Annotated in this window: 112 protein-coding genes, 1 tRNA gene, 1 pseudogene and 1 other annotated feature (2 of these 115 only partly in view); of the genes and pseudogenes, 34 read left to right on the plus strand and 80 right to left on the minus strand. The window is 43.9% G+C overall.

Translation table 11 applies throughout. The annotated features are described in order from the left end of the window. Both IGI94_RS13900 and metG read right to left on the minus strand, forming a co-directional pair. A protein-coding gene (locus IGI94_RS13900) for a cation-translocating P-type ATPase (RefSeq protein WP_086332708.1) crosses the window boundary here: on the minus strand, window positions 1-246 show its 5' portion. The gene continues 2,433 nt to the left of window position 1, outside the view; the window shows 246 of its 2,679 coding nt (coding positions 1-246); the start codon lies at window positions 244-246; its stop codon lies beyond the left edge, outside the window. 262 nt (window positions 247-508) lie between these two features. Then, window positions 509-2,515 (minus strand): methionine--tRNA ligase, encoded by a 2,007-nt coding sequence (metG, locus tag IGI94_RS13905; RefSeq protein WP_005233704.1) that lies wholly within the window; start codon window positions 2,513-2,515, stop codon window positions 509-511. Window positions 2,516-2,871: 356 nt separating this feature from the next. Between metG and IGI94_RS13910 the strand changes: the two genes are divergently transcribed. Both IGI94_RS13910 and IGI94_RS13915 read left to right on the plus strand, forming a co-directional pair. Beyond that, window positions 2,872-3,147, plus strand: coding sequence for a hypothetical protein (locus IGI94_RS13910; protein WP_034872151.1), 276 nt, complete (start codon window positions 2,872-2,874; stop codon window positions 3,145-3,147). 50 nt (window positions 3,148-3,197) lie between these two features. Beyond that, window positions 3,198-4,028, plus strand: coding sequence for an NUDIX domain-containing protein (locus tag IGI94_RS13915; RefSeq protein WP_005233702.1), 831 nt, complete (start codon window positions 3,198-3,200; stop codon window positions 4,026-4,028). A 146-nt stretch (window positions 4,029-4,174) separates the two neighbouring features. On the opposite strand, the gene IGI94_RS13920 is transcribed toward IGI94_RS13915, so the two are convergent. The 5 genes from IGI94_RS13920 to opp3b are packed head-to-tail and all read right to left on the minus strand — an operon-like array spanning window position 4,175 to window position 9,193. Further along, window positions 4,175-5,173, minus strand: a complete 999-nt coding sequence (locus IGI94_RS13920) for an RNA-guided endonuclease TnpB family protein (RefSeq protein WP_438899891.1) — start codon at window positions 5,171-5,173, stop codon at window positions 4,175-4,177. A gap of 30 nt (window positions 5,174-5,203) precedes the next feature. Then, window positions 5,204-6,142 carry an ABC transporter ATP-binding protein gene (locus IGI94_RS13925; RefSeq protein ID WP_005233685.1) on the minus strand — a complete coding sequence of 313 codons (939 nt, stop codon included), beginning with the start codon at window positions 6,140-6,142 and terminating at the stop codon, window positions 5,204-5,206. Window positions 6,143-6,156: 14 nt separating this feature from the next. After that, window positions 6,157-7,209 carry an ABC transporter ATP-binding protein gene (locus tag IGI94_RS13930; protein WP_216593164.1) on the minus strand — a complete coding sequence of 351 codons (1,053 nt, stop codon included), beginning with the start codon at window positions 7,207-7,209 and terminating at the stop codon, window positions 6,157-6,159. Continuing rightward, window positions 7,209-8,252, minus strand: coding sequence for an ABC transporter permease (locus tag IGI94_RS13935; protein ID WP_005233683.1), 1,044 nt, complete (start codon window positions 8,250-8,252; stop codon window positions 7,209-7,211). Before IGI94_RS13935 ends, IGI94_RS13930 begins: the two co-directional genes overlap by 1 nt. Next, window positions 8,252-9,193 carry an oligopeptide ABC transporter permease gene (gene opp3b, locus IGI94_RS13940; RefSeq protein ID WP_005233681.1) on the minus strand — a complete coding sequence of 314 codons (942 nt, stop codon included), beginning with the start codon at window positions 9,191-9,193 and terminating at the stop codon, window positions 8,252-8,254. Before opp3b ends, IGI94_RS13935 begins: the two co-directional genes overlap by 1 nt. 84 nt (window positions 9,194-9,277) lie before the next feature. Between opp3b and IGI94_RS13945 the strand changes: the two genes are divergently transcribed. Next, window positions 9,278-9,613, plus strand: coding sequence for a DUF3899 domain-containing protein (locus IGI94_RS13945; RefSeq protein ID WP_005227990.1), 336 nt, complete (start codon window positions 9,278-9,280; stop codon window positions 9,611-9,613). 100 nt (window positions 9,614-9,713) lie between these two features. Here IGI94_RS13945 and IGI94_RS13950 read toward each other — a convergent pair whose 3' ends face one another. From IGI94_RS13950 to IGI94_RS14005, 12 genes are all read right to left on the minus strand, one after another. Further along, complete coding sequence (locus IGI94_RS13950; RefSeq protein WP_438899892.1) at window positions 9,714-11,375, minus strand: peptide ABC transporter substrate-binding protein; 1,662 nt, start codon at window positions 11,373-11,375, stop codon at window positions 9,714-9,716. Window positions 11,376-11,816: 441 nt separating this feature from the next. Then, entirely contained in the window at window positions 11,817-12,464 is a 648-nt protein-coding gene (gene pcp, locus IGI94_RS13955; protein WP_008379428.1) for a pyroglutamyl-peptidase I, read from the minus strand. A gap of 30 nt (window positions 12,465-12,494) precedes the next feature. Further along, complete coding sequence (locus tag IGI94_RS13960) at window positions 12,495-13,415, minus strand: DUF979 domain-containing protein (protein ID WP_005233677.1); 921 nt, start codon at window positions 13,413-13,415, stop codon at window positions 12,495-12,497. After that, complete coding sequence (locus tag IGI94_RS13965; RefSeq protein ID WP_005233676.1) at window positions 13,416-14,099, minus strand: DUF969 domain-containing protein; 684 nt, start codon at window positions 14,097-14,099, stop codon at window positions 13,416-13,418. A gap of 197 nt (window positions 14,100-14,296) precedes the next feature. Continuing rightward, window positions 14,297-15,364: a 23S rRNA (adenine(2503)-C(2))-methyltransferase RlmN gene (gene rlmN / locus IGI94_RS13970; RefSeq protein WP_010749104.1), complete on the minus strand. Its 1,068-nt coding sequence runs from the start codon at window positions 15,362-15,364 to the stop codon at window positions 14,297-14,299. 306 nt (window positions 15,365-15,670) lie between these two features. Then, window positions 15,671-15,967: a hypothetical protein gene (locus tag IGI94_RS13975; protein WP_005233673.1), complete on the minus strand. Its 297-nt coding sequence runs from the start codon at window positions 15,965-15,967 to the stop codon at window positions 15,671-15,673. Between the two features lie 8 nt (window positions 15,968-15,975). Further along, on the minus strand, window positions 15,976-16,347 hold the full coding sequence (locus IGI94_RS13980; RefSeq protein ID WP_005227961.1) for a type II toxin-antitoxin system PemK/MazF family toxin: 372 nt from the start codon (window positions 16,345-16,347) through the stop codon (window positions 15,976-15,978). Window positions 16,348-16,356: 9 nt separating this feature from the next. Beyond that, window positions 16,357-17,478, minus strand: coding sequence for an alanine racemase (gene alr / locus IGI94_RS13985; protein ID WP_008379416.1), 1,122 nt, complete (start codon window positions 17,476-17,478; stop codon window positions 16,357-16,359). A 121-nt stretch (window positions 17,479-17,599) separates the two neighbouring features. Next, window positions 17,600-17,965: a holo-ACP synthase gene (acpS, locus tag IGI94_RS13990; protein ID WP_005233665.1), complete on the minus strand. Its 366-nt coding sequence runs from the start codon at window positions 17,963-17,965 to the stop codon at window positions 17,600-17,602. 202 nt (window positions 17,966-18,167) lie between these two features. After that, entirely contained in the window at window positions 18,168-19,694 is a 1,527-nt protein-coding gene (cshA, locus tag IGI94_RS13995; protein WP_005233663.1) for a degradosome RNA helicase CshA, read from the minus strand. A 290-nt stretch (window positions 19,695-19,984) separates the two neighbouring features. Continuing rightward, a complete protein-coding gene (locus IGI94_RS14000) occupies window positions 19,985-21,334 on the minus strand; it encodes a UDP-N-acetylmuramoyl-tripeptide--D-alanyl-D-alanine ligase (protein ID WP_438899894.1) in 1,350 nt (449 codons plus the stop codon). Between the two features lie 86 nt (window positions 21,335-21,420). Continuing rightward, window positions 21,421-22,515 carry a D-alanine--D-alanine ligase gene (locus tag IGI94_RS14005; RefSeq protein ID WP_005233659.1) on the minus strand — a complete coding sequence of 365 codons (1,095 nt, stop codon included), beginning with the start codon at window positions 22,513-22,515 and terminating at the stop codon, window positions 21,421-21,423. Window positions 22,516-22,697: 182 nt separating this feature from the next. On the opposite strand from IGI94_RS14005, the gene IGI94_RS14010 reads away from it, so the two are divergent. Then, window positions 22,698-24,440 (plus strand): ABC1 kinase family protein, encoded by a 1,743-nt coding sequence (locus tag IGI94_RS14010; RefSeq protein WP_008379408.1) that lies wholly within the window; start codon window positions 22,698-22,700, stop codon window positions 24,438-24,440. A 52-nt stretch (window positions 24,441-24,492) separates the two neighbouring features. Here the strand turns inward: IGI94_RS14010 and IGI94_RS14015 are convergent, their stop codons facing one another. The 6 genes from IGI94_RS14015 to IGI94_RS14040 all read right to left on the minus strand — a co-directional run bounded on the left by IGI94_RS14015 (window position 24,493) and on the right by IGI94_RS14040 (window position 30,705). Beyond that, on the minus strand, window positions 24,493-24,945 hold the full coding sequence (locus tag IGI94_RS14015; protein ID WP_008379406.1) for a YaiI/YqxD family protein: 453 nt from the start codon (window positions 24,943-24,945) through the stop codon (window positions 24,493-24,495). A 167-nt stretch (window positions 24,946-25,112) separates the two neighbouring features. Then, complete coding sequence (locus IGI94_RS14020; protein ID WP_008379404.1) at window positions 25,113-25,778, minus strand: ABC transporter ATP-binding protein; 666 nt, start codon at window positions 25,776-25,778, stop codon at window positions 25,113-25,115. Window positions 25,779-25,788: 10 nt separating this feature from the next. Further along, window positions 25,789-27,273 carry an ABC transporter permease gene (locus tag IGI94_RS14025; RefSeq protein ID WP_061053335.1) on the minus strand — a complete coding sequence of 495 codons (1,485 nt, stop codon included), beginning with the start codon at window positions 27,271-27,273 and terminating at the stop codon, window positions 25,789-25,791. A 170-nt stretch (window positions 27,274-27,443) separates the two neighbouring features. After that, window positions 27,444-29,300 (minus strand): carbohydrate-binding domain-containing protein, encoded by a 1,857-nt coding sequence (locus IGI94_RS14030; RefSeq protein WP_315041316.1) that lies wholly within the window; start codon window positions 29,298-29,300, stop codon window positions 27,444-27,446. A gap of 15 nt (window positions 29,301-29,315) precedes the next feature. Next, window positions 29,316-29,993: a DUF4956 domain-containing protein gene (locus IGI94_RS14035; RefSeq protein WP_005233649.1), complete on the minus strand. Its 678-nt coding sequence runs from the start codon at window positions 29,991-29,993 to the stop codon at window positions 29,316-29,318. After that, entirely contained in the window at window positions 29,983-30,705 is a 723-nt protein-coding gene (locus tag IGI94_RS14040; RefSeq protein WP_438899896.1) for a polyphosphate polymerase domain-containing protein, read from the minus strand. Before IGI94_RS14040 ends, IGI94_RS14035 begins: the two co-directional genes overlap by 11 nt. Before the next feature lie 131 nt (window positions 30,706-30,836). Between IGI94_RS14040 and IGI94_RS14045 the strand changes: the two genes are divergently transcribed. The 3 genes from IGI94_RS14045 to IGI94_RS14055 are packed head-to-tail and all read left to right on the plus strand — an operon-like array spanning window position 30,837 to window position 33,316. Further along, window positions 30,837-31,511, plus strand: coding sequence for a response regulator transcription factor (locus IGI94_RS14045; protein ID WP_005233644.1), 675 nt, complete (start codon window positions 30,837-30,839; stop codon window positions 31,509-31,511). A gap of 3 nt (window positions 31,512-31,514) precedes the next feature. After that, complete coding sequence (locus IGI94_RS14050) at window positions 31,515-32,831, plus strand: sensor histidine kinase (protein WP_005233642.1); 1,317 nt, start codon at window positions 31,515-31,517, stop codon at window positions 32,829-32,831. Between the two features lie 11 nt (window positions 32,832-32,842). Next, a complete protein-coding gene (locus tag IGI94_RS14055; RefSeq protein WP_016612933.1) occupies window positions 32,843-33,316 on the plus strand; it encodes a GNAT family N-acetyltransferase in 474 nt (157 codons plus the stop codon). A 351-nt stretch (window positions 33,317-33,667) separates the two neighbouring features. Here IGI94_RS14055 and udk read toward each other — a convergent pair whose 3' ends face one another. From udk to IGI94_RS14070, 3 genes are all read right to left on the minus strand, one after another. After that, a complete protein-coding gene (gene udk / locus IGI94_RS14060; protein WP_005227927.1) occupies window positions 33,668-34,291 on the minus strand; it encodes a uridine kinase in 624 nt (207 codons plus the stop codon). A gap of 83 nt (window positions 34,292-34,374) precedes the next feature. After that, window positions 34,375-35,058 (minus strand): YjjG family noncanonical pyrimidine nucleotidase, encoded by a 684-nt coding sequence (locus IGI94_RS14065; protein WP_008379392.1) that lies wholly within the window; start codon window positions 35,056-35,058, stop codon window positions 34,375-34,377. Window positions 35,059-35,072: 14 nt separating this feature from the next. Further along, on the minus strand, window positions 35,073-35,789 hold the full coding sequence (locus IGI94_RS14070; RefSeq protein WP_016612935.1) for a 16S rRNA pseudouridine(516) synthase: 717 nt from the start codon (window positions 35,787-35,789) through the stop codon (window positions 35,073-35,075). Window positions 35,790-36,089: 300 nt separating this feature from the next. Between IGI94_RS14070 and IGI94_RS14075 the strand changes: the two genes are divergently transcribed. The 3 genes from IGI94_RS14075 (at window position 36,090) to IGI94_RS14085 (ending at window position 38,636) form a co-directional block, all read left to right on the plus strand. Then, a complete protein-coding gene (locus IGI94_RS14075; protein ID WP_005227923.1) occupies window positions 36,090-36,704 on the plus strand; it encodes a 50S ribosomal protein L25/general stress protein Ctc in 615 nt (204 codons plus the stop codon). Between the two features lie 318 nt (window positions 36,705-37,022). Then, window positions 37,023-37,340 (plus strand): DUF960 domain-containing protein, encoded by a 318-nt coding sequence (locus IGI94_RS14080; protein ID WP_005233624.1) that lies wholly within the window; start codon window positions 37,023-37,025, stop codon window positions 37,338-37,340. A gap of 243 nt (window positions 37,341-37,583) precedes the next feature. Next, entirely contained in the window at window positions 37,584-38,636 is a 1,053-nt protein-coding gene (locus IGI94_RS14085) for a helix-turn-helix domain-containing protein (protein ID WP_438899897.1), read from the plus strand. A gap of 38 nt (window positions 38,637-38,674) precedes the next feature. Here the strand turns inward: IGI94_RS14085 and IGI94_RS14090 are convergent, their stop codons facing one another. From IGI94_RS14090 to IGI94_RS14115, 6 genes are all read right to left on the minus strand, one after another. After that, complete coding sequence (locus IGI94_RS14090; protein WP_010749087.1) at window positions 38,675-39,529, minus strand: MetQ/NlpA family ABC transporter substrate-binding protein; 855 nt, start codon at window positions 39,527-39,529, stop codon at window positions 38,675-38,677. Window positions 39,530-39,573: 44 nt separating this feature from the next. Then, the gene (locus tag IGI94_RS14095; RefSeq protein ID WP_005233617.1) at window positions 39,574-40,260 is read right to left on the minus strand and encodes a methionine ABC transporter permease; all 687 of its coding nucleotides are present in this window, start codon (window positions 40,258-40,260) and stop codon (window positions 39,574-39,576) included. Continuing rightward, window positions 40,253-41,287 (minus strand): methionine ABC transporter ATP-binding protein, encoded by a 1,035-nt coding sequence (locus IGI94_RS14100; RefSeq protein WP_008379383.1) that lies wholly within the window; start codon window positions 41,285-41,287, stop codon window positions 40,253-40,255. The genes IGI94_RS14095 and IGI94_RS14100 overlap by 8 nt, the downstream gene beginning before the upstream one ends. Before the next feature lie 71 nt (window positions 41,288-41,358). Continuing rightward, window positions 41,359-41,608: a binding site (T-box leader), on the minus strand. 77 nt (window positions 41,609-41,685) lie between these two features. Continuing rightward, window positions 41,686-42,024, minus strand: a complete 339-nt coding sequence (locus tag IGI94_RS14105) for a glycine cleavage system protein H (protein ID WP_008379381.1) — start codon at window positions 42,022-42,024, stop codon at window positions 41,686-41,688. Beyond that, window positions 42,006-42,383 (minus strand): arsenate reductase family protein, encoded by a 378-nt coding sequence (locus IGI94_RS14110; protein WP_008379379.1) that lies wholly within the window; start codon window positions 42,381-42,383, stop codon window positions 42,006-42,008. Before IGI94_RS14110 ends, IGI94_RS14105 begins: the two co-directional genes overlap by 19 nt. A gap of 9 nt (window positions 42,384-42,392) precedes the next feature. Next, window positions 42,393-43,577: an FtsW/RodA/SpoVE family cell cycle protein gene (locus IGI94_RS14115; RefSeq protein WP_008379376.1), complete on the minus strand. Its 1,185-nt coding sequence runs from the start codon at window positions 43,575-43,577 to the stop codon at window positions 42,393-42,395. A gap of 555 nt (window positions 43,578-44,132) precedes the next feature. Between IGI94_RS14115 and IGI94_RS14120 the strand changes: the two genes are divergently transcribed. The 7 genes and pseudogenes from IGI94_RS14120 to IGI94_RS14150 all read left to right on the plus strand — a co-directional run bounded on the left by IGI94_RS14120 (window position 44,133) and on the right by IGI94_RS14150 (window position 50,260). Further along, window positions 44,133-46,076 (plus strand): BglG family transcription antiterminator, encoded by a 1,944-nt coding sequence (locus IGI94_RS14120; protein WP_438899898.1) that lies wholly within the window; start codon window positions 44,133-44,135, stop codon window positions 46,074-46,076. Between the two features lie 2 nt (window positions 46,077-46,078). Then, on the plus strand, window positions 46,079-46,534 hold the full coding sequence (locus tag IGI94_RS14125; RefSeq protein ID WP_005233600.1) for a PTS sugar transporter subunit IIA: 456 nt from the start codon (window positions 46,079-46,081) through the stop codon (window positions 46,532-46,534). A 15-nt stretch (window positions 46,535-46,549) separates the two neighbouring features. Continuing rightward, on the plus strand, window positions 46,550-47,887 hold the full coding sequence (locus IGI94_RS14130; RefSeq protein WP_005233598.1) for a PTS galactitol transporter subunit IIC: 1,338 nt from the start codon (window positions 46,550-46,552) through the stop codon (window positions 47,885-47,887). A 15-nt stretch (window positions 47,888-47,902) separates the two neighbouring features. After that, the gene (locus IGI94_RS14135) at window positions 47,903-48,187 is read left to right on the plus strand and encodes a PTS sugar transporter subunit IIB (RefSeq protein WP_008379369.1); all 285 of its coding nucleotides are present in this window, start codon (window positions 47,903-47,905) and stop codon (window positions 48,185-48,187) included. 12 nt (window positions 48,188-48,199) lie between these two features. Next, window positions 48,200-49,048: pseudogene (locus tag IGI94_RS14140) on the plus strand (class II fructose-bisphosphate aldolase). After that, entirely contained in the window at window positions 49,048-49,740 is a 693-nt protein-coding gene (locus tag IGI94_RS14145; RefSeq protein WP_005233588.1) for a triose-phosphate isomerase, read from the plus strand. The pseudogene IGI94_RS14140 and the gene IGI94_RS14145 overlap by 1 nt, the downstream one beginning before the upstream one ends. Before the next feature lie 4 nt (window positions 49,741-49,744). Beyond that, on the plus strand, window positions 49,745-50,260 hold the full coding sequence (locus IGI94_RS14150; RefSeq protein ID WP_005227898.1) for a YjbQ family protein: 516 nt from the start codon (window positions 49,745-49,747) through the stop codon (window positions 50,258-50,260). A gap of 102 nt (window positions 50,261-50,362) precedes the next feature. Here the strand turns inward: IGI94_RS14150 and IGI94_RS14155 are convergent. After that, window positions 50,363-50,435 (minus strand) — tRNA-Thr (locus tag IGI94_RS14155). A 126-nt stretch (window positions 50,436-50,561) separates the two neighbouring features. Here IGI94_RS14155 and IGI94_RS14160 point away from each other — a divergent pair. Next, on the plus strand, window positions 50,562-50,798 hold the full coding sequence (locus IGI94_RS14160; RefSeq protein WP_005227896.1) for a hypothetical protein: 237 nt from the start codon (window positions 50,562-50,564) through the stop codon (window positions 50,796-50,798). 178 nt (window positions 50,799-50,976) lie between these two features. Here the strand turns inward: IGI94_RS14160 and upp are convergent, their stop codons facing one another. From upp to IGI94_RS14205, 9 genes are all read right to left on the minus strand, one after another. Beyond that, window positions 50,977-51,606 carry a uracil phosphoribosyltransferase gene (upp, locus tag IGI94_RS14165; protein ID WP_005227894.1) on the minus strand — a complete coding sequence of 210 codons (630 nt, stop codon included), beginning with the start codon at window positions 51,604-51,606 and terminating at the stop codon, window positions 50,977-50,979. A 250-nt stretch (window positions 51,607-51,856) separates the two neighbouring features. Beyond that, window positions 51,857-53,101: a serine hydroxymethyltransferase gene (gene glyA, locus IGI94_RS14170; protein ID WP_438899900.1), complete on the minus strand. Its 1,245-nt coding sequence runs from the start codon at window positions 53,099-53,101 to the stop codon at window positions 51,857-51,859. Between the two features lie 81 nt (window positions 53,102-53,182). Further along, a complete protein-coding gene (locus IGI94_RS14175) occupies window positions 53,183-54,211 on the minus strand; it encodes an L-threonylcarbamoyladenylate synthase (RefSeq protein WP_438899901.1) in 1,029 nt (342 codons plus the stop codon). A gap of 176 nt (window positions 54,212-54,387) precedes the next feature. After that, a complete protein-coding gene (gene prmC / locus IGI94_RS14180) occupies window positions 54,388-55,245 on the minus strand; it encodes a peptide chain release factor N(5)-glutamine methyltransferase (protein ID WP_005233577.1) in 858 nt (285 codons plus the stop codon). After that, complete coding sequence (gene prfA, locus IGI94_RS14185; RefSeq protein ID WP_005227884.1) at window positions 55,238-56,311, minus strand: peptide chain release factor 1; 1,074 nt, start codon at window positions 56,309-56,311, stop codon at window positions 55,238-55,240. Before prfA ends, prmC begins: the two co-directional genes overlap by 8 nt. Before the next feature lie 3 nt (window positions 56,312-56,314). Further along, on the minus strand, window positions 56,315-56,899 hold the full coding sequence (locus IGI94_RS14190; protein WP_005227882.1) for a thymidine kinase: 585 nt from the start codon (window positions 56,897-56,899) through the stop codon (window positions 56,315-56,317). 136 nt (window positions 56,900-57,035) lie between these two features. Continuing rightward, window positions 57,036-57,617: a GNAT family N-acetyltransferase gene (locus tag IGI94_RS14195; RefSeq protein WP_008379353.1), complete on the minus strand. Its 582-nt coding sequence runs from the start codon at window positions 57,615-57,617 to the stop codon at window positions 57,036-57,038. 54 nt (window positions 57,618-57,671) lie between these two features. Beyond that, a complete protein-coding gene (locus tag IGI94_RS14200) occupies window positions 57,672-58,097 on the minus strand; it encodes a GNAT family N-acetyltransferase (RefSeq protein WP_438899902.1) in 426 nt (141 codons plus the stop codon). Between the two features lie 2 nt (window positions 58,098-58,099). Continuing rightward, on the minus strand, window positions 58,100-58,621 hold the full coding sequence (locus tag IGI94_RS14205; protein WP_008379349.1) for an AAA family ATPase: 522 nt from the start codon (window positions 58,619-58,621) through the stop codon (window positions 58,100-58,102). A gap of 92 nt (window positions 58,622-58,713) precedes the next feature. On the opposite strand from IGI94_RS14205, the gene msrA reads away from it, so the two are divergent. Both msrA and IGI94_RS14215 read left to right on the plus strand, forming a co-directional pair. After that, complete coding sequence (gene msrA, locus IGI94_RS14210) at window positions 58,714-59,232, plus strand: peptide-methionine (S)-S-oxide reductase MsrA (protein WP_438899903.1); 519 nt, start codon at window positions 58,714-58,716, stop codon at window positions 59,230-59,232. 162 nt (window positions 59,233-59,394) lie between these two features. Beyond that, window positions 59,395-60,459, plus strand: coding sequence for an iron-containing alcohol dehydrogenase family protein (locus tag IGI94_RS14215; RefSeq protein ID WP_005233563.1), 1,065 nt, complete (start codon window positions 59,395-59,397; stop codon window positions 60,457-60,459). A gap of 152 nt (window positions 60,460-60,611) precedes the next feature. Here the strand turns inward: IGI94_RS14215 and IGI94_RS14220 are convergent, their stop codons facing one another. Both IGI94_RS14220 and IGI94_RS14225 read right to left on the minus strand, forming a co-directional pair. Next, window positions 60,612-61,406: an HAD family hydrolase gene (locus tag IGI94_RS14220; RefSeq protein WP_369076018.1), complete on the minus strand. Its 795-nt coding sequence runs from the start codon at window positions 61,404-61,406 to the stop codon at window positions 60,612-60,614. Between the two features lie 183 nt (window positions 61,407-61,589). Next, window positions 61,590-62,408, minus strand: a complete 819-nt coding sequence (locus tag IGI94_RS14225; RefSeq protein WP_438899904.1) for a Cof-type HAD-IIB family hydrolase — start codon at window positions 62,406-62,408, stop codon at window positions 61,590-61,592. Between the two features lie 391 nt (window positions 62,409-62,799). Here IGI94_RS14225 and IGI94_RS14230 point away from each other — a divergent pair, with 391 nt between their 5' ends. The 7 genes from IGI94_RS14230 (at window position 62,800) to IGI94_RS14260 (ending at window position 70,810) form a co-directional block, all read left to right on the plus strand. Continuing rightward, the gene (locus tag IGI94_RS14230) at window positions 62,800-64,206 is read left to right on the plus strand and encodes a TrkH family potassium uptake protein (protein ID WP_008379338.1); all 1,407 of its coding nucleotides are present in this window, start codon (window positions 62,800-62,802) and stop codon (window positions 64,204-64,206) included. 195 nt (window positions 64,207-64,401) lie between these two features. Further along, complete coding sequence (locus tag IGI94_RS14235; protein ID WP_005227862.1) at window positions 64,402-65,751, plus strand: Mur ligase family protein; 1,350 nt, start codon at window positions 64,402-64,404, stop codon at window positions 65,749-65,751. Next, complete coding sequence (locus tag IGI94_RS14240) at window positions 65,744-66,415, plus strand: type 1 glutamine amidotransferase (RefSeq protein WP_005233555.1); 672 nt, start codon at window positions 65,744-65,746, stop codon at window positions 66,413-66,415. Before IGI94_RS14235 ends, IGI94_RS14240 begins: the two co-directional genes overlap by 8 nt. Before the next feature lie 187 nt (window positions 66,416-66,602). Beyond that, window positions 66,603-68,195 carry an alpha-glucoside-specific PTS transporter subunit IIBC gene (locus tag IGI94_RS14245; RefSeq protein ID WP_005233553.1) on the plus strand — a complete coding sequence of 531 codons (1,593 nt, stop codon included), beginning with the start codon at window positions 66,603-66,605 and terminating at the stop codon, window positions 68,193-68,195. A 13-nt stretch (window positions 68,196-68,208) separates the two neighbouring features. Then, entirely contained in the window at window positions 68,209-69,540 is a 1,332-nt protein-coding gene (locus tag IGI94_RS14250) for a 6-phospho-alpha-glucosidase (protein WP_008379332.1), read from the plus strand. A gap of 63 nt (window positions 69,541-69,603) precedes the next feature. Continuing rightward, window positions 69,604-70,377, plus strand: a complete 774-nt coding sequence (locus tag IGI94_RS14255) for a MurR/RpiR family transcriptional regulator (protein WP_008379329.1) — start codon at window positions 69,604-69,606, stop codon at window positions 70,375-70,377. Further along, a complete protein-coding gene (locus IGI94_RS14260; protein ID WP_438899905.1) occupies window positions 70,370-70,810 on the plus strand; it encodes a hypothetical protein in 441 nt (146 codons plus the stop codon). The genes IGI94_RS14255 and IGI94_RS14260 overlap by 8 nt, the downstream gene beginning before the upstream one ends. Before the next feature lie 56 nt (window positions 70,811-70,866). Here the strand turns inward: IGI94_RS14260 and IGI94_RS14265 are convergent, their stop codons facing one another. Together IGI94_RS14265 and IGI94_RS14270 are read right to left on the minus strand one after the other, a co-directional pair. Beyond that, on the minus strand, window positions 70,867-71,697 hold the full coding sequence (locus IGI94_RS14265) for an endonuclease/exonuclease/phosphatase family protein (RefSeq protein ID WP_008379326.1): 831 nt from the start codon (window positions 71,695-71,697) through the stop codon (window positions 70,867-70,869). 93 nt (window positions 71,698-71,790) lie between these two features. Beyond that, the gene (locus tag IGI94_RS14270; protein ID WP_438899906.1) at window positions 71,791-73,965 is read right to left on the minus strand and encodes a PTS transporter subunit IIBC; all 2,175 of its coding nucleotides are present in this window, start codon (window positions 73,963-73,965) and stop codon (window positions 71,791-71,793) included. Window positions 73,966-74,216: 251 nt separating this feature from the next. Between IGI94_RS14270 and IGI94_RS14275 the strand changes: the two genes are divergently transcribed. Then, the gene (locus IGI94_RS14275; protein ID WP_430617518.1) at window positions 74,217-76,481 is read left to right on the plus strand and encodes a glycoside hydrolase family 65 protein; all 2,265 of its coding nucleotides are present in this window, start codon (window positions 74,217-74,219) and stop codon (window positions 76,479-76,481) included. 107 nt (window positions 76,482-76,588) lie between these two features. Continuing rightward, the gene (locus tag IGI94_RS14280) at window positions 76,589-77,608 is read left to right on the plus strand and encodes a LacI family DNA-binding transcriptional regulator (protein WP_005227844.1); all 1,020 of its coding nucleotides are present in this window, start codon (window positions 76,589-76,591) and stop codon (window positions 77,606-77,608) included. Window positions 77,609-77,685: 77 nt separating this feature from the next. Here IGI94_RS14280 and IGI94_RS14285 read toward each other — a convergent pair whose 3' ends face one another. Both IGI94_RS14285 and IGI94_RS14290 read right to left on the minus strand, forming a co-directional pair. Beyond that, the gene (locus tag IGI94_RS14285) at window positions 77,686-78,651 is read right to left on the minus strand and encodes a ribose-phosphate diphosphokinase (RefSeq protein ID WP_005233536.1); all 966 of its coding nucleotides are present in this window, start codon (window positions 78,649-78,651) and stop codon (window positions 77,686-77,688) included. 71 nt (window positions 78,652-78,722) lie between these two features. Further along, window positions 78,723-79,262 carry a C39 family peptidase gene (locus tag IGI94_RS14290; RefSeq protein ID WP_005233534.1) on the minus strand — a complete coding sequence of 180 codons (540 nt, stop codon included), beginning with the start codon at window positions 79,260-79,262 and terminating at the stop codon, window positions 78,723-78,725. A gap of 140 nt (window positions 79,263-79,402) precedes the next feature. On the opposite strand from IGI94_RS14290, the gene IGI94_RS14295 reads away from it, so the two are divergent. Further along, window positions 79,403-81,295, plus strand: coding sequence for a M13 family metallopeptidase (locus IGI94_RS14295; RefSeq protein WP_429961581.1), 1,893 nt, complete (start codon window positions 79,403-79,405; stop codon window positions 81,293-81,295). Window positions 81,296-81,345: 50 nt separating this feature from the next. On the opposite strand, the gene IGI94_RS14300 is transcribed toward IGI94_RS14295, so the two are convergent. Genes IGI94_RS14300 through IGI94_RS14310 form a run of 3 tightly spaced genes read right to left on the minus strand, consistent with a single transcriptional unit; the run spans window position 81,346 to window position 82,948 of the window. Beyond that, the gene (locus tag IGI94_RS14300) at window positions 81,346-81,645 is read right to left on the minus strand and encodes a hypothetical protein (RefSeq protein ID WP_087664562.1); all 300 of its coding nucleotides are present in this window, start codon (window positions 81,643-81,645) and stop codon (window positions 81,346-81,348) included. Beyond that, window positions 81,646-82,209 (minus strand): cysteine hydrolase family protein, encoded by a 564-nt coding sequence (locus IGI94_RS14305; RefSeq protein ID WP_008379309.1) that lies wholly within the window; start codon window positions 82,207-82,209, stop codon window positions 81,646-81,648. It lies immediately after the preceding gene. A 43-nt stretch (window positions 82,210-82,252) separates the two neighbouring features. Then, window positions 82,253-82,948, minus strand: coding sequence for a 5'-methylthioadenosine/adenosylhomocysteine nucleosidase (locus tag IGI94_RS14310; protein WP_005227823.1), 696 nt, complete (start codon window positions 82,946-82,948; stop codon window positions 82,253-82,255). Window positions 82,949-83,099: 151 nt separating this feature from the next. Here IGI94_RS14310 and IGI94_RS14315 point away from each other — a divergent pair, with 151 nt between their 5' ends. Then, the gene (locus IGI94_RS14315) at window positions 83,100-83,702 is read left to right on the plus strand and encodes a class I SAM-dependent methyltransferase (protein WP_438899907.1); all 603 of its coding nucleotides are present in this window, start codon (window positions 83,100-83,102) and stop codon (window positions 83,700-83,702) included. Window positions 83,703-83,759: 57 nt separating this feature from the next. On the opposite strand, the gene macP is transcribed toward IGI94_RS14315, so the two are convergent. Together macP and IGI94_RS14325 are read right to left on the minus strand one after the other, a co-directional pair. Beyond that, on the minus strand, window positions 83,760-84,056 hold the full coding sequence (gene macP, locus IGI94_RS14320; RefSeq protein WP_005233519.1) for a cell wall synthase accessory phosphoprotein MacP: 297 nt from the start codon (window positions 84,054-84,056) through the stop codon (window positions 83,760-83,762). Beyond that, a complete protein-coding gene (locus IGI94_RS14325) occupies window positions 84,049-84,627 on the minus strand; it encodes an NUDIX hydrolase (RefSeq protein WP_008379307.1) in 579 nt (192 codons plus the stop codon). Before IGI94_RS14325 ends, macP begins: the two co-directional genes overlap by 8 nt. Window positions 84,628-84,845: 218 nt before the next feature. Here IGI94_RS14325 and IGI94_RS14330 point away from each other — a divergent pair, with 218 nt between their 5' ends. Both IGI94_RS14330 and IGI94_RS14335 read left to right on the plus strand, forming a co-directional pair. Further along, window positions 84,846-85,487, plus strand: a complete 642-nt coding sequence (locus IGI94_RS14330) for a 5-bromo-4-chloroindolyl phosphate hydrolysis family protein (RefSeq protein WP_008379306.1) — start codon at window positions 84,846-84,848, stop codon at window positions 85,485-85,487. 97 nt (window positions 85,488-85,584) lie between these two features. Next, window positions 85,585-86,778: a toxic anion resistance protein gene (locus IGI94_RS14335; RefSeq protein ID WP_005233515.1), complete on the plus strand. Its 1,194-nt coding sequence runs from the start codon at window positions 85,585-85,587 to the stop codon at window positions 86,776-86,778. 84 nt (window positions 86,779-86,862) lie between these two features. Here IGI94_RS14335 and IGI94_RS14340 read toward each other — a convergent pair whose 3' ends face one another. From IGI94_RS14340 to IGI94_RS14460, 25 genes are all read right to left on the minus strand, one after another. Further along, window positions 86,863-88,194 carry a sensor histidine kinase gene (locus IGI94_RS14340; RefSeq protein ID WP_016612965.1) on the minus strand — a complete coding sequence of 444 codons (1,332 nt, stop codon included), beginning with the start codon at window positions 88,192-88,194 and terminating at the stop codon, window positions 86,863-86,865. Then, window positions 88,188-88,874 carry a response regulator transcription factor gene (locus IGI94_RS14345; protein ID WP_016612966.1) on the minus strand — a complete coding sequence of 229 codons (687 nt, stop codon included), beginning with the start codon at window positions 88,872-88,874 and terminating at the stop codon, window positions 88,188-88,190. Before IGI94_RS14345 ends, IGI94_RS14340 begins: the two co-directional genes overlap by 7 nt. A 74-nt stretch (window positions 88,875-88,948) precedes the next feature. Next, a complete protein-coding gene (locus IGI94_RS14350) occupies window positions 88,949-89,107 on the minus strand; it encodes a hypothetical protein (protein ID WP_005233508.1) in 159 nt (52 codons plus the stop codon). Between the two features lie 40 nt (window positions 89,108-89,147). Further along, the gene (locus IGI94_RS14355; RefSeq protein ID WP_016612967.1) at window positions 89,148-90,461 is read right to left on the minus strand and encodes a PASTA domain-containing protein; all 1,314 of its coding nucleotides are present in this window, start codon (window positions 90,459-90,461) and stop codon (window positions 89,148-89,150) included. Then, complete coding sequence (locus IGI94_RS14360) at window positions 90,454-91,128, minus strand: ABC transporter ATP-binding protein (RefSeq protein ID WP_008379303.1); 675 nt, start codon at window positions 91,126-91,128, stop codon at window positions 90,454-90,456. The genes IGI94_RS14355 and IGI94_RS14360 overlap by 8 nt, the downstream gene beginning before the upstream one ends. Window positions 91,129-91,140: 12 nt before the next feature. Beyond that, window positions 91,141-92,589 carry an ABC transporter permease gene (locus IGI94_RS14365; protein ID WP_438899992.1) on the minus strand — a complete coding sequence of 483 codons (1,449 nt, stop codon included), beginning with the start codon at window positions 92,587-92,589 and terminating at the stop codon, window positions 91,141-91,143. A 273-nt stretch (window positions 92,590-92,862) separates the two neighbouring features. Next, window positions 92,863-94,248 (minus strand): APC family permease, encoded by a 1,386-nt coding sequence (locus tag IGI94_RS14370; RefSeq protein WP_005233503.1) that lies wholly within the window; start codon window positions 94,246-94,248, stop codon window positions 92,863-92,865. Between the two features lie 23 nt (window positions 94,249-94,271). After that, entirely contained in the window at window positions 94,272-95,138 is an 867-nt protein-coding gene (locus IGI94_RS14375; RefSeq protein ID WP_008379298.1) for a GRP family sugar transporter, read from the minus strand. Window positions 95,139-95,253: 115 nt separating this feature from the next. Next, complete coding sequence (gene sapS / locus IGI94_RS14380; protein WP_016621950.1) at window positions 95,254-96,291, minus strand: two-component system sensor histidine kinase SapS; 1,038 nt, start codon at window positions 96,289-96,291, stop codon at window positions 95,254-95,256. Next, on the minus strand, window positions 96,288-96,962 hold the full coding sequence (gene sapR, locus IGI94_RS14385; protein WP_005227794.1) for a two-component system response regulator SapR: 675 nt from the start codon (window positions 96,960-96,962) through the stop codon (window positions 96,288-96,290). The genes sapS and sapR overlap by 4 nt, the downstream gene beginning before the upstream one ends. Before the next feature lie 159 nt (window positions 96,963-97,121). After that, the gene (locus tag IGI94_RS14390; RefSeq protein ID WP_005227790.1) at window positions 97,122-97,325 is read right to left on the minus strand and encodes a hypothetical protein; all 204 of its coding nucleotides are present in this window, start codon (window positions 97,323-97,325) and stop codon (window positions 97,122-97,124) included. 19 nt (window positions 97,326-97,344) lie between these two features. Further along, window positions 97,345-98,850 carry a phosphoglucomutase gene (locus tag IGI94_RS14395; protein WP_005233485.1) on the minus strand — a complete coding sequence of 502 codons (1,506 nt, stop codon included), beginning with the start codon at window positions 98,848-98,850 and terminating at the stop codon, window positions 97,345-97,347. Between the two features lie 103 nt (window positions 98,851-98,953). Continuing rightward, window positions 98,954-99,448 carry a methylated-DNA--[protein]-cysteine S-methyltransferase gene (locus IGI94_RS14400; protein ID WP_438899908.1) on the minus strand — a complete coding sequence of 165 codons (495 nt, stop codon included), beginning with the start codon at window positions 99,446-99,448 and terminating at the stop codon, window positions 98,954-98,956. Window positions 99,449-99,649: 201 nt separating this feature from the next. Further along, a complete protein-coding gene (locus IGI94_RS14405) occupies window positions 99,650-101,572 on the minus strand; it encodes an ABC transporter ATP-binding protein (protein ID WP_228085046.1) in 1,923 nt (640 codons plus the stop codon). Then, the gene (locus tag IGI94_RS14410; protein WP_042890682.1) at window positions 101,511-103,250 is read right to left on the minus strand and encodes an ABC transporter ATP-binding protein; all 1,740 of its coding nucleotides are present in this window, start codon (window positions 103,248-103,250) and stop codon (window positions 101,511-101,513) included. The genes IGI94_RS14405 and IGI94_RS14410 overlap by 62 nt, the downstream gene beginning before the upstream one ends. 186 nt (window positions 103,251-103,436) lie before the next feature. Next, window positions 103,437-104,984: a PASTA domain-containing protein gene (locus IGI94_RS14415; protein WP_005233477.1), complete on the minus strand. Its 1,548-nt coding sequence runs from the start codon at window positions 104,982-104,984 to the stop codon at window positions 103,437-103,439. Then, complete coding sequence (locus IGI94_RS14420) at window positions 104,977-105,651, minus strand: ABC transporter ATP-binding protein (RefSeq protein WP_005227776.1); 675 nt, start codon at window positions 105,649-105,651, stop codon at window positions 104,977-104,979. The genes IGI94_RS14415 and IGI94_RS14420 overlap by 8 nt, the downstream gene beginning before the upstream one ends. A 12-nt stretch (window positions 105,652-105,663) precedes the next feature. Next, window positions 105,664-107,214, minus strand: coding sequence for an ABC transporter permease (locus tag IGI94_RS14425; protein ID WP_005233475.1), 1,551 nt, complete (start codon window positions 107,212-107,214; stop codon window positions 105,664-105,666). Window positions 107,215-107,527: 313 nt separating this feature from the next. Beyond that, entirely contained in the window at window positions 107,528-107,974 is a 447-nt protein-coding gene (dtd, locus tag IGI94_RS14430) for a D-aminoacyl-tRNA deacylase (RefSeq protein WP_142437358.1), read from the minus strand. 6 nt (window positions 107,975-107,980) lie between these two features. Continuing rightward, window positions 107,981-110,191 (minus strand): RelA/SpoT family protein, encoded by a 2,211-nt coding sequence (locus IGI94_RS14435; protein ID WP_005233463.1) that lies wholly within the window; start codon window positions 110,189-110,191, stop codon window positions 107,981-107,983. A gap of 187 nt (window positions 110,192-110,378) precedes the next feature. After that, window positions 110,379-111,044 (minus strand): deoxyribose-phosphate aldolase, encoded by a 666-nt coding sequence (locus IGI94_RS14440; protein ID WP_438899909.1) that lies wholly within the window; start codon window positions 111,042-111,044, stop codon window positions 110,379-110,381. A gap of 4 nt (window positions 111,045-111,048) precedes the next feature. After that, the gene (locus IGI94_RS14445) at window positions 111,049-111,804 is read right to left on the minus strand and encodes a 16S rRNA (uracil(1498)-N(3))-methyltransferase (protein ID WP_438899910.1); all 756 of its coding nucleotides are present in this window, start codon (window positions 111,802-111,804) and stop codon (window positions 111,049-111,051) included. Window position 111,805: 1 nt separating this feature from the next. Continuing rightward, a complete protein-coding gene (gene prmA / locus IGI94_RS14450; protein WP_005233456.1) occupies window positions 111,806-112,753 on the minus strand; it encodes a 50S ribosomal protein L11 methyltransferase in 948 nt (315 codons plus the stop codon). Window positions 112,754-112,764: 11 nt separating this feature from the next. Beyond that, complete coding sequence (locus tag IGI94_RS14455; RefSeq protein ID WP_438899911.1) at window positions 112,765-113,253, minus strand: DUF3013 family protein; 489 nt, start codon at window positions 113,251-113,253, stop codon at window positions 112,765-112,767. Next, window positions 113,189-113,887, minus strand: coding sequence for a DNA-3-methyladenine glycosylase (locus IGI94_RS14460; RefSeq protein ID WP_005233451.1), 699 nt, complete (start codon window positions 113,885-113,887; stop codon window positions 113,189-113,191). Before IGI94_RS14460 ends, IGI94_RS14455 begins: the two co-directional genes overlap by 65 nt. A 216-nt stretch (window positions 113,888-114,103) precedes the next feature. Here IGI94_RS14460 and IGI94_RS14465 point away from each other — a divergent pair, with 216 nt between their 5' ends. Further along, window positions 114,104-115,343: the 5' portion of a replication-associated recombination protein A gene (locus tag IGI94_RS14465; protein ID WP_196043832.1), read on the plus strand. Its footprint extends 38 nt past the window's final position; the window shows 1,240 of its 1,278 coding nt (coding positions 1-1,240); the start codon lies at window positions 114,104-114,106; its stop codon lies beyond the right edge, outside the window.

Raw genomic sequence — 115,343 nt, forward strand, 5'->3', positions numbered from 1 at the left:
TGCTGAGATAATCGCCGCCGCTAGCAAAACGATGATCATCAAATCCTTGAATTGCTCAAAGAATTTTTGTGCCATCGATTTCTTTTTGCCTTCTTCTAATTCGTTGGGACCATACTCAGATAAGCGTTTTTGCGCTTCATCGTTCGTTAATCCATTGGCATCTGTTTGCATTTCTTCCAGAACATGCTGCGCTTCTTGCGCATAAAACGCCTGCGATAGCTGCTCCTTTTTGTTTTCTTCTGACATGTTTCTCCTCCTTTTATACTTACTCTTCCTTTATTGTACATGATATGAAAAAAAATAGACTTATGTATGCACTGTCTAAGCATACATAAGTCTCACTGTTTAAGACAGCACCAGAAATTTCTTTCAGGATGGTGATACTGCCGCAGATAAAATCCGCCAATTACTCCCTCATGTTCATATCAATAACCTACATTATACAAAAACTTTTCGGGTCTGGCAATTTTATTTTCGCTGAAATTCAACAAAGAATTTCTCTTAAAAATCAAGCGATGACCGAGCCGTTTGGCATGCCTTTTGGCGCTTCCACGATTTGCAGACGACCATCATTGTCTTCTGCAGAAAGGATCATTCCTTGGCTGACTTGCCCCCGCATTTTCCGTGGTTTCAAGTTGGCAACGATCACGACTTTTTTGCCGATCAAATCTTGTGGTTCTGGATAAAATTCAGCAATCCCCGATAAAATTTGACGATCTTGATCATCTCCCGCAGCTAAGCGGAATTGTAGCAGCTTGTCGGCCCCTTTGACTTTTTGACAATCAACGACTTCTGCCACTTTTAATTCGATCTTGTCGAAGTCTTCGTATTTGATCTCGGCTTTGTCTGATTGCAATGTGGTTTCTTCTGGATTCCATTTGACTGTTTCTTCTGGACTTTGTGTCCCTTCAGCCATTTTCTTTTGGATGTAGGCTACTTCTGTTTCAAGTTCCAACCGAGGGAAAATCGGTGTGCCTTTGGCAACGACTTTCGTGCCACTTGGAAATTCACCAAAGCGTAAATCTTTCAGATCCATGGCAACAGAAGCCAGTCCTAATTGTTGGAAAATGTTGGCTGGTGTTTCTGTCATCACCGGTTGCAATAAGATCGCAACGATGCGTAAGCTTTCCGCCAAATGAACCATCACACTGTTTAATTCCGCGCGCTTTTCTTCTTCTTTGGCTAACACCCATGGTTGGGTTTCGTCAATGTATTTGTTGGCACGGGAAATCAATGTCCAAACTTCTGACAATGCCGTACTGAATTCCATTTTATCCATGGCTTCATGGTAACGACCAACCACATTGGCCGCAGTCGTTGACAGCTCGCTATCAAAAGGCGTTACTTTTGAGGCATAATCGGGCACTAAGCCATCACAATATTTATTGATCATGGCGATCGTCCGATTCAGCAGGTTGCCTAAGTCGTTGGCTAGATCGTAGTTCAAACGAGAAACGAAATCTTCTGGTGTAAACACACCATCGCTACCAAAAGGAACCGCCCGTAATAGATAGTAACGCAACGCATCTAAGCTGTAGCGCTCCACTAACATTTCTGGATAAACGACATTGCCTTTTGATTTCGACATCTTGCCGTCTTTCATCATCAACCAGCCATGACCAAAGATTTTTTTCGGTAAGGGCAAGTCTAAGGCCATCAGCATGATTGGCCAATAGATCGTATGGAAACGCACGATTTCTTTCCCAACCATATGCACGTCAGCTGGCCAGTATTTTTGGAACAAGGAATCGTCCTCTGAGCCATAGCCTAATGCCGTAATATAGTTAGATAACGCATCGATCCAAACATACACCACGTGTTCAGGACTAGCCGTGACAGGAATGCCCCATTTAAAGGTCGTTCTGGAAACAGCCAGGTCTTCTAAACCTGGTTTGATGAAGTTATTCAGCATTTCATTTTTGCGTGATTCTGGTTGAATGAACTCTGGATGTTCATCATAGTATTGAACCAAACGATCGGCGTATTTGCTCATGCGGAAGAAATAAGAAGATTCCTTCACCAATTCTACCTCATGACCGCTTGGCGCTTTGCCGCCGATGACTTTGCCCTCTTCATCTCGGTAAACTTCTGCTAATTGCGTTTCAGTAAAGTATTCTTCATCAGAAACAGAATACCAGCCTTCATATTCACCAAGATAGATATCTCCTTGATCAAGCAATTGCTGGAAGATTTTTTGAACGGCTGTTTTATGGTAGTCATCCGTTGTACGGATAAATTTGTCATAACTGATGTCTAGTGTGTTCCATAATTTCTTGACGTCAGCTGCCATTTTGTCGACGTATTCTTGCGGATCTACGCCAAGTTCTTCTGCTTTTTTCTCGATTTTTTGACCGTGCTCATCGACACCCGTTAAATAAAAGACATCAAAGCCCATCAATCGTTTGTATCGTGCTACCGCATCACAAGCGATCGTCGTGTAAGAATTCCCGATATGCAGCTTGCCGCTTGGATAATAAATTGGCGTCGTAATATAGAATGTTTCTTTTTCAGCCATGGACGCAAGTCCTCCTTTTCACTAGTAAAGTGTATACTTAGGTAGTATACAGTTCGCAACCCAAAAATGCTATAAATTTAATCAAAAAAGCGGACATAATAAGACCTTTCTTCATGCTCTAAAAGAAGCAAAGGAATCGTTTTCGTCCTTAAAACGCAGCAAATAAACCAGCAGATTTGAGTATTTCTTTTCTACTAGTTATCATAGCGCAGATAGCCGTTCACTTCAATGTTCTAGGGGAAGAATCTGATCCTGACAACGAATCTCATAAGAAATAAAGGTGTTTTATCTCTCTTTGATTAACAGGTACTTCTTTTGCTATAATGAGGAAGACTTCTCTTATAGAAAGGAACGCTATGACTCGAAAAAACAAACAGCATTTTTTGCTTTTAACCGCGCTTTCTGTGGGGCACTTGCTCTTTTCAACCACAGGTTACCCCTTTTTATTTGCTTACTTCAACAGCCATGATTACGCGGCGCTTTTTGCGACAGCGCTGGCAATCCTACGGGTAGCTTTTCTGCTATGGATCGCTCTTTGGGGCTATTTAGCACTCAAAGAACACCCTCGGTCTTCTTGGCTTTATCTCGCACTGTTTTTCATTAATTTGATCGTTCCTTATTTTTTCCGTTAAGGAAAACCATCGCGCTCAGTTACTTACTTTATCTAAGGCAGGAGAAACCAATGAAAGAATTTACCTCAAAATCAGCTGAAAAACACTACTATGAGAAAGAAGCTTCTGAAGCAGACTTTCTTACGTGGTATCAGGCACAAGATCAGCCGAAATACGAGAAACCCTCCGTAACCGTCGATATGGTGTTGATGTGTTACAACAAAGAAGAAGAACAACTCAAAATTGCGCTGATCCAAAGAAAAGGCCATCCCTTCCGCAATTCTTGGGCATTGCCGGGGGGCTTCGTCAATCCGAATGAATCGACAGGTCAAAGTGTGATCCGTGAGACCCAAGAAGAGATCGGGGTCACTATCTCCAAACAAAACATCGAACAGCTGCACACCTTCAGCACCCCTGGTCGTGATCCACGTGGGTGGGTAATCACCGTCAGCTATTTGGCATTTATTGGTGAAGAGCCCTTAAGTGCTGGGGACGATGCGAATCAGGTACGCTGGTTTTCTCTGGAAAGAAAAGCCAATCAAATCTATTTGACCAGCGGTGAGATCGAGATCATTCTTGACCTGGTGACTGGTGCCTCTGTTGGAAAAGATACGCTGGCTTTTGACCACAGCGCGATCATTCTCAAAGCCTTCAAACGGGTTGCCAATAAGATGGAGCACGAGCCGCAAGTGCTTCTTGTGTTAGGCAAAGACTTTACGATCACGGAAGCCCGTAAAGTATTCGCCAAGTTTTTAGGGATCGATTTTAAAATGATCGATCATTCCAACTTTAAAAAATCCATGCTTCAATATTTTACGGAGGTCGGCGAAAAGCCCGTTGGCATCGGGCGTCCCTCAAAGATCTATCGCTTAAATGACGCATTTTTAGGTGATAAAATGTAAAAAAAATACAACCCCCTGCTAAACCATAGTTTGGCAGGGGGTTGCTGGTTAATCATAATTAGTGAACGTGGTTCCTAGAAACAAAAATCATAAAGATTTTTTCTATACCCTAGGCGATCCCTGGCGTTCCTTCCAGTTCAAGCAGATCAGCTGCTCATTTCGCCTGAGAGCCGCTCTAGCTTCTGTTGGTCCTGCGTGTCCAACGTGACAAAACGCAGTTCTTTGCCGTACCACTGCGCTTTGTACTGGATTTTGCGAACAAACTGATGCCAATCGCTGATGCTGTAATGACCGGCTTTTAGAACCGTTTCTTCAGCAATTTGTTCCAAATAGATTGTATCGTACTGTTTTACGAGATGATAACTGACTTGATCGATGAATTCCCGCTTTTGACAGCAGTGAAAACGATAGAGGCGAGCGACTTTTCCTTTTAGCTTCTGATAATTTCGTGCCTGAGTCAAAAGGATTTTTTTCCGTTTGACCGCCGTAGCTTTCACCTGAAGTTTGCGTTCTGCTCGTGTCAGCTTCTGTTTTGTTTGGATCGCATGCTCACAAGTGACCGGTACCGATTGGTTGGCTTTGATCAGCTGCTGCGGATCATAAACAACCGCGATAGACGCTTGCTGTTTCGGGAGTGGTGTGATCTCTTCCAAACAAAGAATCGAGATATAAAACTCTTCATTGTTTTTCGCTGAGATCGTTGCCGATTTGATTTTCCCTTTGATCTCCCGATGCTTTTTTACTGGAACCAGTGTTTTGAGCTTTGGCAGCTTGATTTGATCCTCTTCAAAGTAAATGGTGTGCTGCTGATTATTCGTAGTATACGATTGCCAAATACTTTTTTTGGTTTTCATTTTTGGAAAGCCAGCCCGCTTTTGAAAGTAATTTCGAAACGCTCGGTCCAGATTCCTTTGTGCATTCGCCAATGCCAAACTATCGGTCTCCTTCAAAAAAGGATACTCCTTTTTTAGTTTGGCTGGCGTCAACCCTTGCTTTGCTTCATTGTTGGCCAGCTCCTCCATCCTCGCCTCCAGCAGTTGATTGTACGTAAACCGAACACAGCCGAAGGTTTCGATGAAAAACTGTTTTTGCTGTCCATTAGGATAGATCCGAAATTTGTATGCTTTTAAAACACCCAGTTTCATCTCCTCCTAACACTCCCTATACCTTTGACGCTAGTTCCCCTTTTTTTGTGCTAACTTTTCTTGGTAGATCTTGGCTTCTTGTTTCGTGGCATAAACGAAATGTCCTGGTGCGATCTCTTCCATTGCTCGTTCTTGGTTATCGTTTGGTTCGCTGACGTATTTGATCCGTTTGCGTTGACGCTCATGGTCAGGATCTGGCAGCGGAATCGCTGATAAAAGACTTTCAGTATACGGATGGACCCCGTAATGATAGATTTCATCACTGGTTCCTACTTCTAGCAGTTTGCCGTTGTGCATCACGCCGATCCGATCGCTGATGTGTTTGACCATCGATAAATCATGGGCGATAAACAAGTACGTCAATTTATGTTCTTCTTGCAGATCTTGCAGCAAGTTGACAACTTGGGCTTGGATCGAAACATCCAATGCCGAGATCGGTTCATCACAAATGATGAATTTTGGATCGACGGCTAATGCTCGGGCGATTCCGATCCGCTGACGTTGTCCCCCTGAAAATTCATGAGGATAACGGGTTCCATGACTTGGGTTTAGTCCGACGGTTCGCAAGAGTTCATCCACCCGATCATTGCGTTCTTTTTCATTTTTAGCTAATCCGTTGATATCGATCCCTTCGGCAATAATGTCGCGAACTTTCATCCGTGGATTCAAGGAGGCATAAGGATCTTGGAAGACCATTTGAACTTCCCGGCGAAAATCAGCCAGCGGTTTCTTGCCTTTGATTTTCATAACATCTTGTCCATCAAAAAGAACTTCGCCTCCGGTAGGATTATTCAAACGAATCACCGTCCGTCCAGTGGTCGATTTTCCGCTTCCGGATTCACCTACTAGACCAAAGGTTTCTCCTTCATAGATTTGGAAGGAGATATCATCGACGGCTTTGACTTCGTCTTTGCGGCCAACGTTAAAATATTGTTTGAGATTCTTTACTTCAAGTAAAACTTTTTCCAACCGTTTCTCCTCCTTTAGACAGATGCCTGAGTATTTTTTTCTTGGAATTTTTTCCAGCGAATCAAGATCTCATCCGGCGGAGTTACCTTCGGTGCTTGCGGCGCTAACAGCCAAGTTGCTGCTTTGTGGGTCGGTGAAACATCAAAGAACGGCGGTTGCTGTTCTGCATCGATCTGCAAAGCAAATTCGTTTCGTGGATAAAAAGCGTCCCCGGTTGGCGGGTCCAACAGATCCGGCGGTGAACCAGGAATCGCGTACAAACGATCGCCTGTCCCTTCTAACGTTGGCATCGAACCCAACAAGCCCCAGGTGTATGGATGTTGCGGGTTGTAGAAGATTTCTTCTGCGGTGCCCACTTCGACGATTTTCCCACCATACATCACGGCTACTCGGTCAGCCACATTGGCAACGACACCCAAGTCATGGGTGATAAAGACGATGGACGAATTGATTTTCTTCTGAATATCTTTTAATAACTCTAAGATCTGTGCTTGGATCGTTACATCCAATGCAGTCGTCGGTTCATCTGCAATTAAGATCTGTGGGTAACAGATCAGCGCGATCGCAATAACGATCCGCTGCCGCTGACCACCCGAAAATTGATGCGGATAATTTTTCAAGCGTTTCTCAGCATTCGGGATGCCGACAAGGTTCAGTAATTCCAACGCTTGTCGCAAGCCCTCTTTTTTACTGATTTTGTTGTGTTTCATCAATGACTCTGCCACTTGCTTGCCAATCGGCATCGTTGGGTCTAGTGAAGTCATTGGATCTTGGAAAATCATGGCGATTTCCTTGCCACGGATTTTTTGCAGTTCTTTTTCGGATTTTTTCAAAATGTCCGTCCCATTGAAGAGGATCTGGCCATTATCGACATTGGCATTGCTGGCTAACAACCCCATGATACTGCGGGTTGTCACGGACTTGCCGCTCCCGGATTCGCCCACGATCGCCAAGGTTTCTCCTTTGTATAGATCGAAACTGACATCGCGGATTGCTTGGACTTTCCCAGCAAAGGTGTCAAAAGAAATTTCTAAGTTTTTCACTTCTAAGACTTTTTTCATAGCAATCACTCTTTCATTTTCGGATCAAAGGCATCACGCAAACCGTCTGCCAGCAAATTGAACCCAATCATAATCACAGACAAGGTCACAGCCGGTACCCACATTTGGTAAGGCAGGAACAAGAAGGTTTTGTAGCCATCGCTTAGTAGCATCCCTAAAGATGCTGAAGGTGGTTTTAATCCTAGCCCAATAAAGCTTAGGAAGGCCTCGAAGAAAATCGCCGAGGGAATACTGAACATCATTTGTACGATGATCACGCTGGAAATATTTGGTAATACGTGTTTCATCGCAATCTTAAGACGGCTTTCCCCCAGCGTTGTTGCGGCTAAAACGAATTCCTGATCTTTTAGTTTCATTGTTTGGGCCCGTACGATCCGCGCCATTGGAATCCAGTTAGTGATCGCCATTGCTGCCACGATCGAGAAGATCCCAGGTTCGAAAACTACCAGCATTAAGATCATTACCACCAAGTTGGGAATACCTGATAAGATTTCTAGGAAACGTTGCATCACATTATCGATTCGTCCACCTAAAAGACCAGAGATCAAACCATAGGTTACACCAAAGATGATATCTAGCATCGCTGCGATAAACGCAATCAATAAGGAGATACGTGTCCCTACAAATAGACGACTCAATAAGTCACGACCTAATCCATCCGTTCCTAAAAGGAAATATGTCCCGTCAGGTACATTGGCAGCTGCATACTTATCTACTAGCTCGCCTCCCACCATCGCATAGCCGTTTAAGCCATTGATGTTGATACCGGGAATTTTCGGCGGCAGATTTGTAAAGGTCACATTTTGCGCGGTCGGATCATGTGGCGAGACAAAAATGGTAATGATTGAGATCGTAATAATGATCAGCAACAAAACGATTGAGAAAACAGCGGCTTTGTTCTTTTTCAAACGACGCCATGAATCTTGGAAAAAGGTTAATGAGGGGGTTGCGATCGCTTCACGCTCTTCATTGGTATTTTTTTGTAACGGTTGAAATTTGGCTGCATCGATGGCAGCAACATCATTTGCTGTGTAAGGTTTCTCTGCCATTAGCCACGACTCCCTTCTGAAACTCGGATCCGCGGATCAACGATTCCATATAAAATATCAACAACAAGAATCACAAAGACCAACATTGCGGAATAAAGGATCGTTACCGCCATGATCGTTGGATAGTCATTGGTCATGATTGATTTTACGAACTGTTCACCGATACCCGGGATCGCAAAAATATTTTCTACGACAAGGGAACCAGTCATCAAACCGACAGCTAGCGGTCCTAACAACGTCAATAACGGAATCAAACTATTCCGCAAACCGTGCTTGAAGGCAATTTCCCAGCGGCTCAAACCTTTTGCTCGTGCCAACTCGACATAATCACTATGCAGCACTTCCACCATCTCGGTTCGAATAAACCTAGCGGAATCCGCTAACGGCGACATCGCTAAGGCGACGGTCGGTAAGATCGTGCTGGCAAAGGTCTCCCACTTGGCAATCGGCAAGATCCCTAGTTTGATGGCAAAAATATATTGCAGCAAAACGGCAAAGACAAAGTTAGGGATCGAACGCCCTAAGATCGCCACTAAGGTAGACGTTGTGTCGACCCAAGTATTTTGTTTCATTGCAGAGATCGTTCCTAAAATGATCCCAAAGAAGGTACCAAAGATGATCGCTTGTAGTCCTAGTTGCAGTGAAGGTCCGATTCTTCCTGATAATAAATTCGCTACTGGCTGGTTTTTAAATTGGAAAGAGATCCCAAAGTCACCTTTTAGTAGATTGGTCAAATAAAGCCAATATTGGGTAATGATCGGTTTGTCCAATCCTGCTTGCTCATTTAGCAAGGCAATTTGTTCTGGACTTAATTTTTCAGCATTCGTATATGGTGTTCCTGGCAAAAATTGCATCAAGAAAAAGGTGATCGTGGCAATCAGCCATAATGTTAAGACCATGTAGAACACTCGTTTCAATAAATATTTCAAAAAGCTGTTCACGCAGTTTCCCCCTTAAGTATTTTGACTTCTATTCAATAATTATGTAAATTAACATAGTACGAATCATTAAAAAGGAGTCAGATCATGAAAATAAAAAAAAGTAGTGGGCTCATACCCCTCCTATGCCTCGCAATTTCTGGCGGATGGTTAGCCATAAAAAATGAATTTTCCATAGCAGCTCTTTCAGATGCCCTTTTCTTGTGGGCGCTGTTCTTTTTGATCATTGGCGGTTTTTTATGGGTATTTGCTTCTGGTTTCTTTGACCATTTTCAATATTCCATGAAGAAAGCTTTTTCCAAAAATAAAACAGATTATCTGAAATTATCCCAAGTCGGCAAACAGAGTTACGCCTTTTGGTTATGGCCTGGTGTCTTCTTGTTATTCCTTTCATTGCTCTTTTTAATGATTGCTACTAGTTAATTTCACTCTTATAGTTTTACTCATTGAAATGAGAAGCAAAAGGCTGAGACAAGAAATTGTCTCAGCCTTTTCTTCGGCATTTCAAGTCAACTACTCGTGATTATTCGATTGATGTCCACTTGTAGTCGTATTGTGCGCCCGCTGCGTGAGCAACAACACCTTTGACTTTTGTTGCACGTAAATGTGCTTCCGCTTTTTGATAAACTGGAATGACACCTTGTTCATTCATAATGATTTTTTCTGCATTGACTAAATCTTCCCAACGTTTGTCAGGGTCATTGGCATTGGTCGTACCTGCTGCTTTTACAGCTGCATCGTATTCTTCACTGCTCCATTGACCACGGTTGTATGAGTTACCTGTCGTAAACAAGTCAGTAAAGCTACTTGCATCGGCATAGTCAGCACCCCAACCGCCCATTACTGTATCAAAATCACCCGCATTTGAACGATCCAAACGAACAGAGAATGGAACTGGACTTAACGTGACTTTCACACCGTCCAATGTTTTTTCGATCGTGTCTTGCAAGTACTCAATGATTTTCTTGGTTGAGTCTGTATCAGAAGCTAAGATATCAAATTCTAATGAATCGATTCCTAATTCTTCTTTGGCTTTTTCCCAATATTCTTTTGCTTTCTCTTGATCGTAGCTAATGACGCTGCCAGCTGCTTCTGTGAAGTCTGTATGATCGCCAGGACTGAAAGTCATGCCTTCCGGAACCAAACCACTTGAAGCAATTGAACCATCACCTAAGATGGATGTTACTAAGGCATCACGGTCGATCGCATAAGAGATTGCTTTACGCAAGTTTTCGTTACGGAAAGGTGAATCTTCATCACGTTGATTCAATTCTAAGTAAGAAGTCGTTGCTTCTGGTTGAGAAACGAATGCTTCGTCGTTAGCCATCTGTTGCGCCAGTTCACCTGTTAGGATGACATCATCTGCTTGACCATCTTGGAAAAGATTCAAGGCAGTTGAGGATTCTTTCACGACGCTTACGTTGATTGTTTGTAATTTAACAGTGTCTTTGTCCCAATACTGATCGTTCTTTTCATAAGCCCATTCTGTATCCGTTCCTGGTCCATCAAAACCAGTCAGGACAAATGGTCCATTATAAACGGCATTGTCGCTTGTTGATGCATATTTATCGCCATTTTCTTCCACTACTTTTTGATTTTGTGGGAAGAATGATGGGAATGCTAATAAGTAATCAAAGTAAGGTGTTGCTTTTTCTAGGGTGATTTCTAATTCATAATCCCCCACTGCTTTGATGCCTAGCTCTGATGGATCCGTATCGCCAGCTGTGATGGCATCCGCATTTTTGACTGGTGAAAATAGATACGCATATTCTGATGCAGTTTCAGGTTTGACCGTCCGTTGCCAGCCATAAACATAATCCGCTGCTGTAACAGGGTCACCATTTGACCATTTCGCATCTTCACGCAATTTGATCTTGTAAGTTAGTCCATCCTCGCTGACTTCAGCTGCTTCAGCTGCACCAGCAGGTTGTGGTGTGCTGTCAGCATCCAAACGATACAGTCCTTCATATACATTGTTCAATGCACTGAAGCTGATCGTATCGGTTGCTAATGAAAGATCCGCACTTGGCATTTCTTGTGAAACCACTACGTTAAATACTTGTTCTGCGTTGCTATCGCCGCTAGTTGCTGTGTCATTGCTTGAACTATTTGTTCCGCCTGTTGTACAGCCGGCTAACACCACGCCACACACAGCTACTAAACCATAGGCCCATTTATTTTTCATCCTGTCCTACCCCTTAATTGAATTAATTTTCAGAATAATCATTCGATTTCTGAAGTTAGATAAGATTTTAATTAATAATTATTAAAAAAGCAATCCCTTTTTCGATAAAAAACACCTTTGGAAGAAAGTTTTCTTGGTATTTACTTACCTTACTCTCATCAAACATTCGTTAAATGCTATTTTTCCTTTCTTTATTTATAAGAAATAAAGCGAAAAAAATAATAAAAAAACATGGTTAAATGTAACTTACATTCATTTTCTGTCTGCTTTTTTCATTTCAGTCATCAAAATGAGAAATGTCTGATAGAAAAGCAAACATGCAGAAAACAAGGATGATTTCTTATCAAATTCAGACAAAAAAGACCTGATCGCATGCTTACTGATCAGGTCTTTTCATTTTAAGAACTTTTGTTTTGTCCTCGAAAGGATGTCCTTCAATGATTAATGGATCGCGCCGCCAATCGCTTTTAAATCTTCTTTGTCGGCATAATCAACGATAGCTTCCACTGCTGCAGTTAATCCTTTGGCGATGTCTTCGATGCTCATTGCAGGCTGTCCTGCTTTATCGACGACTTGCTGAGGAATAAATGGCACGTGAATAAAACCGCCTTTCATTTCAGGGTATTTTGTATCGATCATGTATTGTACTTGATACATGATGTGGTTGCAGACGAAGGTTCCAGCAGTATTAGAAACGGCTGCAGGTATTCCTGCTTTTTTCATATTTTCTACCATTGCTTTGATTGGCAGTTGTGTGAAGTAGGCAGGCTTTCCTTCTGTTTGGATCGCTTCATCGACGGGTTGATTGCCTTCATTATCAGGAATCCGGGCATCATCCACATTGATTGCCACTCGTTCTGGTGAGATGGCAAACCGGCCGCCCGCTTGACCGATGTTTAAGACGACATCTGGGTGGACCTCTTCAATTTTCTCTTCGACGATCGCCGCTGATTTCCCAAATACAGTGGGGATCTCTGCTTTCACGATCTGTGCACCATGAATTGTATCTGGCAGTAATTTCACTGCTTCTAAGGCAGGATTGATTGCTTCTCCGCCAAATGGATCAAATCCGGTAATTAATAGTTTCATTTCCATCATCCTTCCATCTCTGTTTTACCACTAAAATGCCCAAAAGTACATTAAAGCGATGTGGATCACTAACAATAATAAAGCAATTGGGGCTTGTGCTTTAATGACACCATTAGGGTCTTTCATCTCTAACAAAGCCACTGGCAGTGCATTGAAATTGGCTGCCATCGGGGTTAGCAACGTGCCGCAAAAACCAGCGGTCATTGCTAAAGCACCAGCAACAACTGGATCGCCGCCTTGCGCCATTACGAAAGGTACGCCAATACCGGCAGTTATAACGGTAAATGCTGCAAAGCCATTTCCCATGATCATAGTAAAGATCATCATTCCTAAACAGTAAGCCACGACACCGATAAAACGATTGCCTTCTGGCACGACGCCAGAGATTCCTTGAGAAATCACATCACCAACACCAGCAGCGTTAAAAATGACACCTAGTGCTGCTAATAACTGCGGCAAGATACCGGCAGTTCCGACTTGGCGAAGCATCCGGTCGGAATCGTCTAACACTGTTTTTGGTTTAGCGGAAGTTAGCACGACTGCCAACAAGAGTGCTAAGATCGAGGCAATCCCGATCCCCACTTGGCCCCCTAATGGTGTATAAGAAATCACCACAGCGATCAATGCCAAGCTGATACATGGTACGAAGATCGTACTACCGATCCGTTTTGCTGACGCTTCAGCTTTTTCATCATCAACGTCGACGATTTTACCGATCTGTACTTGTTTGAAGAAGGTCAAACAGCCCATCAAAACGATCAAAATTCCGTCCACAAGATACGGCAAAAAATTTCCGAAAGCAAAGACGACCCCTAGCAGTAACCAAAAGGCAGAGGTGCCTAATCGTGTAGGATGGTCTGCTTCACGAAAAACCCGGACAGCCGTCATGATCGACAGCAGCCCAATCAAGATATAAAAGAATTCTAGTAATCCGTTAACGATTCCTTCCATCTATTTCTCCTCCTTCTTGCCATATTTTTTTGCTAATTTGCGATCAAAGAGCAAGTTCGATAACGTGGCAATAACTAAGACGATCAATGCGATCGGCAATGATGCTTGAGCGATCGAACTAGCTGCCACATCATATCCAAGTGATTGCAACGTTCCTACGATCAACAGCACACCAGAAGCAGCCACGAAGGTATTTTGCGCAAAGAAATTCCCGAAATTTTCATTAGCGGCAGCCCGAGCTTTGATTTTTTCCTGATCTTTTTCATCCAGTTCCCCAAATTTATTTTCCCCAGCAGCTTGCGCCATCGGGTTAACGATTGGGCGGATAAATTGCGTATGTCCTTGGATCCGAATAGAGAAAAAGCCAGCAAGTTCCCGAATAAATAAGTACAAACTCAAAAACTTCCCTGGTGTCAAGCCTTTGATTTTTTCAATCAATATGACGGCCTGCTGTTTCAAGCCAAAACGTTCCGACAAGCCGACCATTGGTAATGTCAACAAGAACAGTGTAACGAGTCGATTATTGACAAACGCTTCTCCTAACATTGTTAAAAAATCAACAACAGAAATTCCCGATACAAGCGCGGTGACAAAACCAGCAACGATTACGACAGCAATAGTATCTAGCTTCAGCAAAAAGCCGACTAAAATAACTAGAATACCAATTAATTTAATCCATTCCATCAAATCATCCTTTCACAGTAAGTTATTTTTTAATGAATACCAGCTTTTAGTATAATCTATTTTTTTCTTGTAAAACAATGTTTTTTGAATTTTCTTTACAGGAATACGCTTTCTTTAAGGCGTTTTTTAATTGCTTAGATAATAAAAAACCAAAAGAAGAACTGCGCTTGTGCAGTCCTTCTTTCGGTTTTTTTTGTTTAAGAAGCAGAAGCTTCTTTTTTCATTTGTTTGCTTCGCAGCTGTCCGCATGCTGCGTCGATATCTGTCCCATGTTCTTTACGAATCACACAGTTGATGCCGTTTTTCTTTAAAATGTCATAAAAAGCTAACACATCGGCTTTTTTACTTCGAGCATATTGGTCATGCTCACTCACTGGGTTATAAGGAATCAAGTTGACGTAAGACAATTTCTTTTTATCCTTCAATAATGCTGCCAACTGACGGGCATGTTCCGGTCGGTCGTTGACATGATCCAGCATGATATACTCAAACGTGATGCGACGATTGGTTTTTTCTAAATAATAATCGACCGCTGCCATCAGTTTTTCAATCGGGAAGCTCCGATTGATCCGCATCATGGAGGTTCTGACTTCATTATTTGGGGCATGCAGCGAAATCGCTAGGTTCACTTGCAAGCCGTTCTCCGCAAACTCTTTGATTTTATGCGCCAAGCCGCTGGTTGACACGGTAATATGCCGCGCACCGATCGCTAAACCTTTTGGGTCGTTAATGATCTGCAAGAAATGCATCACATTGTCATAGTTATCAAAGGGTTCGCCGATCCCCATGACGACTACGTGAGAGACCCGTTCTCCCTCGTTGCGTTCATCAAAATAGTGTTGTACTAACATGATTTGAGCCACGATCTCGCCTGCCGTTAAATCCCGCTGTTTCTTTAATAACCCACTGGCACAAAAGGTACAGCCGATGTTGCAACCGACTTGGGTTGTCACACAAACCGACATGCCATACTCTTGACGCATCAAGACCGTTTCAATCATGTGATTGTCGGGCAATTGAAATAAATACTTGACGGTCCCATCACTGGCTTCTTGTACCACCATCTGCTTCAGGGGATTGATCACAAAGGCTGCCGTCAGTTTCTCAATCAAAGGTTTCGGTAAATTGGTCATTTCTTCAAAGCTGGTTACTCGTTTTTCATAGAGCCACTCCCACACTTGGTTAGCTCGAAATTTCTTTTCGTTTTGTTCAGTTATCCACAAAGATAGATCTGATTTGGTAAGTCCATAAATCGATGGGTTCACTTTTTTCCCTCTTTTCAAACTAGTCGCTACATACTATAACTGAATTCTTTGTGAAAAGCAACCGTACCTTGGTTGTTTGTCAAAGCGAAACCGTTGCTCTACTGCGCTGGTTGATCATTTTTTTCGACGCTCAATGTTCCCATCCATCACGCCATCTTACTTGAAATAGCTCTCACAAACATTTTAGTCATAAAAAACAAGCAGCGAATGAACCAACTCCTGTGAAATAAATGGAGCAGCTCTTTCCTGCTTGTTTGCTTTTCCTTGAAGAGATACTCTCTCATGGGCATTGCTTTCTTCACATGATCACCCTTCAAAAGAAAGGACTTGGCCTTCTTTGGCGGTCAACATCCCTCGTTGCGGTGGCTGTAGCTGTAAATAAAGCTGGAGTGACATTTCTAATATCAGTTCTTTGTCTCCTTGTTGAAAAACGCCGTAATAATGGGTCTGTTCCCGTTTCTCTTCATATGTATGACTGACAAGGTAATACCCTTGTTCCATGGTTTCGTTGCGCTTTTTGGTTTCTGAAAGAAAACGGCGAATATGTTTATAAGTAAAGAGAATCAATAAAATGACAACTACTATTAATACTACATACCCCATTGCTTGTTTTACACCTCGATCGTTGATGTAGCAAAGGTCGGCTCCACACCAATACTGATCATCAAAGCAGCATCGACTTCACACATCACTTTATCGTCTAAATGACAAACTTTTTCTTTCAACCGACTTTTGTCGATCGTGCGGATCTGTTCCATCAAAATGACGGAGTCTTTGCCAATCCCTGTGCAAGAAGCGGAAATCCCAATGTGGGTTGGTAATTTCGGCTTCGCCATTTTTGCCGTGATCGCCGCAATGATCACGGTGGGACTGAAGTGATTGCCCAAGTCATTTTGAATGATCAAGACCGGTCGTATTCCGCCTTGCTCCGATCCAACGACTGGTGAAAGATCGGCAAAATAAATATCTCCCCTTTTTACCATAGGACCACCCTAACTTTTATATTCTCGCGGAACCCTTGCTGAGAGGGTGCACGCTACTTCATAGTGAATCGTTTCTAACTGGTCTGCAACATCCTGCATCGTAATTCGTTTCCCATGATTCTCACCAATCAACGTGACCGTTGTACCGACAGCAAAGGCTCGCGGCAAACGAATCATCAGTTGATCCATACACACCCGACCGACGATTTCACAAGGTTCACCTTCTACTAAGAGTGAGAAGCCTTGCATTTTTCGTAACCAGCCATCCGCATAACCGATAGGCACAGTGCCGATCCATTCCTGATGGGGCGTGATATATGTCTCACCATAGCCAATCCCCGCTCCTTTTTCAAGTAATTTCACTTGGATCAGTTCAGAAACAAGTGAAAGGGCTGGTTTTAAGGAAAATGGTTCCTTCAATGCATGACCTGACGGATTCAATCCATACATCGCGATCCCAAAACGGACCATATTCCCAACGGCCTCTTTGTGCCACAAGGAGGTCGCGCTATTGCCTGTATGTATATATGTCGGCAAATAAGGCAAAACAGTTAAGACTTCTTTAAACCGCTGGTGCTGTGTTTCCCAATAAGTTGTATCAGCTTGATCGGCTGTGGAGAAATGGGTAAAGATTCCTTCCCAATCAAATGTGGGATGAGTTTCCAACCAAAGAACGGCTTGAAGCACTTCTTCTGGGGTCAAAAAACCGATTCTCCCCATGCCGGTATCCACTTTGACATGTACTTTAAGCGGTGTCTTTATAGGATTCTCTTCCAAATAAGTACCGGCTTCTACCAACCAGTCCATCGAAGCGACTGGAAAAGAAAAATCGTATTCTGCAAGTAAGGGAATATCTTGCACGTTCACAACCCCTAAAATCAGCAGCGGGTCAGTGATTCCTGCTTCTCGCAATTCGATTGCCTCATCGATCGTCGCAACGCAAAAACCGGCTGCACCGCCTTCTTTGGCTGCTTGAGCAGTTTGTACCGCTCCGTGCCCGTACCCATTAGCTTTTACCACCGCAAAAAGAAACGTCTCGCTTGGTAAGTGAGCAATCTCATTTTTGATGTTTTCGGTAATCGCGGTCGTATCAATAATCGCTTTCGTTGGTCTATGGTAAGCAACCACCATTTCCAGTTCCTTCTTTCTACTAATGCTTGATCAGACAAACAAATTAAGTTGGTTTTATGTAGTCGGCTGTTCGTCCATAAAGTATCGTAGTTTTTTCACCAAGTGACGACTTCCACTCAGGTTACTCACTATCCGATACTTCTAAGATAATTTGTGCAAAGGCAGTATCATTTGTATGGGTGATACTGACAAACGTTTTTTCTAAAGGGTGCGGTGCTTTGGTAACGATCGGTGCACCGAATTCATTGGTCAAGACTTCAATATCATGAAAAGAAACTTTGCCGATCCCCGTCCCCCAAGCTTTGGAGAACGCTTCTTTGCAGGCATAGCGCCCCCCGAGGAACTCTACCTGACGTTTCAGGGGCAAACGGGCAAATAATTTTGCTTCCTTCTCTGTTAAAATACGCGTTATAAACTGAGGTTTTTTTTCAATTAATTCTTTCATTCGAGGCAGCTCGACTGCATCGATCCCGATTCCTTTAATCATTCTTCTCGCTACCTTTACTTAAGATAGGGGTTTCCAAATTGGAATTGGCCCTTGTTTAGCTAGTTACCATTCTACCAAAAAAATGGCGAATTACCATTCAAATCTGACGAGTTTATACGGAGATTAAGATTTTCATTTGCTCGTATTTGTTTTTTATATAAAAAAGACCTTGCAAGTTTCCTTACAAGGTCCACAAACTCAATTAGTCTTGGTTATTTCTGATAACGAAACCGCGTTTTTTGTCGTTGCTACGGCGATTGTTTTTACGGGCACCATCTTTTGAATAGTTACCACGGGCTTTATTGCCGTTGCCGCCGCTACGGTTCCCACCGTTTTCTTTGCGGTTACGATTGCCGCCATTGCTGTTATTGCTGCGACGTCCGTTTTTATTGAATGATTTTTTTCCTTGAGGTAATGGGCGTTCTGGTGTGATTTTGACTGGTTCTAAATCAGCTGGATCTTTCGCCATTGTTTTTAGAAGCAGTGCTGCTAAATCTTGTGCAGAATAACGTTCCAAAAGATCGTCGGCTGCTTGCAAGTATTTATCCAAACCATTTTCATCCAATTTTGTTTCAACAGATTCGATTGCGGCACCTAATTGACCTTTAAAAGCTTCTTTTTCGGTTGGTGGGCGCATTGGTGTCATCCGTTTTTTCGTTAAGTTTTCAATGACATGCAAGTAGCTCATTTCGTTTGGTGTAACGAAAGTCACTGACATTCCGCCTTTTCCGGCACGACCTGTACGTCCGATCCGGTGAACATAGCTTTCAGGATCTTGAGGGATATCGTAGTTGTAAACGTGTGTAACACCAGAAATATCTAATCCGCGAGCTGCTACGTCTGTGGCAACTAAGATATCTAATTGACCACTCTTAAATGAACGTAAAACGCTCATCCGTTTTTGTTGAGAAAGGTCCCCATGAATGCCTTCAGCTTTGTAGCCACGGGCTTCTAAACCACGTGCCAATTCATCAACACGACGTTTCGTACGACCGAAAACGATCGTCAATTCTGGTGATTGCACATCCAACAAACGAGTCATGACATCGAATTTTTCGTAATCTTTTGAGCGAACATAGTATTGATCAATCAAATCAGCGGTCATTTCTTTGGCTTTGATTTGAACATGTTCAGGCTCTTTCATGAATTTCACGCCGATATTTTTGATTGCTGGCGGCATTGTTGCTGAAAATAGTAACGTTTGACGAACATCTGGCACTTGGCTGATGATTTTTTCAATATCTTCCAAGAAGCCCATGTTCAACATTTCGTCTGCTTCATCTAATACAAGCGTTTCAACCGTACCTAATTTTAAGGTGTGGCGGTTGATATGGTCTAACATACGTCCTGGCGTACCAACTACGATATGGGGACGATCTTTTAATTGACGGATTTGACGGCCGATATCGGCTCCACCGTAAACTGCTTGAACGCGAATTTTTTTGTCTTTACCAAGACGATACAATTCTTCTTGGGTTTGGATCGCTAATTCACGGGTTGGGGCAATCACTAATCCTTGTAGTTGATGGTTCGCTGGGTCGATTTTTTCTAACATTGGCAAACCAAATGCGGCGGTTTTACCAGTACCGGTCTGTGCTTGACCGATCACGTCTTTGCCTGCTAAGGCTAATGGAATCGTTGCTTCTTGGATGGGTGTTGCTTCTTCAAAGCCGGCACGCTCAACAGAAGTCAATAATTCGTTGGATAATTCTAGATCTTTAAATTTCAAATGGATCCTCCTAGGCTGGTCATCTTTTCGATGCCTGTTTTTCTATCATCGAAGCGTAGGTTAGTTCTTCAGAAACACAAGAGTAGTCCCATTTACTCTTATCTTTCTCTCGGTACCGAAAAACCGCTTCACGAAGGCATTATAAAAGGCTAAAACAAGTGTTGTTTGTCTCAGCCATCATTTTATCTCAAAACGTCAATGTTTTTTACAGTAATCATTCTGTGCTTCATCTTTCGGCGTTAGATAAGTATAACACGTTTTGAAAGTTTCAGCAAGATTTCAACTCCGCTTTACATTCCTTTTAGTGCATCAACGACTTCGCTCAAGCCCATGCCATTGCTCCCTTTGATTACCAAGCTGTCGGAAGGTTCTAAAGTTTCCTTTAAGGAGGCGATCAGTTGTGGTTTTTCATCTGTCGCAAAATAGCGCACCTTGTCACCAAGTGGTGACTGAGCTAGTCGTTTTTGCAATGCTTGCATTTCTTTGCCATAAAGAAAAACTAGTTGGAACGAGTCATCTAAATGTGCGGCCATCTGCTCGTGCATTTGTGCAGAATCTGGTCCTAATTCAAGCATATCTGCCAATACGGCGATCCGTCGTCCTTCTAACGGCAATTTGCGGAAACTATCCAATACGAGACCCATGGCAGTCGGATTGGCATTGTAAATATCGCTCAAAATCGCTGCTCCATTACCGGCAGTCACCCATTGGGTCCGATTTTTCGTTAATTGAAAATGCGCCAAGCCCTCCTTGATGGCTTCATTTGATACACCAAAATGACGTCCTAAACCAATCGCGATCAAGGCATTTTTGACATTATAACCGCCTAATACCGGTAAGGTAAAAGTCGTACCTGCTACCGTAAAAATCGTTTGATCTTGCGATTCCTCTACGATGTCTCCTTGCAGATCTCCCTCTGTTAAGCCAAAAGTTTCAATGGGCTGCGTCAAGTTAGGAACAAAGGGGTCTAACAATGGTTCATCCGCCGGCATCATAAAGAAGCCGTCTTTTTTCAATCCTGCGGTGATCTCCATTTTGGCTTTGGCGATCCCTTCTCTGGACCCTAAGTTTTCAATGTGGGCTTCGCCAATCAACGTGATAGCAGCAGCATCAGGTTCTGCTAAGCGCGAAAGGACTTCGATCTCTCCTGCATGGTCCATTCCCATTTCTAAAATCAACACTTGCGTATCTTCTGGTGCATGCAAGATAGTCAAAGGCACGCCTAGTTCATTGTTATGGTTACCTTGAGTTTTGTAGGTCTGGTATTTTTGTGCCATAACCGCGTCTACCATATCTTTTGTGGTTGTTTTCCCATTACTTCCGGTAATAGCGATGATTTTTGGCGCAAGTTTTTCTTTGTAGGCTCGTGCTAACTGTTGGAACGCTTTGACAGTATCCTTGACGGGGATCACAAGGATGCCTTGCGGTGGTTGGATGGTGGGATGACTCCACAATGTCGCGATCGCACCATTGTCTTTGGCTTGTTGGGCAAATTCATGTCCATCCCGAGTCCCCGCCAAGGGAACAAAAAGACTGTTTTCTTTGATTAGACGGCTGTCAAACTCCACAGAGGCAAGTGGTGTCTCATTTTCAATTGGCTGACCAAATACGGCAGCGGCTTCTTTTACAGTAAAATTCATCAGTTTCGCTCCTTTTTTACAAAAAAAGAAAGCCCAAGATCGCTTCAAGTATTTTCCTTGAGTTGAGCTGGCTTTCTTCCTGCTATTTATTCTGCTTCTTTTTCATTCTCTGCTTCAACTTCTGCTTCTTCCACATTCGTCAAGAAAGAACGTCTTTGGTTGAAACGATTCATCCCTAATTGGATCAATTCTTCAATCAAATCACCATACGGCAATCCGGTCTTTTCCCATAGCAATGGGTACATGCTGAATTCAGTGAATCCCGGCATCGTGTTCAGCTCATTTAAAAAGAGCTCGTTTTTATTGGTCAAAAAGAAATCACAACGGCTCAACCCACTGCCGCCCAACATCGTATAGGCTTTTTTCGCAAACTCTTGGGCTTTGGCTTGTGTTTCTTCGGGAATTTGTGCAGGAATCTGCATCTCGATTCGGTTGTCAATGTATTTGGAATTGTAATCATAAAACGCAACATCTTTTACGATTTCTCCCGGCATGGTGGTCCGCACGTCTTCGTTTCCAAGAACAGCGACTTCGATCTCACGGGCTTCGATTCCTTGTTCAACGATCGCTCGGGTATCATAGCGATACGCTTCTTGTAGCGCATTTTGCAGTTCTTCACGGTTCTCGGCTTTCGAGATACCGACACTTGAGCCCATGTTGGCAGGTTTGACAAACATCGGATAAAGCAGACTGCCTTCACATTGATCGAAAATCTTTTTCGGATTTTCTTTCCACGCATTTTTCAAGACTGGTACATAGGGAACTTGCGGAATTCCCGCAGCTTGCAAGATGTACTTGGTCATGATTTTGTCCATCCCGCAGGCACTAGTCAAGACACCGGCTCCGACATAAGGCATTCCGATGGTTTCTAAAAACCCTTGGATCGTGCCGTCTTCGCCGTTTGGTCCATGGAGCAATGGAAAGACGATCGCGTCTTCTTCATAGATGGCCCCAGGTGAAATTTCTTCCCCTTTGGTCTCTTCGTTGGTCAATGCCAAAGTATCTGGTGACGTTGGCGCCTCAGACAATAATGGGCCTTTTAACCAGCGTCCTTCTTTAGTGATCATTACTAATTGAACTTGGTAGTAATTATAATATACAGCATTAACAACTGAAAAAGCGGATAACAGTGATACCTCATGCTCTGCACTGCGTCCCCCGTATAATAAAATGATTTTCAAAAGAATTTCCTCCTGTATTCATTGATTCTACCAAACTAAGTCTTCCACATTTTAGCACAAAATCGACCAACCGGCATTAAATCTTGCAGAAATTTCTTTAAGCTTACACAGTCGTTAGTTGAATGTTTTTCATTTTGTCAGTACTATGAATATATCACGGCACGTTTAAAGAGGTGGGACCTATGACAGAACAAACTGCTCCTTCTAGAAAAGGACGATTAAAACAAATCCTTCAAGTCTTTTTGAAATACAAAGTCGTTCAAAATATCAGCAAACAGCAGCATCCCGAAATGGTGCGTCAAGCGTTTGAAGAATTAGGACCAACATTTATCAAAATCGGGCAGATGCTTTCGGTCCGCAATGACCTGCTTTCCAGCACTTTCGTTGATGCCTTCAAGCAGTTACAAGACAATGTCAAAAGTGATCCATTTCCCAAGGTCAAAGCACTGCTGGAAGCAGAACTACAGCAGCCACTAACGGAAGTTTTTTCCGCTTTTGATGAAATCCCAGTCGCCTCAGCTTCCATCGGACAAGCCCACCGAGCAAACTTGATCAGCGGCAAAGAAGTGATCGTCAAAGTGCAGCATCCGGGAATCATTGCGGCGATTCAAGTGGATCTCGATCTTTTTGAAAAGGCTCTACCGTTGGTTCGTGCAATTCCAGAAGCCAATGTGGTGGATTTAAAAAGCGTGTTAAGCGAAGTCAGACGATCCCTTGCCAATGAAACAAATTTTTTGCAAGAGATGAAAAATGCGCAGGAATTCTACCGTAACAATCACCAAAACCCGCAATTGGCATTGCCAAAAGTTTATCCCGAATGGTGCACCCAAAAAGTATTAGTCATGGATTACATGGCCGGTGAAAGTTTGAACTGCTTGCTGACCCGCAGCAATCAAGATATCGTTTATGACAATCAGTCCGTGAAAGCAGTGAAAAAACAAGTGGGAACGCTATTAGTCGAAAACTTTATGAAGCAAGTCTTTGAAGATGGCTTCTTTCACGCTGATCCGCATCCTGGCAATCTTTTTTTACATGTCTTCACAGATCAAGCCAATCGACCAAAACCATTCCAAGTCAAACAGCGCGTCGGTGTCCTCGGCGGTGTTGATTATTCATTGAAGTGGCAAGAAGAAGCGATTATGCCGCCTTACCAAGTGATTTTCTTAGATTTTGGGATGATGGGACACTTGGATCAGTCATTACGCAGTCGCTTAGCTGATGCATTGATTGCTTTGTATACCCAAGACACCCAAGAAGTCGGCAAAGCTGTCTTGCGTTTGTGCAACAGCAGCGGCAGTTCCTTTGATGAAGTCGCCTTCTATCAGGATCTTCAAAAATTTGTTGAAAACTACTATAATATGCCGCTAAAGGATATCGACTTGCAAAAAGTGATGGGGGAAGTCATCACGATCTGCCATGATAACCAACTGCAGATGCATCGAGACATCACCTTGCTGATTAAGGCTTTTGGCACCTTGGAAGGTGTGATCAAAGCCTTAGACCCCGAATTATCAATGATGGAAGTCACTCAGCCTTTTGCACAAAAATATTTCTTACAGCAGCTGAGTATTGAAGACGAGGTGAAAAAAAGCGCCTTGGCAACCGCAAAAAGCTTGCGGGCACTTAGCCATCTTCCTGATCGAACCTTGGCTGTCTTAGACACTTTTGCCACTGGTAAACACCGGTTAAATTTAGAGATCCGCGAACAAAAACAGCTATTGGATCGCTTTGATCAGATGGTCAATCGACTGGTGATCGGTATTATTCTAGCTGCGGTCATCCTTGGCTCTTCCTTATTGGTGGTCGCCAGCCCGCAACAAGGAGCCTTCGTCCATCAGATGGGGATCTTCGGATATACCTTGGCATTTTTCGCGATCGTAGCTTTAGTCGGCAAATACTTTTATGATCGTTTTCGTAAGAAATAAATAAGCACCTTCAATTCCCGTGTTTCATGCAGAAGCTGGGTCTTGAGGGTGCTTATTTTGCAAGGGTCTGTCGCAATTCGTTTTCAAAGATTCGTTTGAAGACTTCCCGATCCTCTTTCGTAAAGGGCTTCGGTCCTTTTGTGCGCTTGCCTGCTTTACGCATCTGCGCACCTAAGTAGCGTTGACCTAATAAAAAATCGATCGTTTCTGGCAAATACTCAGTACTGTTATGGTGAAAAACTCGTGCTTTTTTGGGCAAGACTAACGAGGCTAAGCCATAATCTTGGGTGACGAGAAAATCGCCGGGTTCTATCTCCTTCACGATTTCATAATCCGCGCGATCCGAGCCTTTGTCGACATAGACAAAGTGGACATGGGCGGGATAGTCTTTGGTCGTATAATGATCGACACTGGTCACGATCACTACCGGCAGCTGATACTGCTGAGCCAGTTCAATCACTTCATTTTTCACCGGCGAACCGTCGCCGTCAATAAAAAGCCGCATCTGCTTGCTCCTCTCAAAAGTTCCTTCTTTTACAATTACTTCTATTGTAAGAGGAGCACCTAGAAGATGCAAGCAGACTTTGCGGTATTTTCATTTCAGTCTTGCTCAATGAGGGAATAAGAATGACGATCTTTGTCTCACTAACTAGCAGTTACCATACGCAAAGCTCACCTTTCAATTTTAGAAAATGCTCGTTCCTTCAACTCATAAACGACATCGCAAGCCTTTGCTACTTCTTGTTCATGGGTCACTAAGATGATACATTTTTTTTGCTCATGGGCAATTTCTTGAAATAGTTTGACGATTTCTTTAGATGTCGTTTCATCCAAGTTTCCAGTCGGTTCATCAGCCACGATCAGTTCATGTTCACAGCACAACGCGCGAACGATAGCGACCCGTTGCTGTTGCCCACCCGATAATTGGGTCACTTTTTTCAGTGCCAGTTCTTCCGTGATACCAACTTTGGCTAAGTTGGCTAAAGCATAGGCCTTTTTATCGGCTTGCTGCGACTTCGCGATCGCCATGGCTGTGATCACATTGTCCAGTGCCGACATATAAGGCAATAGATTATACGCTTGGAACACGATGGAAACATCTTTGCGGCGGTATTCTCGCAATCCGATTTTTGCTAACGTTTCTTCGTTGTAAAGGATCTTTCCTTCTTTCGGGGTATCTAGGCCCGTGATCAGCGACAGGAAGGTTGTTTTCCCCGATCCGCTAGAACCTAAGATCGCATACATCTTGCCAGGTTCAAAGGTCAAATCAACGTCACGAAACAGCGCTTCTGCTTCGCTTTGATACCAATATCCTAATTGTTCTGTTCGTAATGTCATGTCGTTCCTCCTAAGAAACCAAGATTTTTTTCGGATTCAACCGCAAAATGCCCGCGGAAGAGAGTAAGATCGAGCCAAAACTGATCCCTAGACCGAGTAATGCCAATAAACCAATTTGTTGAGGGGAAACGGTGATCTCCAAGGACTCCACTTCTGCTGATTGGGTGAAGGATGGGAAAGAACCACCACGATTTCCGCCCATTTGCGGCATCTCCCCGCCTCCAGGACCAGCGTTTTCAGTGGCTGCTTGATCAGTCGTTGTCTCTGTTTGTTGTGCCAACAATTGCTCTCCGACGGCATTCCCGACAAGATTGCCGCTAGCGGCCGCGATCCCTAAAGCAAATACCATACAGACAAAAATCTCTGTGAAAAACTGTAAGATCACTTTGGCCCGTGACTCGCCTAAAGAGAGCAATACACCAATCTCATAGCGACGTTCCCGAATCGACATCATCACGATCAACGTCAAAATAATGATACCGGCAGCAGCAACTAACACAATAATATTTTTTGCAAAGCTAGCGACATTATTCAATGGTGTCAGCATCGACTGATACATTTGATCGTTGGTTTGAATGCTGTAGGTTTCTGTATCGATCAACCCTTCCGCTTCTTCCACGAATGCTGTCATCTCAGACGGATCACTCAAGGTATAGGTTGCCGAGTCAATGGTGTCCTCATTGCCGCTCAACGTATTGGCAAGGGTATAAGAAGCAAAGATCGTGTTGGCTGGATTGAGAAAGTTGAACATTTGGCTCATGCTGTTGCCAACTTCACTCGTTTCATAGATTCCCTTGATCGTCACGTCTACTTCATTGTCCTCTGCATCAGTGATCGAAAACGTATCTCCGACCGCCAAATCATTCGCTTCAGCTAGTGAGGATTCGATCAGGACTTGGTTCGTACCTTCATCCTCAGAAGTAATTCCTTCTCCATCCGTGATCGTCGCTGTTCCTTCCGAAAAAGTCGTATACGCCGCACTGCTTGATACACCAGTGATTTGGAAATCACCCGTACTCATATTACCGCCAGGCATTCCTCCTGGCATACCGTCCATTTGCCCCGTCTCGCTGCTATCGGTTGCTTCTGACTCTGTCGATGAGTCACTGCTGGAGATCGGTTCGATCCCGCTGACGGCATCAGCAGAGGTGCTGACTTCAAAACTATATGAGGCAACCCCGTCTAAATCGGCGATCGCTTGGGCATCAGTAATCGCTACTGGTGTCGATTGAAAACTCCCTGGATCTGGTCGGGTGCTTTGGTCATCGCTGTCAGAAGAAGAGCTCCTTTGCTGAAAAGCCTGCTCGCGGTTTGCTTGCAACGTCACAGTTGCGCCAACACTTTTCTGGGCATTTTCAGTCGCTACTAGTGCCGCACTGCGAATCGTCAGACCCGCCAATACAAAAATCAAGATTGCAGAAAATACGGCGATCAGCAACAGGCTCCGGCCTTTTTTCGCCCATAAACTTTGGAGACCTCGTTTCAAAAAATTCATCTTTGTTCCTCCTGAATAGCTATTTATTGTCTTTCGACTATAAGGATCCTAGCTTAAATTGACCTTAAACCGTCTCCTGATTTTTTGAATCATAGAAACAGACCGCAACGGCTTCCTGCGATCTGTTCGATTTATTGATAACCATTTGGTGATGATCGGTGAAACTTCAACTAACGACCAAAACCACCGCCCATCTGATTGGTTGTCGCTGTTGCACCTGATTGGGTCAAGTTAGCGATAGTATCCGTGACGGACAATGTTCCTAACTCTGTCCCATCACTGAGGGTTCCGCCAGCATAATAACCGGAGACTGCTTGTGCATCATTCGTCCCACCACTGACCAACGTATAGCTGCTATCGGTCAAATCTGGGCTGGAAAGAACCACGTGTTGGTAGCTTTTGCTTGGGGCATAGGACAAGATCGTCTGACCTTGACTGTCCTTTAAGGTCACTAGGGTCTCGGCTGATTGGGTTTGATCGAAACTGATTCCGATCGACTGTTGACTACCACCGCTAACGTTCATGGCCATATCGGTCGTGCCTGCCGCTAACAAGACGCCGCCGGTGAGTTCAAATGTGCCGTTATAGTCCAAAGCACCATTGCCACCGGTCGTTGGACCATTTACGATGACGACGCCATCACTCATGGTGACATTGCCATTACTATCCAGGCCATCCCCTTCGGCATCAATGACCAACGTTCCACCAGTGATCGTGATCTGTTTACTGTCATCCGCGGTATCGCCGCCGCCAGGGCCGCCGCCAAAACTGTCTTGACCAAATTGTCCCGTTGTTTCATCCGTATCACTGCCACCACCGGCATTGATCCCATCATCGCTAGCCACGACGTGTGTCGTGCCACCTGCAATCGTGATTACACTTGCTTCTAATCCTTCATAGGATTCTTCGATAGAAATCGTTCCGTCAGAGATCGTCAATTCATTGTCGGCGTGGATCCCATCATCGCCACTGCTGGCAGTGATCGTGCCACCTGCAATGTTGATCGTATCATTGGCATGCAAGCTATCATCCGCACTATCGATCGTAAAGGTGCCGCTGCTGATGGTCATCACACCGCCAGCTTTCAATCCTTTGTAACTTTCATCCGTCACTAGCGACTGACTTTGGGCTCCGTCAGCCGTTTTGATCGTGATATCAGCTGATTGGATGCTTAAATTTGTTTCTGCTTGGATCCCGTCACGACCACTTTGGATCGTAAAGGTACCACCATCAATCGCAACGTAGCCTTTTTCCGCATCTTCCGTATTATTCGCTTGGATGCCATCTCCTTCAGTGGTGTTCAGTGTGTAGCTCCCCGCCAAGATCGACACGGAATCTTTTCCTTTGATGGCATTGTTTTTCGCTGTGATTTCAATCGTCCCCCCTGCTAAAACCAAATCATCTTTGCTGCGCAATCCGTTGCTGTAATTTCCTGTGATCACCAACGTCCCATCGCCGTTGATGGACAAATCTTCTTTACTATAAAAGGCAGCATCTGGTTCTGTCTCGCCTTCAGCCAAGGTGTAGCTGCTGCCATCCGTCAGAGTATTCGTCGTATCACTGGCTAAGGTCGTGATGACTTTTTCTGCTTGTTCGATGACGACGGCCGCCCCGTCTTCATTGGTGATCGTGACACCGGCAAAGATCAGATGGACTTTTTCTTCTTTGTTGACGTTGACAACCAGTTGGCCATTACTTAACGACCCGCTGACGACATAGGTGCCGGCTTGGGTGATCGTCACGGTTTGGTCTTCCACTGAAACGCCATCAACAGCCGTCGTGTCGCTGCCATTCAATTCAAGTTGCGTAGCAGTTGCCTCATCGTAGGAAGCATCAACATCTTCTTCTTCGTAACTACCGTAATAGTCCACAGAATCATCAAGGGTCGTTGAAACGTTGGTCACTGCGGCAGAACCGGAAACTGCTGCTGCGGAACTGGAACTGCTGCTCGTGCTAGTACTATCGGTTTGCCCGCAAGCGCCTAAGAGCAGCGATGAGAGCAAGAGTGGATAAATGAGTTTTTTCATAAAAGGGTCCTCCTTCTACAGCTCATCGCGGTTAGCGGTGAGCTTGCCTAAAACAACAGGTAAATTGCCATTACGAACCCGAACTTCATCAATGATTTGCTTTTCTTGCGCTTGGTCTTTTAACAGCAACTGATAGCGCAATTCATACAAGCTTCCCATCGTCGTCGTTCGAACCGATGTCAGTTTGGCAGAATGCGTATATTTTTCAAAGAGATCATCGAATAATTGTGGATAATCCAAATCTTCCGGAATCGTGACCTTCAGTTCCCGTTCACTCGTGGCTTGTCGATCGCCAAAGGGCATCGTATATAAAAGGGTCAAGAAAAGCGCCACGATAATGGAAAAAATGACAACATAGCCGACATACCCCATCCCAGTTGCCAGACCGATCCCCATCGACCAAAAGACGCTGGTAATCTCTCTAGAACCCCCGGGAACCGAGCGGAAACGAATCAAACTGAAGGCACCTAAGATCGCCACCCCTGTGCCAAGATTGCCGTTGACTAGCATGATCACCGATTGAACGAGAATCGGTAAGACTGCCAAGGTAATGACGAAGTTTTTCGTATAGACATTGCGGATCATATGGATCGCTGCCACTAATAATCCTAAAAGCAATGAGGCGGCGATACAGATCAATAAGCTACTCCATTCAAGGGTGCTCGTATCGCCAGAAAATAGACTAGATAACATGTAACCGTTCCTCCTTCTTGAATAAATGCCGTTGATAGGTTTGGGCATATTTTGAAAAGCTGCCTTTGCGCACACTGTATTTGTTCAGCAGTTCCACAAACCATATTGGATAAGAGCCGAGGGCTTTGACTTCCATCAACACTCCGACTTCCGGTGCTACTAGTGCACCGTCACTACCGGAACCTAACATGAGATCGCAGGTGCGAAAGCGAATGTTTTGATCGAACGTCACGCGAAATTCACTATCATCATCAACAAACAGCGACAGGCGATCATAGGCAATCAAGACTTTTGGTAGCAGGTCCGGGTTTTTCTTAAATAACCAGTGGATCTCCGCGGCGATTTGCGGGGCTTCCTCCATTGACGGCAAGACCCCCGTTTGCAACCAGCGGCAATAGTCAGCATAGGGCATCGGAACGCGGCGTTTGTAGACCACGCCACTGACTTTCTTCTTGATCTCTAAAAAAATCAACTGTTGCTCTGTCGGTACCCCATAGCTGCGGACCCGAAATTTTTCTTTGTATTTCGGTTTGTCCATCGAATGACGAATAAAGCGGTAATCCTGGGTATCGTAATACAAGGACATAATCGTGTGTTGCCCATATTCATCGATCGTCATTTTTTGCTGCAACTCGCCAAGAAATGCTGGAAATTGCTCCTTAGTTAATAGATATTTCGTCTCTTTTCTTTGAAAGACTTTTTTTAATTTCATAAAATGTTCCTCCCTTGAAATCCATGCACTGAATTTACGGCAGCTATCTTAAATGCAGCTTAAGACAAAACAGTTTTTTTAAGCATTTTTTATGCTATTCGTGCTATTCTTATCCTTAAAGAGGTGGGAACATGATTAAATTATTAGTAATCGAAGATGACAAAACATTATCTGAAAATATGAAAGAGATCGTCAGCGAAATCGGTGAAGTCACGCAAGCATATGATGGCAGTGAAGGCTTGTACGAGGCGGAAACGGGGATCTATGACTTGATTATTCTTGACTTGATGATGCCTGAGATGAACGGCTATGAGGTGCTTTCAGCATTACGAAAAAAAGGACTCCAAACACCCGTCCTGATTTTAACAGCCAAAGACGGCTTAGAAGACAAAGTAACCGGCTTTCAAAAAGGGGCTGATGATTATTTGACTAAGCCTTTTTATCGGGAAGAATTATTGATGCGGATCAAAGCGTTGCTAAAACGCTCCTTAGGTTTGTTCAATGAAAATACACTGGAATATAATGGGTTGCTCTGTAACCTTGGCACCAACGAGGTCAGCTATCAAGGGGAGCTTTTACCGATTCAAGGGAAAGAATTTGAGCTACTGCTCTATTTTCTACAAAATAGAAACATTATTTTGACCAAGGAACAGATTTTTGATCGCATCTGGGGGTTCGATTCAGAAACGACCCTGACTGTCGTAGAAGTCTACATGAGCAATCTGCGAAAACACTTGCGCCAGACAGGAATCGACAAAGAGATCCGTACGTTGCGAAATGTCGGCTATATTATGCAAGGAGCCTAGTCTATGAATAAAGAACGCTCTAAGAGACAACGGCTGCACTCCTTTCTCCTAAATGTCAGTGCCTTTGCTTTGGTCTTCTTACTTTTAGGAACGATCGTGCTCCAATTATTCAACCAATCGGCTTATCGTCAAACCGATATTTCTTTGGAACAAGCAGTCAAAGATACCCGCTTGATCCAAGCTGAGATCAGCGCTTCGCAATCCAATCTAGAGGTATTGCCACCAGATAGTGCAATGCCGAAGATCCCTGGTACCAATCGCTTCAACACCCAGTTGATCCTCTGGTCTGAGGACGGCGAGATTTTAAACAAACAGACTTTAGGCGGCCGTTTTTCACAATTGGCAAGTCTATCTTTAGATACGAGCCATTTAGACAGTATCACGTCTTTTTCAGTGGTGGATCAGTCCTTGTCAGAGGAAGAAGAGACACTTTTGTTTCGCTCAATCACCACCAAAGCCCCAACCAATGACGCCGGGGTCGGCTATATCCAAGTCTTAGCGAACACCAATCAAATCAAAAATGCCATGAACAATTTCCAAACCATCTTGATTTTATCGATGATTTTTTTCTGGATTCTCTCGATCGGGATCAGCTACTTGCTTTCCAGCTTGAACATGCGCCCAATTTTAGCCTCGTGGAAGAAACAACAAGAATTTGTCGAAAATGCTTCTCACGAGCTGCGCACACCATTGACGATCATTCAAAATAGTCTGGAGCGCCTGTTTACCAAGCCCAATCATACGATCATTGAAGAATCTGAAAGCATTGCACAAGCGTTAGCGGAAACCCGACGGCTAACTGGATTAACGGCTGATCTACTAACGATTGCCCGCAGTGATTCCAATCAACTGCTGTTAACGAAAGAAACCGTCGAATTAGTTCCGTTTATCGATGACTTAGTCAAACCTTTCAAAGAAATTGCCGAACTGGATCAAAAACATTTTATTGTCGAAAATTTTGCCAAAACGACCGCTTGCTTTGATCAAAAGAAAATTCATCAAGTCCTCGTGATTCTCCTAGATAATGCCTTAAAATATACCAGCAGTGGTGATAAAATTACGCTCTTATCGGAGATTTCTAACAAGCAATGGCTGATCGAGGTCAAAAACACGGGACCAACTATTTCCGATGAAGAGAAAGCTCGCATCTTTGACCGCTTCTACCGCGAGGATCGTTCTCGCTCCAAGGAGACCGGCGGCTATGGTTTAGGCTTAGCGATCGCCAAGCAAATCGTCGAAGAGCACAAAGGACAAATTCTGGTCAAAGATCTGCAGCCACGAGGGGTTATTTTTCAGATTCGCTTACCTAAAGAAGGATAAAGGAGAAAAAAATGCAGGTCATCACCCTTAAAGAACACCCTGAATACTTAGCAGAAGCGATCCGTTACTTCCAAAAACAGTGGGCTGGCCCCGATTCCCTCATGGTTTATGAAGACAGCCTGACCCATAGTTTTTCAACAAGCATTTTGCCGCAATGGCTACTGCTGGTCAACGAAGAAATCGCAGCAGACGGACCTTATCAAATCATCGGCTGCGGCGGCTTGATCCCCAACGACTTCATCAGTCGGATGGATTTGACGCCTTGGCTTTGCGCCTTGTATGTGGACCCTTTGTGGCGTGGCCAAGGCGGTGCCCGCCTTTTGATCGAAACAGCTAAACAGCGCGCTGCTGGAGCTGGTTTTGATTCTCTGTATCTATGTACGGATCTTTCTACTTTTTATGAGCAGTTTGCTTTCGAACCGATCGGCACTGGCTACCACCCTTGGGGAGAGTCTTCCACCATCTATCGCTGTTCTCTCACGTAAATAAACAAAAAAAGCTGTGAACAAAATTGTTCACAGCTTTTTTCACTCACAGTACTATTGCTAGTAGAATACCCTATCTCCACAAAAGGAATATTCCGACACCCTACAAATCCGGTAGGTTGCTTACGCGGTGTGCCTCTGCTATCAATCTGGTCAGCTAATGCTAGACCTTCTCGACTCGTCGCATGATGATTACTTTACCATAAAATTAGTCGGAATACTACTGTTTTTTTTTTTATAAAATCAAAAACTGCGGATAAACATCTTTCAAGAAAGAGCACTTATCAGCAGTTTTTCATGAATCAATGGTTACTTTTCAATAGAAACATTCCCATCGACGGTTAAAAAAACTTAGGATAAGAAGGTCGCTACTTTGGTCGTAATCAAATCAATGGCTACGTGGTTTTCGCCGCCTTCTGGTACGATGACATCAGCATACCGTTTTGTCGGTTCGATAAATTGATGATACATCGGTTTTACGACCGTCAAGTATTGTTCGATCACAGAATCCAACGTCCGGCCACGTTCTTCCATATCACGTTTGATTCGGCGAATAATGCGAATATCATCGTCTGTATCAACATAAAGTTTAATATCCATTAAATTACGTAATCGCTCATCTTCTAAAATCAAGATCCCTTCCAAGATAATGACTTCTTTGGGTTCTTGAATGATCGTTGCTTCGCTGCGAGTATGAGCGACATAATCATAGACAGGTTTTTCGATCGTTTGATATGCAAGCAGCTGCTGCAAGTGATCGATCAACAAATCAGTATCAAATGCAAAAGGATGGTCATAGTTGGTGTTCAACCGTTCTTCAAAGCTCAGATCACTTTGGTCTTTATAGTAGGAGTCTTGTTCAAGCATCATAATAGAATGGTTGGGGAAATGATTAAAGATCGCCCGACTCACGCTTGTTTTTCCACTACCTGATCCACCTGTCACACCAATAATAATGGGCTTGCCATTCGTCATTCAATTAACCTCTTTCATCTTAAAAAATTCACACTGGTTCTATTATAGCGAAAATTCGGCAAATTACTACTGTTTCTGTAGAATCAGTGCTGCAATAAAGGAAGTAATTGCTGCAAACGTTCGATCTCAACGGTAGGCTGAATCTCACCACTGTTTTTTTTCTTTGGATTAAACCAAATCGTGTCGATCCCTGCCAATTGTCCGCCTAAGATATCTGAAGTCAGTGAATCGCCAATAATGACTGTTTCTTGTTTTTTAACGTTTGGTATGCGGGCAAACACGTAGTCAAAATATTCTTTCATTGGTTTTTGATAACCCGTGTCTTCTGAAACAAAAATATCACGGAAATAGGGCTTCAATTTGGCATCTTCCAAGCGACGGTACTGGGTTTCAGAAACCCCGTTCGTAACCACGTATAGGTCAAAATGCTGCGCCAACTCCGCTAAGATCTCATCACTGTTGTCTAACAGTTTATGTCCTTCATTTAGAAATTCTCGGTACGCCAATTCAACTGCTGGACTATCGACCTGAATGCCTTGCGTTTCAAAAAACAAGCCGAAACGCTCATTGATGACTTGGTCTCTCGTGATTTTCCCTTGCTCAAACTGCTGCCACAAATCATGATTGATCGTTTGATAGCTTTGTTTGCGCTCTGGAGTCATTTCCAAGCCATGAGCTTCAAACAGTGCTTTTAAGGCTTGATCTTCGGTATCTTGAAAGTCGAGGATCGTGTCATCGACATCAAATAATAATGTTTTATACTTCATTTTCTCCCTCTTTCTCAGCGGAAATGCGCCGCCAGTCCTTTTAATTCTTCTTGCGTCAGCGAGCGATAACTGCCCACTGCTAAATCATCTGGTAGAACCAGCGAACCCATCGCTGTTCGTTTCAGCTGAATGACTTTTTTCCCTCGGGATAAAAACATCTTTTTCACTTGATGGAACTTGCCTTCAGCAATTTCTAACGAAACAAAGGAATGATCCGCTCGGGCATCGATGATCGTTAGGGCAGCTGGTTTGCAAGTGACACCACCATGAAAGGTGATCCCTGCAGCAAATGCCGCCACATCCTCAGGAGTCACCAAGTCATTGACCACCACTTCATATCGCTTGGTCACCTTTTTGGTGGGATGCAGCAAGTCATAGCCTAACTGACCATTCGTCGTAACTAATACCAACCCTTCCGTGTCCCGATCCAATCGACCGACGGCATAAAGATCAGGATGTTGATCTTCGGGTGCAATCAAAGCGATCACTGTCTGGTGCTGTTGATCCAGATTGGCTGTAACGACACCCTTGGGCTTGTTGACGATATAATAGCGTTCCTGTGTTTCCAACTGCCGCCCCGCAACCATGATTTGATGCAAGCTGCTATCGACGTTGCGCTCGGGCCTTCGCTCAATCCTATGATCCACAAAGACCTTTCCTTGCTGGAACAACCGTTTCATCTCTTTCCGAGATGTATTCAATTGTTGCTCGATCACTTTATCTAAACGCATAAATTTTTCTCCATAGTGGCTATTATAGCTTAGGATCTAGCGAAAGGAAACTGCCAGGATTTCAAATGATTTGACTTTCTTTGTCTTTTTGCGTAAGGTTAAAGAGTAAAGTAAATATAGTTTCTCATACACAGCGTTATGACCTGGTGGAGAAAAGTTGAACCAAAACTTTCTGGGGCAGTTGTGTACACAACTGCCCTTTTGCGTGTTTTTACTCACGTACCACTTAATGTGCAGAGTTAACAAAATTTGCTTAAAAAATCTCGTTACTAACGAGAAAATTTTAGGAGGAATTGAGTTATGTCAGTATCATTAGAAGTTACGAAAAGAGAAGTTCGCCCACGTTCTTTACGGAACAAGTTGCGTCACGAAGGAAAAGTACCTGCAATTGTCAATGGGTACAAAGTAGAAAGCACACCGATTGCTGTCAATGCAGCAGAATTAGAAAAAATCTTGCGTGAAAATGGATTGAATACCGTAATCACGATCAGTTTAGAAGGCAAAAAAGTCAATACACTGATCAAAGAGTATCAATCAGATACCTTCACACGCAATTTAACCCATGTTGAATTCCTATCTGTCGATATGAATGAAGAAACAGAAGTAGAAGCAGAAGTAACCTTAATTGGCGAATCTGCTGGTGTCAAAGCTGGTGGTGTTCTAGCACAAAACTTGTATACAGTCGTTGTATCAGCAACACCAGACAAATTGCCTGAACGTGTTGAGATCGATGTGACGTCATTAGAGATCGGCGATTCATTAACAGTGGCTGATCTGCCTAAGAACGACGAGTACACGATCGTGACCGATCCAGAAGAACAAATCGTTGCGGTTACTGAACCACAAGAAATCTCTGAAGATGAAGAAGCCGGCGAAGCTGCTGAACCAGCAGTTATCGGTGAAGACGAAGAGTAATCATAGAACACCGTTCTTAAGATCACGTCTTCAATCAACAGACACTTCTAAGAAATGTAGGACTCTTGAAGGGATTTCCCTTCAAGAGTCCTTTTCATTCTTACGAAGAGCTGGTATGCTGCAACTGACTATTTCCCATTGAAAGACGTCTTTGGGAAAGCTTGGTCCAGCCAACCCAACAAATTTTTAAGAAAATAGTTAAAATGCGTCGCTGACCAAAAAGAAAAGCAGAAGTAGTTGCATTTTTGACGGTTCTTCATTATGATAAATAGACAAATTTGATGTTAATGGCAAGCCTACTTGAAGGAGGGGTTTATTATGTTTGAAACATTTGATGATCACCGCAGTCGTTACGCTTCTGGCGGTATTGTTCAAACACTACCTAGCGAACTGATCGATAGTATATGGTTAATCATTGATCTTGATTTAAAAGGGTTTATTCCGTTGACAAATCTGCTCACCTTTGAAGTCCAAAACAATCATGGTCGTGTCACCCTGCTTTTTTCTCAAGCCCAAAGTCAAATCGAACTTGGTGTTGATCTACCGTACCGGTATTCCGACCTGTATCCCCAAAAAGTCTATGTATATGACGATGGGCAACGGCAAACGATTTTATTGCCTAGCGAGACTCGTTAACGCCCATTCGCCATTCTCTTTTTATAACGACACCTATATAAAAAACCACCCTTTTTATTTTAGAAGGCGGTTTTTTTTTGCATACCTCCTTTCATTTAATTCTGTCTAGCAGCAATTTCAAATAAATACTCGACAAAAACATCGTTTTTTATTACGTTTTATTGACTATTTTTTGCGAGTGAAAATAACGAATGAAGTTCCCTTATAATAAGGACAGTTGCAAAATTTAGCTGAAAGAGGTGCATGATGTTGAAAAATATCCTTGAAAAAGATATTATGCAAATGCTGCGACTCTCCACAACACTTTTAACCGAAAATCCCCTGCCTTTGAATAAAGCTGCTTCCGCCCAAAATATCTCTGTCAAAACGATCCGCCGGCTGCTGTCAAGCTATTTAAACGAGGACCCATTCTTCCACTATGATGTACAACAAGGGCACATTCGTGCAGAACGTCATTTGCAGCAATCAGCCAGTTGCTCCCTCCCCCATATGGAAATGATTGCTGCATTATTCAATAAAAGTGCAAATTATCAGCTACTCTTGCTCTTGTTAAAAATGCCGACTATTTCCTTTGCAGATCTCTACAAACGCTATTATCTCAGCCCATCCAGTTTGCATCGGCGCTTTTCATCCTTTTCTAACTTTTTAGCACCTTATCAACTAGCTATCGATCGCCGCAGTTATCCTTTAATCACTGGCAACGAACGACAACTGCGCTATGTGCTTTTTCGCCTTACCCTCTTAGCAAACCCAGCGCTTATCTCCCCCAATCAAGCGTTTCAGGAGCTGACACAAATCCATCAGTTACGGAAAACTGCTTTTTATCCCAACACATCAATCACGTTTACTCAACAAGTTTTTCCCAAACACTTTGTTCCAAGTTTCTACTTAGTCGGCGAACGCAGCTATTTGTTTTTATGGAAACAGCTTCTAACACTGGAGCCTTTCTATGTACCTGCAGAAGAATCTGGCCTCTTATGCCAAATCATCACCCCAGTTTTGAGACAGTATCCAATCGAGCAGCCGTTAGAGGTTCTTTTGCCGAAAATTTTCCAAGCCCATCTGCTGGGGGCATTATTGGAGGGCAATTTATTTGTCTACCCGCCATTAAATCCTCGCTTATCTGAACGTTCACAACGCTTGGTCCGTGCTTTCTTGACACAGCTTCCCCACTACGAAAAACTTTTAAAGAAGCATCCCGAGTTGCCCTTACTCTATGAATGCATTTGGCAAGACGTCTCTTTCTTCCAACCCATCATTGCCTTTCCGCAACAAAAAGAGCGCCCACTTGAATAGCGGTACGCTCTTTTTAAAATCATTTTACTATCAGTGAATTATTTTGCGTCAGCATCAACGATTTTCACTGAACCTTGCCATTGTTCTTCAACAAAGTCTTTGATTTCGTCTGAATGAAGCACTTCAATCAATTTCTTGATTTTGTCGCTATCTTCGTCACCACTGCGGACAGCGATCACGTTGACATAAGGAGAATTATCCGCTTCTAATAAAACAGAATCATCCGCTGGGTTCAAATCGATCCCGAATGCGAAGTTCGCATTGATGGCAATTAGGTCTGCTTCGTCGTTTTGATAAGCAGTCGCCAAAAGAGATGGATCGACGTCATGTTTAAATTCTAAGTTTTTCGGATTTTCAGCAATATCATCAAAGGTTGCCGTTTCTGTATCAACGCCGTCTTTTAAGGTAATCAAGTCAGCATCTTGTAAAATCGTTAGGATACGACCCCAGTCAGATTCAGAAGTGGAAGTAAGAACCGTTGCACCATCTTCTAGTTCTGAAATATCAGAGATTCGTTTTGAGTAAAGACCCATTGGCTCGATATGGATCGCACCGGCATTAACAAAGTCATAGCCATTGTCTGCGATTTGTTTGTTCAAGTAAGGAATGTGTTGGAAGTAATTGGCATCGATATCACCATTTTCCAATGCTTTGTTTGGCAACACATAATCATCGAAGGTTTTGATTTCAAGATCAATGCCTTCTTCTGCTAGTAAAGGTTTGGCTTGTTCTAAAATTTCCGCATGAGGCGTAACCGATGCACCGATCACTAATTTTGTTGATTCTCCCTCAGCCGCAGATGAATCAGAGCTTCCTGAATTTGAGCCCGTTCCACAAGCAGCTAAAGCGGCAGTTAACAATAAGGTTGTTGCAATACCAAAAATCTTTTTCATATCCATTTCCTCCCATATTTTCCACTTTTTGTTCTTCGTTTCATTTACCGTTTATCGGTGGCCTTCGCAAGGAAATCGCCGACCCCTTGGATAATGAAAACGATAATTAAAATAATCACTGTTGCAACAAGCGTAACAGTGTAATTTCCACGTTGAAATCCTTCTTGCCAAGCCAAAGCGCCTAGCCCACCGGCACCAATCGCACCTGCCATGGCGGTATAACCAATCATTGAGATCGTTGTGACCGTCAGTCCTGAAATCAATGCCGGAACACTTTCTGGAATCACGATCTTATAAATGATCTCCCAGTAACTGGCGCCCATCGCTTCGGCGGCTTCAATCACACCAGGATTGACTTCACGAAAAGCAATTTCCACCATCCGAGCATAAAACGGCGCAGCCGATAAAACTAATGCTGGGATCGCTGCTTTTGCCCCTAGGAACGAACCGACTAATAATGTTGTAAACGGAATGATCAAGACCATCAAAATCATGAATGGCGTTGAGCGAAAGGCGTTACTGATGATGGAAACCACATTATAGAAAATGTTGGCTCCCGCCGTTTGTTTACGCCCTAGTGAATAAAGCGCCAATCCTAGAAGCAAACCGATCACAACCACTAAAACCATTGAGAAAAAAGTCATAAACAAAGTGTCCAGAGTGGCTTGCTGCATGTTGGTCCAGTCGACTTTTTCAAAATTAAAATAGGTTTCTACAAATGACTTATCCACGTTCAATCACCTCCACGCCCACTTGCTGCTCTTTGAAAAAGGCGATCGCTTTTTCGACCTCACTTGCTTCACCTGTCAATAAGACCGTCAAGCCGCCGAAGGATCCTTCATTGGTTTGTTGGATCTTTCCGTAAACGACATTGACATCGATCTGAAAGCGGCGGATCGCTTGTGAAATGACTGGTTCATTGGCGTTGTCTTGTGTGAATGTCAAGGTCACTAAATGCCCTTGCGGATTTTCTCGTAAGAAGGCTTGCCGTAGTTCTTCAACATCTTCTTCTGGTTCCAAATCTTGCTGAACAAAACGTTTGGTCACTTCTTGCTGCGGGTTACGGAAAACCGATTGTACTGATCCTTCTTCAACGATCTGCCCATGCTCCATCACCGCGACCTTGTTGCAGATTTTACGAATGACGTTCATTTCATGGGTAATCAGCACAATCGTCAAATGCAATTTTTTATTGATGGAAAGTAAGAGATCCAACACTTCTTCTGTTGTTTGTGGATCTAACGCACTCGTTGCTTCATCACACAGCAAAATTTCTGGTTCATTCGCTAATGCACGAGCAATCCCGACTCTTTGCTTTTGCCCGCCAGACAATTGTGCCGGATAGGCAGTTTCCCGTCCTTCCAACCCAACTAACTTGATCAGCTCTTGCGCCCGTTGCCGTCGTTTTGCTTTTTCAACGCCTGCCAACTCCAATGGCAATTCGATGTTCTCCGCCACCGTTCGAGACCATAATAGATTAAAGTGCTGAAAAATCATGCCGATTTTTTTACGGAAGTTTCTCAATTCTTTGTTTTTCAATGCCAAAATATTTTGACCGTTAATGACTACATCTCCTGCTGTCGGCAATTCTAAGCCGTTCAACAAACGAACTAATGTACTTTTCCCAGCACCAGAGTAGCCAACGATTCCATAGATATCGCCTTTTTCCACTTGCAGTGAAACATCATTGACGGCGTGGACAGCCGTTTGCTTTTTGCCGAATGACTTTTTTACATGCGACAATTCGATTAATGCCATGTTATTCCCATCTTTCCTCTTTGGTTGGTTAAACACAAAAAAAGCTTTCATCCTCTGTACATTATACTGTTACAAAGGACGAAAGCACAACTTCCGCGTTACCACCTTGATTTACTGTCGATTCACATCAACAGCCTCGCTCAGTACTTGAATTGCTTCGCATACTGCTGCACTGTAACGGGTGCCTCCCGTGATAGGCTTGTTTCCACTCACCTATCATGCTCAAAGACCATCTTCCATCCTCTCTCCGTTGCCCATTTGCACCAAACAGGGCTCTCTGTGTACGTTAAGAACATGTACTCTTCTTTTCAAAGCATTCATTTATTGAGCAAATTATAGCAACGTCTTATCCGACTGTCAATTCTTTTTGAAAAAATAGTCGTTTTTACAGATTTGACTTACAAGTCTTCAAATTGACTTGGGTCAACCTCTTTGAAGCTGACAAGCCAAGCGTTCATTTCGTCTTCATCATTTAAGGTATCAATGGATTGATCGATTTTTTCATTTACGGAAGAAATCACGCCCGTCAATGGACTTGGAAATTCACTGACTGCTTTTTCCGCTTCCAGCTCAACAAGGGTCTCTCCTTGTTTTAAAGCAGTTCCTGCTTTTTGAATCGAAGCAAACGTGACCGCACCAAGTTCTTCTTGCGCTTCTTTTGTTAAACCGACACAATATTCTTTCCCGTTAAACAAAACCCACAAATTATCTTTTTTTCTTAAGCATTTCTTTTCCATGATTCTTGTAAGACTCCTTCATATTCATTTTCTTTAAATCCATTAATCAAAAAGCGGTCGCCGCTAACGAGTAGTGGGCGCTTGATCAACATACCATCGGTTGCCAGCACATCGGCTGCGTCTTGGGCAGTCATGGTCGGCACTTTTTCTTTTAATTGCAATTCACGGTATTTCATGCCGCTTGTGTTAAAGAAACGGGTTAACGGTGCTTCGCTTGATTGAATCCAAGCCAGCAATTGTTCCGGTTGAGGCGGTGTGGCCACCATATCGATCGCTTCAAAGGGAATCTCGTGCTCTTCTAACCAACGCTTCGCATTTCGGCATGTACTGCATTTTGGGTACCAATAAAATGTAATCATGTGAACTCCTTAAAGTGTTTTTGGTGCGGTCTCAGCTTGATAGCGCATCGATAAAATCAAACCGATCCCAATCATATTGCTTAATAGGGCAGATCCTCCTTGGCTGATAAACGGCAGTGGAATCCCCGTCAACGGTAAGAGACCGATGTTTGCGCCAATGTTTTCAAACACATGGAAGAGAATCATCATAATGATCCCAGTTGCCAAGTAGGCATAAAATTCATTGTTGGTATCGAAACATACCCGGATCATCCGGTAGATCAAAATAAAATACAATAAAATGACAAACGCGCTGCCAATAAACCCAAAATTCTCACCGATCACCGAAAAGATCATATCGGATTCTCGGACCGGTACATACACATCGCTGACATTAAATCCTTTCCCGAACATCCCGCCAGAGGCGATCGCCATCAGAGCGTACGCCAATTGGAAGGATTGCCCTTGAGTATCATGAAAAGGATCTAGCCATGAATCGATACGAGCGAATTGGTACTCTTTAAAGATCCCTGTATTGTACAGCAACTCACGACCAACATCGGTGGTCACTAAGAAAATCGTTCCGCCACCGAGAATCACGAATGCTGCAATCACTGGCACAACGATTCGCCAAGAGATCCCCGACATCAAGAAGACCCCACCGAAAATCGCCAGAAAGACCAGCATCGTACCAAAGTCGTTTTGCAAGGTAATCAGGATCAGTACTGGAATCGTGACGGCCAACATTTTCGCAATCAGCAACCCATCTGTTTTCAGATCCCGTTCCCGATGCTTGACATTGTGCTGCGTGACGACTAAGGCCAACATCATAATATAGGCAATCTTCATCAATTCTGAAGGCTGGAGGGTAAAGGGACCAAAACGGAACCAGTTTTTTGACCCTGTCGAGGTAGCCATTGTCCGGTCATAAAATTTCAACAGCGCCAACATGACGGCTAATCCAGCTCCATAAATATAGGGAGTCAATTTCCAGAGCCATTTTGATTTGATCTGCATGATAATAATCACCGCAATAATACCTAACACATACCATAAAGCTTGAAACCCTAGGGTTCGCCACATATTCGGGTTATTTGGATCATGCGTCAACGCCACATACAAGGACGCCACTCCAATCAGACATAATAAAAATACGGGTAGAATCACACCGTAGTCAATTCGATTATCGTTCGTTTTTATTCGTGAATTTTCCATGTCCACACTCTCTTCTGTAGAATCTTTATCCATTATAGTGATATTTGAGGAGAAAAGAAAGGATTGTCCATGAGCATTCACAAAAAATTTAGAAACTTTAATGATTTTCGGGAAAAGAGGGTTAAAAACAATCCGAAATTGTTTAGAATTACAATGAAAGAAGGGCTATATTCTGATTCATATCTGATCAATCAGAGTAAAACGATCGTATATGTACTAGATAGGAAGTTCAGCGACATACTTTTCAATGAAAACTCGCTGAATTCGTCTATTCTCCTTACTTAATAAAATATCTTATTCTAAGTATTCTTCTTTATTTTAATTATTCTTTACTCAATGTAACCGAACAAAGCAACTTTAAATCAGTCAAAAATTGCCACCTTATTTTCGTTTCAAAGAAATAGCAACCTGTGACTACTTCCCTTAAGTTGCTCAGAATATAAATTGATGCACGACGAGCCTATTTACCACATTAATGTGGTAATGAAATGTTATTTACGCCACCACATAATTTCACTAGAATACAATTAAGGAAGCGCTTCCGGAGGTGAACCAATGATTTTAAATAATCGAGAACAACTACTGTTGCAACTACTATTAGAACAAACGGAGTTTCGCCCTGCCTCTTTTTTTCAAAAGCAGTTAAATGTATCCCAAAAAACGGTTTATAACAATTTAACGACTTTAGAAAAGAAACTAAAAGATTCGGGACTAGCTATCAAAAAAGTACCAAGAAAAGGAATCTTTTTATCTGGTTCTGAATCAGCAAAACAGAATGGTTATCGATTGTTAGCAAAAAAAGAGACTAAACTCGAACTATTTTCACCTAATTATCGTAAAATCTTTATTTTCGCTAACTATCTGTTTTCAGTAAAACCAATGCATTATCAGGAATTCTCTGAATATTTTTATATTAGTAACCAGTCAATAAAGAAAGATGTTGATGAAATCGTTGCTTTCTGTCGATTCCATCAAGTATCAACAAAAATGACTACTAGCGGACTCAAGCTAACCTCAGTTGAATCTGCTGCTCAAAACGTATTCAAATCTTTTTTAGAGAAGTATACCGACGCCAAAGCCAGTGAAAATCTTTTGGTCAACAATCTCTTTGACTCTAAGGTTCTCGATTTAACGAAGAAATTTGTCTCAGACATGACTCAAACAATCGGCCATCCAGTCAATAATTATTCTATTGAATCCTTGAAGCTTTCATTGCGAATTTTTCTTTCAAGACTTCTTATAGATAAACACATTGAAAAACAAGAGCATCTAGTATTTGACGAACTTAGACGAATGAAATTCTATATGATCGCGGTTGATTTATCTGAAATGACCCAACAGCAACTACCTGTTCAATTTAGTGATACAGATATTCAATATGTATGTTCCTTGTTATTAGCACACGGCATCGAACCTTTTGGTCAAATGGATGAGCCTCACGAATCTACTATCACAAATTGTACGAAACAAATCATTCAAAAAATGTCACATATGTTAAACGCAGATCTGACACAAGATAAATTATTGCTGCAAACATTGTTGGCTCATATCGTTCCCATGATCCATCGATCAAAGACAGGGATTTTATTGAAAAACCCACTGATAAAAAGTATCAAAAAACAATACTCAACAATGTATACATTGACCAAATATGCAATTGGAGATTTAGAGGAGCGATTTCAAATCTTATTAACAGAAGACGAAGTTTCTTTTCTGACGATCCATTTTCAGTTAGCCTTTGAAAAGATAAAAATTACTAACCATATACTAATTGTTTGCCAATCAGGTTTTGCTACATCGGAGTTGATTTTTAACCGTATCAAACAGACGATCGCTGCTGATACCGTATTGGAGATCATTCCTTTGAGTAAACTGGCCAGTACATCTCTTGAAGCTGTTGATCTGATCATATCAACTATTCCATTGGACATTACAGCACCGCCAGTTATTTATATTTCGCCGCTTCCTACTACCGAAGAAATAGGAAGAATCTCAGCAAAGATATCTAATCTTAATGAGAATGAGAAAAATTTTTACTCAAAAAAATACCAGAAAACGACTTTATTACAAAAATATTTAGATCCTACTTTCCTTTTTGTCAAAAAAAAGTTTCGAACAAAAAAAGATGTACTGGATTTTTTAGCAGATGATTATCTGAAAAAAAAGCTTGTTACAACAAAATTTAAGCATTCTCTATTTGAACGAGAGGAACTAGGAAGCACTGGCTTAAAGACGGGAGTAGCCATTCCACATGCTGATCCACATACAGTGAAAGAAACAAAACTTGCTTTTCTCACCCTCGATGCGCCAATTACTTGGGGAGACACAAAAATCCAACTAATTGTTTTGCTTGCGATTGCTGAAGAAAACATGATCGAGGCAAAAGAGTTGATCGCTTCGATCTACGGATTGTTTAACTCAGCCGAAGAAATTCAATGGATCGTTAATAGTCAAACGCAAGAAGAACTGTATCAAAGATTGTTAAGAGGAGGAAATTGATCATGTTTTTTGATCACCAAATCGTGTTACTTGAAAAAGATTCTAAAACAAAAGAGGAAGCTTTTCGACTATTAGCAGACGAACTCATCAAAACTCATTGTGTAAATGATCAGTTCTATCAAAATATCGTACAGCGAGAAGAAACCTTTCCTACAGGTTTAAAAATTAACGGCATTGGGGTAGCGATCCCACATACGGACAGCAAATTTGTTTTACGATCCCAAGTCGCTTTTATGTCACTTGCCTCTCCCCTTTCATTTATTGAAATGGGTTCGCAAGAAAAGAAAATCGATGTATCTCTGTTGTTCATGCTTGCATTGAAGGAACCACATGAGCAATTGGGTATGCTACAAAATCTTATCTCTATGTTTCAAACACCAGGGGTTTTGGAAGCCCTATCCTCAGTAACGACTAAAGAAGCGTATCTTTCGATTATTGAAAAAAATGGACTGCAATAAAAAGGAGGAACAATTATGTTAAATGCATTACAGTGGTTCGTTGATCTAGGTTCAATCGTTGTTTTGCCTATTTTAATTTTTATTTTTGGAATAATTTTGGGAACCAAGCCTGGCAAAGCCTTTACTTCAGCCTTAACTGTTGGTGTCGGGTTTGTTGGATTGAATTTGGTGATTGACCTTCTAAGCAGCAGCTTGGGTCCTGCCGCCCAGCATATGGTTGAACGTCTAGGATTAAATTTGACAACGATTGATGTCGGATGGCCTGCCGCAGCGGCAATTTCTTACGGGACGATTTTAGGAAGTCTTGCGATTCCGATTGGTGTGGTCCTAAATGTTCTACTCATCATTTTAGGGCTGACTAAAGTATTGAATGTAGATATTTGGAATATTTGGCACGCAGCCTTCATCTCTTCTCTGATTTATGCCCTCACTGGAGACTTTGCAATGGGGATCGCGGCCACCGTCATCTATTTGATGATGATTCTTTTAATGGGAGATATTTTAGGTCCGATCATTAATAAGTTCTACGGATTTCCTAATATCACTTTTCCTCATGGTACCGCCGCACCAGGATTCATCTTTGCACTTCCGATGAATTGGCTCTTTGATCGTATTCCGGGACTAAAAGATTGGAAAGCAGATCCAGAAACCATTCAGAAAAAATTTGGTGTCTTTGGTGACTCCACTGTTATGGGCTTTTTGATTGGTCTCATCATGGGAATACTTGCCGGATATGACACAGCAGGTGTCGGCCAATTAGCCGTCCAAACAGGCGCTGTGATGGTTTTGATGCCTAAAATGGTTGCTTTACTGATGGAAGGTCTAACGCCTATTTCTGAATCTGCAAATGAATTCGTCAAAAAACGGTTTCCTGGAAGAGAGCTTTACATCGGTATGGATGCAGCATTATCGGTTGGTCATCCAGCTGTCCTTTCTTCCTCATTGCTGCTAGTTCCGATCACTATTTTGTTAGCCGTAGTTCTACCTGGCAATACGACCTTACCTTTTGGTGATTTAGCAACCATTCCCTTTCTGATTTGCTTGATGGCTGCTGTTTTTGGAGGAAACATCATTCGAACAGTAATTGCTGGAACGATTTATATGGTAAGCATTCTCTATATTACTTCGTGGGCAGCACCGCTTGTCACTACTGCTGCTCGATCCGCAAACTTTGATCTACAAGGAAACTCTATGATCACTGCTATGGCTGAAGGTGGTTTATGGACCACATTCCTTTATGTCGGCTTAACCAAAATATTAAGCTGGGGCGGTTTAGCCATAATTGGTGTCTCTGTTTTGTTTGGATTGATTTATGTAAATAAAATTCGTCCCAAGAAACAACTATCAAAATAATAGGAGGAAATGATAATGAAAAAACTATTGATTATGTGCGGCACAGGTGTTGCAACTTCAACAATTGTAACAAACAAGGTAAAAGAATGGCTGAAAGAAAAAGGGATGACTGATCAAGTGAAACTGTATCAATCCAAAGTGGCAGATGAGATGAATAAAATTGATGACTATGACATCGTGGTGAGTACAACGGTTGTTCCAGACTCAATCAAAGATCGCGTAATTATGGGGCTGCCACTCTTAACAGGGATTGGTACAGAAGAAATGTACGCGGAAATCGAAAAGAAAATCAAAGAATAAGGAGAATGCCCTATGTTGGTCACAACAAAAGAACTATTCGCACATGCAGAAAAACACAATTATGCATTACCCGCAGCAAATTTTTTCGACTTAACTAGTGCAAAAACATACGCGGAGACTGCTGAACGTTTAAACAAGCCTTTGATATTGGCCTTCGCTCAGTCCCATATGAACATGTTGACTTTAGAAGAGGCTGCCATGATTGGAAAATTTTTGGCAAAGAAAAGCACTGTACCTATCGCTTTGCACTTAGATCATGGTACCGATGAAGAGGTCATCAAAAGAGCCATTCATTTAGGTTTTACTTCCGTAATGATCGATGCTTCTGAGGAGCCATTTGAAGAAAATGTCCGTCGGTCAAAGGAGATCGCCGATTACGCTCATAAAAATGGTGTCGTTGTTGAAGCCGAAATCGGGCACGTTGGGTCGGAAAATAGTCTGGAATCAGCCGTAAATAGTCAATCTATTTACACAGAACCTTCTGAGGCTGTTGCATTTGCCAAATTAACCGGGGTTGATTCGTTGGCAGTTTCTATTGGCACCTCTCACGGACATTATCAAGGGATACCCAAAATAAATTTTGACGTTTTAAAGTAAATACACCATGCTGTCAATGTTCCTCTTGTTCTGCATGGCGGATCCTCTTCTGGCGATGAAAACCTTGAAAAATGTGCCTTAGAAGGTATCCGGAAAATAAATATTTTTACTGACTTTGTCACTGCTGCTATGAATGAAATTCACAAAAATCAACCAGATGACTATTTCGATTTACTTCATTCAGCAAGCAATGGAATGTCCAAGACACTCGAGCACTATTTTACAGTCTTTCATACCAAACCTTATCGTGAAGGAGAAAGCTAATGAAAAAAAGAACTTTAAGAACGCCATTCTTTGTCATCAATCCCAAAGCCTATCTTTATGGAAAACAAGCATTGGCATTGGCAAAAGCTGCTGATGAGTTGTCATCTTTGTATGACATCGACATTCTATTTACTGTTCAGCATGCAGACGTTTCTTTAATTAAACAGGCAACAACACATTTATTCGTCACTGTCCAACATTTAGACGGAATCGAAATTGGTCGTGGAATGGGCTATGTTTTACCCGAAGCAGTGGCAGAAGCCGGAGCTGAAGCTACCTTTTTAAACCATGCTGAACACCCCATGACATTGCAAGAACTGACTAAAGCGATTCAGCGCTCAAATGAATTGGGTCTCTTAACAATTGTGTGTGCGAATTCATTGACTGAAGCGAGAGCCGCGGCTTCCCTGAAACCGGATGTGATGGTTTGCGAGCCAACCGAACTAATTGGGACAGGACAAACCAGTGATCTTCAATACATGACGGAAACAAATCGTGTTGTTCGGGAAATTGATCCAGAAATCCTGATTTTGCAGGCTGCTGGTATATCTAGTGCGGCCGATGTTGAAAAAGCTTTGTCGTCAGGTGCTGATGGTACCGGAGGGACAAGCGGCATTGTGCAAGCAGATGATCCCGTTCAAACCCTTACAGAAATGATCAAACAAGCGGTGAAGCATAAAAAGGAGGATTAACACTGTGAAATTTTTAAAAGAGCAACTGACGTTAACTTCTAACGGGAATCGAGTGTCTTACCACAACATCACAGAAGAAGTGAAAACGATGGTTGAAAAAAGCGGAATTTCAAATGGAATCTGTCTCGTACAGTCTCCCCATACGACCTGTTCTGTTATCTTTGAAGAATACATGCATGATACAGACTTTAACGGAGATGAATTTCTTCAAGTTGATTTAAACCGAATTCTCGATAAAATTATTCCTCGTGAACTATCAGAAAATACCGATTATCGTTATCCTGGACCAAAGCATTTAGAATTTTTGATGAGTCTGGACGATCCAAACTACCCAACAGATCCAGCAACGATTTTAAACGGCGATGCCCATATTCGCTCGAGTTTTTTCGGTGCAAGCGAAAGTTTTATTTTAAGTAACGGCAAGCTAGAGATCGGCTCTGTAGGCTATATCTATTTTGTTGATTTCGATCAAAATCGTGTGCGAAATAGGACATGCCATGTAATGCTAATGGGCGAATAAGAACAGTTATCGGGTAAATCAGGAAAAATTGAGATTACTTATCACCTGCAAAAGAAAAACCATGAATCCTCTAAAAGAAGATTCATGGTTTTTCATTTCTTATGCCAGCTGCAGGATTCGAACCTGTGACCTACGCGTTACGAGTGCGTTGCTCTACCAACTGAGCTAAGCTGGCGTTGTATGGCACAAAGAAAATTATATGCAAAAACGGTTGTTTTGTAAAGAGGTCTGCTGAAAAAAATCTACTTACTGAAATTTTCCGAAAATTGTGATATAATAGAAGTATCAAGGAGGTTTTTACATGGCAACATTTGGTAAATTCGAAACAACAATTGTCCCGTCACAAGAAGGTTCAACGTTTGAGGTCGCTACTCCTGTCATGTTCACGTTCCATGGGAAGAAACAAACTGGTACCATCACAAAGCAGTTGAAAAACTCTGCGGTGGTCGAGCTGAACGAAACCCCAGAAAACCAGAAATTAGTTTCGCAAAGTAATGGTGTATTGATCATCAATTACAAACAATTAACCAAACTATAACCCGTTTAATGCAAGGAGAAAATCAGTTGATTTTCTCCTTTTTTCATTGTCTGATTTTATGAAAAGCTAAAAAAAGCCATGGATAACCGATCGAACCGTTTTGGCAGTCGATCTTCTTCCATGGCATCATTGACGAGGCAAAACTTGAAGCAGTTGCCTTTGTCTTATTTGTATTGATTTATTTTGTACCGAATAGACGGTCACCGGCATCGCCCAAACCAGGAACGATATAGCCGTGTTCATTTAGGCGTTCATCAAGATTTGCAGTGTAGATATCAACATCTGGATGGGCATCTTGCAATGCTTTCACGCCTTCTGGTGCAGCAACTAAGCAGACGAATTTCATGTTTGAAGCGCCGCGTTTTTTCAGTGCGTCGATCGCCATGATCGCTGAACCGCCCGTAGCTAACATTGGGTCAACGATAAATAATTGACGTTCATCGATATCTTCAGGTAATTTTACGAAGTATTCGTGTGGTTCTAGCGTTTCTTCATCACGGTACATCCCGATATGACCAACTTTTGCGGCTGGGATCAATTCAAGGATACCATCAACCATGCCTAGACCTGCGCGCAGGATCGGAATGATCGCTACCTTTTTACCAGATAGTGTTTTTTGTGTTGATTCTTCAATTGGTGTTTCAATCACTAGATCTTCAAGCGGCATGTCGCGAGACACTTCATACGCCATCAACATTGCGATTTCATTAACAACTTCACGGAAAACCTTTGTTCCACAGTTCTTGTCGCGGATCATTGTTAATTTGTGTTGGATCAGCGGGTGATCGATTACTTGAAATTTACCCATTTAAAAAAATCTCCTTTGGTTTTTCTCTTATTTTAAAGCAAATCGGCTCTTGTTACAACCATCTGCCACAGGCAATACTGCTTTTCCTCAAAAAAAGGATTGTGTTAGAAGGAAGGAGACAAGACGGCATGTAACACGCCTCTGCGTTCATTCTAGCCCCTTTTTCACTTTTGGTGATCACAAAGAGCTGGAGCGCAGGAAAAACGCGTGAGACATCTTGTCTGACCTTAACTTCTGTCACAGTCCCATTTTATTTGTTTTTGTAAAGTGGATAGTTGTCCGTCAATTCTTTGACTTGCGCCGCTACTTCTGCCAAGACGGCTTCATCATTTGGTTTTTCTAAAACTTTGACGATCAATTTCGCCACTTCGACACAATCTTCTTCTTTAAAGCCACGACTAGTGATCGCTGGTGTCCCCACGCGAATCCCACTCGTTTTGAAAGGACTTAATGATTCGAAAGGAATCGAGTTTTTATTGACGGTGATATTGACTTGATCCAGCAATGCTTCTGCTTCTTTTCCGTTCAAATCAAAGCCACGCACATCGATCAATAATAGGTGATTGTCTGTTGCACCAGAGACCAAGCGAGCTTGTGGTGCTTGGTTGAAGACTTTCGCCATTGCTTGCGCATTGCGAATGACTTGTTCAGAGTACTCTTTGAACGACGCATCTTGTGCTTCTTTAAAAGCAACAGCTTTCGCTGCAATCACGTGCTCTAATGGGCCGCCTTGAATACCAGGGAAAACGGCACTATTGATTTTTTTCACTAAATCTTCATCATTTGTTAAAATCAAGCCGCCTCGAGGGCCGCGTAATGTTTTATGGGTCGTAGAAGTCGTGATGTCCGCATAAGGAACTGGGTTTGGATGAAGACCAGCCGCTACTAAACCAGCGATATGCGCCATATCCACCATCAATTTTGCGCCAACTTCATCGGCGATTTCACGGAACTTCGCAAAATCGATTGTACGTGAGTAAGCACTGGCACCGGCAACGATCAGTTTCGGTTGATGCTTGCGCGCCAAAATACGAACGACATTGTAGTCAATGACTTCTGTTGCAGGATCAACACCATAACTAACAAAATTATAGGTCTTGCCGCTGAAATTCACTGGTGAGCCATGGGTCAAATGACCGCCTGCGGAAAGATCCATCCCTAATACTGTATCGCCTGTTTCGATCAACGCTAAATAAGCTGCTGTGTTGGCTTGAGAACCAGAATGCGGTTGAACATTGGCATATGCCGCACCGAAAATACTTTTCGCCCGTTCAATTGCTAAGTTTTCTACCACATCAACAAATTCACAGCCGCCATAGTAACGACGACCTGGATAACCTTCAGCGTATTTATTTGTCAAAATACTACCTTGCGCAGCCATTACACCTTCTGAAACGATATTTTCAGACGCAATCAATTCCAAATTGTTTTGTTGACGATTCGTTTCTTTTTCGATCGCTTGCCACAATTCGGGATCAAACGTTTGATAATCCATGCTTACAACACCCCTTTACCTTAATGGTAGCATTGTATCACATTTCTTCATAAGCTACCTATAATGAATTCTGGTTTTTTGCTAATTTTCTTGAAAGAAACTTTGATTTGCAGCTTTTTTCAACCGATTCATATAAGCAGCCCCTAAGCCGCTTTCTGGAAACGTGGGTGCGAATAAGACATCTAGCTCAGCAATCGATTCATCTAACGCCCGTAACCCCGCAAACAGCCCTTTTGTCGCAGCTTCCACACTGTCATCAAAAAATAAATAGATGGCTGCAGCTTCGAAGCGGACCTGCTCGGCGATCGTCGGTCCAGCTAAAACACCTACCTTAAGCTGCTGTTCTCTCGCCCAAGCCATGGCTGCCGACCAATCTTGGTCATTGACCATCATGACGTTGATATTCGGTGCATAGTGCTTGTATTTCATGCCTGGCGCTTTGGGTGCTTCACTTTCTGTTACTAAATGCTGATCGACGAGGACTTTTGTTTGTAAGACTGCTTCAAGCTGTTCTTTAGAGATTGCACCAGGGCGTAAGATGATCGGCGGTGCCGTTGGGTCACTCAAATCTAAGACCGTTGATTCGACACCGATCTGTGTCACCCCATCGTCCAAGATGCCAGCGATTTTGCCTGCCAGATCATGCTGAACATGCGCAGCTGATGTTGGGCTTGGTTTACCAGATGTATTTGCGCTAGGACCAACCAATGGCTGTTGGGCTTGTTTGATCAACGCTAACGTCTTGGTGTTGTTGGGCATCCGAAACGCCGCTGTGGATAAGCCGCCAGTAACGATGCTAGGTAAGCTGTCTTTTTTGATCGAAAAGATCAAGGTTAGGGGCCCAGGCCAGAAAGTTTCCATCAATTTATCAGCAAAAGGATGCTTGTTATCCACAAACGGTTCCAACTGCTCTGGCTCGGCAATATGAACGATCAAAGGGTTGTCACTAGGTCGTCCTTTGACTTGATACACTTGCGCAACAGCCTTTGGCAAAAGCGCGCTAGCCCCTAGTCCATAGACAGTTTCCGTCGGGAACGCCACTAATCCCCCCTCAGCTAAGATAGCTGCTGCTTCGTTTAACTTTGATTGATCAAAAATTTTTGTTTCCACAATTTATCCACATCCTTTTTTGAGAAGTTTCCACACTTATCAACATTTTCTCGTTTCTTATCCACATTTTGTGGATAAGTCGTTTGTCAAGTGTGGATAACCTTGTTTATAACTCCATTTATTCCCAAATTGTTCATTTCATAAGGTTTTTGCACTTTTTCTGTAGCAAAAAAAATTTATTTATCCACATCTTGTGGATGACTGACAAACACCATCCGATCTTGACCCGCAAGATCTTTTACTACGGTAACTTCTTTGTTGGGAAAAGCGGCTGCAAAAAGCTGTTGAACAGCTTGTCCTTGCTGGAAGCCGATTTCCAGCGCCATTTGCCCACTTGGTGCCAAACACTTCGGTGCTTGCTGTGCTAATTGCTTATAGATCGCCAATCCTTGTTCTTGAGCAAAAAGCGCCATTTTAGGCTCTTTTTCCCGTACGCTGATATCCATCAGCGGCCACTCTTCAGCGCTGATATACGGCGGGTTGGAAACGATCAGATCCCATTGCTGATCTGCCACAGGCTCCAAGGTATCTCCTTGGAAAAAGCGGATCTCCGCACCTAAGGCTGTCGCATTTTCTTTAGCAACAGCTAACGCCTCTGCTGAAAGATCCACGGCACTTACCGACCACTGGGGACGTGCCAATTTTAAGGCAATGGCGATCGCTCCTGTACCCGTGCCAATGTCAACGACTCGTAGCGGCTGATCTGCTGGTAGTTTTGCCAGACAGTTTTCCACCAGCTCTTCGGTTTCTGGACGCGGGATCAAGGTTGCAGGGGTCACTTTTAAGCGATGACCATAAAATTCTTCATACCCCAATAAATATTGCGGGGGTTCATGCTGTAGCAACTGTTCAAGATCTGCTGCGATCTGTGCCTCATCTTCCCTTAGGATGGGTTGGTCCATCTGCAGCAGCCAATCGAGTTGCTGCCAGTTTTTTCGCTGTAAAAACAGGTATTGGATCGCATACCCGTCCAGTCCTTTCGTTTCTAAAAAAGAAGAAGCCCGTGAAAGGACTTCTCGATAGGTTTTAGCCATTTTGCATCTCATCTAATTTTGATGTTTGATCGTAAACGATCAGTGCATCAACAATTTCATCGAGTTTTCCAGCTAAAATTTGATCCAATTTTTGAATAGTCAACCCGATACGGTGATCTGTTACGCGGTTTTGCGGGAAGTTATAGGTCCGGATCCGTTCAGAACGATCGCCGGTACCCACTGCTGATTTACGGTTTGCATCGTATTCGCTTTGTGCTTCTTGCTGCATTTGGTCATAGACCCGTGCCCGCAAGACTTTCATCGCTTTCTCACGGTTTTTCAGCTGTGAACGCTCATCTTGCATCGCAACAGCGATCCCTGTTGGCAAGTGAGTCAAACGAACAGCAGAAGCTGTTTTGTTAACGTGCTGACCACCGGCACCAGAGGCATGGTAAATATCGGTCCGAATATCTTTGTCTGCGATATCGATTTCGACTTCTTCTGCTTCAGGCATAACCACGACCGTTGCCGTAGACGTATGGATTCGGCCTTGTGATTCGGTAGATGGTACCCGCTGCACTCGGTGGGCGCCGCTCTCATATTTCAATTTTGAAAAGACGTTGTCGCCAGTGATCATCATGATGACTTCTTTGTAGCCGCCGATCCCAGTGACGTTGGCATCCATGACTTCGACTTTCCAGCCTTGGTTTTCCGCATATTTTTGATACATATTGAAAAGATCGCCAGCAAATAAGGCTGCTTCGTCGCCGCCAGCTGCACCACGGATCTCCATGATGATGTTTTTGTCATCATTCGGGTCTTTTGGCAACAACAAAATCTTGATGCGTTCTTCTAAAACGTCTTTTTCTTTTTTCAAGTCAGAGAGTTCTTCTTTGGCCATCTCAGCCATTTCTGCATCTAGGTTTTCCCCAAGCATTTCTTCAGTGTCCTTGATTCCTTCAACGACTTCTTTGTAACGGCGGTAGACTTCCACCGTTTCCCGTGTATTGGCTTCTTCTTTTGAAAGCTGCATGAAGCGTTTGGTGTCAGAGATCACGGCTGGATCACTTAGTAATTCGCCTAATTCTTCGTAACGGTCTTCGATTGCTTGTAACTGATCGTACATTGATTATTCTCCTTCTTTTTTCATTCCCGGGTGAAAGTAATGCTTGCGGCAAACTGGATAATACGCTTCATTGCCGCCGATTTGTACTTGATCGCCCTCGTAAACGGGTTTTCCGTCGATATAGTGCAAGTTCATGGTTGCTTTTTTATGACAGAACCAGCAGATGGTTTTCATCTCTTCGATTTTATCTGCGTAAAGCAGCAAGTATTTTGAGCCTTCAAATAATTCATTGCGGAAATCATTTTTCAAACCAAAGGCCATTACAGGAATACCTAACTCATCCACGATTTTGGTGAAAGCCAGCACATGATGCTTCTTTAGGAACTGTGCTTCGTCGATCAAAATACAATAAGGTTTATAACCGAGGTCTTTGATCAAATGAAATAGATCCGTTTCATCAAAAATCGGAATCGCGTCTCGCTCTAAGCCGATGCGACTCGAAACATTTCCCACGCCGCTTCTCGTGTCCAATCCGCTTGTCATGATCACGACTGGTTTGTCTTGTTCTTCATAGTTGTGAGCAACTTTCAGTATCTCGATCGTTTTCCCACTATTCATTGCGCCATATTTAAAAAAAAGCTGTGCCATCTCGCCCATCCTTCCTCATACTCCTTTGGTATTATACTTGAAAAAGGAGAATTTTTACAGACTTAAATTCGACACACGCCGCCTTTTACGCAAGAGTTTTACGAAAAGTTAACGGATTTTTTGCTGCCGGTACTTCTTAATCATTTCTGGCTTTTCTGGCCACTTCTGCCAATACTTGACAAGCCAGTGGATATTCTGGATTTTCATTCCCATTGATATCCGTTGCAATGATCACAAAACCGAGCTGCTGGTAGAGCTTGATTGCTGCGTGGCTCCACGTTTGCGTATGAAGATACATCGGCTCGTTGGCTGCCTCTAAGACAGAAACGACTTGCGTGACCAAGCCGCGAGCGATCCCTTGACGTTGAGCTTGCGGCATTACTGCTACCCAATGGACTAGCGGAACCGGTGTACCGTCTTGCTTGGCTTTTTTCCAAGCGGTAGCCGTGCCGACCGGTGTACCTGTTTGATCAAGGGCAAAAAACATTCGCTGTCCTAGCTGTGCTTGCTCGGGCATAAATTCTTTTTCAAAATACGCCAATGCCTCTTCCTCATTGTCAAACTCTCCGACGGATGTTTCGATCCGTGCCCAGTGCCTTTCGTCTCCTGCTTGGTAGCTGCGTAGCGAATAGTTATCGGATTGAATGGGCTGGATCGGTGTGCTTTTGTGTGCTCGCTTCATCCAGATTTCTGCATATGGAATTGATTTATCTAACATTGGTTGTGCCTCTCTTTCCTTGGTTTCGTCCTTGTTCAACGGTTTCTTTGGGATTCAATCACGTAATTTCTTTACTAGAAAAATTTCTGTTAGCTGATTTTGCGTATGGGCGATTCTCCCGATTTCTTCATAGCCCACTCGCTGATAAAAATCTGGTGCTTGGAAATCAAAAGTCGCCGTCTGGCAATTTTCACAGCCAAATGCTTTCAACTGCTGTTCAAGATCCGTAAGAATCTGCTTGCCATACCCTTTTCCCCGCTCGGATGCTTTGACCCACAGGGTGTCAAGATAGCCGATATGATACATTGAGGCGTAGGCAATACCGCCAGCAATCACCACACCCTCTTTTTTGATTACAATGCTAAAGTTCTGATAGGTCTCTGTTTGTGTAAATGGTTTTTGATGCTTTGTGTATGCTGTTAATGCTGTTTCTAACGCAGCCAATTCTTGGTCTGTTCCTTGTTCAATGATTCGCGCCATATTCAATCACTCCTTCTTGTTTCTTGATAATCTGCGATGATCTGATCGACCGTTTCTGCTATCGTTAGGCCTTCTTTGATCAGTCTTTCCTCTGAAGATCCTTTTGGGAAAAGCAAGTCTCGCTCAAGCCACCATTTACGCATCGCTTCCTCGGAAAAATAGTCTCGCTGCATTCGGGTCTGATGTCTTTTGACCGTTTCCTCGAAAGAAAGATCAAAATAATAAACTAGCTTTTTTTGGGGAAAGAGTTTCATTAGAAAGTCGAGAAAGTCTTGGTATTTTTCACGAGAATAAATCCCCTCAACAAGTATCATCGGCACTTTCCCCTTCGCATATAGGACAGCTTCTTTCATCAAACCGCTGGCTAAATTATTAGGGGTATCTTTGACACAAAAAATTTCTCGCCGAAAAACATCTTGTGAAATCAGCACTGCCTCTTCCCCAAAAACGTGCTGAACAGCTTTGGCAATAGTGGTTTTTCCGCTGCCAGAATTCCCCCGTAGTAAAATTAACATGCTTTCCATGGGCGGTTCCTTTCTTCGTTAGTATGTTATCTAAGCATATCTCTTGTTTTTCTCTACTAGAAGCATACCATAGAAGCAAAGGAGGAATACCTATGAATGATACGGCAATTTTTGCTGGTGGTTGTTTTTGGTGCATGGTGAAGCCTTTTGATTCACAGCCAGGCATCCTCAAAGTGGTTTCGGGCTTTACTGGCGGCCATGTCCCTAACCCAACCTACCAACAAGTAACGACAGGTACCACCGGTCACACCGAAGCAGTTGAAATCACCTTTGATCCTGAAGTCATCTCTTATGAAGAATTAGTTACCATCTATTGGCAGCAGACAGACCCCACGGATGCGTTTGGTCAGTTTGCCGACCGTGGTGATTCCTATCGTCCAGTGATTTTTTACAATAGTGAAGAACAAAAAGCGATTGCGGAAAAATCAAAGGCGCAGTTGCAAGCTAGCGGCCGCTTTGACCGTCCGATCGTAACGAAGATCGAACCAGCAGAACCTTTTTATCCTGCAGAAGATTATCATCAAGATTTTTACAAAAAAAATGCAGCCCATTACAATGCTTATAGCGAAGGCTCCGGTCGAGCCGGCTTTATTCGCCAAAACTGGGCTTAACATTTTGGGGAACGTTCCTTACAATTCATCACTAACAGCCGAACTGCCTCGTCAGCAGATCGGCTGTTTTCTGTTTTTTCCCAAAAAGGAAATTGACAGTCAGGGCATTTTCGCGCTACACTGATTAGAAAATTCTGACGATTATAAAGGAGTGTTTGTTTGATGTTAGCTAATGAAGTCCGTCCAGGTCCAAACCGTTATATTACGGGCGATGGGGTCTTAACTGATTTGCCGGAGTATTTACGAGAGTTCCAAGAGGTAGCAGTAATTACTGGGGAGCAGTCATTCGATGTGTTTTCGAACTATTACCCTCATTCATTTGACTACCCGATCTACCGCTACGATGGATCATCGAGTTATGAAAATGCGCAAACCTTAGCTGAAGCGATCCAGCAAGCAGATGCCGTGGTGGCAATCGGCGGCGGCAAGGTCGCTGATACAGCAAAAATCACCGCCCAAACCCTTGGCGCAGAGCTGATCGTGATCCCTACATTGGTTTCCAACTGTGCGCCCTTTACCCCGGTGATCGTCGCCTATTACCCCGATCATACGATTTGTAAAATCGACTATGCCAAAAAAGGTGCCTACATGACGATCGTCGACACCCGTTTTTTACTAGCCACACCTGTTGATTACTTTATCGCAGGGATCGCTGATACCTTAGCCAAATATTATGAAATGGAAGCCATCGTCCGCAACATGGCAGAAGACGACAAGACTGCCTTAGTACGGCTAGGTTTCCAAAGCGCTCTTTTGATCAAAAACTTGCTGATTGCCGATGCGATCCAAGCTGTCAAAGACCTAGAAGCTGGGCAGCTGACACCCGCCTTTGCCCGCATCACCGACGCGATCATTGCTTTGGCAGGCGAAGTTGGCGGTTTTGCAGTAGAGTTTGGCCGCACGTCCGGTGCGCATGCGCTGCATGACGGCTTGTCTTATTTGAATGAGACCCATAGTGTCTTGCACGGCAATAAAGTCGCCTACTGCATTTGGGTCCAGCTTGCCTATACCAATGATTTTGATGTGATTGAAGAATTACGGCCGTTTTACGAAGCTTTGCACTTGCCGATGAAGCTGAAGGATCTCCATGTGACGCGCCTTGATCGGGATTACTTCGCCTCGGTTCTGACCTATGCTGTCAAGGAAGAAGAAACCTTTATTTTGATCGATCCTGCGATCACACCCGAAAAAGTCTATCAGGCGATCGAAGCAGTAGAGGCGCTGTAAACCGTACAAATTGCTAAACAACTTTATATCAATAAAAAACTGTTTCCCTAATGCATTTCGGAAACAGTTTTTTTATTTGATCAAACTGACACGCAGTAGCAATCCTGGCTGCGCATGTTCTTAGCGGGCAACAGCAACTGACGCATTGCCCATCACTGCACGGCTTCACCCAGCAACCCGTTTTCTAAGCAGTATTGATAAATACCTTCCTCGGCTACGTGACCAATCACTTCGTCAGCGATCGCTTTTAACTCATCCGAAGCATTGGCCATTGCTAGACCCCAACCAACTGCCTCCAGCATCTCAATGTCATTGTTGCCATCCCCAAAGGCAATGGCTTCGGATTTATCCAAGCCATAGTAAGCCAGCATTTTGGCAATGCCGCTTCCTTTCCCGCTGCTGGCTGGAATAATATCGACTGCCCGATCCCACCAGGCGGTGATTTTCGCCTCTGTAGTATTTGCCATCACTTTGGCGTAGTCTTCTTTCCCTGAACCTAACATCACTTGGAAAATGTCTTGCTGTTGGATCAACTCTTCAAAATCTTCTGCCACGATCACTTCTTGATGAGCAAAGGAAAAATACTCAACTAAATCAGCATCTTTGCCATTGGCAACGGTACGATCCTTCGTTGCGATTGCTACTGGACGCTTGAGCGCCGTCGCATTTTCTATGATTTGCTGAACATCTTTTTTAGGAATGGGGTTTTGGTGGATCCCCTCGGCTTGATTAAAACAATACGATCCGTTAAAGGTCAAAAACGCATCGAAGGTCACGCCTTCAAATTGCGGCAACGCGATGGGACTTCTGCCAGTCGCAATGCACAACAGGATCCCTTGCTTCTTCAAGGCTTTTAATGTGGCTAACATTCTTTTAGAGATTTGCTTTTTGCTCATGTCGATCAGTGTGCCATCAACATCAAAAAAAATAATTTTCACGTTCTTCATGATCTTCCCCATTTCCGTCTCGATTTTCAAAAAAATTGATGCGCTTTTCTCTCTATTGTTCCGTGCGGATCGTCGCTGTTATCTTTTATTTCTTTTATCTTCTCATAAATTGCCAGCGTTTTCTTCTGAAATCGTGAAAATTGATCGGAATACTTACCTATTTTTAAGAATCTTAAAGAACGCCTAGACCATCGGGAACAGCTGATCCAATGTGACTAATACTCCATCCTCATCATTTGAGGGACAGACGGTGGTGGCAACGGCTTTGACGTTTTCTGGCGCATTGTCCATCGCATAGCCTCTCTGGCAATAGGCTAACATTTCCAAATCATTGCCGCCATCGCCAAAAGCGACACATTGCTCAGGAGTGATCCCCCATCGCTCTACCAAGCGTGCCAATCCTGATGCTTTGTGGCAGTTAGGCACGATCAGATCCACGGAACCATGCCCACTGCCTGTTGGCACTAGCAAACCAGCTAGTTCTTTTTGAAATAGTTCCGAATAATAGGCCGTTTTTTCGACAGGAACGGTTGGGGCAAATTTCAGGATCGTGTCCTCTACTTGGGCAAAGTCATCGACCCATTGCAATTTGTGGTAATACTTATTTGTTAATTCAAAAAAAGCATCACTGACCGTTCCCCGTTCACAATAAGCACTATTGAGCCCACACATTACATTTTTAACTTCGGAGTATTTTTTACATAAATCTAAGGTTGCGAAAACCGTTTCTCGGGGAATGTCCGCTGCAAAAAGCACTGTTTCTTTGTCTTTGACAAGTGCTCCGTTTTCTGCAACAAAACTCAGCTCGTGATCATAGCCGGGAAATTGAGCCCGCAACTGGTAATACTGATTGCCGCTGGCAACGACAAACTGACAGCCGACTGCTTTCATGCGGGCCAACACGGCCTTGAAGCGGGGAACATCATACGTATAATCCGTGCGCATAAAGGTTCCATCCATATCGACAGCTACTAACTTGATATCATAAGGGTTGGCATTCATATACTTCTCTCCATTCTGGCTTTCTTTATTAAAGAAAGCGTTTTTCTTACATTATTATTTTAACATGTATATACAACTTCCGCATCCTTTTTCTTGCTAAAAAATCGATTGAAGGGATAGTGCCTCTCAAAAAAGAGACTACTGCTTTACACCATTCAATCGTGCCTACCTTTTCAAAAATCCTTACAATGATTGAAGATCATTCAAAGGCAGACCATCGCTGCCAAACACAAGGATTGATTGGCGGCTCCTTTGCCCGAATGAAAAGAATCACTCCAGAAACGTTTCCTTGCGCAATTTCTGCCCCACATAAATTCTATCCTGCTTTCTTTCAAATCTACTTGGTTCTTTGGTATACTGGGGATAGTTTAATTAGTGAGGGGTTTTTGTTATGAACTTTACCCGCTTTGCTCGCTTGACGCAGCGCAGGAGCAAGACGTTTATTTCCCAGAATGTATCTTCAATCCAAGTGATTGTTTTTTATTATATCGTGATGACGGTGGTCTCTTTGGGGCTTTTTTCACTTCCCTTCTTTCGGGAACCGGGCTCTCATGTCGCGTTTATCGATCTGTTCTTTATGGCGGTCAGCACGGTCAGTGTCACAGGGTTGACTACCTTCCCGATCAATGACGTATTTAACGACCGCGGGGTCATTTTATTGGAAGTCCTCTTTCAAGTTGGTGGTTTAGGGATCATGATGATCTCGACCTTTTTTGCGATCGTTTCACGGCGCAAAATCAGTTTAAAGCAGCGCCAATTGATCATGACAGATATGAACCAGCCAAAGCTTAGCGGGATCGTTCGGATGATTCGAACGACGTTTACCATCATTTTAGTTTGTCAGTTGGTAGCAGGTACGATCTTCGCTGTTTATTTTCATCTTTACGGGTATTATGACAATTGGCGTGACGCGATCTTTTATGGGTTTTATCAAGCGATCTCTGCTGTGACCAACTCAGGGTTTGATGTGACGGGCAATTCCATCTTGCCGTTTTCCCATGATTATTTCTTCCTGACGTGTATCATGATTTTGATTTTTATCGGGGGGATCGGATTTCCAGTGATCATGGACTTTCGGGAATGGGTCCTTTTTAAAATGAAAAAACAACGCCGCCGCTTGCCGTTTCGATTTTCTTTATTCACAAAAATTGCTGTTTTGGCTTTCGTGATCCTCTTTGTCGGCGGTACATTGGCGATTTTTTTCCTTGAGAAAGATTATTTATTCAAAGATTACAGCTTTAGTGGTATGTGGATGAACAGCATGTTTTATTCCATGACAACGCGGAATGCTGGCCTGCAGATCCATGACTTAGGCAACTTCCAAACCACGACGTTGATCGTTTTCTCCTTGCTGATGTTTATTGGTTGTAGTCCCAGCTCTGTTGGTGGGGGGATTCGGACGACGACCATTGCCATCATTGGGCTGTACCTCTATGCCTTCTTGAAAAGTGAGGACAATATCAATATCTTCGGTCGCCGGATCGATCAAGATGACGTCCGTAAATCAGTGGTGGTCTTCATGCTTTCGATGGGCATGTGCTTCTTTTGTGTCTTATTCTTGACCGCCATCGAGGATATCCCTTTGATCGCCATCATTGTTGAAGTTTCCTCGGCCTTTGGAACCACAGGGCTTTCTTTAGGAATCACGGGCGATTTATCAACTATCGGCAAACTCGTGATTGCTCTTTTGATGTTTATCGGCCGTGTCGGTATGCTGTACACCTTGATGTTATTCGTACCAAAAGAAACACGTGACTTAGGCTACGAGTACCCAACGGAAAAAATCATTATCGGTTAAAACAGCAAACCTGGCAGAAGGTTTGCTGTTTTGCTTTTCAATTTGTTGATCATCGCAAGTAAAAGAGCCATTTATCAGAATGGTCTTTGTAGAAATTTAAAGAATCGCAAAAGCAATTTAACCTTTTTCTTGGTATATGGTATGATAAATTGAATTTGCACAACGAAAGCATTCGCTCTAATGGAGGGTTACATTATGGGAATACGAAGTCATCTGGCTGTTTCAGTCGGTAAGACCTCTCAATGGGTATTAAAGAACTTTTTCAAAGGTGGCTCAAGCCTGCCTGGTAAATTAGCATTAAAAGTTGATCCACATATATTAGATCATTTGGCGAAAGATTACCAAGTCGTCGTGATCACAGGCACCAACGGCAAAACATTGACGACTGCCTTGACTGTCAATATTTTGCGCCAAGAATTTGATGAAGTATTGACGAACCCCACCGGTGCCAATATGGTCCAAGGGATCGTTTCAACCTTTCTATCGGCACGCCCTAAAAAAGGCAAAAAATTTGCGGTTTTAGAAATCGATGAAGCCAGTCTCAGCAAAGTAACGAAGTACATCAAACCGGAATTGTTCGTTTTCACCAATATTTTCCGCGATCAAATGGACCGTTATGGCGAGATCTATACGACCTATAAAATGATCGTTGAAGGTGCCGCAAACTCACCGGAAGCAACGATCCTCTGCAATGGGGATTCGCCACTGTTCAATTCGGTGGCAACTGTCAATCCGCGGAAATACTATGGATTTGATCATTTGCCAGATGAAGAGCAGATGGCTCATTACAATACGGATGGCGTGTTGTGTCCTGAGTGTCATCACATTTTGCATTATAAAATGATCACCTATGCCAATCTTGGGAAATACTACTGCCCAAATTGCGGCTTCCATCGACCAGAATTGGATTATAAACTGACGGAAATGACTGCAATGGACAACACCTCTGCTGATTTTGTGATCGATGGCAATGACTATCGCATCGAAGTTGGTGGGATGTACAATGTCTACAATGCGCTGGCGGCAACTGCGGTTGCGGAATATTATGGCGTAGCACCTGCAAAAATCAAATCTGGTTTGGCCTATGACGAAAAAGTCTTTGGCCGCCAAGAAGTGATCCGCATCGGGGACAAAGAATGTACGTTAGTTTTAGTTAAAAACCCTGTTGGTTTGAACCAAGTCATCGATATGATCGGCCTGTCGCCCTATCCTTTCTCACTAGTCAGCTTGTTGAATGCCAACTACGCAGATGGGATCGACGTCAGCTGGATTTGGGATGGCGACCATGAAGCGTTTGCCGATATGGGGATTCCTCAAGTGATCGCTGGTGGTGATCGTCACAAAGATATGGCGTTGCGGTTAAAAGTTGCGGGGATCCCTGAAGAGAAAATCATTGAAACCCCTGAACTTGATGACGTCATCAAGCAAATTGCAGACTTACCAACAGAAAAAGTCTATATTTTAGCGACTTACACTGCAGTCCTGCAGCTACGCAAAAAGCTTGCGGAAAAAGGCTATATCAAAGGAGGAATGAGTCGTGACTAAGTATCAACTGAATGTTGCCCACTTGTATGGAAATCTTTTGAATACTTACGGCGACAACGGCAATCTCTTGATGTTGCGCTACGTGGCCGAAAAACTAGGCGTGACCTTCAACGCAGAAGTCGTCAGCATTCACGAGCCCTTCGATCCTGAAAAATATGATCTCGTCTTCTTCGGTGGCGGACAAGATTTTGAACAAGTGATCGTTTCACAAGATATCCAATCAAAAAAAGAAGCCCTGACCAGCTATATCGAAAATGATGGCGTGATGCTGGCAATTTGCGGCGGCTATCAATTGCTGGGTCATTACTACATTGGTGCCAACGGCGAGAAAATCAAGGGGATCGGTGCCTTGGATCATTACACCTTAAGCCAAGAAAACAACCGGTTCATCGGTGACATCGTGATCCACAATGAAGAATTCGATGAGACCTATTATGGCTTTGAAAACCATAATGGCCGTACTTTCTTAGGTAAAGGGGAAAAACCATTGGGGAAAGTCATCCAAGGACAAGGAAACAATGGCGAAGACCAAACCGAAGGCGTGGTTTACCGCAATGTGTTCGGCTCTTACTTCCACGGACCGCTTCTCGCAAGAAATGAGCATTTGGCAGAGCGCTTGATCCGCACCGCCCTTGCCAATCGTTATGGCAACGTCGAAATTTAAATACACGTACTTAGCAAACAAACCTGTTTTTCGCAGGTTTGTTTTTTTATGGGAAATTTCCCCGCAGTTGCTACCTTTTCTCTTTGTTTGCTTCTACGTTCCTATGCCGCCTCACTTTATTGTAACCGCTATCTTTCTTTTCTATACTGAGGTTGTAGTAAAAATTGAAAGGAGATGTTAAGAAATTATGATGGAAAAAGTTCAGCGGTTTGGCGGTGCGATGTTTACCCCGGTCCTCTTGTTTTCATTTTCGGGGATCATGGTCGCGCTGTGTATTATCTTTAAAAATCCGATGCTTGTGGGGAGCATCGCCACTGAAGGCTCTACTTGGTTCAACATTTGGACGATCATTGAAAACGGTGCATGGACGGTCTTCAACCAAATGGAATTACTATTTGTTATTGGATTACCGATCGGTCTCGCAAAAAAAGCCAATGCGCGAGCGGCAATGGAAGCCTTTGTCGTCTATATTACTTGTAATTATTTTATTTCTGGCATGATCGAGTACTTTGGTCACTTCTTCGGTGTCAACTTTGCAGCTGATCCCGGCGGTGAGAGTGGCTTGAAAATGATCGCCGGCATCAAAACATTAGATACTGGTATTATCGGAGCAATTTTTATTTCGGCGATCGTCGTCTATCTTCACAACAAGTTTTTCGATACGAAGCTGCCTGATTTTCTCGGAATTTTCCAAGGCTCTTCCTTTGTCGTGATCCTTGGATTCTTTTTGATGTTGCCAGTCGCTTTCTTGATTGCATTGATTTGGCCGAAAGTCCAAGCTGGCATTGGGTCCATGCAAGGGTTTCTAGCAAGTGCTGGGGTCTTTGGGGTCTGGCTCTATACTTTCTTAGAGCGAATATTGATCCCCACAGGTCTCCATCATTTCGTGTATACCCCCTTTGTTTTTGGTCCTGCTGTCGTCGAAGAAGGAATCTCCAAATACTGGATGGCACATTTACAAGAATTTGCCCAATCCACCAGACCATTGAAAGAGCTTTTCCCTGAAGGGGGCTTTGCTTTACATGGCAATTCTAAGATCTTTGCTGCACCGGGGATCGCTGCTGCTTTTTATTTCACAGCCAAGCCTGAGAATAAAAAGAAAGTCTTAGCGATTTTGATCCCTGCCACTTTAACTGCCGTTTTAGCTGGTATCACTGAGCCATTGGAATTCACCTTCCTCTTTATCTCACCACCCCTCTTTGCGGTGCACGCTGTTTTAGCAGCGACCATGGCGGCAACGATGTTTGCCTTCGGGGTCGTTGGAGATATGGGGGGCGGCTTGATCGATCTGTTAGCGAAGGTCTGGATTCCGCTATTTCAAAATCATCGCAGTATGATCTTCACGCAGTTGGTGATTGGGTTAGCCTTTACTGCGCTTTATTTCCTTGTTTTCCGCTTCTTGATCCTCAAATTTAAGTTAGCCACACCAGGACGGGAAGAAAACAATAGCGAAGTCAAACTATACACCAAAAAAGATTACAAAGAAAAACAAGCCAACACTGGAACTCCAGTGATTGCCGGTGCCAATCGCTACACCGAACAAGCCGCAGTCTACTTAGAAGGGTTTGGCGGTCGCGACAATATCGATAAAGTCACTAATTGTGCCACTCGCCTAAGAATCACCGTCAAAGATCAAGACCAAGTGCTGCCAGATGACATCTTTAAAGGCGCTGGTGCCCATGGCGTCGTTCGTAACGGCAACGCCTTCCAAGTAATCGTTGGCCTGGATGTGCCACAAGTAAGAGAACAATTCGAAAAATTATTAGCTGTATCAGACTAAGGAGGAAGCAAAAATGAAAAAATTTTCAATCGTGATCGCTGGAGGCGGCAGTACCTTTACCCCAGGAATCGTCTTGATGCTTTTAGAACACTTGGATCGTTTCCCGATTCGCCAAATCAAGTTTTACGACAATTTGGAAGAACGACAAGAAAAAGTGGCACAAGCTTGCGAGATTTTATTGAAAGAACGCGCACCCGAAATCAGCTTTTTAGCAACCACTGATCCCGAAACCGCGTTTCAGGATGTCGATTTTGTGATGGCGCATATCCGAGTTGGCTTGTATGCGATGCGCGAAAAGGATGAAAAAATCCCTTTGAAATATGGTGTGGTCGGCCAAGAAACTTGTGGTCCTGGCGGGATCGCTTATGGGATGCGTTCTATCGGCGGTGTATTGGAGTTAGTCGATTATATGGAAAAATATTCCCCTGATGCGTGGATGTTGAATTATTCCAATCCTGCAGCGATCGTCGCAGAAGCGACTCGTAAATTGCGCCCTGATGCTAAGATCATTAATATTTGTGATATGCCAGTGGGAATCGAAGAACGGATGGCGCAAGCGATCGGTTTAGCTTCTCGCAAAGAATTGGTCGTTCGCTATTATGGCTTGAATCACTTTGGCTGGTGGACAGATATACGAGACAAAGCTGGCAATGACTTGCTGCCGCAGATCCAAGCGCATGTAGCAAAATACGGCTATTCATTGCCAGAAGAAATCGAAGCGAGCCAACATGCTGATGCCAGCTGGATGCACACCTTTGCCAAAGCAAAAGAAGTGTACGAGGTTGATCCATCCACTTTGCCAAATACCTACTTGAAGTATTACTTTTTCCCTCAAGATGAAGTGGCGCACACCAACCCATCTTTTACACGGGCAAATGAAGTCATGGCTGGTCGCGAAAAACACGTCTTTGGTGAATGCCAACGCATCGTAGAAAACCAGACAGCGACTGACACCACGCTTGAAGTGGATGAACACGCCAGCTACATTGTTGACCTTGCACGAGCGATTGCTTATAACACGCAAGAACGAATGCTGTTGATCGTGCCTAACGAAGGAGCGATCGTCAACTTTGATGAACAGGCAATGGTGGAAGTGCCTTGTATCGTCGGCAGTAACGGGGCAGAACCAATCACACAAGGCAAGATCCCTCGCTTCCAAAAAGGATTGATGGAACAACAAGTCGCCGTAGAAAAATTAGTCGTGGAAGCTTGGGCAGAGGGTTCTTACCAGAAGCTGTGGCAAGCACTGATTCTTTCAAAAGTGGTACCAAATGCCCGTGTAGCCAAAGAATTACTCGATGAATTGATCGAAGCAAATCAAGCCTTTTGGCCAGAATTACACTAGCCAGCGTTCTTCGCCTCCCCTCCTGGCTTTTCAGCTATACTTAATCAATAAGGAGGGGTTTTTGTGAAATTACAGTATTTGATTCAACAGCACCAAGCAGAGTTAAGTGAACTTGATCGTGGCATTCTGAACTATATTCTTTCCCACGGCGATACCGTTCTATCTATGGGGATCGTCGAGCTATCCGAGCAGGTTCACGTCTCAAAGTCATCTATTTTACGGTTGACGAAAAAACTTGGTTTTTCTGGCTATTCCGAGTTCAAATATTTTCTACGGCATCAGCAAGAACAGGCAACAACGATTTCGCAGCAAAAAACGATTTTTGAAAAACAACAAGAGGATATTTTCGCCACCCTCAACTATGTAAAAACGGTAGACTTAGCTGTCCTCAACCGCTTGTTTGACCGCAGCAAAACCATCTACTGCTACCCAACTGGGTTTTCCCAAAAGAAAGCACTGGAGGAGTTTTCCAAAATGATGCTTTCTATGGAAAAACGAGTGATCGTATTGCCGAACAAAACGGAATTTGATATGGTCATGCCGATGATCACTGCCGAAGATTGTGTGATCATCGCCTCACTCAGCGGCGAAACAGAAAACGTCAAAGAGAATCTGACGACTTTTGCGATTCGTCAGATTCCCGTTTTGACATTGAGTGCGCCAGGAGATAATTATTTTGCTCGCCATTCAACGTTTCACCTGACCTATTATTGCGATTTTTTTCAAATCGGTCGCAAGAAAATCCCTAGCCAGTCTTTGATCGGACTGAGCTGCTTGATTGATTATTTGATCCGTTCCTACGGACTATTCACTTTACAGGAGGGCAACCATGACTAAACGAAAATGGGCGTTTCCATTGATTTTACTGAGTTATTGGCTTTTGATCGCCGGTGCTTACTATCTTTATCTTTCCTTGACTGCCTTCAACCATGGGATGACCTTTGCCCAGTACCTCAACTCGCAACCGTTAGCCGCTTTAGGGGTCTTGTTAAGTAGTCTCCTTTTGCTGCAAGGGGCTTGCCTGTACTTTATTCAACGGTTTTCCATGAGTAAAAAAGGCCTTTTGGGACAGTATTTATTCCTGATCTTCTTCCAGCAGTTACTGACAGCGAATGTCATCGGCGCAGGACTCGTCTTTTTTACAAGAAGAAGTCTTTCGAGTCAGGAGGAAAACGCAACCTGGGGCGAAAAGAGTTTTGCCTATGGGGCATTAGCATTCATTCTTTTATTGAGTTTATTATTTTTCCTCCTTGTTCGTTCAGCGATTTAACTTCCCCAAAAAGAAAAGCAGTGCCGGTTGGCACTGCTTTTTTGCTGTAGCTCATGTTAGTTTGGCTCTGTTTTTGAAGCAAAAACCACTTTGATTCCAAAGTGATCGCTGACGATTGGAGTACGCGTTCCGTCAAAAACGACTTCATATTCCGTTGCTTGCAGGTCTTTTGATGCAAAAACATAATCGATCCGCAATGCTTCTCGATTGTCTTGCCAACCATCAATGGCTTTAACGACAGAGGCTTCACCAATCGTTTCGGTAGCCGTTAAAAAGCTGTCTTGCAGCTGTAAGGAGCTGTCAAGGACGAGTTGATGACCAGAACTGGCCGCATCGTTGTTGAAATCTCCTAGAATCAATAAGGTATCTGCCCGTTCTGCTAAAAATGCTTCTGTCTGTTGCCACTCGTAGGCAAATTTACCGTCTTGCCACCAAGAAAAGTGACAGCTAACGACTTGTACGATCTGCCCATCGGCTTCAGTCACGCCGCTCAGGTTTTTGCGCGTGGTATGATCCCAGACATCCGTGGCTTGTGAAGCAAGATATTCTTTGGCAATGATGGGCTGTTTGGACAATAAGGCATTGCCTTCGTGGTAAATGTCATAGCCTACGTGACTGTAGGTCCATGACCAATAGTAGTCACAGTCTAACAGTTGCAGTTCTTCCACTAGGCGTAAAGCAAAATTGTCCTCCTTGATTTCCACCAGCGTATCTGTCGGGCAATAAAGCCCATCAGGAACGATGGTTTGAGCAGCGATCGTTTGGTTGACTTCTTGCAAGGCGATGATGTCATAGTCGCCTGTTGCAATCTCTTGTGCGATCATTTTGCATTTTTCTAGCTGATTTTCTTCTAACCAGCTATGGGTGTTCAATGTTAATACCTTCATGAATAAGGCTCCTTCTCTCGGTTTGCTTGTACGATTCCTTTTAAAAATAAAAGAGAGCGGGTCAACAAAAGAGTCGACCCGCTTGTCATTTTATTATAGTTTTACGATTCCAACAACTGCGGCTGCTTGTTGCTTGCCGATTTGGGTCAATTCAAAGGAATCGATTTGATCGCTGTTGGTCAACACTACAACGATGGTGGTGTCTTTGCCAGCAGCACTTACTGCAGCGAGATCCATCTCCGCTAACTTGTCACCGACCGCCACTTGTTGTCCTTCAGTGACAGCTACCGTAAAGGGGGCACCGTTTAAGTCAACGGTATCTAACCCCATGTGAACCAATACTTCGATGCCTTCATCAGAAAGCAAGCCGATCGCATGTTTCGTTGGGAAGATGTTGGTGACTTTCCCGCTGATTGGTGCGACAACTGTCGTCTGCTCTGGACGCACGCCATAACCGTCACCCATCATTTTTTCCGCAAACACTTGGTCTTTGACAGAGGTGATCGGCATCACTTCTCCAGTGGCAACGGCAGCTAGTTCAGCTGTCACGCCTTGGCTTTGATGGGTAGTGGTTTCATCTGGTGCTTGACTAGCAGTCGGTTCGGGAATCGTGACACCAGAATCTAAGATATCTTGAATGTCTGATTTTAAGACATCTGCTTTCGGTCCATAGACTGCTTGCACACCGTTGTCTTTTACGATCAAGCCTAACGCCCCTGCGGCTTTCCACGCTTTTTCATCGCCGACCGCTTCCCGATTTTTCACAGAAACTCGTAAACGGGTCATACATGCATCAACGTCGGCGATATTTTCACGTCCACCTAATAAATGAATGATTTTCACGACTTGTGAATCTGGGTTCAAGTTGCCATCCGCCGAAGCAGTTGCTGGCGCATCGCTGGCCCCTTCTGTTTCATAGTTGCCGTTTCTACCTGGTGTTGCAAAGTTGAATTTTTTGATCAAGAAGTTTGCCAAGAAATACATCCCGACACCAAAGACGATGGTCACTAACACAAAGTTGATCAAATCTTGTCCTAAGCCGGCATTGATCGCCATTGGGGTACGTGTCAACAACTCGATATTCCCAAAAGAATGGACCCGTAAGTTGACGATATCCGCCATCGCAAATGCCGCCCCTTGTACGACTGCATAAACGATGTAAAGCGGTACGGCAGCAAACATAAACATGAACTCCAACGGTTCTGTTACCCCTGTCAAGAAGACAGCGATGGCAGCTGATAAATACATAGAGGTATATTTGTGCCGTTTGTCCGCATCGACATTGCGGTACATGGCATAAGACAAGCCCATCAAGATCCCAGATGAACCAATCATTTGTCCAACTTTAAAGCGGGCAGGAACAAAGTTTTCCAATAAAAATTGATATTGTGACGTATCGCCAGCATTGCGCATATTCACTAGATCTGTTGCCCAAGCAAGCCATAATGGGTCTTGTCCAAAGACTTGGGTGCCGGCTTGTGCCCCAGAAAGAATTGTGTAGGTTCCACCTAATTCGGTGTAATTGATCGGGATCGTCAACATATGATGCAGCCCGAATGGTAAGAGCAGCCGCTCCAAGGTTCCAAACAAGAACGGTGCTAAAACGGGCGCACTTTCTTGTGATTGCGCGATCCATAAACCGAAGTTGTTGATACCGGCTTGAATGTAAGGCCAAACGATTGATAACACTAATGCGACGACTACTGAACGGGCAATCACCACGAAAGGGACGAAGCGTTTGCCGTTAAAGAAGGAAAGCGCATCCGGTAATTTGCGGAAATTATAGTATTTGTTGTAAGCTGTTGCCCCCACAAAACCTGCGATGATCCCGACAAAGACGCCCATGTTCAAAGCAGGTGCTTCTAATACACTAGTAAAGAAACCGTCGATCATGATCTTTGTCCCAAACAACGTATGGGTAAAGGCGCCTTCTTCGGTTAACATCGCGCTCGTCACGCCAAAGATCGAACCAGTGATCCGGTTGATCAAAATAAAGGCGATCCCGGCAGCAAATGCCCCACCAGCTCGCTCTTTAGCCCAACTACCACCAATAGCTAATGCAAATAATAAATGCAGGTTACCAATAATTGCCCAACCAATGTTTTCAATGACGCCTCCTGTGGTGATCAAGAATGCCCAGTCGGCATTGATCATTGGGATCGTTTTCCCAATACTGATCATCAAACCAGCGGCTGGCATAACAGCGACAACCACCATTAGCGCTTTTCCGAATTTTTGCCAAAATTCGAAGCTCAATAATTTTTTCATCTTCCTTCTTCCTTCCCTGAATCGATTTACGCAATCGGTTTCTTAATAATTTCATTCTAACGGAGAAAAAAGATTTTGTAAACCCAGAAATATCAAAAGGGATTCTATTCGTTTTTTCACCTTTATATAACTGAATCTCTCTTTCTCGATGTTTCCTAATAGGAAATTCTTTAAACGCAACAACTTTCACTTGACGATGCAATCGTTTGCGCTTATGATAGAGATATCAAAAAGATTCTGGAGGGACTTTCATGAAAAAAATCCAACGATTGTTCGAGATCGATCCATGGAAAATCGCGACATCTACCTTAGATAAAGAAAATCGTCGACTGCAAGAGTCGCTAACAAGCATCGGGAATGGCTACATGGGAATGCGCGGCAACTTTGAAGAACAATACAGCGGCGATCATCACTTAGGTACCTATATCGCAGGTGTCTGGTACCCAGACAAAACCCGTGTTGGCTGGTGGAAAAACGGCTATCCTGACTATTTTGGCAAAGTGATCAATGCGGTCAACTTTATTGCAATGGACCTATTTGTCAATGACCAATTAGTCGACTTAGCAAAAATCAGCCCAAGTGATTTCCGTTTAGAACTAGACATGGAAACCGGGATTTTACGCCGCAACTTTACTGTCACTTTGGCAGGTGCAACGGTTAAATTCTCTTTTGAACGCTTCTTGAGCATCGTAAAACGTGAACTTGCCCTCATTAAGATGGATGCTGAGATCATTGAAGGCGACGCTGAGATTAAAGTCGTTTCTAAACTAGATAACAACGTCCATAACGAAGACAGCAACTACGACGAACGTTTCTGGGAAGAATTAGATCATGGCCAAACCGAAACCTTCCATTACTTGACCACTCGGACTGTAGAAAATAATTTTGACATTGAACGCTTCACTGTCACTTCTGCTATGCGTCATAGCCAAACACCGACTGATTCCGTGAAAAGCGAACTTTGCGTCGCTGATACCTTTGCCTTTTCTGGGGCAGCCGGTGACACCTTCTCATTGATCAAAGAAGTCTTGATCATTACGAGTCGTGATGTTCCCGCTCATGATCATCCAGCAAAAGTCACCGAATTAGGCACTTTATACAAAGCAGATTATGATGCGTTGCGTGCAGAACAAGTCGCTGCTTGGAAAGCCCGCTGGGATTTAGCCGATGTGATCATTGAAGGCGATGCTGCGGCGCAACAGGGGATTCGTTTCAACCTGTTCCAATTGTTCTCAACCTATTATGGTGAAGACGAGCGTCTGAACATTGGACCGAAAGGCTTTACTGGTGAAAAATATGGCGGTGCGACTTACTGGGATACCGAAGCCTATGCAGTCCCATTGTATTTGGCATTAGCAAAACCAGAAGTGACCCGCAACTTGTTGAAATACCGTCACAACCAATTGCCGCAAGCCCATATCAATGCACAAAAACAAGGCTTAGCAGGTGCCCTTTACCCAATGGTGACCTTCACTGGGATCGAATGCCACAATGAGTGGGAGATCACTTTCGAAGAAATCCACCGAAATGGTGCCATCGCTTATGCCATCTACAACTATACGAATTATACTGGCGATACAAGTTACCTGAAAAAAGAAGGATTAGAAGTGTTAAGCGCGATCTCACGTTTCTGGGCAGATCGTGTCCACTATTCAAAACGCCAGCAAAAATACATGATCCATGGCGTTACAGGACCAAATGAATACGAAAACAATATCAATAACAACTGGTACACCAATAAAATGGCTACTTGGGTCTTAGCTTATACCTTAGCCAGCTATGAAGCCTTCAAAGATGAAGCGACTGTCACGATCTCAGACGAAGAACAAGCCAAATGGCAAGACATCATCGACAATATGTACTTCCCAGAAGACCAAGAGCTTGGTGTGTTCGTCCAGCATGATACCTTCTTAGACAAAGACTTGATGCCCGTTTCCGATCTTGATCCAAAACACTTGCCGTTAAACCAAAATTGGTCGTGGGATCATATCTTGCGCTCTTGCTTTATCAAGCAAGCCGATGTTTTGCAAGGGATCTACTTCTTCGGCGATCAATTCAGCAAAGAAGAAAAACAACGGAACTTTGATTTCTATGAGCCGATGACAGTGCATGAATCTTCCCTTTCCCCAAGTATTCATGCGATTTTGGCAGCGGAATTAGGTATGGAAGAAAAAGCGTTGGAAATGTATGAGCGGACTGCTCGTCTTGATTTGGACAATTACAACAATGATACCGATGATGGCTTGCACATCACTTCTATGACCGGCAGCTGGTTAGCGATCGTTCAAGGCTTTGCTCAAATGAAAACCGATCACGACCACTTAGGGTTTGCGCCATTCTTACCTAAAACGTGGAGCCGCTATGCATTCCACATCAACTATCGTGGACGTCTGCTCTTTGTTTCCGTCAATGAGTCGACGGTGACTTTGAAAAAAATCAGCGGTGAGGCATTGCCAATCAAGGTGTATGGCAAAGACTATGTTTTAGAAGACGAAATCAGTACAGCGATTCGCTAAACAAGCCTTCTGAAAGAAGAAATGTCTGCATTTCTTCTTTCTTTTGATTGGCTCTACCCTTGTGCCGACACTTTGTGATACTATAAGCTAAAAAAGGAGGGAAATCAGTGAGCATTACGGTCAAAGATGTCGCCAAAAAGGCTGGCGTCGCTACATCCACGGTTTCTCGTGTCGTAAACGATCATCCCAGTATCTCTGAAGATACTAAGAAGAAAGTGCGCAAAGTAATGGCAGAAATGGGCTACGTCCCCAATCTTGCGGCTCGAAATCTCGGCAAACAGATATCTAGTGCCATCGGCGTGATCTTGCCGCCCCTTGATTCGAAAGAACGACTAGGAAACCCCTTTTATTTAGAAACGATCGAAGCCATCAATGAAGAGGCACGCCATCATCAAATGACGGTTGCCGTTGCCTCCGCCCGTGACTTTGCTACATTACTAAAAAACGTGGAACGAATGCACCTGCAAAAACAAGTAGATGGCTTTATCTTGGTCTATTCCGATGAAAAAGACCCCATCATCGATTATCTGGTCGAAAAAGAAGTCCCCTTTACCTTGATTGGTCAACCATACAGCAATGAAGACAAAATCGTTTTTGTCGATAATGACAACCAGTTGTTAGGCAAGCAAGCAACCGAGCATCTGATCGCCCAAGGGCATACGAAGATTTTATTTGCTACTAATACGACCCATGAAAATCTGTATTTCGAACGTTTTTTCGGCTACCAAAAAGCCATGATGCTGGCAAATCTCCCCTTTTATCCAGCATTGACCTTTGAAAAAGCGGAAGATTACGTCACGTTTGAAGAAACGATCAAAGAATCCCAAGCAACTGCCATCGTCGTGATCGATGATCTGTTCGCTGTGCGGATCATTCAATTAGCGACGATGTATGGCTACAAAGTCCCGGATGACTTATCCATCATCAGTTTCAATAATTCGATCTTTGCTACTTTGACACACCCGTATTTGACTAGTATCGATATCAACGTGTTGTCCTTAGGAAAAATCGCTACCGAACGGCTGATGGCGCAATTGAATCATGAAGATTCAAACGGCGTACAGCTGGTCGTACCACATAAGCTGATCAAACGAGAAACGGTCTTGAACCGCAATCAGTTGAACTGATCCACTGTGTTTGGTCCACTTTCCCCACACGCAAAAGCACCCGCTGTCCCTAAGGATAGCGGGTGCTTTTCATATTTTTATTTATACTCTTTGCTTTCCAGGCGGAACAATGGACTCATTGGTGTATTTTCGTGAATGCGGCGAACGGCTTCCCCCATCAATTCAGCACAAGAAATGTAGTGCAGTTTTTCTGGATGGCGTTCTTCGCTGGTCCAACAAGAATCGGTGACACAAATCCTTTCAATCGCTGATTGATCCAAAATTTCTTTAGCTGGCGGCGAAAGTAAGGCATGAGACACACAAGCATACACTTCGCTGGCACCAGCTTCCTTCAACAAGTCTGCCGCTTTTGCCAATGTATGGCCGGTATTTAAAATGTCATCAACTAAAATACATTTTTTCCCAACGACATCACCAATCACATAGCCGCCATCGGCTTCATCTTGATCGACGATCGCGATCGCTGTATCTAAGTATTCTGCCAAACTACGGGTCCGTTGGACACCGCTGTTTTTTGGTGAAACAACGACATAGTCGTCACCAGTCATTTTTTGTTCGCGATAATAATGGGCAAACAATGGGATCGTAAAGAGATTATCCACTGGGATGTCGAAAAATCCTTGAACTTGGACGGCATGCAGATCAAGCGTCAAGATCCGAGAAGCCCCTGCTTCCACCAGCATATTGGCAATCAATTTTGCAGTAATCGGCTCATGCGGGTTGGCGGTTCGGTCTTGCCGCGCATATGCGTAATAAGGCAAAACGACATTGATGGTCTTCGCACTAGCCCGTTTCATCGCATCGATCATGATCAGCAACTCTAAATAATGATCATTGACGGGTTCATTCGTCGATTGAATGATATAAATATGGTCGCCCCGCACACTTTCTTCAATATTGATGGCAATCTCTCCATCACTAAACTGTGTCACTTTTGACTTCCCTAGTTCTGTACCGAAAACTTTCGCAATGTTTTCTGCTAATGGTAAATTTCCATTTAAACTAAAAATTTTCAACGAACTATCTTTATAACTTTCGCCCATGATTGCCTCCAATGAATGTGGTTGTTTTCTTCTATTCTAGCACAAAGTGACTGTTTTTTTAACCGTCTCGTTCAAGGAAGTGTGACGGTACCGTTTACCCAACTGGCGGGAATCACTTTTTTGTAGTTACCCCAGTTGTCATGAACTTTAAAATAGCGTTCTCCGCTGGCGGTTTCAGCGTAGGCGTAAGCCACGACCCAATGATTGCCATATGTGCTACCTAAAGGCTTCAAAATACCGATGATCACCGGTTTGCCTTCGTCGATTCGTTTGCACGCTCGATGCCAACCGCCAACAACGGTCGCACGTCCGCGGTAAGGCAATTGGAATTGATCGAAAAACCGAGTCAATCCATGACTGACTTGCCAAGCGATTGTCGGCAACCCATGAGGCTGAATCAGCACACGCAGCATTTCCGTCACTACTGTCAGATCCCGCTGTTTTTTTCTGCGAAACGCTTTCGGGATGATCGTTTCATCGATGTAATCTTGATAGTAGGCCAAAAAGACGGCTGCCGCATAGGTGCCGCATAAATACCCTGAAGGAGTGACCCACTGCTTATACGGACGAAACCGCTCTTCGGCGATCCCTTTCCACTCTACTTGTTCCATCTCGTTCACCTGCCTTTTTTCTTATTATACCTTAGATTCTCCTCCTACTTGGATCAAAACCCTTTTTCGTCTAGAAAACTTTTCTTTGCGTCCTTACAGATTTTGTTTCATAATAGTAGAAAGCGAGAGGAGCGAAAGACATGACAACCTTGTTAAAAGATGATTTTTATGACTATGTAAATGGCGAGTGGCTGGAGACCGCTGTTATTCCAGCAGATAAACCCGCTACGGGTGGATTCCAAGATCTCGTTGACGGAATCGATTCCTTAATGATCGCAGAATTTGAAAATATGGCACACGATCCCCATGCTACGCCAAAAGGCCGCATGAAGGATGCTGTGGCTTTTTACCGCTTAGCCAGCGATTTTGCCCAACGAGAGGCAGCTGGCGCTACTGAAGCAAATGCACTATTAGCAAAAATCGAAGCGTTGCGTTCTTATGAGGAATTGAATCAGCAACTGGCAAGTTTCGTTTTAGAGGGTATTGCCTTGCCTTTCCAACTGGATGTCGATGCAGACATGAAAAATGCGCAAATGAATACTTTGTCGGTCTATCCGCCTGCTACTATTTTGCCGGATAAAACCTATTACACAGAAAATCCCCAAGCAGGCGAAATGCTGCAAGTCTACTTTGAGATGGCCGTCAACGTTTTAGTTGCTTACGGAAAAGACCAAGCAGAAGCGGAATCGTTGGTAGAGCAAGCGATCGCATTTGATAAATTGATCGCCCCTCATGTCCGCAGTGCGGAAGAAAGTGCGGATTATAGTAAAAACTACAATCCTCGCTCCTTGGAGGAATTTGCAAAGCAAGCTAGCAAGATCGATTTCACACAACTCTTGACAGCCCTTTTACCAGGTACACCAGAAGAGCTGATCGTAACGGAACCCGCTTACTTTGAAGCCTTTGACATTATTGTTTCTGATAGCCATTTTGAACTCTTGAAAGGCTGGATGATCGTCAACCAAAGCTTGCGCTATACTAGCTATCTGAGTGAAGAATTGCGTCAGTTAGGCGGAACCTACAGTCGCTACTTATCAGGGATCGATGAAGCGGCTCCCCAACAAAAAGCGGCTTATTACTTAACGATGGGTCATTTTAGTCAAGTGATCGGTGATTATTATGGACGCAAGTACTTTGGGGAAATGGCGAAAAAAGACGTCAAACACATGGTGGAAACAATGATTGCTGTCTACCAAGATCGTTTGCGCAACAACACGTGGTTAAGTGAAGAAACCCGCCAAAAAGCGATTATCAAATTGAATCGTTTAGGCATCCATGTCGGGTACCCTGATCAAGTTCCTGCTATTTATGATCAATTGCATACCGATGAAGAGAAAAGTCTGTTGGCAAATGCCCTTCATTTCAATCGTTTGTTCCGAGAAGATACCTTCAAAAAATGGCAGCAGCCCGTGGATCGCGAGGAATGGGAAATGTCCGCCGCTACCGTGAATGCCTACTATCACCCATTTAAGAACGTGATCGTTTTCCCAGCAGCAATCTTACAAGCGCCCTTTTATAGTTTGGAGCAATCCACCAGCGCAAATTATGGGGGGATCGGCGCGGTCATTGCTCATGAGATCTCCCACGCCTTTGACAACAACGGGGCAAAATTTGATGAATATGGTAATTTAAACAATTGGTGGACAGAAGAAGATTTGGCACACTTTGAACGCTTAGCTCAAGCGATGATCGACGAGTTTGATGGCCTGCCCTTTGCCGGCGGTACCGTCAACGGAACATTGACTGTTTCTGAAAACATCGCCGATGCAGGCGGACTAAGCTGTGCGCTAGAAGCAGCGCAAAAAGAAAGCGATGTTTCTTTAACAGACTTCTTCACCAATTGGGCGAAGATTTGGCGTACAAAAGCCAAAGAACAATACCAACAGCTCTTACTGGCGATCGATGTCCACGGACCAGCTAAACTACGGGCCAATATCCAAGTCCAAAATATCGATGAATTCTATACAACCTTTGATATCAAACCTGGTGACCCTATGTATCGTGCACCAGAAGATCGTGTGCAGATCTGGTAAACAAAAGCGCAAGCAGATTTTTCTGCTTGCGCTTTTTCTTCGCCAATTGTTTATTTCTGTAAAGCTTTTTTCATCATACTAATCACAGAATCGAATTGAGAATGCTCATTGACGACTTTATCGGCTTTTTGTCGATTGGGGCGGTCTTTTAGAAAGTCGAAGATTTGGTTTTCATTCTGGATTCCTAGTTTAGCCATAAACTCATCCAAGTTCTGAAAATCTGTATACTTTTGTAAGAAGTCATTGTTCAACAACGCCTTCACATCAAGATTCCCTTTTTGATACGCTTGATAAAGGCTAGTCAGTTCACTGAAACTGAAATTTGCTTTTAATTGATCCATCCATCCCATTTATGCTTCCTCCTTCGCAGAAATGATTTTCGCACCAAGGGTATTTTCAAAATGGCGTAGTGCCCATTCATGTCCGACCGCGTCAAAGCTGGCAACGGTATCTGCATCGATCACCAGTTGGTAGCCTAAATTATAGGCATCCACTGCTGTATGCAAGACACAGATGTCGGTACAAACGCCGGTCAGGTACAATTCCGTGATCCCTCTTTCCCGGAGTCGGATGTCCAAGTCGGTACCACTAAACGCTGAGTAATGGCGCTTGTCGATCCAATAGACATTTGGCGCTTCCTGATAGGTTTCATAAAGCGGGGCTAAACGACCATAAAGATGTCGCCCCGCACTGCCCGCAAGATTGTGGGGTGGGAACAAGCGGTTTTCAGGATGATAGTTGTCTGTTTCCTCATGACGATCAATGGCAAAAACGACATACTCACCGGCTTCGATAAAGGCTTGCGTCCGAGCCACTAAGGCAGCTTCAATCGCTTGCCCAGCAGCACCCGTCGTCAATCGTCCCTCATCTGCAACAAAATCAAACGTATAATCAATGGATAGTAATGCTCTCATGCTTCCTTCCTCCTCTTACGGATCGGCTCTCCTGTTTTTTAAGTTACTTTAATGTTTCAACGAATGCCAAGACCATTTCAGCGGAACGCTTGCCAGCTTCTAAGATAAACTCATCAAAAGAGACGGTTGCTGCGTGGTCGGCGGTGTCGCTGATCGCGCGCACGATCAAGAAAGGAATATTGAATTGCTGCGCGGTCTGTGCGATCGCGGCTCCTTCCATCTCACAAGCCAAGGCATCTGGAAAATGTCCTAAAATCTCCTGTACTTTTTGCGGGTCATGAATGAAGCTGTCACCAGTAACGATCAGTCCCTTTTTCACGGTATGATGAGTCGCTTCTGCGGCTTTCGTCATCTCACTGATCAAATAGCGGCTGGCTTCATAATACAAAGGCATCCCACCAGGCAACTGGCCATATTCATAACCAAAGCCAGTCACATCGACATCAAAATAGGCCACTTTATCTGAGATCACTAAATCCCCTACTTGTAAACCGGCACCGATCCCACCAGCTGATCCAGTATTGATCACCATATTGACCCCGTATTGTTGGATCAGTAAACTAGTGGTGATCGATGCCAGAACTTTGCCAATACCTGAACGAACGACGATCACTTCATGATTGCCGATACTTCCTGAAATAAATAGTGCGCCGCCGCGTTCCCAAGAAAGCGGTGAAATCAACTGTTCCCGCAACGCCTTGATTTCTTCCTCCATTGCACCAATAATACCAATTTTCATGTGTTTGCCTCCTACTTCTCGTTTATTTTTCATACTTTAAAATGAAAAACAACAGAAATTCCCACGTATCTACTGACGTGTTTTTCTCCTTTCATGATAAACTAGTTTTGACGAAACGAACAGTTTTTTGTCATTATCAAAGGAGGCACTTATGTCTGAAATTTTCAACGCCATGGCAGCAAAATACGATACCCCTGAACGGATCGCGTTAGCACAATTAGTCACCCAAACCCTTGAACCTTATTTTAAAGACAACCAGCACCAAACTCTGATCGATATCGGCGGCGGTACCGGCCTAGTAAGTCTGCCCTTAGCAGCTTATGTCCAGCACTTAGCCATCTGGGATACTGCCCCTGGCATGATCGAGGTTTCTGAAAAAAAAATCAACCAACTGCAGCTGGCCAATGCTTCTGCAACTGTCCACGATCTGCTGCAAGAATCCTTACAAGCAAAAGCAGACGCTGTGCTGCTATCCCTCGTCTTGCTGCATATTCCTGACACAGCCGCTATGATGGAAAAACTATACGCCTTGCTGCAGCCAGGAGGAACCCTTTACCTAGTGGATTTCCTCAAAAATCCCGCCGTGTCTCACCCGCTGGTTCATAATGGGTTTGACCCTGCTGCATTGACTCAACTGACAGAGGCGATTGGGTTTACCGACACTTCCTTTACCGTTTTTCATGAAGCGGATCATTTGTTCATGAATCAGCCAGTTGCCATGTTTTTAGCTATTTTGAAAAAGCCGACCGAATAACAAAAAAGCCGCACTTGCAGAAGATGCAGGGGCGGCTTTTTCTTTGTTCTAGATGAATCACAACAAAAAGATCGCCAAACCGACGACGACTAACAATAAAGTGACGATCACAATGGCTTTCATTAAAAAACGGTTCAAATCCCGAGATTTCTGGTTCTCACCGGCACGGGTCTTCGTGATTTCTTTGTTTTTCTTGCGCACTTTTCGGTAGTGGTTATCGATTTGTTTTTCTTTTTGTTTCCATTCTTTCTTGCTTTGCTTTTCTACGATTTGCTGATTACGTTCAGACGCCGCTTGTTCTTCTTCGCGTCGGCGTCGAAGTTCACTGCGGGTGATCAATGGTTCTTTAGGCAAGTCCGTTCCTCCGTTTCAATTCCAGCAACTCCCAAAATTGGATCGCAAACACGGTCTTCGCATCACAGATCGTTCCATCAGCGATAGCGGCTTGTGCTTGCTCTAAGCTCAATTCATAGACTTCCAGCACTTCGTCTTCGTCTTGCGGTAAGGGATTTGCCACTTTTTCCAGCTCTTTCGCATAATAGACGTGCAAGATTTCATTCGCAAAGCCTGGTGAAAGGTACATAGAAGAAACATGCTCTAGCGTTTTTGCGCGATAGCCAGTCTCTTCTTCCAATTCCCGGGCGCCAGTCAAATCTGGACGTGCGCCTTCTCCTGGATCGATTTTGCCTGCTGGTATCTCTAAAATCACTCGCTCTAATGGCTTTCTGAATTGGCGAACGAACAGCATTTTGTTCTCACTCGTCAAGGCGATCACGGCCACCCCACCTGGGTGGAAGACTAGTTCGCGTTTACTGGTTCCACCATTGGGCAAGGAGACATCATCAACCACCACATCAATGATTTTGCCATGGAAAATTTCATTCCGTTGGATCGTTTTTTCTTCAAAATCTTTAAATTCTAACATCTATCGACACCTAACTTTCCTCATACGTCTTATCTATCAAACACTTTAGCATAATTTAGAAAAAATATCTTCTTAAGAAATGGCAAGAAAGCTTATGAATTTACTAAAAATCGGAAAATCCACCCCAAGTCTGATATTTTTCTTTTAGTGAACATGCTAAAATAAAGATGTCGAATAACCCAATCTACTTGTCCAAGAGATTTTTAGGAGGAGGAAAAATGAAAAAAAACATCTGGCTGATCGTTGGTGCGATCGTCCTCATCAGTATTATTTTTAACGTAGTAGGCGATTCATTTGCGAGCCTATTATTAATCGTCGGTGCAATTTTAGTCTACGTCGGTATCAGAGGACGTAAAGTTCCGGCAGCGGATCCACAAGTTTTGCCTTCTTTAACGAGAGAACGAGAAGCCCATTACTTGAAGAGCGGAATGACTGCTCGTGAGATCGAATTGTTCCGTGAAACGATGAATCAGACGAAACACCAAATCGATAAATACCAAAAAAATATCACTAGCAATAACAAGTTAAAAGCCATTGACTTGCGTCACGATGCCTTGCGTGCCTCAAAAGCTCTTTTCAAAGAACTCGTAAAAGAACCAACTAAACTGCCTTTGGCAAGTCATTTCCTTTATACCCACTTGCCCAATATGGTCGATTTGACCGATAAGTTCATTGAAATCAATAGCCATGAGATCAAAAGTCGTGAGACCTATGATAAAATCGAAGAAAGCACACAAATTATCGAGCAAATGGCTTCCTTGATCGCCAAAGACTACTCCCAATTTGTAGCAGACGATCTTGATGACATGGATATTGAGTTATCCATTGCCAAACAAAGCATAAAACGAGATAATGAATAGGGATAGATTCTGATTGGCAACAAAAAAAGAATCTAAAAAAAAATCTAGCCCAGGCTAGATTTTTTTCGAAAGCAGACAATTATTAGGAGGAGTTATTATGAGTGACACACCAAATCAAGTAAAACCCGTAACGGATACGCTTGACGATTTATTGAACAACCCATTTTCAACCCCTGTCGACACTTTGACCACTACTCAACAAGCGGAGATCAGTCAGCTGAAAGAACAGCAAACAGCACCGCGTTTGATTGACAAATTACCGCCAGAGCGTCAAGCACAGGCCCAAGAATTAGCCAGCAAGATCGATGCAACTGACCAGCAAGCAGTCATCACCTATGGTGCAGCTGCCCAAACCAAACTTGGGGAGTTTTCCCAATCTATGTTGAACCATGTCCAAGCAGCTGATATCGGCCCTGTGGGCGACTCATTGACTGAGTTGATGTATCGCTTACAAGAAGCCAATCCAGATGAACTGCGTGCAGGTGAAGGCAACTTATTCAAGCGGATGTTTGGTAAAGTAAAACAATCCATTTTTGAAATCACCGCTAAATATCAAAAAATCGGTGCCCAAATCGACAAGATCGCCGTCAAATTGGATAAAGAAAAAGACGGTTTGCTAAAAGACAACCTGATGTTGGAACAGTTGTATCAAAAGAACAAAGATTACTTCGATGCATTGAACATCTACATTGCCGCTGGCGAGTTGAAGATGCAAGAATTGCAAACCAAAATCATTCCTGAAGCCATGAAAAAAGCAGAAGAAACGAATGATCAAATGGACGTACAGATCGCCAACGATTACACGCAATTCCTAGATCGTTTAGACAAACGGACCCATGACTTGCGCTTGGCACGTCAAATCACGATCCAACAGGCACCGCAAATTCGCCTGATCCAAAACACGAACCAAGCGTTAGCAGAAAAAATCCAAGCTTCTGTCAATACAGCGATCCCACTATGGAAAAACCAAGTGGTGATTGCCTTGACTTTATTGCGTCAAAAAGATGCAGTTACGGCACAGCGTCAAGTTTCTGAAACCACCAATGATCTATTGAAGAAAAACTCAGAAATGTTGAAAGTTTCTGCTATTGAAACAGCGAAAGAAAACGAGCGCGGCATCGTCGACATCGAAACATTGCAAAAAACACAAAACGACCTTGTGGAAACGATCCAAGAAACATTACGGATCCAAAAAGAAGGAAAAGAAAAACGTCGTGCTGCCGAAGTGGAATTGGGTCATCTAGAAGAAGACTTGAAAGACCGCTTATTGGATTTAACTAGCAACAAGTAAATTTCACCTATTAAAAGAGGACTTCCATTCATGGAGTCCTCTTTTTTTGAAAAATTTTATTTAAGTGAAAGCAGCGATCCAATCTCAATGAAATGAAACTTCAAAATGATTGACGCCGTCTTGATCCACCGTCAAACTGATTTGCGCCTGCAGCATTTCTGTGATGGCTTTGGCGATGGCTAAACCTAACCCATAGCCACCGTCTTGATGGTTGCGAGAAGGATCCCCGCGGTAGAAGCGGTCAAAGACATAGGGAATTTTTTCTTCGGGGATCGGACAACCACCGTTGGAGACTTGCAGCACTGTCTTTCGTTGCCGTTCGATTAGGGCCACTGTGACTGTTTCTCCAGCGGGCGTGTATTTCAAGGCATTGTCTACCAATATCATGGTCAATTGCCGCAAGGCTTGCTCATTGCTTTCAAGGCGCACCTGTTTAGCGATCTGTTCCTGATAGTGGATCCCTTTTTCCAGCGCAATCGCCTCCATGCTTTGATAAACACTTTGCACGACTTGACTGGCATCGATCACCGAACGCACCATTTCTTGCTCGGCACTTTCAAATTTGGTCAACATCAATAAGCTATTTACTAGCTCATCCATCCGTTCGGAACCTAACTGAATGTTTTCCAGCCATTTCATTTGGCTTTCCAAGGTTTCTTCTGGACTGCCAGCTAATACCTCAGCATTGACTTGAATGATCGCCAGTGGTGTTTTCAACTCATGGGAAGCGTTAGAAACAAACTCTTTTTGTTTGCGCCAAGCCAGTTCCACCGGTCGCAAGGCTCGATTGGCCACATAAAAACTAGCGATATAAATACTGGCTAAAGCTAAAACGCCGATGAGCAAAAGCGTGTTTCTTAAGTTGCTTAGACTGGTTTTGTAGTCGGTGACGTCAAAGAACAGCACTTGATAAAATGGCTCGTAATTATTGATACTGGTGGAATATTCCCCTATTGCATCGTAATCGATTGAGTATTGATTGAAAGAAGTCACTAAAAAGAGCGCATACCGCCAATTTCGACCATTCACCTTCACTTCGTTAGGAATCTCCCCTTGTTTCGCCGCTGCATCGACCAAGGCTTCATAAAGCTCGTTTTGATCGACGCTCTCATCAATACTTTGAATCACGACATCCATTTGGCTAATGTCAAGTAGAGCGATCTCTCTGAGCTCACTGGTACTATTCGTGATGGTCAACATCATTGGATACTCAGGCTCTGTCAGTGATTGCCGCACTTCCTCCTCATCCAAAGGTACCGCAGCTAGGGTGTTTGCTTCTTGCGAGATCAATGATTGGATCTCGTTTTCAATTTGGGTGGCATTCAAAATATAGATAAAGGTAAAGGCACCTAAGACAATGATTGAGATCAACGCCATATTGAACCACAGCATTTTATTTCGCAATTTTTTTAACATGGCGGCTCCTTGCTCTGCAAAATATACCCCGCATTGCGGATCGTGCGAATGCCGATATCCGCTTCAAGCAGCGTCAGTTTTTTCCGCAGCAAAGACACATAGATTTCAACGCGGTTTTCTTCCACATCGGGATCAAAGCCCCAAATTTTATTGATGATGGTTTCTTTTGATAAGATCACTTTGGGTCTAGATAAGAACAGTTCCATCAGTTTCATTTCTTTGGGTGACAACACCACTTGATTGCTAGGCGTGGCTAACTGCAGCTCATTACGATCTAAGCCCACGTTGCCAAAGGCTAACTGGTCTTCTTGATAATCCAAATCTTTTCTTCTGCCTAGCGAACGAATCCGTGCCAGCAACTCTTTCATTTGAAAGGGTTTCGTCAAGTAATCATCTGCCCCTGCATCCAAGCCGAGTACTTTGTCATCGACTTCGCTTTTGGCCGTCAACATAATGATCGGCGTGCGAATATTTTGCTTGCGTAACGTCTTTAGCAATGTGATTCCATCGATTTTGGGCAGCATGATATCCAAAACGAGAATGTCATATACACCACTCGCTGCATAATCTAATCCGGTTTCGCCGTCAAAGGCCAAATCGACGGAATAATGTTGTTTCTTCAATAAGCTGGCAACAGCTTCTGCGATCGATGGCTCATCTTCTACGAATAAAATCCGCATTGGTCAGTCCCCCTTTTGCACTCATCATTTCTTTTTTCAATCACTTTTCGGTAAGCATAATCATTCCTGTAGGATCATTCCAATTGTTCTCCAATAAAACGTTCTGTTGAAACGATCCGCACGTGTTCGCTGGATTGATGAATCCACATGTGTAGCAACAATGCTACCATACCGCTTAGTAAAAACACAAACAGCTTTTTCCTAAGGTCTTGAAAATTCTCTTGATGACGCATGGGTTTCCTCCTTTTGCAGGTTGACTAAAAAAGAAAGCGACTATTCAGAATCAGATGCCGCAGGGGCTGTCTGATTGCCTAAACTGATATCAAAGGTGATCGTATCTTCTAACGGCAGAAACTGATTGAACTTGCTCATCCCCACGATCGTCCCATAGGGTTCTGCTGAGTTGACGTAACGGACTTGATAGCTGATGTTCGCCCCTTTTGAACGGAATTCATCAAAGAAGAGTTTTTGCAGATCCCCTTCAAGGATCTCGCTTCGACGGTAATCTTTGATATAAGGTTGACCTGCCGAATAGACGACTTCAATGCCTTTGTCATCTTTGCTGGTTAAGACGGTCCCGGCGGTCTCACTTTGCGAGATCAATTGTCCATAGGGCAGACTCTGAGTAAACTGCATCCGCATCCGCACAGTGACACCCTCAACAGCGGCCTGGGCATCATCTGGTAAAATCGTTGAAAAGTCTGGTACGGTGACCCCTTTCCCTAGGGAAATCGTTACTTGAAACGCATCCCGTTTCGCGATTTTTTCTTTTGGTGCCACGCTTTGTTCAATGACCTTGCCTTCTTCCACAGTATCCGAAGCCTGTTCTTTGACTTCAAGCTCCAGCTCATGGGCTTTCCCCCATGTTTCTACCTCTGCACGGGTTTTATCACTAAAGTCTGGTACTTCAATATCTTTTTCAAAGGTTTCTTCGCCTTTGGAATAAAAGACTCGTCCGACATCTCGACGATGATAGTTCTCTCGTGAGACTTCTTTATTGGTAAATTCTACTCGAATCGGTGCTTTTTCCTCGATCTCATCGTGGTATTCATCGACGATCGTCAAATTGCTTGCTTGATTTTTTTCGATCCACTCTGCTGCCTCGTCCCTCGTCATTTCCATAAAGTCTGGCAATGCCAATTTCTCTTCTGGATCAGGTCCTTGGCTCACGGTTAGATGCAGGGTGCTTCTTTTTCTGACTCGACTTCTGGCGGCTTCTGCTTGGGCGATCACTTGATTGGCTGGGGCTTCATCATAGGCTGGTGTGACATCAACCGCAAGATCATGTTCCGCTGCCCATTCTCTGACCTCTGAGATCTCTTTGTCCACAAAGTTATCCAACCGGACATACGCCAATTGGAAAAATAAAAAGCCGCTGAGTATAAAGAGTCCAAGCAAGGCAGCTAACCCTAGCAGTCGTTTTTTTCGCCGCTTCTTTTTGAAGGAGGGATCATGTTCGATCCCCTCTTCTAAAGAAGCTGAACCTTTTTCTTTGCGGGAAGCACGGGAAGAAGGTACTTCGGCTGCTGCTGATCCCTTGTCTGGCTGTTTCGGTTCTTCTTCAAACTTCGATAAAAAATCACTCATAGGCCGTCAACGCACCTTTTTTTAAGTAAAAAGTCTGATCTGACTGCTTGGCGATCTCGGTCGAATGGGTCACTACGATGATGCACTTGTTGTGGATCGCCGCTAGTTCTTTAAAAATATCCACGATTTCTTGTTCCATGCCTTCATCCAAATTCCCGGTAGGTTCATCGGCTAAAATGATATCAACGTTGGTCGCTAAAGCACGAGCGATGGCGACCCGCTGCTGTTCCCCACCAGAAAGCTGATTGACGAAACGATCGGCTTTCGTGGAATTGATGCCGATATAGTCCAGCAAACGATACGCAATTTGATCGTGCTGATCCGGGAGTTTGTTGTCTGAAATCGCCATCGAAACAAGGACGTTTTCTAAAGCCGTCAAATAAGGGATCAAGTTGTAACTTTGAAAAATCAAACTGATTTTGTTGCGGCGATATTCTTCATAACCGATCGTTTTGATATTTTTTTCTTCAAAAAACACTTCCCCATCGGTTGGCTGATCCAATGCACTGATCAAGGAAAGAAAAGTGGTCTTTCCTGAGCCTGATTTTCCTAAGATCGTGTAAAATTTGCCTTTTTCAAAGGAGATATTGGTTTTATCTAAAATTTTCCGGCGATTCTCGCCATCTTGGTAGTAATACGTCATGTCTTTTGTTTCTAAAATTGCCATGTTCATCGCTCCTTACAGCATGATTTTTTTCGGATTCAACCGTAAAATATACAACAGCGGCACCACTGCCGAAAGCAAGATCGTCACGATCCCAGTCGCTAAAAAGGCGATCACATAAGATAAGGTATATTGAACGCGAAACGCCTCGTTGATCGTCGCTTGGTCGATTTTCGGTGCACCCACAAAGAATTGTTCCATCCCTGTCTGGTTTGCCTCTAGCATACTGCTGGTTAACAAAGATTCAGAAACCATCTTGCCCAGCATATTCCCTGTAACCAAGGAGATCAGCATTGCACTGACACCAATCAACAGGAGTTCGATCACAATCTGTGCAAACACGTATTTCCGGCGTTCCCCTAACGAAAGGTAGATACCTAACTCATATTTACGATCTCGGGTAAACAAGACAATGATCAAGGAGATAATAATCAAGGAAGCAATCACCGCAATCACTACGACATACGAGGAAATTTGTGATAAGCGATTCATACTGGTTCCCACACGGTCATACTCATCCGTAGAAGCATTGACCTTATAGCCATTTGGCAAGAGTGGTGTCACCTCTTGTTTGAATTGTTCTGCATCTTCTGGTTGATTCAAAATAAATTGCGGGGTAAAGAAATCCTTATCAGAACCAGGATCTGTCGCTGGAAATGCCGCTTGTTGCCCCGCACGTTCCTCTTCAACAATCGTTTTCACAGCATCATTTGGCATATAGATACGATTGAAGGGACTATCATCAAAAAAGGACGAACTCGAATTATCATTTTTTTCATTCGCTTTTTCTAAATTTGTGTTTTTAAAGATCCCGACGATTTCAATTGGGTAATCATTGCCTTTTTGTTTCTCTGTCTCTTCACCAGACGAATAATCGATAAACTGTCCATCTAATACCATGGTGTCACCAACGGTCAAGCCGTTTTCCTGAGCCACCTCTTCAGAAATCAACCCTACACGTTTTCCGGTACGCTGTTCCTCTTCTGTAAAGAAGCGTCCCTGTGTTAAATTCACCGTATCTTCTTCAAAATCCAACGGTTGTAAGAGATTGGTTCCTGTTAAATAGACCCAAGAATCCATACCTCCAGAAACCATGATATTCTCGTTTTCAACTTCTGGTCTAAAACTATAGGGTTTGAATTTATCAACAGCAATCATTGCTTCTCGCAAATAGTCATACTGTTTGACTTCCGAGCGCTCGCCAATTTGTTTGATCAGCTCCTCCGGCAGCGGCTGAATCTCCTCCATACTTGCGCCGCCCTCACTATTTGCCATCAAGGCTTCATAGTCGATATCGATCGTTGCGAGGGAACCTAATTGGTTTTTGATCTGCTTTTCGACATTTTGAGTCGACTGATTGACCGCAATTGCACCAGCGATCACATTTCCTAAAATTAGAATAACAGCAAACAATATTGCAGATTTCCCTCGCTTTCTCGTCACACTCAGCCATGCCCGTTTCATATAATTCAATTGCCAACATCCTCTCTTTTTTTCTCTAACAAAAGCATACTGGATGAACCTTTAGCGAATCTGTCATTTGGAAAATTTCTCAAAAAAAGCAGATTCATAGAGGACTTTTGATCAAGAAAGACTGTCATTGCAATGATCATCACCAGAAATGACCACTATTTGAATAACAAAAAAAGCCTCCTAAAACGCTGCTTATAGGAAGCTCGGCTATATTTACATAAAAAAAGACAAAAACCGCATCCGGGTCTTTGCCTTTTCACAATCCTATTCGTCAATTTTCTCATTTAATTCGCTGTTACGATAGCCATATACAAAATAGATCGCGATTCCGATCACTAAGGAGATCCCAAAAACGATCCAGGTCGCCGTTTGTAGACGGGTCATCAAGAAGAGACAGCTGGCAACGGACAACAAAGGCAATAACGGTACCAGTGGTACTTTGAATTCGCCTTTAGCAGGTGGGCCCATCATCTTCCGCAGCTTGATGATTCCTAAGGACATTAAGATCATATACGACAATGCCGCAATGTTGGTCAATTCTGCCAAGATATTCAATGGGAAAGCTGCCGCAAAGAAGAAAGCAAAAACACCCGCGATGTAGGTCGCTTTCTTTGGTGTTTGATGCTTTGGATCAATGGCTTGCATCGCTTTTGGCAATAACCCATCTTTACTGATGGCATATAACAGACGCGCCAAGGAGTACATCATAGCGATCGTCACTGTTAATAAGGTCAAGATCGCACCCACAGAAATGATTGATCCGACAACCCCATGCCCAACATAACGCATTGCAAAAGCCACCGGGTCATTGACTCCTAATTCCGCAAACGGCACGATTCCCGTCATGATCAGTGTGACAATGATATAGAGGACTGTTGCGATCGCAATGGAACCAATGATTCCTCGAGGGACATTTTTCTTGGCATCTTCGACTTCTTCCGCTGCCATTGCGACGGCATCAAAGCCAAGAAAAGCAAAGAAAACTAACGCTGCACCATTAAAAACGCCTGAAAAACCAAAGGGCATAAAGGGCTGCCAGTTGTCTGGTTCCACGAAAAAGGCACCAAAGACGATAAACAAGAGGATCACGCCGAATTTGACCCATACCATAGCATTGTTCAAACGTAACGCTTTTTTCGCTTCTTGGCTGACCCACAAGGTTACAAAAATAATGACTAAACCAGCAATCAAATCAATGTAGGTCCCCTTGCTTGGGTCATAACCGCCCGTCAACGCGGTTGGTAAATGGATATCCGCACTGGCCAAAAATCCTTGCACATAGCCTGACCAGCCAGATGCCACCGAAGAAACGGCCAATAAGAACTCGCAAATCAAAAACCAGCCTGCCAGCCACGCGGTAAATTCACCAAAAACGACATACAGATACGAATAGGCGCCCCCTAAAACGGGGATCCGAGAAGCAAATTCCGCAAAAGAAAGCCCTGATAACACAACAACGATACCAGCTACAACAAAGGAAAGAATCAATGCCGGTCCGGCATACTCAGCAGAAGCAGTCCCTGTAACAACAAAGATACCTGTGCCGATAATGGCGCCGATCCCCAACATAATCAAATCTTTTAACTTCAACTCTTTTTTTAAATTCGTCACACTTTCCCGTTGTATGACTTTTTTTCGAAATAAATCCATAACTCCTCCTCAAAAATATACGTTTATGTTGCTTTCATATACCCCAGCAAAACACCGCCGATAATCACCAGCAGACAACCAATCACCACATACCGCAGTTCTTTTTTGGTTTTCTTTTCGCCGAGAATAAAAATCCCGCCTAGCGTTGAAATGATGATTCCCATCTGCGACAATGAGAAGCCCACCGCTAGTCCGACTTGCTGAACCGTGATCAGCATGCAGACATTGCCGATGCCCCATAACAATCCTGACAAGGTATTTTTCCCTACAAAACGGTCGACCTTCGTCTTTCTTAAAGCAAATAGGCTGGCACCGATCAGCATCCCGACACTTTGTGGCAAAATGATCGCCAATGGGTCCAATCCTGCCCAAGTAATCAAAATCGTATAGGCGCCGTACCCAATCGTGGATGAGATCAATGCCCGAAATCCTTTAGGAAAATCAAGCATCTTGCTGCCGGCTTCTACCGGACTTTCACCATCTTGGCGAGCGGTCAGATAAGCCCCGATCACCAATAAGATCAATGCGCTAACACCTAATGCATAATCGCGGGTCTGGGTCCATTCCGCAAAAAACAATGCACCGGCGACCGTATTTAAAATCAGCTGCATGCCGGTTGAAAGCGGCAGTCCAACAGACACACCTAAATATTTCATGCCATGGAATTGACCGTTTTGACCGACGGACCAAAAGAGACCAGACAAAAGACCGATCAAAATCACCTTTCCATCAATCACTGGCATCGTCACAAAATATACGACCAGAGAAAAGAAAAAGGCACCAATCGTCATTCCTAGCGTTTGCTGGTTCGCATCCCCGCCAAGTTTGGCACTTACTAAACCAATGCTGCCCCACGCAAACATTGGTACTAATGCAACGAGTATCTCCATTTCATTCATCCTTACCATTCAATTTTAAACACAGGCTTTAGTGTATCAGTGAAAACGTTCTAGGGACAAGTGATTTTTGTCAAAAAACACAAAAAGATACTCGAAAAAAAGCAGATTAGCGTTTTTCCTCATAATAACTCAACAAGGGAAAGAACAGCGTCATGGTGGTTCCTTTTCCAACTGTCGACGAAGCCGTTAGCTCGATGCCTAATTCCTTCGCTAAACTTTTCGCTAAAAAGAGCCCTAATCCCGTCGAGTGGGTGTCCGTTTGGCGCCCATTTTCGCCCGTAAAGCCTTTATCAAAGATGCGACGCATGTCTTCTTTAGGAATGCCGATCCCACTATCTTGCAAGTGGAGATAGGTTCCTTGGGCATCTTTTTCGATCCGAATTGTCAGCTGCCCATTTTGTGGTGTGTACTTAACGGCATTGCTGACCAATTGTCGAAAGATAAAGCCGAGCCATTTTTCATCGGTCAACACTTGCTGATCCTCACCTTCAACGGCATAGTGCAGGTTCTTTTGGATAAAATAATTTGCCTGACTGCGTAAAACCGGCTGGATGACGGCTTTCAATGAAATTTCTTGGACCAGATAATCTTTTGAAAAGCTGTCCAAACGGGCGACGTACAAGACTTGCTCGACATATTCGTTCATGCGGTTCAATTCATTTTCTAGTAAGATGAATTTTTCATCTGGAATATCAAATTCGATCGAATGCAAAAGCAATCGTGATGCGGCTAAAGGTACTTTGATTTCATGGACCCACGAATCGATGTATTCCTTTTGTTCTTCTTGATTGCTGACGACTTGCTGCATCAATTCTTGGTGCTCTCGGATCAACTGATTGATGTAAGATTCGATCCGTTCTTCTTCCGCCGAGCGTGCTCCTTGCAAGTAGTTTTGCAGCAAGCTGTCTCCGGGCTTGGGGGTGATTTTTTGCCAAAAACGCCGCTTAGATAAGTAGCTGATTGCCAAAAAGAACACCATCAAGACACTTTGCATCAAAAAGAGATAGCCGACTGTACCCCAATCCATCGGGGAATGAGGAGTCAGCCAAAAAACTAAGACCGTCAACACGAAAAAGACCAGCCAGCCAATAAACAGCAGCCAACGATCTTTCAAAAAACTGCGCAAAACCCGCCACTTTGTCATGGTACGATATACCCTTGACCAACCTTGGTTTCAATGTAGCCATTCATCCCCGCTTGTTCGATTTTTCGTCGCAAACGATTGATATTGACCGTCAAGGTATTGTCATCTACAAAACGCTCGTCATCCCATAAGGCCCGCAAGAGTTTTTCACGACTTAAAATCTTGCCGTGATTTTTCATCAAAATATACAGCAGGCGGTATTCGTTTTTGCTAAGATCGATGCTTTCGCCATTGATATACATGCTGCTGTTGTCGATATTGAGGGTCAAACCGTTATGCACTAACGTCTCGCTGCTGCTTTCTACATAGTTGTAGGAACGGCGCAATAAGGCATTGATTTTTGCAATCAGAACGTCGATCTCAAAAGGTTTTGTCACAAAATCGTCCGCCCCCATATTCATGGCCATGATCATATCCATATTGGTATTGCGACTGGAAATAAAAATGATTGGTACTTTGGAAGCTTCGCGGATTTTTTGACACCAATAGTAGCCATCAAAAACCGGCAAATTAATATCCAGTAAAATCAGTTGGGGCTCTTGTTCTTCAAAGTCAGTCAACACTTGATGGAAATCCGTCGTGCCAAAGGTCTCAAACTGCCATTTTTCTAGTTCTTCGATTATCAGTTGGCGAATCACCGCTTCATCTTCTACTACCATTATTTTTGCCATATCCGTGAATTCCCTCACTTTGCGTAATTTTCTCCTCTTTACTTTATCAAATATCAAAAACGAATGCGAACATTAATCGCCGTTTTTAGCAAACCCTAAAAAACCTCTTCACTGTCCTGAGGAATCAGTGAAGAGGCAAACAAAAAACGGACGACTAGGTTACTCGATGATCTCAACAGTCTCAATTAGTAGTTTTCCGATAAACAATAAAATCCCATCGAAAAAAAGCACACTCATGTTGACACCTAATAGCATTGATAACCGTTCAACGACATCGATTTTTGGTCGTTTGTTCAAATAACGAAACAAGAAAAAATTCACACCATACGTCACTGCCATGATCAGCAGCATCAAGATCACCATTTTAGTTCCCTGCTTTTCTTCAAATTTTTGGTTGCTGTGCTAAAAACTGTGTCAGTTTACTTTGATCGATGGCTTCATACTGCGATAGGAAGCGACCGATTGCTTGAACGACTGCCGGTAGATGACCCGCTTCATCATTTTCGATCTGCAGCACCAGCAGTGGTTCGTGCAAGCTCATTCGCAGCAAGAACCAGCCTTGGCCATAGGGCGCTGTCAAGTTGATGCGAATGCCTTCCTCATTTTCTGGATCGATCTGCCAGCCTGGCAGCAAATGATCGGCTAAATCCGCGATCACTTGGCGACCATAGTCTTGATAGTCGGCTTTTTGGATCGCAAAGCGCAATTCTTGGGTCTCGGCGGGTTGTTGCAACGCCGCGATCAGCTCATCCAGTGTCGTGCCTTGCTGTTGCAATTGTGGCAGCATCATCAAGAGCTTGGCGATCACGTACGCCCCGTCATCTAAAAAGAAATTTTCTTTAAACGCGGCATGCCCGCTGGTTTCGATGGCTAACTGTGTGTCCAGTCCTGCTTCATTCAATTCAATCGCTTTGTTGATCACATTGCGGTAGCCAGAAATATAGCGTACTTGCTGCCCTCCCAGTGCTTCGATAAAGGTTTTTAAATGATTAGAGGTTGGTGAATTAGTGACGATACGCGTGCCAGGGTGTTCCGCTAAGATGATCTTGCTTAATACAGCAATCATATTGTTGCGGTTCAAGGGCTCACCGCTTTTGGTCACGACAGCCGAGCGGTCGACATCGGTATCGAAAATAATGCCTAGATCGGCTTGTTCTCGTAAGACGGCTTCACGAATACTTGCCATCGCCTCTTTATTGTCTGGATTAGGGATATGATTGGGAAAATGCCCATCCGGTTCTAAAAATTGCGAGCCATTCGTATCTGCCCCTAGCGGCAGCAACACTTTTTCAGCAAAAAAGCCGCCGGCACCATTGCCTGCATCAACAATGATCTTTAATCCAGCCAAAGGTTTTTCCTCATTGGTTCCCATCCCTTGGCGAATTTTTTGCAGTAGATCTTGGGCATAAGGCGTCAGCAGGTCTTTTTGCTGATAGCTTCCTTTTTCCGCTGCCTCATGAACGGTAGTGTGGGTCAAAATATAGTGGATATCCATTTTTTCGGCACCGCCTTGGCGGCTGAAAATTTTTATTCCATTAAAGTAATAAGGCAAATGACTCGCTGTCAGCATCACACCAGCATCACAGTCGAAATCCGCAAACTGTGTGCTCATAAACATGGCTGGTGTCGTTGCCAAGCCACAATCGATCACTGCCACGCCTTCTTGCTGCAGCTGTGCCATCAACACTTCTTGCAGTGCTTCGCCACTCAAGCGACTGTCACGACCGACTGCCACGCGAAAAGGTCCGCTGCCCTTTGTTTCCAACCAGTTGCGCAAGCCCGAAGCAACTTGCCGAACCGCTTGCTCCGTCAGCGTCACCTGTTCTTTTTCTGTTGCGATCGCAATCCCTCGAATATCAGAACCATTTTGCAAATCAACGATGTTCATTTCCTCCACCCCTTCTTGTAACCGGAATCAATTTTATTATACCAGAGAAAAAAGGAAATGAAATTGCTTTTTAGTATTTTTTACTATAAATAGTTTACTTTCCTTATTCTTTAAACGGAATCCCTTCCAGTTGCAGTAGTCGGCGTTTGGTTGCTAACCCGCCCCGATACCCCGTCAAGCGGCCGTTTTTTCCTAACACCCGATGACAAGGAACCACGATCATCATTGGGTTACGCCCCACTGCGTTGGCGACAGCTCGGACAGCGATCGGACGTTGAATGCGCAGCGCCAAGTCACTGTACGTAGTGGTTTCACCATAAGGAATTTGGGTCAGTGCTTGCCAAACGGTTTGTTGAAACGGTGTCCCTACAAAATCAAACGCAAAAGTAAACGTCACTGGTTCCCCTGCAAAATAAGCTTGCAGCTGCGTTTCAATTACTGGATCAAGGTCAGCTATACTACTGATTTCAGCCAATGGAAAGAATTTGAGTAATTCATGATGATCCTGCTGCCGACCAAAATACACTAGCCCTTTTTCCGATTGGACCACCTCATACCATTCTTCGTCTAAAACGATCTTTGCCAATGCTAGTTTCATATTTTCACCTCATGGAATCCATTTTCCGCAGCACAACTGCTTACGTGCTGCCGCCGTTCTACGGCTGTCTCAGTGACAGTATACCATTTTTTCGAGCTGCGCAAAAAAACCGACTGGCTTACTGCCAATCGGTCGTTGCAAACAAGGGGAAAATAGGCAGATCGCCAGTCGCTGCAGCTTCAAGCCGTAGCAATGGCAGAATCAATCCAATTCGATTTTCCCAGTATATAGCTGATAATAGGTGCCTTTTTCTGCCAACAGCGTTTCATGGGTCCCCCGCTCAATGATACGGCCATGATCCATCACCATGATGGCATCGGAGTTTTGGATTGTAGACAATCGATGGGCGATCACAAACACGGTCCGTCCAGACATCAAACGATCCATCCCTGATTGGACGATACGCTCTGTACGGGTATCGATGCTTGAGGTGGCTTCGTCTAAGATCATCACTGGCGGATCAGCGATCGCTGCGCGAGCAATTGCCAACAGCTGCCGTTGACCTTGGGAAAGCCCTTCGCCATCGCCCGTGATCACGGTGTCGTATTTTTCTGGCAAATGGTTGATAAACATGTCGGCATTGGCTAGTTTCGCTGCTGCCAGCACTTCTTCATCACTGGCATCCAGTTTTCCGAAGCGAATATTCTCGCGAATCGTTCCAGTAAACAAATGGGTGTCTTGCAAAACGATTCCTAATGAGCGACGGAGGGATTCCAGATGGATTTTTTCAATATTGATACCATCATAGCGAATCTTCCCGTCTTGGATGTTGTAGAACCGATTGATCAGATTGGTAATCGTTGTCTTACCAGCACCTGTTGCACCAACAAAGGCAACTTTTTGCCCAGGCTCTGCATACAGATTGATCTCATGTAAGACCAGTTGATTATCGACATAGCCGAAATCAACATCTTCAAACCGCACGTCTCCCGTCACTTCCGTATAGGTAATGGTTCCATCCTCGTGGGGATGTTTCCACGCCCACGTGCCTGTTCGTTCTTTGGTTTCAACTAGTTGACCTTGCGACCATTTGGCATTGACCAGTGTGACGTAGCCATGATCGATTTCTGGCGTTTCATCTAATAGGTTGAAAATTCGCTCAGCACCGGCTAATGCCATGATTACAAAGTTGATTTGTTGTGATACTTGGCTGATAGGGCCATTCAATGAACGGCTCAGTTGCAAGAAAGAAGCGATCATCCCGACCGTCAGTCCAGAAACACCATTGATGGCAAACAGGCCACCAATGATGGCGATCAAGACATATTGGACATTTAGTAAGTTCATCATGATCGGCATCAAGGTATTGGCATTGACATTGGCTTTAGTGGCACTTTCTTGCAGTTGATCATTTAAGGCATCAAATTCTTCCATGACGATTTTTTCATGATTGAAGATTTTGACGACTTTTTGTCCGTGCATCATTTCTTCGATATACCCGTTGACAGCGCCTAAATCTCGTTGCTGTGCGCCAAAGAAGCGGCCGCTGCGGCGAGAAATGATGCGGATCACATTCAGCATCAAAATAACCGACAGCATCACGAACAGAGTCAATGGAACACTGATGGAGAACATGGCGATAAAGACAGAACAAAAGGTTACCGCCGCCATCATCAAGTTTGGAATACTTTGGGAGATCATTTGACGCAACGTGTCCGTATCGTTGGTAAAGTGACTCATGATGTCGCCATCTGAGCGGGCATCAAAGTAGCCGACTGGTAGAGACTGCATATGTGTAAACATTTGGTCACGGATTTTTTTCTGCGTGCCCTCACTGATCTTGACCATCATAAAGTTATAGATCAGTGCGGCCAAGATCCCAATCAGGTAGATGATCGCCATTTGGACGATCGCCCGAAACAAGCCGCCAAAATCAGGATTGGCTTGCCCTAAAAGCGGTGTGATATGATCGTCGATCACGACTTGTAAAAACAACGAACCACGAACGTTGGCAAAAGCACTTAACAAGATCATAACAACGACGAATAGGAGTTGTCCTTTGTAGTCGCCAAACATCGTTCGCAATAAACGTTTTAATGTACGCTTGGGATTTGCTGCTTGTCTATTCTTCACCTTCACCAAATCCTTTCTGCTGCGAATGGTACACTTCTTGATAGATGGCATTGTTTGCCAACAATTCTTCGTGGGTACCGATGCCATTGATTTTGCCATCATCCATTACGATGATCCGGTCGGCGTCTTCGATCGAATTGATCCGTTGGGAAATAATGATCGTCGTCGTTCCCGGAATTTCTCGTTTCAAGCCTTCGCGGATACTGCGATCGGTTTTGGTGTCGACGGCACTAGTAGAATCATCGAGAATCAAGATTTTCGGTTTCTTTAATAAGGCGCGAGCAATCGTCAACCGTTGTTTTTGCCCACCGGAAACATTGTTCCCTCCTTGTGAGATCTGCGTTTCATATTTATCAGGAAACTCTTGAATGAAGGGATCGGCTTGTGCGATCGTCGCCACGCGCTGGATCTCTTCATCCGACGCCTCTTCATTGCCCCAACGTAAATTGTCGTTGATGGTGCCGCTAAAGAGTACATTGTTTTGCAAGACCATACTTACTTGGTCCCGCAATGCTTCTAAATCATAATCGCGAACATCATGACCGCCGACGATGACACGCCCTTCAATCACATCATATAAGCGGGGGATCAGCTGGACGAGGGTGGATTTCCCGCTCCCGGTTCCACCAATGATCCCAATGACTTCACCGGATTCGATGCGTAGATTCGCATCAATCAGCGCCAACTTGTTTTTGTCATTGGCGTAACTAAAGCCGACATTTTCAAAAATGATGGAGCCGTCTTTGATTTCTTTGACTGGTTCGGCGGGATTTTTCAAGTCACTTTCTTCATCTAATACTTCCACGACCCGTTCTGCCGACGTTCGTGCGATCAAAATCTGCACGAAAGCCATCGACATCATCATCAAGCTCATCAAAATCTGCATCGTGTAGTTGAACATGCTGACTAATTCACCAGTCGTCAGGCTACTTTGTTCCACGATCAACTGGGCACCAAACCATGACAAGAGCAACATACATGTATAGACTGCAAATTGCATCAATGGCATGTTAAAAGAGACGATTCGTTGCGCGAGAGTGAAATTCCGATAAACATCGGTGGACACTTCGCCAAACAGTTCTTCTTGTTGTTCTTCCCGGACATACGATTTCACAACGCGAACCCCTTGTAGATTCTCTTGCACCACATTATTCAAGCGGTCATAAATGCGGAATACTTTTAGAAATAGCGGGTGGGCAAAACGAATCACTAAGGCAAGGCCAATCGCTAAGATCGGTAAAACAACTAAGTAGATCGTCATAAGTTCTGGGCTGATGGTGCTAACCATTGCAAGTGAGAAAATCAGAACTAACGGACTGCGGACCAGAATACGAATAATCATTTGATACGCATTTTGGACGTTGGTCACGTCAGTGGTCAAGCGGGTGATCAAACTGGAGGAAGAAAAGCGGTCAATGTTTGAAAAGGAAAAATCTTGGATTCGGCGAAACAGATTGTGCCGCAGGTTGCGGGCAAAACCAGCCGAAGCGATCGCTGCCGTTCGTCCGCCAAGCGTTCCTAAAAGTAATGCGATCAAGGAACATAAAAAAAGCAAGCCGCCATCTCTTAGAATCACACCGGCGTCTCCTTTTTCGATCCCTTGGTCGATCATCATGGCCATGATCAGGGGCATAATGACATCTAAGGCAACCTCTCCTGCTACATACACAGGGGTCAGCAAGCTGTCCTTCTTATAGCTGCCAACATTCGCGAGTAATTTTTTTATCATTTGTTTCGTCCCTTCTATAGATGGCACTGCGGAGCCATTTTTTCTCGTTACCATCAAGTTTACTTTATCGATCCAGCGATTTCAAGCGGCTCGCTCGTGTTTTTTTTACAATTAGTAAGTAAAAACACCCTTCCAAGGAAGGGTGCTTACCTTTTGATGCTGTGTGAAAAAGTGTCGGTTGCGAGATTATTCGGCAGCAGATGAACTAGCGGTACTGACCGGTTCATCCGCCTCCCCGCCATCCTCTGCCGGCGGTGTTTGGGTACTGCCTTGCAGATTGCCGCGGCTGATACCGATGGTGATCCACGTTTCTAGGGGAATGAACTCGCCGTAGCGGCTCATTTCAACGACGGTTCCTTTTGGTTCCGCCGAATCGACATAGTAGATTTCGTAATAGACATTGGCGCCTTTTGATTTGTATTCATCAAAGAATAGTTTTGGCAAGTCGCCTTCCGTTGCTTGGAAACGGATGTCTTTCAAATACGGTCTGCCTAATGAGTAGACGACTTTGACAGTTGGCAAAGTATCGCTTTCGCTGTACTCTTTGCCCGCTTCCTCCGACTGACTCAAGAAACTACCATACGCCACTTGATCGGAATAGACCGTGCTGACTTGCAGCGGGATTTTTGATTCTAGTCCTTGGGCTTCTTCGATCGTGTATTGTGAAAAATCTGGAACGGTCAAAGCTTGGCCTTTTGAGACCTTCACCACAAATTCTTCTTTTTTCGCAAGTTTGCTGCCTTTGACTGGTTCTTGTGAAACGACCAGATCCAGGGCGACACTGTCAGAAAAGACGGTTTCTTCTTTGTATTTCAAGTCATTCTTTTTCGCCCATTCAGAAGCTTCACTTTTGGCTTTGCCTGTAAAATCAGGTACTTCAATATTTTTTTCAAAGACTTCTTTGCCCTTTGAATAGTAGACACTCAAACGGTCTTTGCGTTTGTATTCGGCTAAATCAAGCTCTTTGTTGGCCGCCTCTTGTTTGATAAAAGCTTCTGCTGCTACATTGTCGTCAAATTGTTCGATCAAAGAGAGGTTTTCGGCTTTATTGCTAGCGATCCAATCTTTTGCTTCGGTCACTTGCATCGCTGAAAAATCCGGTAGCTCTAAGCGTTCTTCAGGATCAGGCCCGAGACTCGCCGTCAGTGTCAGTGTGGCACCCTTCTTGATTTTTTTCTCAGGGTCGACACTTTGGTCGATTACTTGGTTGACGTCTTTGTCAAAGTCATATTCTTGCTCCACTTTGATAGCGACGCCTTCTTCCATGCCCCACGTCCGCGCTTCTGACAGATCTTGGGCAGTGAAATCCGGCACCTTCACATGGGTCATCTGATAATAGACGATCCCGATCACGGCAACCGCCAAGGCGGTCAGTAAAGCAATCAGCAAGATTTTTTTCTGCTGACGCTTTTTGTAGGTCGGATCAAATTCCGTTTCTTCTTTACCAAAACGGCTGACTGGTTCCTTTGATGCTACCTTCTCAGTCCCAGAACTCGCCGCTTTTGCTTCAGTCGTCTGTGTTTGTTGACGGGCTGCCGAGCGACTCATCGGCTCACTAGCTGTCGGCTCTTCTGATTGGTGAACCGTCGTTGGCTCCGCTGGTTTGCTCGCTTGCTCCGCGCCTCTTGCATTTTGATCTCCGACAGGTTCGCTAGTTTTTTTCTCGCTATTGCCAGCGGATTTCTTTTTGCCATCATAGTTGTCCGGGCTAAAATTTGATAAAAAATCACTCATGTTTACTCAACACACCTTTACGTAAATACAAGACTTCATCCGCTTGTTGAGCGATCTCGTTAGCGTGGGTCACGACGATCACACATTTGTTGTGGACGTGTGCCAGCTCCTTAAAGATATCGATGATCTCTTGTTCCATTTCTTCATCCAAATTCCCCGTTGGTTCGTCCGCTAAAATGATATCGACATTGGTGGCTAACGCCCGGGCGATCGCTACCCGCTGTTGTTCTCCACCAGATAATTGATTGACGAGCCGATCGGCTTTTTCTTTGGTGATGCCTATATAATCCAGTAAATTGTATGCCACTTCTCGCTGATTGTCTGGCAGCTGATTTTTCGTGATCGCCATCGGCACTAAGACATTTTCAACTGCACTTAAATAGGGAATCAGATTATAGCTTTGGAAAATGATACTGATGTCGTCGCGGCGATAATTTTCATGCCCAATTTTTTCGATATCGGTGCCTTCATAAAGTACTTGACCGCTTTTCGGACTATCCAACGCACTGATCAAGGATAAAAACGTCGTTTTTCCCGAACCAGATTGCCCTAAGATGGCATAGAAAGTCCCTTTTTCAAAAGAAACAGAGGTCTCTTTCAGTATATAGCGGCGCTGATCGCCGTCTTGGTAATAGTAATCGACTGCTTTGGTTTCTAATAAAGTCATCGTTGGTTCCTCCTACATCATGATTTTCTTTGGATTCAAGCGTAAAATATACAATAGCGGTAAAATAGCTGAGAACAAGACGGTTCCTAAACCTAACAGCAGATACGTAATGATGTAGCCTGCTGAGAAGGACACTTGATAGGCATTCTTGATATCCATGTAATCAATATCAGCTGCCATCAAACCGCCAGAATAAACACCGCCCATATCATTTTGATTGCTCATCCAATCGTTTTGCATCAAGGTATTTGAAACGGCACCACCTAATAAGTTCCCGGTCACTAAGGACAATAGCAGTGCGGCTAAACTAACCAGCAAGACTTCAATCACGATCTGTCCAATGACTTTCCCACGGCTTTCCCCTAAGGAGAGATAGATGCCCAATTCTTGTTTCCGATCTCGTAAGAAAAGCAAGACCACTAAGGAAATAATAAAGATGGTTGCGATCGACGCAATGATCACGATGTAATTTGCGATCACCCCTAACCGAGTAAAGCCACCGGCGATCTGCTCGTATTGATCCGTATTAGCAATGACACGATAATATTGGGGCAATAAGGCACCGGCTTCTTGTTTAAAGGCTTCGACGTCATCCGTTGAATTTAGGACAAAGATCGGTTGATAATAGGCGTCTGACTCTTCTTCGATCACTTCTTGACCCCAAAGTTTTTCAGACTGCAATTTGTTAAAATCTTGCACTAAATTATTGCTAGCATAAAAGGTATTGATTTGTTCCATCACTTGCCATACCTGATCACTATTTTGTGAATCACTTTGATCTGATGAACTACTTTGATTGCTTTGATCCTTTTTAATTACAGAAAAGATCCCTGCAATGGTCACGGGATAATCAAAGGTCGCGACACGATTGCCACTCTCAGCCGTTTCGTCCGTCGCATCCTCACTATCATCACTTACTCCCTCGCTTGAACCACCTTCCATCATGACTTCTGCCCGTGTATCCCATACCAATTGATCACCGACACTCAGGTTATTCAATTCTGCGATCTCTTTACTGATCAATACCGCGTTCGTCAACTCACTGACATCTTTTTCTGTCAATCCCTCGCCTTCCTCCAAGCGAATCAAGCCTTCTTGCATGTCTAATGGCTCAACCAAATTTCCGCCCTTCAAAGAGAAATAGTTGCCACCCATGCCGACCGAGCCATCCTCCGGCGTATAGGCTTTCAATTTTGTTGTTTCTAACCACGCTTGATTTTGGTAATCAAAATATTTCACATAGCTTAATTGACCGATTTGCTCATAAAGATCCAGCGCTGGTGGTTTCGGATAAAAATCTTCTTGAGACCGCTCTTCGTCCGAAGCATCCGCATGGTCTTTTTCAAAACCTTCCCAATCCATTTCCACCGTAGCTACGTTCCCCATTTTGCGTTTCGTCTCTCGCTCCACGTTGGCAGTGGATTGTTGAATTGCTACAGCACCAGCGATCACATTGCCTAAAATAAATAGAACTAAAAATAAAATAAATGATTTCCCTTTTCTTCTGGTGATACTCTTTAATGCACGCTGCCAAAAGTTCATTGTTATTTCCTCCAGTGACATTATTTTTTAACAATTATTCCATACTTCTCCCTCAAGAACAATCGCAATAAAGGATCGTTTTTCGAATTTAAAATATTAAAAAACGGGTGAAAAAGATATTTCCATTTAAGAACCCTTATAAAAGAACAAGAAAAAGATGTTAAATAACAAATAAAAGAATGGAATTTTTGCTAACAGTTTTGTAAGATTTCCCGATTTCAACTTAGATTTCACTTGGATTCCATCAAAAATGCTTAGCGCTTTCGAGAGTATAAAAAAAACGAAGGAATTCTCCCACTCTTTTCCAGCGAGAAAATCCTTCGTTTTGTATTCCCTATTTTTCTTTCGTATCGATCACGATCGTCACCGGGCCATCATTGACCAAGGCGACTTGCATATCTGCGCCAAATTTTCCAGTAGCAACAGTGATGCCTTCGGCCTGTAAACCTTCATTAAAGGCTTCGTAAAGCGGGATCGCAATACTTGGCGGTGCCGCTTGAATGAAACTAGGGCGATTGCCTTTCTTGGTCTCCCCATAAAGGGTGAACTGTGAAATACTCAAGACGGCGCCGTTTATGCTTTCCAGTGACCGATTCATTTTGCCCTCTTCGTCTTCAAAAACCCGCAGATTTTTGATTTTTCTTACGAGATAAGCCACATCGTCGCCTGTATCCTCATGGGTGATCCCCAACAAAACCATGAACCCTTGTTGGATCGCACCGACGATATTGTCCTCAATCGACACGTTTGCTTGACTGACTCGCTGGATCACTGCCCGCATTCTTTCTCACCCCTTCGTACGTCTGACGCTGTAAACATCTGGAATCTGCTTGATTTTATCAACGATCGATTTCAAATGAGTCAAATTCTGAATCGCCACCGTGATACGGATCGTTGCCATTTTGTCTTTATTGGTTTTGGCTTCGACACTCACTAAGCGTTTCGTGACGCTATTGACCGTCTGTAAGACATCGTTGAGCAACCCAGAACGATCATAGCCGTAGATCTCAAGATCGGCATCGTATTCTTTGTTGATGTCGGTAGCATCTTCCCACTCAACATCGATCAAACGGTTCGCTGCCTCTTTGTTTTGAACATTGGGGCAATCGCTGCGGTGGATCGAGATTCCCCGCCCTTTAGTAATATAGCCGACGATCGAATCCCCAGGAACCGGATTGCAGCAGCGGGAGATGCGGATCAACAAGTTATCGACCCCTTCAATGACAATGCCGCCTTCGTGACGAACCTTCATTTTTTCTGGTTCTTTTTTCGCCGGTTGATTGATCATCTCTTGGACTTGCTGCTTTTGCTTCTCGATTTGTTTCTCGCGCCGTTCTTCTTCGGTCAAACGGTTGGCTAAGGTCGTGGGACTGACTTCCCCATAGCCGACAGAGGCAAACAGGTCATCTTCTGTTTGATAATTGAATCGTTCGCAAGCTTCCGCCATTTTGCTTTTCGTCAAGAATTCTTTTGGCACAAAGCCCATATCTTGTAAGGTACGAACCACTGCCTCATGTCCTTTGATGATATTCTCATCACGATCTTGGGCTTTAAAAAATCGTTTGATTTTGTTCTTCGCTTTGCTGGTAGCAACTAGTTTGACCCAGTCGCGGCTTGGCCCAAAGGAATTCGGTGATGTCAGAATCTCAATAATGTCGCCATTTTTCAGCTTATAGTCTAATTGGACCATTTTGCCGTTGACCTTGGCACCAGTAGTTTTGTTGCCGATGTCGGTATGGATGCTATAGGCAAAATCCAGTGGACTGGATCCTTGAGGCAACTCCGTCACATCACCTTTTGGCGTAAATACATAGACTTTGTCGCTGAAAATATCGCCTTTGACACCTTCCATAAATTCAGAAGCATCATAGCTTTCATCTTGTAGTTCCAAAATTTCTCGGAACCAGCCAACTTGTTGGGTCATCTTGTCGGCTCTGACTTTTTCGGTCTTGCCTTCTTTATAGGCCCAGTGCGCAGCAACCCCAAATTCAGCGATCTCATGCATTTCATGGGTCCGAATTTGGATCTCGACAGGATTGCCTTTGGGACCAATGACCGTCGTATGCAGCGATTGGTACATGTTGGCTTTTGGCATAGCGATATAGTCCTTGAACCGCCCAGGCATTGGTTTCCATTTTGTATGGATCGTTCCCAAAACCGCGTAACAATCTTTGATGGAGTCAACGATCACTCGGATCGCCAACAAATCATAAATTTCATTGAACTGTTTCTTTTGGTCTTTCATTTTGCGATAGATCGAGTAAATATGCTTTGGTCGACCATAGATCTCAGCATAGATATCTAGTTCCTCCGTAGCGATCCGAATCTCTTCCACGGTTTCGGAAACGTAGGATTCCCGTTCTTCTCGTTTGGTCTGCATCAAATGCACGATTCGGTAATATTGCTGTGGATTCAAGTAACGCAAAGAAATATCTTCTAGTTCCCATTTGATTCGGCTGATCCCTAAACGATGAGCCAATGGGGCATAGATTTCCATCGTTTCTTGGGCGATGCGGCGTTGTTTGTCTTCCCGCAGATGTTTCAACGTACGCATATTATGTAAACGGTCAGCCAGTTTGACCATGATGACCCGTAAATCTTGCGCCATGGCGATCAACATTTTTCGATGATTTTCTGCTAATTGTTCTTCATGAGATTTGTACTTGATCTTACCCAGCTTGGTCACGCCATCCACTAGCATCGCTACATCGGCACCGAATTCTTCTTTCAGATCGGCTAACGTCACATCGGTATCTTCGACGACATCATGCAAAAAACCAGTTGCAACGGTATGAGGGTCCATCTGCAATTCTGCCAAGATCCCCGCAACTTGGATTGGATGAATAATGTAAGGCTCGCCGGATTTACGGAATTGTTCTTTGTGGGCTTCTGTCGCGTAGTCTAATGCTTTTTGGACAAAGGCAACGTGTTCTTCACTCATATAATGAGCGACCAATTTGATGACATTGGGCCCGGTCAATATAACTTCTTTTGCCATTCATTCCGCCTCCTGCTTTTCTTTTTTGTGCTATCAAAAAGGCAGACAGAAGTCGCTGTTAACGTTTCGTCACGCACCCAAAGCCTTGCGGACAAACGTTCTAAGCATGGGACTCCTGTCTAACCTGCAGTTCTTATTTAGTAGTATTATTATACAAATTTTTCAGCTATTTTTCAATCGCTGTTGTTCAAAGCACATCGGGTGCCGGCTTGTCCTTAAGCAATTCTTCAAAAACATGATACGAGAGCCCGATTTTCTCGGCGCCGGCAGCCTGTAGTGATTGCATAGCTTGTTCATCTATTGTGTCAGGATTGATCTGGATCGACAGTTGACTGCCACCATCTAAGGAAAACAAGCTCACGTCGTGCAATGCTTCTGCTAGTGGTTGTTTTTGTCCTAACACGATCTTTGGCCATGCTTCTTCTTTCAAGCGTTGTGCCACTTGGATCTTCGTCAATTCATTCATGATCTCGGTTTGCACAGCTAAGCGGATCTCCCCTCCTGTCAAGGTCAAGGAGCGAATCGTTTCGGTCAATTCCGCAAAGCCACGATCATTTTCCATGAAGGAAGAAGCCGGTAGCCAGACTTCCAAAAAATCGGCACCTTCCATAAACGCCCGACCGATTTCAAACGCTACCTTTGCCAGTGTTCCTTGGGCAAGGGGGTAATCGATCACTGCGCCGATTTGTAAGGAAGAGCCTTGTGCCAAGATTTTCGCCCGCCGAATGGCACTAGGCAAAACGACGACTTCCTTTAAAGCCGTTTTATATTGATTGATAAAATCCTCCAAGACCCAGTCGGTCAGATCGGCCGTCAACAAACGGACACTGATTGCTTCTTGGTTCTTATTCATCAACTCACATCCTCTTTAATTCCGTTAGCACACTGACAGCACTTAAAAAATAAAACGGCGCTGTTTCTGTTCGTAAAATCCGAGGGCCTAACCCGCATAATTTAGCGTTGTTTTCCTGGGCTCCTTCGATTTCGGAGGGGGTCAGACCGCCTTCTGGGCCAAAGATCGCTAAAACTTTGCTACCAACGGGCAATTCGGTGACCACTTGCAGCAGCATCGCTGCTTCTCCTTGCTTGGCTGATTCTTCATAAGCCACTAGGACCGCATCGTACTGACTGAGGCTTTGCCAAAATGCTTTGGCGTTATCCAGCAGTGTGATGGCTGGTGCGATCTGCCGTTGGGATTGCTCCGCCGCTTCTTGGGCGATTTTTTGCAGCCGCTGCTGCTTTTTCTGTAATTTCTTTTGATCCCATTTCACGACCGAAGTTTGCGCAGGAAAACCGATAAAGGCTGCCGCCCCAAGTTCCGTGCCTTTTTGAACGATCAAGTCCAGCTTGTCGCCTTTCGGGTAGCCGCTAGCGATCGTGACCTGCAGCGGCAATTCCTTGTCCTGCTGTTCTTTTTCGACTTCCTCTAAGTAAACCGTTTCTTCATCGGCCTCTTTGATCTTGGCGATGATCGCCAAATGATCCTCAAAAACTAAACCGACTTTCGTGCCGGGAGTCATGCGCATCACTCGGATCATATGGTGGAAGGGGTCTCCCGAAACGGCAAACACCGCTTTTGCTTCATAAGGCTCCTGTAAAAAATATCGCTGCATCTTACTCTACCTCTGGTTTTTTAAAGGCGATCGCATACCAGTCTTTTTGATTGAACAATTGATCGATCTCAAAGCCTTGTGCGATCATGGCATCGATCACTAATTGTTTTTTCGTCTCAATGATCCCAGAAACGATCAAGGTACCCTCTTGCTTCAATAAACGCCATGCATCAGGGATCATCAATAAAATGATATCCGCTAAAATATTGGCAACGATAAGATCCGCAGGGACCGTCACCCCTTGCAAAAGGTCATTGGCTTGCACGGTCACATCGTGAGCAATGGGGTTCATCGCCATATTTTCTTGGGCGGACCTCACAGCGACTTCATCTAGATCATAAGCAAACACGTCTTTGGCACCTAAATATTTGCTGGCGATACTTAACACCCCTGAGCCCGTCCCGACATCTAAGACGGTTTCACCGCCCCGCAAGTAGACTTCTAGGGCTTGTAATGTCAAGCGTGTCGTAGGATGCGTGCCGGTCCCAAAAGCCATTCCCGGATCAAGGGTGATGATCTTTTCATCTTCTTGCAGCGGTTGATAGTTTTCCCAGCTCGGCACGATCGTCAGATAGCGGGAGATACGGACTGGATGGTAATATTTTTTCCAGGCCGTTGCCCATGCTTCTTCCACGACCTCGCTCGTTGTGATGGTGTTTTTGCCGATTGCCAAACCATACTCCGGCAGACGGTCGATGGCTGCTTTGATCGTCGGCAGCACTTCTGGCAAAAAAATCGTCTCTGGGAAATAGGCACTGACTTGCGCACCTTCTTCTAAGGTCGTATAGGTTTCTTTATCCAAAATTTCGCCATACGCATCGCTTTTAAAATTTTCGACATCTAAAACGTCCTCGATCGCTACCCCACTTGCTCCGTGTTCCATTAAAATATTGGCGACTGCTTCCACTGCTTCGCTAGCTGTCGCTACGGTTACTTCATTCCATTTCATGTTCGTTCTCCTTAGTAACTAGGGTACGGGATTATGGTTTCCCCAGCCCCGGCTTGATAGTTCGTCATTTTCTCCACAAATGCTTCTTCGTTGAATCGCAATTCAAAGATCGCTTCTTCACTGTCATCGTTCAAGAAATCAAGCAGATCGCTTTGGCCTTCTTCTAAAATTTCTTGAATGTAATCAACCAATCCGTCTAACAACGCTTTTTGGATCCCTTTTTTTCCTGCATAAGGAATCGTCGCTAAATAATCTTCTTCATCAAACGTTGATTTTTGTGGATCATACAACAAAATCCCATCTTCAAATTCAATGATCGCTTCCTCTGATGCCACACCTTGCGCATCGTCGATTTGGACTTGTTGAGGATTTTCGGCAAACAAGCGCAACACCAATTCGATGGTATGATTTTTGGCATCCCAATCGATCGCCACATCATAATCGGAGATTTTTTTCGTTAATCGCTGATCTAAGTAAGTCAATATCGTTTCTTTCGCCATCACTATTCCTTCTTTCTAGCCAGCCATGATCTTGCTGAACAGCGGCTTTTCGTATATTTGTTAAATAAGGATTACCAGCTACCGCAAATCGAAGCGGCATCTGAGTCCACTCCCCTTTGTTCGGGATACCAATTCGAGGCAATGCCAAAATTTCTTTTGGGGTACGTCGGCGCTCAGGAACCAAATGCAGCGGACTCGTAAAAATCGATTCGCCGTAAAGCTCAGCTGGAATCTGTAGTGCCTGTACTAGTTTCCCGGGGCCATTGGCTACATCCGGTCCCGTTTTTTGTCGCTGTTGTTCCATCAAGTCAATCCCATCCACCGGTTCTAGCCCGCGAATCATGATTCCTTGTGGGATGCCTTTTGGTTGCGTAATAAAGTTGACAATTCGATGCGTATGCATCGTATATAAATAAATCGTGCCGGGTTCCTGATACATCGCCCGAACCCTTGGTGTGTTTCGCATGCCCACACTATGAGCCGCCAGATCATCGGGACCTAGATACGCTTCACAATCCACGATATACCCACCTAATGTTCCTTCTGGGGTCTCATGTTCCAAATACATCCCTAATAAGGCACGCGCGATGGTAGTTGTCGGCTGTGTCGCAAAAAGTGCCATTAATTCATCCATTCTCATCACCCTCTTTATTCTACACAATTCTCGGTCAACTTACTATCTTTGACTACAGAGTTGCGGTGATCTCAACGATTTCTTTTCAACGAACCTGTTTTTTGCTGACTGAGTGGAAAATACGCGCCCTTTTGTTTTCGTAAGGACGCAAATCAGCTTGTTTATGAGAATGTACGTTCTTATGTTATACTTACAGGAAAAGGAGAGGATCGTTTTATGCAGCAGCCACTTGCTTATCGAATGCGGCCACGGAACTTAGATGAAGTCGTCGGACAGCAGCATTTGGTTGGCCCGGGGAAAATCATTCGCCGAATGGTCGAAGCCAAAATGCTTTCTTCGATGATCCTATACGGACCGCCGGGAACCGGAAAAACCAGCATTGCCAGTGCGATTGCCGGCTCGACACGCTATGCGTTTCGCATGCTGAACGCCGCCACAGATACAAAAAAAGACCTGCAAATCGTGGCAGAGGAAGCCAAAATGAGCGGTACTGTCATTTTATTGCTTGATGAAGTCCATCGACTAGACAAGACAAAACAAGACTTTTTACTGCCCCATTTAGAAAGCGGCAAGATTATTATGATCGGTGCCACGACGGAAAATCCCTACATTACGATCAATCCAGCGATTCGCAGTCGGACACAGATTTTTGAAGTCAAACCGCTCCAAGAAGAAGATATTTTGACCGCCATTGATCAAGCTTTAGCAGATGAAACTCGCGGACTTGGATCAGAAACCATCGTATTGACCGATGATGCCCGCTTGCATCTCTCGCGAGCGACCAACGGTGATTTACGAAGCGCCCTCAATGGCTTAGAACTCGCTGCCCGTTCCACACCAAAAGGACCAGACGGCATTATTCATTTGACCTTAGCGATCATCGAAGAGTGCGTACAGCGCAAAGCGTTGACCCATGATAAAGATGGGGATGCCCACTATGATGTGATCTCTGCTTTTCAAAAATCGATTCGCGGCAGCGATGTGGATGGTGCGCTACATTACTTAGGTCGTTTAGTAGAGGCAGGCGATTTGGCGATCATTTGTCGGCGCTTGATGGTCATCGGTTATGAAGACATCGGTTTAGCTAACCCAGCAGCCGCTGCTCGAACCGTCAATGCTGTGTTAGCCGCTGAACGTTTGGGCTTGCCGGAAGCTCGGATCCCTTTGGCCGATACGGTGGTCGATCTATGTTTGTCACCAAAATCCAACTCGGCCTACATGGCATTGGATGCAGCGATCGCAGATATTCGTATCGGTAAAGCTGGCGATGTCCCGGATCATTTACGAGACAGTCATTACAAAGGCGCCGAAAGCTTGAATCGAGGAGTTGGCTATCAATACCCACATAATTTTGATGATGCATGGGTCGATCAGCAATATTTACCTGATAAGCTAAAAGGTACCCACTATTATCAACCGAAAACCACCGGTAAATATGAGCAAGCGTTGGGCCAAC

This window comes from Enterococcus sp. AZ149, assembly GCF_051714285.1.
Classification (GTDB): Bacteria; Bacillota; Bacilli; order Lactobacillales; family Enterococcaceae; genus Enterococcus_D; species Enterococcus_D entomosocium.

Coding starts and splice junctions, on each gene's coding strand:
- IGI94_RS14435 (WP_005233463.1), bottom strand. CDS start 110,191: ATGGCAAAAGAAGTTATATTGACCGGGCCCAATGTCATCAAATTGGTC.
- IGI94_RS14230 (WP_008379338.1), top strand. CDS start 62,800: ATGAACTTTACCCGCTTTGCTCGCTTGACGCAGCGCAGGAGCAAGACG.
- prmA (WP_005233456.1), bottom strand. CDS start 112,753: ATGAAATGGAATGAAGTAACCGTAGCGACAGCTAGCGAAGCAGTGGAA.
- IGI94_RS14300 (WP_087664562.1), bottom strand. CDS start 81,645: ATGGGATGGATGGATCAATTAAAAGCAAATTTCAGTTTCAGTGAACTG.
- IGI94_RS14290 (WP_005233534.1), bottom strand. CDS start 79,262: ATGGAACAAGTAGAGTGGAAAGGGATCGCCGAAGAGCGGTTTCGTCCG.
- IGI94_RS14330 (WP_008379306.1), top strand. CDS start 84,846: ATGAAAAAAAACATCTGGCTGATCGTTGGTGCGATCGTCCTCATCAGT.
- IGI94_RS14395 (WP_005233485.1), bottom strand. CDS start 98,850: ATGAACATCGTTGATTTGCAAAATGGTTCTGATATTCGAGGGATTGCG.
- IGI94_RS14200 (WP_438899902.1), bottom strand. CDS start 58,097: ATGGCGCGAATCATTGAACAAGGAACAGACCAAGAATTGGCTGCGTTA.
- IGI94_RS14035 (WP_005233649.1), bottom strand. CDS start 29,993: ATGTTATCTAGTCTATTTTCTGGCGATACGAGCACCCTTGAATGGAGT.
- IGI94_RS14190 (WP_005227882.1), bottom strand. CDS start 56,899: ATGGCACAGCTTTTTTTTAAATATGGCGCAATGAATAGTGGGAAAACG.
- IGI94_RS14145 (WP_005233588.1), top strand. CDS start 49,048: ATGAAAAAAAGAACTTTAAGAACGCCATTCTTTGTCATCAATCCCAAA.
- IGI94_RS14020 (WP_008379404.1), bottom strand. CDS start 25,778: ATGACATTACGAACAGAACAATTAGGATATTGGTATCAAAGCGAAGCA.
- IGI94_RS14370 (WP_005233503.1), bottom strand. CDS start 94,248: ATGGATTTATTTCGAAAAAAAGTCATACAACGGGAAAGTGTGACGAAT.
- IGI94_RS14315 (WP_438899907.1), top strand. CDS start 83,100: ATGTCTGAAATTTTCAACGCCATGGCAGCAAAATACGATACCCCTGAA.
- IGI94_RS14260 (WP_438899905.1), top strand. CDS start 70,370: ATGACTAAACGAAAATGGGCGTTTCCATTGATTTTACTGAGTTATTGG.
- IGI94_RS14250 (WP_008379332.1), top strand. CDS start 68,209: ATGAAAAAATTTTCAATCGTGATCGCTGGAGGCGGCAGTACCTTTACC.
- IGI94_RS13980 (WP_005227961.1), bottom strand. CDS start 16,347: ATGGTAAAAAGGGGAGATATTTATTTTGCCGATCTTTCACCAGTCGTT.
- IGI94_RS14000 (WP_438899894.1), bottom strand. CDS start 21,334: ATGAATTTTACTGTAAAAGAAGCCGCTGCCGTATTTGGTCAGCCAATT.
- IGI94_RS14130 (WP_005233598.1), top strand. CDS start 46,550: ATGTTAAATGCATTACAGTGGTTCGTTGATCTAGGTTCAATCGTTGTT.
- IGI94_RS14285 (WP_005233536.1), bottom strand. CDS start 78,651: ATGGGCGAAAGTTATAAAGATAGTTCGTTGAAAATTTTTAGTTTAAAT.
- IGI94_RS14025 (WP_061053335.1), bottom strand. CDS start 27,273: ATGAATTTTTTGAAACGAGGTCTCCAAAGTTTATGGGCGAAAAAAGGC.
- IGI94_RS14040 (WP_438899896.1), bottom strand. CDS start 30,705: ATGAAATTAAAAAAAGTCTTTCAAAGAAAAGAGACGAAATATCTATTA.
- IGI94_RS13910 (WP_034872151.1), top strand. CDS start 2,872: ATGACTCGAAAAAACAAACAGCATTTTTTGCTTTTAACCGCGCTTTCT.
- IGI94_RS13945 (WP_005227990.1), top strand. CDS start 9,278: ATGAAAATAAAAAAAAGTAGTGGGCTCATACCCCTCCTATGCCTCGCA.
- IGI94_RS14220 (WP_369076018.1), bottom strand. CDS start 61,406: ATGAAGAACGTGAAAATTATTTTTTTTGATGTTGATGGCACACTGATC.
- IGI94_RS14055 (WP_016612933.1), top strand. CDS start 32,843: ATGCAGGTCATCACCCTTAAAGAACACCCTGAATACTTAGCAGAAGCG.
- IGI94_RS14425 (WP_005233475.1), bottom strand. CDS start 107,214: ATGTCACTGGAGGAAATAACAATGAACTTTTGGCAGCGTGCATTAAAG.
- IGI94_RS13965 (WP_005233676.1), bottom strand. CDS start 14,099: ATGGAATGGATTAAATTAATTGGTATTCTAGTTATTTTAGTCGGCTTT.
- upp (WP_005227894.1), bottom strand. CDS start 51,606: ATGGGTAAATTTCAAGTAATCGATCACCCGCTGATCCAACACAAATTA.
- IGI94_RS14400 (WP_438899908.1), bottom strand. CDS start 99,448: ATGAAACTAGCATTGGCAAAGATCGTTTTAGACGAAGAATGGTATGAG.
- IGI94_RS14225 (WP_438899904.1), bottom strand. CDS start 62,408: ATGAATGCCAACCCTTATGATATCAAGTTAGTAGCTGTCGATATGGAT.
- IGI94_RS14235 (WP_005227862.1), top strand. CDS start 64,402: ATGGGAATACGAAGTCATCTGGCTGTTTCAGTCGGTAAGACCTCTCAA.
- glyA (WP_438899900.1), bottom strand. CDS start 53,101: ATGGATTATCAAACGTTTGATCCCGAATTGTGGCAAGCGATCGAAAAA.
- IGI94_RS14275 (WP_430617518.1), top strand. CDS start 74,217: ATGAAAAAAATCCAACGATTGTTCGAGATCGATCCATGGAAAATCGCG.
- IGI94_RS14125 (WP_005233600.1), top strand. CDS start 46,079: ATGTTTTTTGATCACCAAATCGTGTTACTTGAAAAAGATTCTAAAACA.
- IGI94_RS14305 (WP_008379309.1), bottom strand. CDS start 82,209: ATGAGAGCATTACTATCCATTGATTATACGTTTGATTTTGTTGCAGAT.
- IGI94_RS14115 (WP_008379376.1), bottom strand. CDS start 43,577: ATGGAAAATTCACGAATAAAAACGAACGATAATCGAATTGACTACGGT.
- acpS (WP_005233665.1), bottom strand. CDS start 17,965: ATGATTAAAGGAATCGGGATCGATGCAGTCGAGCTGCCTCGAATGAAA.
- IGI94_RS13975 (WP_005233673.1), bottom strand. CDS start 15,967: ATGGGGTATGTAGTATTAATAGTAGTTGTCATTTTATTGATTCTCTTT.
- alr (WP_008379416.1), bottom strand. CDS start 17,478: ATGGTGGTTGCTTACCATAGACCAACGAAAGCGATTATTGATACGACC.
- IGI94_RS14270 (WP_438899906.1), bottom strand. CDS start 73,965: ATGAAAAAATTATTGAGCTTCGAATTTTGGCAAAAATTCGGAAAAGCG.
- IGI94_RS14310 (WP_005227823.1), bottom strand. CDS start 82,948: ATGAAAATTGGTATTATTGGTGCAATGGAGGAAGAAATCAAGGCGTTG.
- IGI94_RS14375 (WP_008379298.1), bottom strand. CDS start 95,138: ATGGAGATACTCGTTGCATTAGTACCAATGTTTGCGTGGGGCAGCATT.
- IGI94_RS14440 (WP_438899909.1), bottom strand. CDS start 111,044: ATGAATAAGAACCAAGAAGCAATCAGTGTCCGTTTGTTGACGGCCGAT.
- IGI94_RS14030 (WP_315041316.1), bottom strand. CDS start 29,300: ATGAAAAAACTCATTTATCCACTCTTGCTCTCATCGCTGCTCTTAGGC.
- IGI94_RS14325 (WP_008379307.1), bottom strand. CDS start 84,627: ATGTTAGAATTTAAAGATTTTGAAGAAAAAACGATCCAACGGAATGAA.
- IGI94_RS14340 (WP_016612965.1), bottom strand. CDS start 88,194: ATGTTAAAAAAATTGCGAAATAAAATGCTGTGGTTCAATATGGCGTTG.
- IGI94_RS14390 (WP_005227790.1), bottom strand. CDS start 97,325: ATGGTGATCTTGATGCTGCTGATCATGGCAGTGACGTATGGTGTGAAT.
- IGI94_RS13960 (WP_005233677.1), bottom strand. CDS start 13,415: ATGGAAGGAATCGTTAACGGATTACTAGAATTCTTTTATATCTTGATT.
- IGI94_RS14100 (WP_008379383.1), bottom strand. CDS start 41,287: ATGGCATTAATCGAATTGTCGCATGTAAAAAAGTCATTCGGCAAAAAG.
- IGI94_RS14245 (WP_005233553.1), top strand. CDS start 66,603: ATGATGGAAAAAGTTCAGCGGTTTGGCGGTGCGATGTTTACCCCGGTC.
- IGI94_RS14410 (WP_042890682.1), bottom strand. CDS start 103,250: ATGATAAAAAAATTACTCGCGAATGTTGGCAGCTATAAGAAGGACAGC.
- IGI94_RS14070 (WP_016612935.1), bottom strand. CDS start 35,789: ATGCGTTTAGATAAAGTGATCGAGCAACAATTGAATACATCTCGGAAA.
- sapS (WP_016621950.1), bottom strand. CDS start 96,291: ATGACAAAGTGGCGGGTTTTGCGCAGTTTTTTGAAAGATCGTTGGCTG.
- prfA (WP_005227884.1), bottom strand. CDS start 56,311: ATGTACGATCAGTTACAAGCAATCGAAGACCGTTACGAAGAATTAGGC.
- IGI94_RS14110 (WP_008379379.1), bottom strand. CDS start 42,383: ATGATTACATTTTATTGGTACCCAAAATGCAGTACATGCCGAAATGCG.
- IGI94_RS14195 (WP_008379353.1), bottom strand. CDS start 57,617: ATGTTAGATAAATCAATTCCATATGCAGAAATCTGGATGAAGCGAGCA.
- metG (WP_005233704.1), bottom strand. CDS start 2,515: ATGGCTGAAAAAGAAACATTCTATATTACGACGCCAATTTATTATCCA.
- IGI94_RS14120 (WP_438899898.1), top strand. CDS start 44,133: ATGATTTTAAATAATCGAGAACAACTACTGTTGCAACTACTATTAGAA.
- dtd (WP_142437358.1), bottom strand. CDS start 107,974: ATGCGGGCAGTGATCCAGCGAGTCAGTCAAGCAAACGTGTCGATTGAG.
- IGI94_RS14445 (WP_438899910.1), bottom strand. CDS start 111,804: ATGCAGCGATATTTTTTACAGGAGCCTTATGAAGCAAAAGCGGTGTTT.
- IGI94_RS14345 (WP_016612966.1), bottom strand. CDS start 88,874: ATGCGGATTTTATTCGTAGAAGATGAGCCATCGATCGCAGAAGCTGTT.
- IGI94_RS14460 (WP_005233451.1), bottom strand. CDS start 113,887: ATGGATGAATTAATGGCACTTTTTGCGACACAGCCGACAACTACCATC.
- udk (WP_005227927.1), bottom strand. CDS start 34,291: ATGACGAATGGCAAGCCCATTATTATTGGTGTGACAGGTGGATCAGGT.
- IGI94_RS14420 (WP_005227776.1), bottom strand. CDS start 105,651: ATGACTTTATTAGAAACCAAAGCAGTCGATTACTATTACCAAGACGGC.
- prmC (WP_005233577.1), bottom strand. CDS start 55,245: ATGGCTAAAACCTATCGAGAAGTCCTTTCACGGGCTTCTTCTTTTTTA.
- IGI94_RS14360 (WP_008379303.1), bottom strand. CDS start 91,128: ATGGCAATTTTAGAAACAAAAGACATGACGTATTACTACCAAGATGGC.
- msrA (WP_438899903.1), top strand. CDS start 58,714: ATGAATGATACGGCAATTTTTGCTGGTGGTTGTTTTTGGTGCATGGTG.
- IGI94_RS14090 (WP_010749087.1), bottom strand. CDS start 39,529: ATGAAAAAGATTTTTGGTATTGCAACAACCTTATTGTTAACTGCCGCT.
- IGI94_RS13915 (WP_005233702.1), top strand. CDS start 3,198: ATGAAAGAATTTACCTCAAAATCAGCTGAAAAACACTACTATGAGAAA.
- IGI94_RS14105 (WP_008379381.1), bottom strand. CDS start 42,024: ATGGAAAAGAAATGCTTAAGAAAAAAAGATAATTTGTGGGTTTTGTTT.
- IGI94_RS14010 (WP_008379408.1), top strand. CDS start 22,698: ATGACAGAACAAACTGCTCCTTCTAGAAAAGGACGATTAAAACAAATC.
- IGI94_RS14405 (WP_228085046.1), bottom strand. CDS start 101,572: ATGCCATCTATCAAGAAGTGTACCATTCGCAGCAGAAAGGATTTGGTG.
- IGI94_RS14205 (WP_008379349.1), bottom strand. CDS start 58,621: ATGGAAAGCATGTTAATTTTACTACGGGGGAATTCTGGCAGCGGAAAA.
- IGI94_RS14350 (WP_005233508.1), bottom strand. CDS start 89,107: ATGCGTCATCAAGAGAATTTTCAAGACCTTAGGAAAAAGCTGTTTGTG.
- sapR (WP_005227794.1), bottom strand. CDS start 96,962: ATGGCAAAAATAATGGTAGTAGAAGATGAAGCGGTGATTCGCCAACTG.
- IGI94_RS13935 (WP_005233683.1), bottom strand. CDS start 8,252: ATGGCAGAGAAACCTTACACAGCAAATGATGTTGCTGCCATCGATGCA.
- IGI94_RS14135 (WP_008379369.1), top strand. CDS start 47,903: ATGAAAAAACTATTGATTATGTGCGGCACAGGTGTTGCAACTTCAACA.
- IGI94_RS14160 (WP_005227896.1), top strand. CDS start 50,562: ATGGCAACATTTGGTAAATTCGAAACAACAATTGTCCCGTCACAAGAA.
- IGI94_RS13920 (WP_438899891.1), bottom strand. CDS start 5,173: ATGAAACTGGGTGTTTTAAAAGCATACAAATTTCGGATCTATCCTAAT.
- IGI94_RS14065 (WP_008379392.1), bottom strand. CDS start 35,058: ATGAAGTATAAAACATTATTATTTGATGTCGATGACACGATCCTCGAC.
- IGI94_RS14215 (WP_005233563.1), top strand. CDS start 59,395: ATGTTAGCTAATGAAGTCCGTCCAGGTCCAAACCGTTATATTACGGGC.
- IGI94_RS13950 (WP_438899892.1), bottom strand. CDS start 11,375: ATGAAAAATAAATGGGCCTATGGTTTAGTAGCTGTGTGTGGCGTGGTG.
- pcp (WP_008379428.1), bottom strand. CDS start 12,464: ATGAAACTATTAATTACCGGATTTGATCCATTTGGCGGAGAAGCAATC.
- IGI94_RS14365 (WP_438899992.1), bottom strand. CDS start 92,589: ATGAAACGGGCATGGCTGAGTGTGACGAGAAAGCGAGGGAAATCTGCA.
- IGI94_RS14085 (WP_438899897.1), top strand. CDS start 37,584: ATGATGTTGAAAAATATCCTTGAAAAAGATATTATGCAAATGCTGCGA.
- IGI94_RS14415 (WP_005233477.1), bottom strand. CDS start 104,984: ATGAGTGATTTTTTATCAAATTTTAGCCCGGACAACTATGATGGCAAA.
- IGI94_RS14045 (WP_005233644.1), top strand. CDS start 30,837: ATGATTAAATTATTAGTAATCGAAGATGACAAAACATTATCTGAAAAT.
- IGI94_RS14455 (WP_438899911.1), bottom strand. CDS start 113,253: ATGGCGAAAGAAACGATATTGACTTACTTAGATCAGCGATTAACGAAA.
- IGI94_RS14075 (WP_005227923.1), top strand. CDS start 36,090: ATGTCAGTATCATTAGAAGTTACGAAAAGAGAAGTTCGCCCACGTTCT.
- IGI94_RS14295 (WP_429961581.1), top strand. CDS start 79,403: ATGACAACCTTGTTAAAAGATGATTTTTATGACTATGTAAATGGCGAG.
- IGI94_RS14355 (WP_016612967.1), bottom strand. CDS start 90,461: ATGAGTGATTTTTTATCGAAGTTTGAAGAAGAACCGAAACAGCCAGAC.
- IGI94_RS14015 (WP_008379406.1), bottom strand. CDS start 24,945: ATGCGGCTTTTTATTGACGGCGACGGTTCGCCGGTGAAAAATGAAGTG.
- IGI94_RS14080 (WP_005233624.1), top strand. CDS start 37,023: ATGTTTGAAACATTTGATGATCACCGCAGTCGTTACGCTTCTGGCGGT.
- IGI94_RS14335 (WP_005233515.1), top strand. CDS start 85,585: ATGAGTGACACACCAAATCAAGTAAAACCCGTAACGGATACGCTTGAC.
- IGI94_RS14265 (WP_008379326.1), bottom strand. CDS start 71,697: ATGAAGGTATTAACATTGAACACCCATAGCTGGTTAGAAGAAAATCAG.
- IGI94_RS14050 (WP_005233642.1), top strand. CDS start 31,515: ATGAATAAAGAACGCTCTAAGAGACAACGGCTGCACTCCTTTCTCCTA.